This is a genomic window from Bacillus sp. OK048, assembly GCF_900103525.1.
Classification (GTDB): Bacteria; Bacillota; Bacilli; order Bacillales; family Cytobacillaceae; genus Neobacillus.
Genome location: NZ_FNHN01000007.1, coordinates 57,672 through 173,014 on the forward strand (window position 1 = coordinate 57,672; position 115,343 = coordinate 173,014).

General features: G+C 41.4%; 117 protein-coding genes and 1 riboswitch (2 of these 118 cut by a window edge). Of the genes, 90 read left to right on the forward strand and 27 right to left on the reverse strand.

The window, feature by feature from the left end:
* The 4 genes in view from BLR86_RS13925 to BLR86_RS13940 are tightly spaced (at most 22 nt apart) and all read left to right on the forward strand, a layout consistent with a single transcriptional unit that may run on beyond the window.
* Window positions 1–389, forward strand: partial view of an urease accessory protein UreF gene (locus tag BLR86_RS13925; protein WP_090762420.1) — the 3' portion only. The gene continues 298 nt to the left of window position 1, outside the view; 389 of the gene's 687 nt are visible here — the last part of the coding sequence; its start codon lies beyond the left edge, outside the window; its stop codon occupies window positions 387–389.
* 14 nt (window positions 390–403) lie between these two features.
* Entirely contained in the window at window positions 404–1,015 is a 612-nt protein-coding gene (gene ureG, locus BLR86_RS13930) for an urease accessory protein UreG (protein ID WP_090762422.1), read from the forward strand.
* Window positions 1,016–1,018: 3 nt separating this feature from the next.
* Window positions 1,019–1,843, forward strand: coding sequence for an urease accessory protein UreD (locus BLR86_RS13935; protein ID WP_090762424.1), 825 nt, complete (start codon window positions 1,019–1,021; stop codon window positions 1,841–1,843).
* 22 nt (window positions 1,844–1,865) lie between these two features.
* Window positions 1,866–2,084, forward strand: a complete 219-nt coding sequence (locus BLR86_RS13940; RefSeq protein WP_090762426.1) for a hypothetical protein — start codon at window positions 1,866–1,868, stop codon at window positions 2,082–2,084.
* Between the two features lie 43 nt (window positions 2,085–2,127).
* Here the strand turns inward: BLR86_RS13940 and BLR86_RS13945 are convergent, their stop codons facing one another.
* Window positions 2,128–3,054 carry an urea transporter gene (locus BLR86_RS13945; RefSeq protein ID WP_254782331.1) on the reverse strand — a complete coding sequence of 309 codons (927 nt, stop codon included), beginning with the start codon at window positions 3,052–3,054 and terminating at the stop codon, window positions 2,128–2,130.
* A gap of 244 nt (window positions 3,055–3,298) precedes the next feature.
* Here BLR86_RS13945 and BLR86_RS13950 point away from each other — a divergent pair, with 244 nt between their 5' ends.
* Window positions 3,299–4,009, forward strand: a complete 711-nt coding sequence (locus tag BLR86_RS13950; RefSeq protein WP_090762430.1) for a DUF421 domain-containing protein — start codon at window positions 3,299–3,301, stop codon at window positions 4,007–4,009.
* An 87-nt stretch (window positions 4,010–4,096) separates the two neighbouring features.
* Here BLR86_RS13950 and BLR86_RS13955 read toward each other — a convergent pair whose 3' ends face one another.
* Together BLR86_RS13955 and BLR86_RS13960 are read right to left on the reverse strand one after the other, a co-directional pair.
* Window positions 4,097–4,789, reverse strand: coding sequence for an LrgB family protein (locus BLR86_RS13955; RefSeq protein WP_090762432.1), 693 nt, complete (start codon window positions 4,787–4,789; stop codon window positions 4,097–4,099).
* The gene (locus BLR86_RS13960; RefSeq protein ID WP_090762434.1) at window positions 4,759–5,163 is read right to left on the reverse strand and encodes a CidA/LrgA family holin-like protein; all 405 of its coding nucleotides are present in this window, start codon (window positions 5,161–5,163) and stop codon (window positions 4,759–4,761) included. Before BLR86_RS13960 ends, BLR86_RS13955 begins: the two co-directional genes overlap by 31 nt.
* 222 nt (window positions 5,164–5,385) lie before the next feature.
* Window positions 5,386–5,568: riboswitch (Lysine riboswitch) on the forward strand.
* A gap of 104 nt (window positions 5,569–5,672) precedes the next feature.
* On the opposite strand from BLR86_RS13960, the gene BLR86_RS13965 reads away from it, so the two are divergent.
* From BLR86_RS13965 to hprK, 4 genes are all read left to right on the forward strand, one after another.
* Entirely contained in the window at window positions 5,673–6,506 is an 834-nt protein-coding gene (locus BLR86_RS13965) for a transporter substrate-binding domain-containing protein (RefSeq protein WP_090762436.1), read from the forward strand.
* A gap of 65 nt (window positions 6,507–6,571) precedes the next feature.
* Window positions 6,572–7,300, forward strand: coding sequence for an amino acid ABC transporter permease (locus tag BLR86_RS13970; RefSeq protein WP_090762438.1), 729 nt, complete (start codon window positions 6,572–6,574; stop codon window positions 7,298–7,300).
* Between the two features lie 20 nt (window positions 7,301–7,320).
* Window positions 7,321–8,055: an amino acid ABC transporter ATP-binding protein gene (locus tag BLR86_RS13975; protein ID WP_090762440.1), complete on the forward strand. Its 735-nt coding sequence runs from the start codon at window positions 7,321–7,323 to the stop codon at window positions 8,053–8,055.
* A gap of 124 nt (window positions 8,056–8,179) precedes the next feature.
* Window positions 8,180–9,103, forward strand: a complete 924-nt coding sequence (gene hprK / locus BLR86_RS13980; RefSeq protein WP_090762442.1) for an HPr(Ser) kinase/phosphatase — start codon at window positions 8,180–8,182, stop codon at window positions 9,101–9,103.
* 43 nt (window positions 9,104–9,146) lie between these two features.
* On the opposite strand, the gene BLR86_RS13985 is transcribed toward hprK, so the two are convergent.
* Window positions 9,147–9,509 carry a DUF3899 domain-containing protein gene (locus tag BLR86_RS13985; RefSeq protein WP_090762444.1) on the reverse strand — a complete coding sequence of 121 codons (363 nt, stop codon included), beginning with the start codon at window positions 9,507–9,509 and terminating at the stop codon, window positions 9,147–9,149.
* A gap of 337 nt (window positions 9,510–9,846) precedes the next feature.
* Between BLR86_RS13985 and BLR86_RS13990 the strand changes: the two genes are divergently transcribed.
* The 5 genes from BLR86_RS13990 (at window position 9,847) to BLR86_RS14010 (ending at window position 15,773) form a co-directional block, all read left to right on the forward strand.
* Window positions 9,847–11,520: a peptide ABC transporter substrate-binding protein gene (locus BLR86_RS13990; RefSeq protein ID WP_090762446.1), complete on the forward strand. Its 1,674-nt coding sequence runs from the start codon at window positions 9,847–9,849 to the stop codon at window positions 11,518–11,520.
* 170 nt (window positions 11,521–11,690) lie between these two features.
* Entirely contained in the window at window positions 11,691–12,620 is a 930-nt protein-coding gene (opp3b, locus tag BLR86_RS13995) for an oligopeptide ABC transporter permease (protein WP_090762448.1), read from the forward strand.
* The gene (gene opp3C, locus BLR86_RS14000; RefSeq protein ID WP_090762450.1) at window positions 12,621–13,772 is read left to right on the forward strand and encodes an oligopeptide ABC transporter permease; all 1,152 of its coding nucleotides are present in this window, start codon (window positions 12,621–12,623) and stop codon (window positions 13,770–13,772) included.
* Window positions 13,773–13,791: 19 nt separating this feature from the next.
* Window positions 13,792–14,847 carry an ABC transporter ATP-binding protein gene (locus BLR86_RS14005; protein ID WP_090762451.1) on the forward strand — a complete coding sequence of 352 codons (1,056 nt, stop codon included), beginning with the start codon at window positions 13,792–13,794 and terminating at the stop codon, window positions 14,845–14,847.
* Window positions 14,844–15,773, forward strand: a complete 930-nt coding sequence (locus tag BLR86_RS14010; protein WP_090762454.1) for an ABC transporter ATP-binding protein — start codon at window positions 14,844–14,846, stop codon at window positions 15,771–15,773. Before BLR86_RS14005 ends, BLR86_RS14010 begins: the two co-directional genes overlap by 4 nt.
* Window positions 15,774–15,826: 53 nt before the next feature.
* Here the strand turns inward: BLR86_RS14010 and ilvA are convergent, their stop codons facing one another.
* Entirely contained in the window at window positions 15,827–17,035 is a 1,209-nt protein-coding gene (ilvA, locus tag BLR86_RS14015) for a threonine ammonia-lyase (protein WP_090762457.1), read from the reverse strand.
* Between the two features lie 389 nt (window positions 17,036–17,424).
* Here ilvA and BLR86_RS14020 point away from each other — a divergent pair, with 389 nt between their 5' ends.
* The 7 genes from BLR86_RS14020 to BLR86_RS14050 all read left to right on the forward strand — a co-directional run bounded on the left by BLR86_RS14020 (window position 17,425) and on the right by BLR86_RS14050 (window position 24,317).
* Window positions 17,425–18,594 (forward strand): ParM/StbA family protein, encoded by a 1,170-nt coding sequence (locus tag BLR86_RS14020; RefSeq protein WP_090762460.1) that lies wholly within the window; start codon window positions 17,425–17,427, stop codon window positions 18,592–18,594.
* Window positions 18,595–18,607: 13 nt separating this feature from the next.
* Complete coding sequence (locus tag BLR86_RS14025) at window positions 18,608–19,198, forward strand: hypothetical protein (protein ID WP_090762462.1); 591 nt, start codon at window positions 18,608–18,610, stop codon at window positions 19,196–19,198.
* A 167-nt stretch (window positions 19,199–19,365) separates the two neighbouring features.
* Window positions 19,366–20,940, forward strand: a complete 1,575-nt coding sequence (locus BLR86_RS14030; RefSeq protein WP_090762923.1) for an ABC transporter substrate-binding protein — start codon at window positions 19,366–19,368, stop codon at window positions 20,938–20,940.
* Between the two features lie 3 nt (window positions 20,941–20,943).
* Window positions 20,944–21,948 carry an ABC transporter permease gene (locus BLR86_RS14035; protein WP_090762926.1) on the forward strand — a complete coding sequence of 335 codons (1,005 nt, stop codon included), beginning with the start codon at window positions 20,944–20,946 and terminating at the stop codon, window positions 21,946–21,948.
* Window positions 21,945–22,778, forward strand: a complete 834-nt coding sequence (locus BLR86_RS14040) for an ABC transporter permease (protein ID WP_090762464.1) — start codon at window positions 21,945–21,947, stop codon at window positions 22,776–22,778. Before BLR86_RS14035 ends, BLR86_RS14040 begins: the two co-directional genes overlap by 4 nt.
* A gap of 20 nt (window positions 22,779–22,798) precedes the next feature.
* On the forward strand, window positions 22,799–23,722 hold the full coding sequence (locus BLR86_RS14045) for an ABC transporter ATP-binding protein (RefSeq protein WP_090762466.1): 924 nt from the start codon (window positions 22,799–22,801) through the stop codon (window positions 23,720–23,722).
* Window positions 23,712–24,317 carry an ABC transporter ATP-binding protein gene (locus tag BLR86_RS14050; protein WP_090762468.1) on the forward strand — a complete coding sequence of 202 codons (606 nt, stop codon included), beginning with the start codon at window positions 23,712–23,714 and terminating at the stop codon, window positions 24,315–24,317. The genes BLR86_RS14045 and BLR86_RS14050 overlap by 11 nt, the downstream gene beginning before the upstream one ends.
* A 162-nt stretch (window positions 24,318–24,479) precedes the next feature.
* Here the strand turns inward: BLR86_RS14050 and gdhA are convergent, their stop codons facing one another.
* The gene (gdhA, locus tag BLR86_RS14055; RefSeq protein ID WP_090762470.1) at window positions 24,480–25,862 is read right to left on the reverse strand and encodes an NADP-specific glutamate dehydrogenase; all 1,383 of its coding nucleotides are present in this window, start codon (window positions 25,860–25,862) and stop codon (window positions 24,480–24,482) included.
* Window positions 25,863–25,991: 129 nt separating this feature from the next.
* Between gdhA and BLR86_RS14060 the strand changes: the two genes are divergently transcribed.
* Complete coding sequence (locus BLR86_RS14060; protein WP_090762472.1) at window positions 25,992–26,897, forward strand: glutamate biosynthesis transcriptional regulator GltC; 906 nt, start codon at window positions 25,992–25,994, stop codon at window positions 26,895–26,897.
* 50 nt (window positions 26,898–26,947) lie between these two features.
* Here BLR86_RS14060 and pepT read toward each other — a convergent pair whose 3' ends face one another.
* Window positions 26,948–28,174, reverse strand: a complete 1,227-nt coding sequence (gene pepT / locus BLR86_RS14065; RefSeq protein ID WP_090762474.1) for a peptidase T — start codon at window positions 28,172–28,174, stop codon at window positions 26,948–26,950.
* Between the two features lie 294 nt (window positions 28,175–28,468).
* On the opposite strand from pepT, the gene BLR86_RS14070 reads away from it, so the two are divergent.
* From BLR86_RS14070 to BLR86_RS14130, 13 genes are all read left to right on the forward strand, one after another.
* Window positions 28,469–29,092, forward strand: coding sequence for a TetR/AcrR family transcriptional regulator (locus BLR86_RS14070; RefSeq protein ID WP_090762477.1), 624 nt, complete (start codon window positions 28,469–28,471; stop codon window positions 29,090–29,092).
* 12 nt (window positions 29,093–29,104) lie between these two features.
* Window positions 29,105–29,989, forward strand: coding sequence for an ABC transporter ATP-binding protein (locus BLR86_RS14075; protein ID WP_090762479.1), 885 nt, complete (start codon window positions 29,105–29,107; stop codon window positions 29,987–29,989).
* Between the two features lie 4 nt (window positions 29,990–29,993).
* Window positions 29,994–30,785 (forward strand): ABC transporter permease subunit, encoded by a 792-nt coding sequence (locus tag BLR86_RS14080; protein ID WP_090762481.1) that lies wholly within the window; start codon window positions 29,994–29,996, stop codon window positions 30,783–30,785.
* Window positions 30,786–30,812: 27 nt separating this feature from the next.
* Window positions 30,813–31,610 (forward strand): ABC transporter permease subunit, encoded by a 798-nt coding sequence (locus tag BLR86_RS14085; RefSeq protein ID WP_090762483.1) that lies wholly within the window; start codon window positions 30,813–30,815, stop codon window positions 31,608–31,610.
* A gap of 62 nt (window positions 31,611–31,672) precedes the next feature.
* Window positions 31,673–32,023 carry an ASCH domain-containing protein gene (locus BLR86_RS14090; protein WP_090762485.1) on the forward strand — a complete coding sequence of 117 codons (351 nt, stop codon included), beginning with the start codon at window positions 31,673–31,675 and terminating at the stop codon, window positions 32,021–32,023.
* A 97-nt stretch (window positions 32,024–32,120) separates the two neighbouring features.
* Window positions 32,121–33,851, forward strand: a complete 1,731-nt coding sequence (locus BLR86_RS14095; protein WP_090762487.1) for an ABC transporter ATP-binding protein — start codon at window positions 32,121–32,123, stop codon at window positions 33,849–33,851.
* Window positions 33,852–35,714: an ABC transporter ATP-binding protein gene (locus BLR86_RS14100; protein ID WP_090762489.1), complete on the forward strand. Its 1,863-nt coding sequence runs from the start codon at window positions 33,852–33,854 to the stop codon at window positions 35,712–35,714.
* Window positions 35,715–35,763: 49 nt separating this feature from the next.
* Window positions 35,764–36,963, forward strand: a complete 1,200-nt coding sequence (locus BLR86_RS14105; protein WP_090762491.1) for an MFS transporter — start codon at window positions 35,764–35,766, stop codon at window positions 36,961–36,963.
* A 286-nt stretch (window positions 36,964–37,249) separates the two neighbouring features.
* Window positions 37,250–38,422, forward strand: a complete 1,173-nt coding sequence (locus tag BLR86_RS14110; RefSeq protein WP_090762493.1) for an ABC transporter substrate-binding protein — start codon at window positions 37,250–37,252, stop codon at window positions 38,420–38,422.
* 114 nt (window positions 38,423–38,536) lie between these two features.
* The gene (locus BLR86_RS14115; RefSeq protein WP_090762929.1) at window positions 38,537–39,418 is read left to right on the forward strand and encodes a branched-chain amino acid ABC transporter permease; all 882 of its coding nucleotides are present in this window, start codon (window positions 38,537–38,539) and stop codon (window positions 39,416–39,418) included.
* A 22-nt stretch (window positions 39,419–39,440) separates the two neighbouring features.
* Window positions 39,441–40,394 carry a branched-chain amino acid ABC transporter permease gene (locus tag BLR86_RS14120; RefSeq protein WP_090762932.1) on the forward strand — a complete coding sequence of 318 codons (954 nt, stop codon included), beginning with the start codon at window positions 39,441–39,443 and terminating at the stop codon, window positions 40,392–40,394.
* Complete coding sequence (locus tag BLR86_RS14125) at window positions 40,391–41,170, forward strand: ABC transporter ATP-binding protein (RefSeq protein WP_090762495.1); 780 nt, start codon at window positions 40,391–40,393, stop codon at window positions 41,168–41,170. Before BLR86_RS14120 ends, BLR86_RS14125 begins: the two co-directional genes overlap by 4 nt.
* Window positions 41,170–41,877, forward strand: a complete 708-nt coding sequence (locus BLR86_RS14130) for an ABC transporter ATP-binding protein (RefSeq protein ID WP_090762496.1) — start codon at window positions 41,170–41,172, stop codon at window positions 41,875–41,877. Before BLR86_RS14125 ends, BLR86_RS14130 begins: the two co-directional genes overlap by 1 nt.
* A 36-nt stretch (window positions 41,878–41,913) precedes the next feature.
* On the opposite strand, the gene BLR86_RS14135 is transcribed toward BLR86_RS14130, so the two are convergent.
* The gene (locus BLR86_RS14135; RefSeq protein ID WP_090762498.1) at window positions 41,914–43,722 is read right to left on the reverse strand and encodes a TIGR04190 family B12-binding domain/radical SAM domain protein; all 1,809 of its coding nucleotides are present in this window, start codon (window positions 43,720–43,722) and stop codon (window positions 41,914–41,916) included.
* A gap of 289 nt (window positions 43,723–44,011) precedes the next feature.
* Here BLR86_RS14135 and BLR86_RS14140 point away from each other — a divergent pair, with 289 nt between their 5' ends.
* From BLR86_RS14140 to BLR86_RS14170, 7 genes are all read left to right on the forward strand, one after another.
* Window positions 44,012–44,476 carry a hypothetical protein gene (locus BLR86_RS14140; protein WP_090762500.1) on the forward strand — a complete coding sequence of 155 codons (465 nt, stop codon included), beginning with the start codon at window positions 44,012–44,014 and terminating at the stop codon, window positions 44,474–44,476.
* Between the two features lie 103 nt (window positions 44,477–44,579).
* Entirely contained in the window at window positions 44,580–45,056 is a 477-nt protein-coding gene (ybaK, locus tag BLR86_RS14145; RefSeq protein WP_090762502.1) for a Cys-tRNA(Pro) deacylase, read from the forward strand.
* Between the two features lie 90 nt (window positions 45,057–45,146).
* On the forward strand, window positions 45,147–46,250 hold the full coding sequence (locus BLR86_RS14150) for a PRK06851 family protein (RefSeq protein WP_090762504.1): 1,104 nt from the start codon (window positions 45,147–45,149) through the stop codon (window positions 46,248–46,250).
* A 98-nt stretch (window positions 46,251–46,348) separates the two neighbouring features.
* Window positions 46,349–46,552 carry a hypothetical protein gene (locus tag BLR86_RS14155; protein ID WP_090762506.1) on the forward strand — a complete coding sequence of 68 codons (204 nt, stop codon included), beginning with the start codon at window positions 46,349–46,351 and terminating at the stop codon, window positions 46,550–46,552.
* Between the two features lie 167 nt (window positions 46,553–46,719).
* A complete protein-coding gene (locus tag BLR86_RS14160; RefSeq protein ID WP_090762936.1) occupies window positions 46,720–47,355 on the forward strand; it encodes a DNA alkylation repair protein in 636 nt (211 codons plus the stop codon).
* A gap of 73 nt (window positions 47,356–47,428) precedes the next feature.
* Complete coding sequence (locus tag BLR86_RS14165; RefSeq protein WP_090762507.1) at window positions 47,429–48,283, forward strand: HAD family hydrolase; 855 nt, start codon at window positions 47,429–47,431, stop codon at window positions 48,281–48,283.
* 73 nt (window positions 48,284–48,356) lie between these two features.
* On the forward strand, window positions 48,357–48,590 hold the full coding sequence (locus tag BLR86_RS14170) for a hypothetical protein (RefSeq protein ID WP_090762510.1): 234 nt from the start codon (window positions 48,357–48,359) through the stop codon (window positions 48,588–48,590).
* Between the two features lie 124 nt (window positions 48,591–48,714).
* On the opposite strand, the gene BLR86_RS14175 is transcribed toward BLR86_RS14170, so the two are convergent.
* The 10 genes from BLR86_RS14175 to pdxK form a co-directional block, all read right to left on the reverse strand.
* The gene (locus BLR86_RS14175; protein WP_090762512.1) at window positions 48,715–49,620 is read right to left on the reverse strand and encodes a FixH family protein; all 906 of its coding nucleotides are present in this window, start codon (window positions 49,618–49,620) and stop codon (window positions 48,715–48,717) included.
* Window positions 49,617–50,294: an ABC transporter ATP-binding protein gene (locus tag BLR86_RS14180; protein ID WP_090762514.1), complete on the reverse strand. Its 678-nt coding sequence runs from the start codon at window positions 50,292–50,294 to the stop codon at window positions 49,617–49,619. Before BLR86_RS14180 ends, BLR86_RS14175 begins: the two co-directional genes overlap by 4 nt.
* Window positions 50,291–51,088, reverse strand: a complete 798-nt coding sequence (locus BLR86_RS14185; RefSeq protein WP_090762516.1) for an ABC transporter permease — start codon at window positions 51,086–51,088, stop codon at window positions 50,291–50,293. The genes BLR86_RS14180 and BLR86_RS14185 overlap by 4 nt, the downstream gene beginning before the upstream one ends.
* Window positions 51,052–52,392 (reverse strand): nitrous oxide reductase family maturation protein NosD, encoded by a 1,341-nt coding sequence (gene nosD, locus BLR86_RS14190; protein WP_090762518.1) that lies wholly within the window; start codon window positions 52,390–52,392, stop codon window positions 51,052–51,054. The genes BLR86_RS14185 and nosD overlap by 37 nt, the downstream gene beginning before the upstream one ends.
* Window positions 52,389–52,955 carry a hypothetical protein gene (locus BLR86_RS14195; protein ID WP_090762520.1) on the reverse strand — a complete coding sequence of 189 codons (567 nt, stop codon included), beginning with the start codon at window positions 52,953–52,955 and terminating at the stop codon, window positions 52,389–52,391. Before BLR86_RS14195 ends, nosD begins: the two co-directional genes overlap by 4 nt.
* Window positions 52,956–53,149: 194 nt before the next feature.
* Window positions 53,150–55,018, reverse strand: a complete 1,869-nt coding sequence (nosZ, locus tag BLR86_RS14200) for a Sec-dependent nitrous-oxide reductase (protein WP_090762522.1) — start codon at window positions 55,016–55,018, stop codon at window positions 53,150–53,152.
* A 16-nt stretch (window positions 55,019–55,034) separates the two neighbouring features.
* Window positions 55,035–55,472, reverse strand: a complete 438-nt coding sequence (locus BLR86_RS14205; RefSeq protein ID WP_090762524.1) for a cytochrome C — start codon at window positions 55,470–55,472, stop codon at window positions 55,035–55,037.
* 469 nt (window positions 55,473–55,941) lie between these two features.
* Window positions 55,942–56,613: a bacillithiol biosynthesis deacetylase BshB2 gene (gene bshB2, locus BLR86_RS14210; protein ID WP_090762526.1), complete on the reverse strand. Its 672-nt coding sequence runs from the start codon at window positions 56,611–56,613 to the stop codon at window positions 55,942–55,944.
* A 22-nt stretch (window positions 56,614–56,635) separates the two neighbouring features.
* On the reverse strand, window positions 56,636–56,986 hold the full coding sequence (locus BLR86_RS14215) for a YojF family protein (protein WP_090762528.1): 351 nt from the start codon (window positions 56,984–56,986) through the stop codon (window positions 56,636–56,638).
* A gap of 230 nt (window positions 56,987–57,216) precedes the next feature.
* Entirely contained in the window at window positions 57,217–58,050 is an 834-nt protein-coding gene (gene pdxK, locus BLR86_RS14220) for a pyridoxine/pyridoxal/pyridoxamine kinase (RefSeq protein ID WP_090762530.1), read from the reverse strand.
* 467 nt (window positions 58,051–58,517) lie between these two features.
* Between pdxK and fdhD the strand changes: the two genes are divergently transcribed.
* The 15 genes from fdhD (at window position 58,518) to BLR86_RS14290 (ending at window position 72,132) form a co-directional block, all read left to right on the forward strand.
* Entirely contained in the window at window positions 58,518–59,279 is a 762-nt protein-coding gene (gene fdhD, locus BLR86_RS14225) for a formate dehydrogenase accessory sulfurtransferase FdhD (RefSeq protein ID WP_090762532.1), read from the forward strand.
* Between the two features lie 81 nt (window positions 59,280–59,360).
* Window positions 59,361–62,339: a formate dehydrogenase-N subunit alpha gene (gene fdnG, locus BLR86_RS14235; RefSeq protein WP_139185622.1), complete on the forward strand. Its 2,979-nt coding sequence runs from the start codon at window positions 59,361–59,363 to the stop codon at window positions 62,337–62,339.
* A complete protein-coding gene (locus BLR86_RS14240) occupies window positions 62,339–63,166 on the forward strand; it encodes a 4Fe-4S dicluster domain-containing protein (RefSeq protein WP_090762538.1) in 828 nt (275 codons plus the stop codon). The genes fdnG and BLR86_RS14240 overlap by 1 nt, the downstream gene beginning before the upstream one ends.
* Window positions 63,159–63,899, forward strand: a complete 741-nt coding sequence (locus BLR86_RS14245) for a formate dehydrogenase subunit gamma (RefSeq protein ID WP_090762542.1) — start codon at window positions 63,159–63,161, stop codon at window positions 63,897–63,899. The genes BLR86_RS14240 and BLR86_RS14245 overlap by 8 nt, the downstream gene beginning before the upstream one ends.
* Window positions 63,900–64,285: 386 nt before the next feature.
* Window positions 64,286–65,101 (forward strand): formate dehydrogenase accessory protein FdhE, encoded by an 816-nt coding sequence (locus tag BLR86_RS14250; protein ID WP_090762543.1) that lies wholly within the window; start codon window positions 64,286–64,288, stop codon window positions 65,099–65,101.
* A gap of 71 nt (window positions 65,102–65,172) precedes the next feature.
* Entirely contained in the window at window positions 65,173–65,769 is a 597-nt protein-coding gene (locus tag BLR86_RS14255; RefSeq protein ID WP_090762545.1) for a molybdenum cofactor guanylyltransferase, read from the forward strand.
* 21 nt (window positions 65,770–65,790) lie between these two features.
* Window positions 65,791–67,023 carry a molybdopterin molybdotransferase MoeA gene (gene glp / locus BLR86_RS14260; RefSeq protein ID WP_090762548.1) on the forward strand — a complete coding sequence of 411 codons (1,233 nt, stop codon included), beginning with the start codon at window positions 65,791–65,793 and terminating at the stop codon, window positions 67,021–67,023.
* A gap of 13 nt (window positions 67,024–67,036) precedes the next feature.
* Window positions 67,037–68,959: a molybdopterin biosynthesis protein gene (locus tag BLR86_RS14265; protein ID WP_090762550.1), complete on the forward strand. Its 1,923-nt coding sequence runs from the start codon at window positions 67,037–67,039 to the stop codon at window positions 68,957–68,959.
* Window positions 68,960–68,974: 15 nt separating this feature from the next.
* Window positions 68,975–69,439 (forward strand): molybdenum cofactor biosynthesis protein MoaE, encoded by a 465-nt coding sequence (locus tag BLR86_RS14270; RefSeq protein ID WP_090762552.1) that lies wholly within the window; start codon window positions 68,975–68,977, stop codon window positions 69,437–69,439.
* Entirely contained in the window at window positions 69,432–69,665 is a 234-nt protein-coding gene (gene moaD, locus BLR86_RS14275; RefSeq protein ID WP_090762554.1) for a molybdopterin converting factor subunit 1, read from the forward strand. Before BLR86_RS14270 ends, moaD begins: the two co-directional genes overlap by 8 nt.
* 21 nt (window positions 69,666–69,686) lie before the next feature.
* Entirely contained in the window at window positions 69,687–69,845 is a 159-nt protein-coding gene (locus tag BLR86_RS26110; RefSeq protein ID WP_175492897.1) for a hypothetical protein, read from the forward strand.
* 100 nt (window positions 69,846–69,945) lie between these two features.
* Window positions 69,946–70,101 (forward strand): hypothetical protein, encoded by a 156-nt coding sequence (locus BLR86_RS26115; RefSeq protein ID WP_217642385.1) that lies wholly within the window; start codon window positions 69,946–69,948, stop codon window positions 70,099–70,101.
* The gene (locus BLR86_RS14280; RefSeq protein WP_090762556.1) at window positions 70,098–71,117 is read left to right on the forward strand and encodes a MoeB/ThiF family adenylyltransferase; all 1,020 of its coding nucleotides are present in this window, start codon (window positions 70,098–70,100) and stop codon (window positions 71,115–71,117) included. The genes BLR86_RS26115 and BLR86_RS14280 overlap by 4 nt, the downstream gene beginning before the upstream one ends.
* A 337-nt stretch (window positions 71,118–71,454) precedes the next feature.
* Window positions 71,455–71,742, forward strand: a complete 288-nt coding sequence (locus BLR86_RS14285) for a YwdI family protein (RefSeq protein ID WP_090762558.1) — start codon at window positions 71,455–71,457, stop codon at window positions 71,740–71,742.
* Window positions 71,743–71,760: 18 nt separating this feature from the next.
* Window positions 71,761–72,132 carry a DUF423 domain-containing protein gene (locus BLR86_RS14290; RefSeq protein WP_090762560.1) on the forward strand — a complete coding sequence of 124 codons (372 nt, stop codon included), beginning with the start codon at window positions 71,761–71,763 and terminating at the stop codon, window positions 72,130–72,132.
* Window positions 72,133–72,174: 42 nt separating this feature from the next.
* On the opposite strand, the gene gerQ is transcribed toward BLR86_RS14290, so the two are convergent.
* Both gerQ and hemQ read right to left on the reverse strand, forming a co-directional pair.
* Window positions 72,175–72,639, reverse strand: a complete 465-nt coding sequence (gene gerQ, locus BLR86_RS14295) for a spore coat protein GerQ (RefSeq protein ID WP_090762564.1) — start codon at window positions 72,637–72,639, stop codon at window positions 72,175–72,177.
* Between the two features lie 217 nt (window positions 72,640–72,856).
* Window positions 72,857–73,600 (reverse strand): hydrogen peroxide-dependent heme synthase, encoded by a 744-nt coding sequence (gene hemQ, locus BLR86_RS14300; RefSeq protein WP_090762566.1) that lies wholly within the window; start codon window positions 73,598–73,600, stop codon window positions 72,857–72,859.
* Window positions 73,601–73,832: 232 nt separating this feature from the next.
* Here hemQ and pta point away from each other — a divergent pair, with 232 nt between their 5' ends.
* Together pta and BLR86_RS14310 are read left to right on the forward strand one after the other, a co-directional pair.
* The gene (gene pta, locus BLR86_RS14305) at window positions 73,833–74,804 is read left to right on the forward strand and encodes a phosphate acetyltransferase (protein WP_090762568.1); all 972 of its coding nucleotides are present in this window, start codon (window positions 73,833–73,835) and stop codon (window positions 74,802–74,804) included.
* A gap of 217 nt (window positions 74,805–75,021) precedes the next feature.
* Entirely contained in the window at window positions 75,022–75,852 is an 831-nt protein-coding gene (locus BLR86_RS14310; protein ID WP_090762570.1) for an octanoyl-[GcvH]:protein N-octanoyltransferase, read from the forward strand.
* A 94-nt stretch (window positions 75,853–75,946) separates the two neighbouring features.
* Here the strand turns inward: BLR86_RS14310 and BLR86_RS14315 are convergent, their stop codons facing one another.
* Window positions 75,947–76,696 carry an RsfA family transcriptional regulator gene (locus BLR86_RS14315; protein ID WP_090762572.1) on the reverse strand — a complete coding sequence of 250 codons (750 nt, stop codon included), beginning with the start codon at window positions 76,694–76,696 and terminating at the stop codon, window positions 75,947–75,949.
* A 261-nt stretch (window positions 76,697–76,957) separates the two neighbouring features.
* Here BLR86_RS14315 and BLR86_RS14320 point away from each other — a divergent pair, with 261 nt between their 5' ends.
* From BLR86_RS14320 to BLR86_RS14330, 3 genes are all read left to right on the forward strand, one after another.
* Window positions 76,958–77,197, forward strand: coding sequence for a YuzB family protein (locus BLR86_RS14320; protein WP_090762939.1), 240 nt, complete (start codon window positions 76,958–76,960; stop codon window positions 77,195–77,197).
* Between the two features lie 284 nt (window positions 77,198–77,481).
* A complete protein-coding gene (locus BLR86_RS14325; RefSeq protein WP_090762574.1) occupies window positions 77,482–78,780 on the forward strand; it encodes an HD domain-containing protein in 1,299 nt (432 codons plus the stop codon).
* 24 nt (window positions 78,781–78,804) lie between these two features.
* Entirely contained in the window at window positions 78,805–79,314 is a 510-nt protein-coding gene (locus BLR86_RS14330; protein WP_090762576.1) for a YwgA family protein, read from the forward strand.
* Window positions 79,315–79,525: 211 nt separating this feature from the next.
* Here BLR86_RS14330 and BLR86_RS14335 read toward each other — a convergent pair whose 3' ends face one another.
* Window positions 79,526–79,711 carry a 2-hydroxymuconate tautomerase gene (locus tag BLR86_RS14335; RefSeq protein WP_090762578.1) on the reverse strand — a complete coding sequence of 62 codons (186 nt, stop codon included), beginning with the start codon at window positions 79,709–79,711 and terminating at the stop codon, window positions 79,526–79,528.
* A 107-nt stretch (window positions 79,712–79,818) separates the two neighbouring features.
* On the opposite strand from BLR86_RS14335, the gene BLR86_RS14340 reads away from it, so the two are divergent.
* Entirely contained in the window at window positions 79,819–80,472 is a 654-nt protein-coding gene (locus BLR86_RS14340) for a site-2 protease family protein (protein WP_090762580.1), read from the forward strand.
* Between the two features lie 21 nt (window positions 80,473–80,493).
* Window positions 80,494–81,006, forward strand: coding sequence for a YwhD family protein (locus BLR86_RS14345; RefSeq protein ID WP_090762582.1), 513 nt, complete (start codon window positions 80,494–80,496; stop codon window positions 81,004–81,006).
* A gap of 130 nt (window positions 81,007–81,136) precedes the next feature.
* On the opposite strand, the gene BLR86_RS14350 is transcribed toward BLR86_RS14345, so the two are convergent.
* Window positions 81,137–83,206, reverse strand: coding sequence for a transglycosylase domain-containing protein (locus BLR86_RS14350; RefSeq protein ID WP_090762584.1), 2,070 nt, complete (start codon window positions 83,204–83,206; stop codon window positions 81,137–81,139).
* A gap of 219 nt (window positions 83,207–83,425) precedes the next feature.
* Here BLR86_RS14350 and speE point away from each other — a divergent pair, with 219 nt between their 5' ends.
* From speE to BLR86_RS14375, 5 genes are all read left to right on the forward strand, one after another.
* A complete protein-coding gene (gene speE, locus BLR86_RS14355; RefSeq protein ID WP_090762586.1) occupies window positions 83,426–84,253 on the forward strand; it encodes a spermidine synthase in 828 nt (275 codons plus the stop codon).
* A gap of 99 nt (window positions 84,254–84,352) precedes the next feature.
* Window positions 84,353–85,228, forward strand: coding sequence for an agmatinase (speB, locus tag BLR86_RS14360; protein WP_090762588.1), 876 nt, complete (start codon window positions 84,353–84,355; stop codon window positions 85,226–85,228).
* Between the two features lie 156 nt (window positions 85,229–85,384).
* Window positions 85,385–85,804, forward strand: a complete 420-nt coding sequence (locus tag BLR86_RS14365; RefSeq protein ID WP_175492899.1) for a YwiB family protein — start codon at window positions 85,385–85,387, stop codon at window positions 85,802–85,804.
* Entirely contained in the window at window positions 85,801–87,471 is a 1,671-nt protein-coding gene (argS, locus tag BLR86_RS14370; RefSeq protein ID WP_090762592.1) for an arginine--tRNA ligase, read from the forward strand. Before BLR86_RS14365 ends, argS begins: the two co-directional genes overlap by 4 nt.
* Before the next feature lie 168 nt (window positions 87,472–87,639).
* On the forward strand, window positions 87,640–87,819 hold the full coding sequence (locus tag BLR86_RS14375; RefSeq protein WP_090762594.1) for an H-type small acid-soluble spore protein: 180 nt from the start codon (window positions 87,640–87,642) through the stop codon (window positions 87,817–87,819).
* Between the two features lie 32 nt (window positions 87,820–87,851).
* Here BLR86_RS14375 and BLR86_RS14380 read toward each other — a convergent pair whose 3' ends face one another.
* The 3 genes from BLR86_RS14380 to cls form a co-directional block, all read right to left on the reverse strand.
* Window positions 87,852–87,980, reverse strand: a complete 129-nt coding sequence (locus BLR86_RS14380; protein WP_090762596.1) for a DUF4023 family protein — start codon at window positions 87,978–87,980, stop codon at window positions 87,852–87,854.
* A 66-nt stretch (window positions 87,981–88,046) separates the two neighbouring features.
* Window positions 88,047–89,003: a UV DNA damage repair endonuclease UvsE gene (gene uvsE / locus BLR86_RS14385; protein ID WP_090762598.1), complete on the reverse strand. Its 957-nt coding sequence runs from the start codon at window positions 89,001–89,003 to the stop codon at window positions 88,047–88,049.
* Window positions 89,004–89,061: 58 nt separating this feature from the next.
* On the reverse strand, window positions 89,062–90,264 hold the full coding sequence (gene cls, locus BLR86_RS14390) for a cardiolipin synthase (protein WP_090762600.1): 1,203 nt from the start codon (window positions 90,262–90,264) through the stop codon (window positions 89,062–89,064).
* Window positions 90,265–90,468: 204 nt separating this feature from the next.
* Between cls and BLR86_RS14395 the strand changes: the two genes are divergently transcribed.
* The 10 genes from BLR86_RS14395 (at window position 90,469) to BLR86_RS14440 (ending at window position 104,880) form a co-directional block, all read left to right on the forward strand.
* The gene (locus BLR86_RS14395) at window positions 90,469–92,568 is read left to right on the forward strand and encodes a (Fe-S)-binding protein (protein WP_090762602.1); all 2,100 of its coding nucleotides are present in this window, start codon (window positions 90,469–90,471) and stop codon (window positions 92,566–92,568) included.
* 236 nt (window positions 92,569–92,804) lie between these two features.
* Window positions 92,805–93,992, forward strand: coding sequence for an acetyl-CoA C-acetyltransferase (locus BLR86_RS14400; RefSeq protein ID WP_090762604.1), 1,188 nt, complete (start codon window positions 92,805–92,807; stop codon window positions 93,990–93,992).
* A 347-nt stretch (window positions 93,993–94,339) separates the two neighbouring features.
* Window positions 94,340–95,191, forward strand: coding sequence for a 3-hydroxybutyryl-CoA dehydrogenase (locus tag BLR86_RS14405; protein ID WP_090762606.1), 852 nt, complete (start codon window positions 94,340–94,342; stop codon window positions 95,189–95,191).
* Window positions 95,192–95,206: 15 nt separating this feature from the next.
* A complete protein-coding gene (locus tag BLR86_RS14410; protein WP_090762608.1) occupies window positions 95,207–96,337 on the forward strand; it encodes an acyl-CoA dehydrogenase in 1,131 nt (376 codons plus the stop codon).
* A gap of 93 nt (window positions 96,338–96,430) precedes the next feature.
* Window positions 96,431–97,570: an acyl-CoA dehydrogenase gene (locus BLR86_RS14415; protein ID WP_090762610.1), complete on the forward strand. Its 1,140-nt coding sequence runs from the start codon at window positions 96,431–96,433 to the stop codon at window positions 97,568–97,570.
* 108 nt (window positions 97,571–97,678) lie between these two features.
* Window positions 97,679–98,335, forward strand: coding sequence for a TetR/AcrR family transcriptional regulator (locus tag BLR86_RS14420; protein WP_090762612.1), 657 nt, complete (start codon window positions 97,679–97,681; stop codon window positions 98,333–98,335).
* Between the two features lie 169 nt (window positions 98,336–98,504).
* Window positions 98,505–101,765 carry a fused isobutyryl-CoA mutase/GTPase IcmF gene (icmF, locus tag BLR86_RS14425; protein WP_090762614.1) on the forward strand — a complete coding sequence of 1,087 codons (3,261 nt, stop codon included), beginning with the start codon at window positions 98,505–98,507 and terminating at the stop codon, window positions 101,763–101,765.
* Between the two features lie 339 nt (window positions 101,766–102,104).
* A complete protein-coding gene (locus tag BLR86_RS14430) occupies window positions 102,105–102,302 on the forward strand; it encodes a hypothetical protein (protein ID WP_090762616.1) in 198 nt (65 codons plus the stop codon).
* A 157-nt stretch (window positions 102,303–102,459) separates the two neighbouring features.
* Window positions 102,460–103,038 carry a DNA-directed RNA polymerase subunit delta gene (gene rpoE / locus BLR86_RS14435; RefSeq protein WP_090762618.1) on the forward strand — a complete coding sequence of 193 codons (579 nt, stop codon included), beginning with the start codon at window positions 102,460–102,462 and terminating at the stop codon, window positions 103,036–103,038.
* A 246-nt stretch (window positions 103,039–103,284) separates the two neighbouring features.
* A complete protein-coding gene (locus BLR86_RS14440) occupies window positions 103,285–104,880 on the forward strand; it encodes a CTP synthase (RefSeq protein ID WP_090762621.1) in 1,596 nt (531 codons plus the stop codon).
* A 128-nt stretch (window positions 104,881–105,008) separates the two neighbouring features.
* Here the strand turns inward: BLR86_RS14440 and BLR86_RS14445 are convergent, their stop codons facing one another.
* A complete protein-coding gene (locus tag BLR86_RS14445) occupies window positions 105,009–105,512 on the reverse strand; it encodes a DUF2529 domain-containing protein (protein WP_090762624.1) in 504 nt (167 codons plus the stop codon).
* Between the two features lie 166 nt (window positions 105,513–105,678).
* Here BLR86_RS14445 and BLR86_RS14450 point away from each other — a divergent pair, with 166 nt between their 5' ends.
* From BLR86_RS14450 to prmC, 11 genes are all read left to right on the forward strand, one after another.
* A complete protein-coding gene (locus BLR86_RS14450; protein ID WP_090762626.1) occupies window positions 105,679–106,050 on the forward strand; it encodes a response regulator in 372 nt (123 codons plus the stop codon).
* A gap of 233 nt (window positions 106,051–106,283) precedes the next feature.
* On the forward strand, window positions 106,284–107,141 hold the full coding sequence (locus BLR86_RS14455; protein WP_090762628.1) for a class II fructose-bisphosphate aldolase: 858 nt from the start codon (window positions 106,284–106,286) through the stop codon (window positions 107,139–107,141).
* Window positions 107,142–107,361: 220 nt separating this feature from the next.
* Entirely contained in the window at window positions 107,362–108,009 is a 648-nt protein-coding gene (gene fsa, locus BLR86_RS14460) for a fructose-6-phosphate aldolase (protein ID WP_090762630.1), read from the forward strand.
* Window positions 108,010–108,185: 176 nt separating this feature from the next.
* Complete coding sequence (locus tag BLR86_RS14465) at window positions 108,186–109,475, forward strand: UDP-N-acetylglucosamine 1-carboxyvinyltransferase (protein ID WP_090762632.1); 1,290 nt, start codon at window positions 108,186–108,188, stop codon at window positions 109,473–109,475.
* A 78-nt stretch (window positions 109,476–109,553) separates the two neighbouring features.
* The gene (gene glpX / locus BLR86_RS14470; protein WP_090762634.1) at window positions 109,554–110,516 is read left to right on the forward strand and encodes a class II fructose-bisphosphatase; all 963 of its coding nucleotides are present in this window, start codon (window positions 109,554–109,556) and stop codon (window positions 110,514–110,516) included.
* Between the two features lie 443 nt (window positions 110,517–110,959).
* Complete coding sequence (gene rho / locus BLR86_RS14475) at window positions 110,960–112,225, forward strand: transcription termination factor Rho (protein WP_090762636.1); 1,266 nt, start codon at window positions 110,960–110,962, stop codon at window positions 112,223–112,225.
* A gap of 336 nt (window positions 112,226–112,561) precedes the next feature.
* Complete coding sequence (gene rpmE, locus BLR86_RS14480) at window positions 112,562–112,780, forward strand: 50S ribosomal protein L31 (protein WP_090762638.1); 219 nt, start codon at window positions 112,562–112,564, stop codon at window positions 112,778–112,780.
* 114 nt (window positions 112,781–112,894) lie between these two features.
* Window positions 112,895–113,503: a thymidine kinase gene (locus BLR86_RS14485; protein ID WP_090762640.1), complete on the forward strand. Its 609-nt coding sequence runs from the start codon at window positions 112,895–112,897 to the stop codon at window positions 113,501–113,503.
* 137 nt (window positions 113,504–113,640) lie between these two features.
* On the forward strand, window positions 113,641–114,078 hold the full coding sequence (locus BLR86_RS14490; RefSeq protein ID WP_090762642.1) for a hypothetical protein: 438 nt from the start codon (window positions 113,641–113,643) through the stop codon (window positions 114,076–114,078).
* Between the two features lie 135 nt (window positions 114,079–114,213).
* Entirely contained in the window at window positions 114,214–115,287 is a 1,074-nt protein-coding gene (gene prfA / locus BLR86_RS14495) for a peptide chain release factor 1 (RefSeq protein ID WP_090762644.1), read from the forward strand.
* Window positions 115,280–115,343: the 5' portion of a peptide chain release factor N(5)-glutamine methyltransferase gene (gene prmC, locus BLR86_RS14500; RefSeq protein ID WP_090762647.1), read on the forward strand. The gene runs 779 nt beyond the window's last position; the window shows 64 of its 843 coding nt (coding positions 1–64); it begins with the start codon at window positions 115,280–115,282; its stop codon lies off the right edge, out of view. The genes prfA and prmC overlap by 8 nt, the downstream gene beginning before the upstream one ends.

Consider the following 115,343-nt stretch of genomic DNA (forward strand, 5'->3'; position numbering starts at 1 on the left):
TGGGGGAACGGATGTTAGAACTTGTCCAATCCTTGTATGAAATACCTGCCCTTTTGCCCTATAGAAAGAGAATTACAACAAAGCAATCATTTGGTCACCCAGCCATTGTTTTTACAATGGTTGCTCACAATCTTGGCGTATCCAAATCCACAACGGTTTTATTTTATCTGTATTCTGTCGTTTCTAGTATTGTTCAAAATGCTGTAAGAGGCATTCCTTTAGGACAGACGGCTGGACAGAAAATAATCCGTGATATTCAACGTGTTTTAGTTGAGGCTGTTACGGCTATCGGACAGCTGGATGAAGAAGACTTTGGTATCGTTTCACCCGGTATTGAGTTATCGCAAATGAGGCACGAACGTACAAATATTCGAATTTTTAGTTCATGAAAGGAAGTGTTTTTATGGAACCAATTAAAGTTGGAGTAGGCGGACCAGTCGGAGCAGGAAAAACCATGTTAGTTGAAAAACTTACACGACGTTTAAATGATGAAATAAGTATGGCGGTAGTGACAAATGATATCTATACAAAAGAAGATGCGAAGTTTTTAATGCAAAACGGAGTTCTGCCCGCCGATCGTATTATTGGGGTGGAAACGGGTGGATGCCCACATACTGCTATACGTGAAGATGCTTCGATGAATTTTGCAGCAATCAATGAATTAAAGGAAAAACATCCGGATGTACAATTGATTTTTGTGGAAAGCGGCGGGGACAATCTAGCCGCTACGTTCAGCCCAGAGTTGGTTGACTTTTCGATCTATATTATCGATGTTGCCCAAGGGGAAAAAATCCCGAGAAAAGGCGGGCAGGGAATGATTAAATCGGATTTATTTATCATTAATAAAACCGATTTGGCACCACATGTCGGTGCAAGTCTTGAAGTCATGGCGTCCGACACAAAAAGTTTTCGCGGTGACAAGCCGTTTGCCTTTACCAATTTAAAAGATGAAGCAGGACTCGATAATGTCCTTGATTGGTTGAAGCAGAACGCTTTATTAAAAGGATTGGCTTAAATCATGGAGGGATGGACAGGTGTTTTGCATTTAAATGCGGAAGACAGAAAAGGGAAGACTGTTGCGAAAAATGTATATTTTCAGGGTGCGTTTAAAGTAATGCGCCCTATTTATCATGATGATTCCGGTAGGGCTTGTTACTATTTATTAAATCCTGGAGGCGGCTATTTAGATGGAGATCGCTATCAAATGAAGATTGAGGTTGGGGAAAATGCTAAATTAACCCTAACCACACAGGGAGCGACAAAGGTTTATAAGACGCTAAAATCTTTTGCCTACCAAGAATCAGAGATTTCTTTGGCAGCTGGAAGTTATCTTGAGTATTTCCCTGATCCCTTGATTGCCTATCAACATGCACATTACAAACAAAAAAATGTCATCCGGATGGATCCATCAGCCACCTTGCTTTATTCAGATATCATTACTCCGGGGTGGTCACCCGAAGGAGAGCGTTTTAGCTATAAAACCGTTCAGTTATTAAATGAAATCTATATGGATGGAGAATTAGTTGTTTATGATCATTTACATTTAAAGCCTTCGATGCAAAATATCAAGGGACTTGGATTCATGGAAGGATTTACTCATTTAGGATCAATGATCGTCATTTGTGACCAAATGAATAGTTCATTTCTTGATCAGGTTCATTCCATAATTGAAGGGAATTCATTTGATTATAAAGTTGGACTCTCTTTACTTCCAGTATCAGGATTTACGGTTCGGGTATTCGCAAATTTAACACAAGATATTGAAAGGATTTTTTCAGACATTCACCGGTATATTAGCCAGGAATGGTTCCAAACTAAACAATACTCGCTTAGAAAATATTAATTTAACCCGAGGAGGGTATTTTATGTTTGAAAACTTTGAAGTAAATCATTTGTTCGAGGGGACCGTCCATGAACATCCGCATTTTTCTTTAAGTGTAGAAGGTAATGAATATAAAGGAATGATTCATGGTGACAAAATACATTGGTACAATCCACATCCCAAACAATCACTTGAGGAAGAGCATGTTAGTGCAATTGAATCACAGGTAGTTGATATGATCAGTGATCATTTGGAACAATGAAAAAATGGCTGTCTCAATTTCTTTGAGACAGCCATTTTTTTGTTTATATTTTGGGGAGAACCTTTCTGGCCCCCAAGAAAATCCAAGTGCAAAGTACAAAAGGCATGGTTAGCGCCGGGAGCCCATAGGGCAAAAGCCAGGTTACAATGCTAGCTGTAATCGGAACGGTTAAACAAGCTGCAATAATTCCAGTTATTAACCCATGCCGGGAGTCCTCCTTAAATACAATTGATACGGCAAGTATCGTTAAAATGGCATTATAACCATAAAGCCCCATAAAAATTAATGAGTGTTCTCCACCGAGGCTGTAGGATGTTAACAAAGCAGCAATATTGCCTATAACCGCATATACACCTAATCTCCGCCCTGCCCAAAAAACGGCTATAAAAAGCAAAATTCCAGAAAGTGTATGATCAAGGAAAAATATTTGCCCGATACCATTTACAGCACCCTCCAGCCAATCGTTCTCTCCTTTAATATTTAACGTCCAATTGGATAATGATTGTGGTGTAAGCTTTGGGCTGATCTTAAAGGTAACTAGTCTGTAAGTAGTGAGCAACCAAAGCCAAGTTATGACAATAAAGGGAAATGTCAAAATTGGTATATCGGTTTGCCGAAAAAAGTGCATCAATGCTGCTGTAAATAAAGCTGCAATGGCGGACCCAGCCAGGGCAATGAACCATCGTTCATCGCCTTGTAAAAATAAAAAAAGCGCCATTCCTGTAAGAACAGAGTTATACCCAAATAATCCCTGATTAATCTTTTCCTCTTCTGCACCGCCTAATTTACCAATTAATGTTCCAATTAAACTTGATAAAAGAGTGATCATGCCTAAAGAATACGATGCAATGGTAATTGCGATCAAAATAATAAAGCCAGAGATAGCATTCTCAATTAAAATGACTTGAGAGATTCCCTTTAAAGATGTTAAAAACAGCCAACTCCATTTGTTCTTATATATGGAAAACAACTCCTCTACAGGTCCTAAAAGTGACTTAAAGATAATTGTTGCTGACTATTAGTGTTTCCGCTTTTTCCCTTTTTATTTGCTAAGTAAGCACCAATGTCTATCATGACACAAGAAAACCACCCTACGCCATCGAAAGCCTGAACCTATCTTTTTCATAATTGGATAATACTTCTAATGTGAAGTTTATAATTATTAAAATGAAGGAAATGATAGGACTATCAATAGTTAAAATTGAGGTGAAAAAATGCCTGAACATATCGAAGTAATTTTGAGGTCAATTACTTCCTTCAGTTTATTGTTAATTGGAGCAAGAATTTTAGGTAAACAAACGATATCGCAAATGACAATGTTTGATTTTGTTGCATCCATCTCGTTAGGAGCTATTTCAGCGAATTTAGCCTTTAATACTTCTATTAAGGCGCATCATACGATCATTGCTCTTACGATATATGTAGTAATTCTTTTTTTGATTGCGATTATTTCATTAAAAAGTAGAAAAGGAAGAAAAATTCTTGCCGGAGATCCTACAATTGTGATACAAACTGGAAAAGTATTAGAAGGAAACATGAAAAAAATGCGATATACATTGGATTATTTAAATCAACAACTAAGGGAAAAAGATGTTTTTAACATCGAAGAGGTTCTCTTTGCAATCGTTGAGACGAATGGGACGTTAACAGTATTAAAAAAGCCACAATTTAGAAATGTAACAAGACAGGATTTGATGATTACAGTAATGCCTGAGCAGAAGATGCCTATTGAACTTATTATGGATGGAGAAATAATTAAATCAAATTTAGAACAAAATAATTTATCTTTTTCATGGCTAGAATCGGAGTTAAGAAAGCGTGATTTAACAAAGCATGAGGTTGTTTATGCAGTAATGGCTGCTAATGGTAATATGTATGTCGATACATTTAGAGATGATATTCATTCCCCAATTGATAAAGAGTAAAACCTGAATTTAATAAAATGAAAAAAACAGGGTCAATCTCCCACTGAAGATACGTTGTACTCCAGTGGGGACTGCCCCCGTTTACATTCAAATATGAAATAGCCACACAACAAAGGGACCTAAAAATGAGCCAATAATCGCACATAAGGTCATGGTGACAGAACTCATGGAAAAGGCAAGTTCACCATATTCAGCAGCTTTTGAAGTTCCTATGGCATGTGAGGCACTCCCTAGGGCGATCCCTCTCCCAATAGGACTATGAATCCGGGTTAACTTAAAGATTGTGGGAGCTGTAATGACACCAAAGATGCCAGCAATCATCACGCCAACAACCGCCATTGAGGCATTCCCCCCCAATCCTCTGGCCACTTCTATTGCAACAGGGGTTGTAAGAGATTTAGGGATGATTGATAGCGTAACTGGATGAATTAACCTAAATATCTTAGCTAAGATGCTGACACTTACCATCCCAGAAATGGCACCGATTAAAACCCCTCCCAAGATTGGAAGCATATGAGTCATTAAAAAGTGACGTTGTTTATACAAAGGATAAGCAAGCGCCACAACGGCTGGTCCCAAAAGAGAGTTAATCCACTGTCCGCCTATCATATAGCTTTTATAAGGAATATTAAGCACTACAAGGATGATGATAATCAGAACGGTAGCAGTTAAAACGGGAATGAAAAACGAATATGAAAAACGCTTGTATAATCGGGTCATCACAAAAAAGGCAAAGACCGTTAATAAAATCATCGAGATTGAGAATAGTGCTTGCTGCAATCCTGTTCATCCTTTCTTTTTTGTGCTTTCTTTTCAAAAAATTGGCTTGCCGTCCCTGCTATTGCAATGGTAATGACGGTGCTTATTAGAATGACGATAAAGAGTAGCACACCGCGAAGGGAAAGCAAGGAAGGGTAATTCATGATACCGACTGTAGCAGGAATAAGACATAATGTTAATATACTTAACAGAAAACCTGCTCCCTGCTCAATAAACCTTACTGGGATGATTTTTAAACATAAACAAATGAAAAGTAATAGTAGTGCAATTATACTACCCGGAATCACCAGGTGAAAAAAGTTTTGAATAGCCGTTCCAATGAAGAGAAAAATATATAAAATGCAAATTTGCAAAACAATGATTAGGAATTTCATATGTGCAGTGTCCCTCTAATGAGAGATAACATCCTACCTTCTTTCTCAAAAGTGAACTTAAAATCTAAAACCTATTATACACTCATTGATGAACTGGTGGCTTCCAAATGTTTTTAGCAACAATTGGGTTGTGGCAGGCGCTGTTTTTAACTACCAGTTGACGTATTTTAATAATATGCTATATTATATAGAAATAATTTAATAGGACCTCACTTTTTTTTACAGTGAGGTAGAGGCGCGATATTTAACAGTTTTTAGTGGAGCTTGAGAAGCTATGATGCTAAGGAGAAGGAAATGTCGCCGAAGTTTGCAATATTCTTCAGTATTGCATGCTGGGTCTGCAGTTAAGAGCTGCAGGACTGTCTCAGTAAACTCCCGAGTTTATTGAGTTGTGCTATCTCATTTGAGATAAAAGAGAGGACTTTAGGGCAACTAGTGCATAGTGCGACCTGAGTATACCTCAGGTCGCTTTTTGTCGTAATTTTATAGAAAACAGGAGGAGAGACAGTATGGCGAACAAGGGAACATTATTTATTATATTATTGATTTCAACCATTCTTCTTTTAGCAGGGTGCGGCTCAAGTAAGGATTCTAATTCAGGATCATCAGAAAATACATTTAAGGTAGGTCTTGAAGCGGGATATGCTCCATTTAACTGGACACAAAATGATGATTCCAACGGTGCAGTTAAAATAGATGGCTCTAAAGAATATGCAGGTGGCTATGATGTCGAAATCGCTAAAAAGTTGGCGGAAGGTTTAGGAAAAGAATTAGTGATTGTTAAAACAGAATGGGATGGGCTTGTACCAGCGTTAGCATCAGGCAAAATTGATGCCATCATTGCTGGTATGTCACCGACAGCAGAACGGAAGGAAACCATTGATTTTTCGGATAATTACTATACATCCAATTTAGTTATGGTAGTGAAAAAGGGCAGTAAATATGAAGGAGCTACTTCTATTCAAGATTTTAAGGGAGCAAAAATAACAGCTCAATTAAATACGTTCCACTATTCAGTGATCGATCAAATTAAAGGGGTAGACAAGAAAACGGCGATGGACAATTTCCCAGCGATGAGGGTGGCTCTTGAATCAGGAATGATCGATGGATACGTTTCAGAGCGTCCAGAAGGTGTTAGTGCATCAGCTGCAAATGAAAACTATTTAATGGTTGAATTTGAAGATGGTTTTAAGACATCAGCAGATGATACCGCAATCGCTGTCGGGCTTAAAAAAGGCAGTGAATCTACAGATAAAATCAATGAAATTTTAAAAGGTATCTCAGAAGAAAACCGTACAAGTATTATGGATACTGCTATTAAGAATCAACCAGCAGCCCAATAAAAAAATGGTAAAACCGGCTGTATATCAACATACAGTCGGTTTTATACAGTAGAGGAGGATAAAAGATGAGTCTTGAGTGGGTCATTAAAATAGTCACGGAAAACTGGCCTATGTTCCTTCGTGGCGCTGGTTTAACACTTTTGATTGCTCTAATTGGAACGATTATTGGGGCAATAATTGGATTAGTAGCAGGGGTAATACGAACGATTCCAGTACCTGAACGTGGAGCGAAAAAGGTATTTTTAAAAGTGATTAACATAATCCTTTCTATCTATATTGAATTATTCCGTGGAACACCGATGATTGTCCAAGCGATGGTTATTTATTTTGGTTCTGCGTTAGCATTTGGAATAGATATGAATGTTTTTACTGCAGCGATCATTGTTGTGTCGATCAATACAGGAGCCTATATGGCAGAAATTGTTCGTGGCGGGGTTGTTTCGATTGAAAAAGGACAATTCGAAGCCGCACATGCGATTGGAATGAATCATGTCCAAACGATGTGGAATGTTGTATTACCACAAGTTATTCGCAATATTCTTCCTGCAACAGGCAATCAATTTGTGATTAATATTAAAGATACGTCCGTTCTAAACGTTATTTCTGTTACAGAGTTATACTTCGTAACAAAATCGATTTCCGGAAATAACTTTAGATATTTTGAATCATTTTTCGTAGCCTGTATGATTTATTTTGTGATGACCTTTATTGTAACAAGAATATTGCTATACATTGAAAAGAGATTAGATGGGTCGGACAACTATACGATGATTGGAAACGATATTCAAAAATAATGGGAGAAGGAGGAGAGCATTTGGAAAAGATTATTGATATTCAACATTTAAACAAATCCTTCGGAACGCATGAAGTATTAAAAGACATTAACTTTTCAGTGAAAAAAGGAGAAGTAGTCTCCATTATCGGTTCCTCAGGGTCTGGTAAATCAACTCTTCTTCGTTGTATTAATCTATTAGAAAAACCAAGTGGCGGGCAAATTATCTATCATGGTGAAAATATACTTGATGACAAGCATGATGTAGCCGATTACCGAAAACATTTAGGCATGGTGTTTCAGCAATTTAACTTATTTAACAATCACAATGTTCTTAATAACTGTGTGGTAGGACAAGTAAAAGTATTAAAGCGCTCTAAGGAAGAAGCCGAAAGAGTAGCGATGAAGTACTTGAAGGTTGTTGGTATGGACAAATATATCAACGCAAAACCAAAGCAGCTATCCGGTGGCCAAAAGCAGCGTGTGGCAATTGCAAGAGCGCTTTCCATGGAACCAGATGTGATGTTATTTGATGAACCAACATCCGCTCTTGATCCAGAAATGGTAGGAGAAGTTTTAAAGGTCATGAAGGAACTTGCAGAGTCAGGTCTTACGATGTTAATTGTTACCCACGAAATGGAATTTGCCAAAGAAGTATCTGATCGAGCTGTATTTATGGACAAAGGAGTTATTGCGGAAGAAGGAAGTCCAGAGCAAATTTTCAATCATCCAACACAAGATCGTACGAGGGAATTCCTAAAACGCACGTTAAAATAATGATGGGGTCAGTTTCCTTCGCTTTAAGGCGTTTGAGGACTGCCCTCTTTTTTATAAATGGGTGAATTTTCCTCTGAACTAAAGTATAATTCAATAAAAAAGGCTAATGGGACGTGAGGTTAAGGTGAAAAGAATAACGGTTGAAAACTTGGTTCAGAAGTTTTCATTGAAAGTGCTGGCTGGAGAAAGTCAACTGCATAAAGTGGTAACACAATCACGAGTACACCGTCCGGGACTAGAGTTTGTCGGCCATTTTGATTTTTTCCCTACAGAGCAGGTTCAAATATTGGGGAAGAAGGAAATTACCTATTTACATAAATTAAGCCACGAAGAACGTAAATTGCGAATTGGAAATATTGTTCACTATCACCCCCCATGTTTCATTGTAACGGCTGGTGAAGAAGGACTTACCTATTTGGTTCACCATTGTAAGGATCAGGGTATCCCCTTGTTAGTAACAAACAAGCCAGAGATAACTTCAGAATTCATCAGTAAATTGGATGCGTATCTAATCAAGGAATTAGCCCCCGAAATGGCAGTACATGGAGTTTGTATGAATGTGTCTGGCATTGGGATCTTACTTCGCGGAAACTCAGGAGTAGGAAAAAGTGAAACAGCACACACATTAATCCGCCGCGGACACAGACTGGTGGCCGATGATATCGTCGTTCTAAAGAAGCTTAGTCAACAAACGATTATAGGTACTCATGATGAGAAAACCAAGGAGTTTTTGGCTCTTCGCAGTATTGGCCTGTTGAATGTGGTGCGGCTTTACGGCCGCAAGGCATTTCAAGATGAAACACGAATTACCCTTGATATTAATTTGACGAAATGGGAAAAAGATGCCTTGTATAATGATTTGGATCAGGAAATTAACTATACAGACTATATGGGTGTTAAGATTCCCTCAATGGAAATTCAGCTCCAGCCTGGACGCGATGTGGCGGGGTTAATTGAGGCAGCAGCAAATAACTGGTATTTGAAGCAGCAAGGATATAGCGCAGCCGAAGAGTTCATGAGCAGGATTGAAGCAGATATAAACAAGTAAAAGGGAAAAAGGGTCAGTCATTCACTGGATTGGGACTGACCTTTTAAATATAATAAATTAACAATAGTATGGTAAGTAGGAATAGCAGTGAGATGGCTTGGAATTTAATTCTTTGATAGAAAGAAGCATTAAACTTTTCTGACGGAAGTGGTTTATCCCGCCATTCTTCAAGATAATCGTTTTGTTTAAACATAATACTATTGAATCTTCTGAACCCGAAGGTTACGCCGTCAAAAAAACCGCCTTTTATCGTATACATTAGTAAAACGATCATTAGGTATAGAAAACTAAGATAGAATAATGCATTAATAAAATTCAGCAGATTATAAGTTGATGAAAATAGGAAGAAAATCAAAATCGTTAGGATCAAATTGAGCAAAAATCCAGCCCATTTATTTTTAAGCATTTCTTTTCACCTTGTCATTAAAAATATTATTTTGAATTTGTAAATAAGAATACTGGTATTTTAACTTAAATAGTTCAGAAAGTATACTTTATCGGTGTTTTTGAATAGAATAACATCTAAGATATATTATTTGAATATGAATATTTTTCCTTCAGGAATCTAAGAAGTGTTTATATACCAACTGTAATGTTGCTGTAATCTATAATAGAATAATAATTTTTTGACTCTTTTATATATTTAGTCTTTACAAAAGTAGTAGAAAAATAGTATGATTTCATTAGCTTCTTTTTTAAAAGCGAATTGACAGAAAAATAAAACAATAGGAGGTCATTTTTTTATGAAGAAAAAATATGCATGGCTCTTAGCCCTTAGCCTAGTACTCAGCATGTTTCTAGCAGCGTGCTCAGGCGGCAATAAGGAAACAGCTGATAAGGACAAAAAACCAGCTGAAGAAAAGCCAAAAGTTGATCAAGTATTAAGCTTTATTAATGGTGATACGATTCCTTCTATGGATCCATCAATGGTGACGGATGAATATGGAATCCAATTTATTAGTACCACAATGGAAGGTCTATACCGACTTGACGAAAAGGGACAGGCAACGGTTGGTATTGCAAAAGAGCACAAGGTAAGTGACGATGGGAAAACTTGGACTTTCACTTTACGTGAAGATGCTAAGTGGTCAAATGGTGACCCTGTAACTGCTCACGATTTCGTTTATGCTTGGCAGCGTGCAGTTAACCCTGACACAGGATCTGAATATGGTCCATACATGATGGGCGGCGTTATTAAAAACGCTAATGCTGTTAACAAAGGTGAAGTTCCTGTTGAGGAATTAGGTGTTAAAGCTGATGGCGATTACAAACTGGTTGTTGAACTAGAAAACGCAACACCGTATTTTGAATCTTTAACAACTTTCGCTACTTTCTACCCATTAAACCAAAAGTTTGTTGAAGAAAAGGGCGATACATTTGCAACTAGCGCTGATACATTATTATCAAACGGACCATTCAAGTTCTCTGACTGGACTAGTACTGCTCAAAAGTGGGAATTAGTTAAGAACGAAACGTATTGGGATGCAAAAACTGTAAAGTTAGAAAAAATGTCTTATGTAGTAGTAAAAGAAGCACAAACAGGTGTTGACTTATATGAAAAAGGTGAAGTTGACCGTGCTGGTTTATCATCTGACCTGGTTGATACATACTCAACTCATGATGATTACACAGTAGAACCTGATACTTCAGTATTCTACATTAAGATGAATCAAACTAAAAACCCTGCTCTTAAGAACGTAAACGTACGTAAAGCACTCTCTAGAGCATTTGATAAGCAAGCATTAGTAGATGAAATCTTAAACAACGGTTCAATCGTTGCTACCGGTTTAATACCAGCTGATTTCGTTCCAACTCCAGATGGAAAAGACTTCCGCAAAGTTAGTGGAGATCTTGTTAAATTCGATACAGCAGAAGCAAAGAAATACTGGGAAAAGGCTTTAGCTGAACTTGGAACTGATTCAGTAGAAATTGAATTCCTTGGCGGCGACACCGATGTTTCTAAAATGATGAACCAATACCTTGCAAACCAATTATCAACAAATCTTCCTGGTTTAAAGGTTACTTTAAAAGAAGTACCATTCAAACAACGTCTAGCATTAGACACAGCTATGGATTATGACATGCAGTTTGCTGGATGGGGACCTGACTTCCTAGATCCATATACCTTTATGAACCTTTGGTTAACTGATGGTGGAAACAACCAAATGGGCTACTCCAACGCAGAATACGATAAGTTAATTAATGAGACTTCAACAACTTTAGCACTAGATCAAAAAGCACGTTTTGATAACTTCTTAAAAGCAGAGAAAATCTTGTTTGAAGATGCAGCAATTGCTCCTGTATATCAAAAAGCAAGCGCAATGTTAGTGTCTCCAAAAGTACAAGGTGTGTTTACAAACGCATTCGGAGCTACTTATGAATACAAATGGGCTAGCGTTGGTGCTGTTGAAAAGTAAGTAAAAAAATAGTGTAAATAATGCTATTTAAGAAAAATTGAAGGGAGTGTATGCTTTTAGGCATATACTCTCTTTTCTCCTGTTTGGACTTGAATATTCCGATTATAACAAAAATTTTATAATCGCCATGATATAGCGTATAATAAGATAGAAATTTAGGAGGTGCAAAAATGACTCGATATATGCTCCGTCGCATATGGTACATGCTAATAACATTATTTATCATTGCGACATTCTCATTCTTTTTGATGAAAATTTTGCCGGGTAGCCCGCTAAGTGCAGAAGATAAATTGAGCGAAGAACAAAAGGCAATAATCTTAGAGAAGTATGGATTGAATGACCCAATTCCAGTACAGTATGCTAAATATCTTGGTGGACTTGTACAAGGTGACTTTGGTGTATCATTTAAGTTTGATAATACCCCTGTAACAACAATATTGTTAGACAGAATTGGGCCATCTGCACAAATAGGATTTCAGGCTTTAGTAGTAGGATCAATCATCGGTATATTCCTTGGACTAATAGCCTCAATTTTCCGAAACAGCCCAATAGATTTTTCATCTACCATTATTGCTGTTTTAGGTACTTCCATTCCATCGTTTGTATTTGCAGGATTACTGCAGTATGTATTTGCCGTAAAATTAGGGTGGTTCCCGGTGGCTCTTTGGGGCACATTTGCACATACTATTTTACCTACGATAGCTTTGGCCATTCACCCAATGGCGACCGCAGCACGTTTTACGAGAACAGAAATGGTAGAAGTATTACATTCCAATTACATCATTACCGCTCGTGCTAAAGGTGTGGCTGAATCTGGAATTATCTTGAAACATGGATTGCGCAATGCACTTATTCCGTTAATTACCGTTTTGGGTCCAATGGCAGTGGGTTTGATGACTGGTTCATTAGTTATTGAACAAATTTTTGCTATTCCTGGTATTGGTGAGCAATTCGTTACATCTGTTACTGTAAATGATTACCCAACGATTATGGGAACAACATTATTATTTGCGTTCGGTTTTATTTTGATTATCTTAATCATTGACCTCCTATATGGATTGATTGATCCTAGAATTAGATTAGCAGGAGGAAATAAATAAATGGAAAAAAATAACCTTAATAATATACCCAAAGATTTATTTGTTCCTCTTGTACGTAAAGAGGATACTAGCGAAAAAATCTCCGCTCCTAGCAGAACGTTTTTTCAAGATGCAAAAAGAACGCTTTTTAGTAATAAACCTGCTGTTTTCAGCATGTTTCTCATCGCATTAATTATCATCTTGAGTATCGTTGGACCATGGATGAATAATTTCGGTTCTGATGAACAGGATTTAAAAAGGGCGAAAATGCCTCCGCGTGTACCAGTTTTAGAGAACATTTCATGGCTTGGACTTGATGGTACATTATCAGGTACTTTCCAAGGTAAAGATGTAAACCAGGCTACTGCCAAGGCAAATGCTAGATTCGCTAAAAAAGAATTTGTTGATTTAGAGGTAATAAATAAAGGTGACGGTACTCTGAATTCCGCGGAAGTCAAAGCAACCTATCATATTTATGATGCGAAAGAAATGAAAGATACGTACTTCTGGATGGGAAGCGATGCTTTAGGTCGTGACCAGTGGACAAGACTTTGGGAAGGTACACAGGTTTCATTAATTATTGCTTTTGTTGCCGCGGTGCTTGACCTTGTTATTGGTGTTGCTTATGGCGGGATTTCTGGATTTTACGGCGGAAGAGTCGATAATATCTTGCAGCGAATTGCTGAAATTCTAGTTGGTATCCCTAACCTAGTTATTATCCTTTTAATGATGCTTGTACTGAAGCCCGGTATTGTTTCGATTGTCATTGCTCTATCGATTACTGGGTGGATTGGTATGTCCCGAATCGTTCGTGGTGAAGTACTAAAGCTAAAAAACCAAGAGTTTGTTTTAGCTTCAAGAACCTTAGGAACTTCTAATGGCACCATCATTAGAAAGCACTTGGTTCCAAATATCAGTGGTATTATCATTATAAACACGATGTTTTCAGTTCCAGGAGCTATCTTTTTCGAAGCATTTTTAAGCTTTATTGGATTAGGTATTGTTCCTCCAGATGCTTCACTAGGTTCTTTAATTGACCTTGGGTTTGATAACCTCAGACTTTATCCATACATGCTTGTGTTCCCGGCAATTATAATCTCTGTACTTATGATTGCATTTAATATTGTTGGGGATGGTCTGCGAGATGCATTTGATCCGAAAATGCATAAATAAGAAGGTAGGTGTTTAATAAATGACTAAATTATTGGAAGTCAAAGATTTAAAAGTATCATTTAACACCTACAATGGTGAAGTGCAAGCTGTTCGGGGTGTTACCTTTGATTTAAATAAAGGGGAAACATTAGCAATTGTAGGTGAATCAGGTTCAGGTAAGTCTGTAACCTCTAATGCAATTATGAGACTACTTCCAGAACCACATGGCTTTATTAAAGAAGGGCAAATCCTCCTCGAAGGGGTAGACCTTGCTAAAAAGACGAACAAAGAAATGCAAAAAATTCGTGGAAAAGATATTTCTATGGTCTTCCAAGATCCAATGTCGTCTTTAAATCCGACAATGAAAGTTGGAAATCAGATCATGGAAGGTCTGATAAAGCACCAAAATATGAGCAAACAAGAAGCAAGAAAAACAGCGCTTGAACTTCTGACGCTTGTTGGAATTCCGAGACCTGATGTGCGTATTGATCAATACCCTCACCAATTTTCTGGTGGGATGCGTCAGCGTGTAGTGGTTGCGATAGCTTTGGCATGTAATCCTAAGATCTTAATTGCCGATGAACCAACAACTGCTCTTGATGTAACCATTCAGGCGCAAATTTTGGAATTGATGAAGAGCATTCAACAAAAAACCGATAGTGCAATTATTTTCATTACACATGACCTTGGTGTTGTAGCAAACGTTGCGGACCGTGTAGCAGTTATGTACGCTGGGAAAATCGTGGAAGTTGGAACAGTAGACGATATCTTCTACAATCCTAAACACCCATATACGTGGGGCTTGATTGGGTCTATGCCTACATTGGAAAGTTCGGACGAAGAACTGTTTGCTATACCTGGTAGCCCGCCAAATATGTTGAATCCACCTATTGGAGATGCGTTTGCTCCTAGAAACCAATTTGCTTTAGAAATTGACACAGTAATGGAACCGCCAATGTTTAAAGTATCTGATACACATTATGCGGCAACATGGCTTTTACATGAAGATGCGCCTAAAATCGAACCACCTGCGGCAGTTAAGCAAAGGATGCAAGGTTTTGCTAGTACGGGTGCAAAGGGCGGTGGCGAAAAATGACAACGGAAAAATTACTTGAAGTAAAAAATTTACAAAAGCATTTCACAGTTGGTAAGAAAAATATCATCAAAGCTGTCGATGGTGTTAGTTTTGATGTATTTAAAGGTGAAACATTTGGACTAGTTGGTGAGTCTGGATGTGGTAAGTCTACAACTGGTAGAACGATCATCCGCCTTTATGATGCAACTGGCGGGGAAGTTAAATTTAATGGTGAAGATGTTCACGGAAAAAAATCTAAATCTGAACTTCTTAAATTTAATCGAAAAATGCAAATGATTTTCCAAGATCCGTCTTCATCCTTGAACCCTCGGATGACCGTTTTGGATATTATTGCTGAAGGTCTAGATGTTCATAAGCTAGTGAAGAATGACACGGAACGTAGACAAAAGGTTGAAGAATTATTAGAGGCTGTTGGTCTAAATAAAGAGCATGCAACCCGCTTTCCACATGAATTTAGTGGTGGGCAAAGACAACGGATTGGTATTGCTAGAGCGCTAGCAGTGGATCCAGAGTTTATTATCGCTGATGAACCAATCTCCGCATTGGACGTATCCATTCAGGCACAGGTAGTCAATTTGCTTAAGAAATTGCAAAAAGAACGTGGTTTAACGTATTTATTTATTGCTCATGACCTTTCAATGGTTAAATATATCTCCGATCGTATTGGCGTTATGTATATGGGTAATCTAGTGGAACTTGCTGATAGCGATGAACTATACAATAATCCTATTCATCCATATACAAAATCATTGTTATCTGCTATTCCGCTGCCAGATCCAAGATACGAGCGTACGCGTAAACGTATTAGTTATGATCCTACAATCCATGATCCAGATGGTGAGTTTGAGCTTAGAGAAGTTAAGCCAGGACATTTTGTTCGTTGTACAGCAAAGGAATTTGAAAGATATCAAAATGAACAAAAGTAAAATAAGCAGTAGTTAAAAAAGAGTGTTGACTCCAATCAACACTCTTTTTGCTGCTAAAAATGATTCATTTCGACACTGCTATTTTTTTCTTTAAGGACTTTATACAACATATCAATATGTTCATTATTTTTTGTTTCTACTGATATATCTAGACCAGCATATCCAGGATAAATATTCTTCCCCATATGATTAAGATTTACGGATTGGATGTTTGCATCTAAATCTGTCAGCGAACTTAAAATCTTCTGAAGTTCCCCGGGCTTATCCTTCAAGGTAATCGTAAAAGTTGCATACCGTCCTGATTCTACTAATCCGCGCTCAATAATCCTAGAAATAAAATTCATATCGACATTTCCGCCGCTTAAAACAGCAACAACCTTTTTTTCCTTCAGGTTTACTTTTTCATATAAAAGTGCAGCTAGGGAACAGGCACCAGAGCCTTCTACTAACAGCTTATTTCTTTCTAAAATCATAAGCATCGTTCGGGCAATTTCCATTTCATCCACACAATAAATACCATCAACGTATTTTTGGGCGATCTCAAAGGTCTTTTGTCCTGGCTTTCTTACGGCTATTCCATCAGCCGTGGTTGGTGTTGAATCTACCAACACAGGGATCTTTTCTTTTAATGATTGGTACATGCTAGGACAAGCAGTTGCCTGAACTCCATAAATGGCTATGTGGGGGTTTTTCTCTTTGACTGCCATTGCAACACCTGCAATCAAGCCACCGCCGCCTACAGGGCAAATTATAGCCTCTACGTCGGGCAGTTGATCAAGGATTTCCAAACCGACTGTTCCTTGTCCAGCTATAATTGCTTCGTCATCAAAGGCATGAATAAATGTAGCATCCCTCTGCTCTTTAAGTTCAAGCGCATAAGCTAGGGCATCATCAAATGTCGACCCTTCTAAGAGAACCTCTGCCCCATATTGTCTTGTAGCCAGTACCTTACTAAGTGGTGCCCCCTTTGGCATGACAATTGTACAATTGATCCCTAACATTTGACTAGAATAGGCTACCCCTTGTGCATGGTTGCCTGCAGAGGCAGCCACAACCCCCTTATGTGACTCTTCATCAGATAAGGATATTAGCTTATTATACGCACCTCTCGCTTTAAAAGATCCGGTTTTTTGGAGGTTTTCGAGTTTCAAGTATACTTCAGTATGAGCAAGCTGACTAAATGTTTTCGAATAATCCAGTGGGGTTGAATGAACAATCCCCTTCATTTTTTCTCGTGCAATGATAATATCGTTAACGTTCATCGTTTCCTCCTACTTTTACACATGTTTTTACTTAGGGTGCGCTAGGTAAAGGAAACTATGATAATTTTGTTTTTTCATAAGAAAATCTTCAGTTTTTTTTGTATACAAAATACGTGTACATGTAAACAAGTTTGTATACAACATGTTTACTAATTTGTTTACATGTTTACAAACCTGTACACATGCTGGTTTTACGCTATGTATACGCGTTTGTAATCGTTGTAAACAAAATTGTATACAACGATTACATAATGTTTACAATCTTACACGTTCATTTCTTTTTGATAGTTTCATTGAAGAATCAAGAAATTTTCTATACACTTAAACTTGAGAAGCTAGATACATATTTTCAGTTACTTCTAATATGAAAGAATGAAAGGATGATAGATTTGAATAATTCTAGAGTTGCAGCCATTGATGTAGGAAATGACTCGATTAAGGCTATTTTTGGAGAATTAGAATATGAGGTTAATATTCCTAATATCATTGCGAGGGACACAGAGGATCGCCCTGTGATTGGAATTGAAGAATTAGATGATAAGGATCCTCTTGATGGTATTCATATAAAAGTTCATTCCCCTGCTTTAAAAGACAATAATGCCATTTATCGTGTTGGGAATTTAGCAACCAAAAGTAATAATGCCACAGAATTAGATCCGGGCAGCAGCAAGTCTGAGGAGGACCAAACCTTAGTCTTACTTTTTACGACATTAGCTTTAGATGCTGTTAAGGAAAATACTTTCCGCCAGGTGAAAAATGTTATTGATGCAAACTATACATTAGGAACAGGACTGCCCCTTCGCGAGGTTAAGGAAGGTAAGGATGCAGGCTATCGCTCAAAATTAATTGGCTCCGTTCATCAAGTTGAATTCCTTGTCACACCAAAATACCAAGGTATAAAGGTAAATATTAAGTTTGATGAGGTAAAGGTTTATCCGGAAGGGTTTGCTGCTTATATTAATCTAGTAATGGACAATAACCTAAAAATTATCAATAAAGAGCTTATCGATAAGCGTATTTTGATCCAGGATATTGGCGGTCTCTCAACAGATATCGCCGTTATTAAAAATCGAAATGTTGATGATGATAAAGCGCAAGGCTTTAATCTAGGAGTCTCGGAATCATTGGAACAAATTCGTGAGGAAATCAGATCGAAGCACGGTGTTGAGCTAGATAGCCGCCGTGATGTCGTTGAAATCATTACCAAGAAAAACGACCGTAATCATATTATGGTTAAAGGAAGCAGGACTAGTGTTCACGATATAACAGACCGCATTCTGTTAGATTTGGCCAAAAAACAATATCGTTTATTACGAAATGTATGGTCAAAGAACTCACAAACAGAAATCTGCTATTTTGTCGGTGGTGGTGCGACTGTACTAAAGGATTATCTTAAAACGTTAAATAATAATCTTGATGGGTATAACATTGATTTCTTTGAGGATGAAAAAGAAAGTATTTGGATGATGGCAAATGCCTATTACAAGCTCATCACAGACTATGTTAAAAAGGCAGAGAAACAAAGTGCTGAACAAACGAAAAAGCCTGTTGCCAATTAAATAAGGTGATGATATGAAGAAAGCTGGCTCAAATGAAATACAGAGGGGACAAGCGATTTCTTTTCGTGTCCCCTCTGACACACCTGACCATATAATCAAGCAGCTGCAGAAGTTAAAGGAAACAGAAAGAAGAAATTTTTCAAGCAAAATTGCAGAATTTGTGATGGAGGGCGTCAGTACCGTTAATGCAAGAGAACGCGAGATGATTACGGTCCCATTGCCGAAAAAACTCACAAAAGCACAACGTGATTGGTTGAAGCACGAACATTCTGAGGCATTATTAGGAAACATTATCTATCAATTAATCTCTGATCCGGTTCGCTCTACCTCCCTGCTTGCTAGTTTTAATAGCAGTGCTATCGATATTGATGAAGCGTTGTATCTTCAAGAGGAAGTATTACCTGAAATTCATAACTATCAGGATAATGATAGTGCCGTAGAGGAACTTGCGGCATCTATTGATTTATCCGATCTCGATGATGACTTAAGTGAGTTTGATTGGGAAAGTACAAAGCCCGTAGTCGATGAGGAGAATGAAGTGGAAGTGGAAGAGACTGAATTAGATGACCTGTTAGGCGGGTTTCTGGCCAGTATGAATAAATAGGTGAAAATCAATCTAGGATCAAAAGATAAGCAGATTTTTTGCTTATCTTTTTTGCTTTAGTCGTAATAATTGCTTGGTTCCTTATGCTATAATTCTATTAATTAGATTACCTTTTTTATAGGAAATGGAGTGGGACCTTGAAAAAAATTACCTTATTTATTCTAACAATGCTCTCATTTATAATAATTGCAGGTTGTGCCCAAGAGAAAAATAATAATGCTAAAGATAAGAAAACTGCCAGTAAAGAAGAGCTTATTTTAGCAGTGGGAAATGAGCCAGAAACAGGCTTTGATCCAGCATTAGGCTGGGGGCAATATGGTTCACCTCTTTTCCAAAGTACATTATTAACAAGAGACAATAAATTAAAAATTACCAATGACTTAGCTACGGGTTATGAAGTTAGCGGGGACGGTAAGATATGGACGGTAAAACTTCGAGACGATGTTCTGTTTTCAGACGGAAAGCCACTAACGGCGGAGGATGTTCAATTTACATTTGAAACAGCACTAACAAGTGGTTCTGTTTTGGATTTAAATATTCTTGAATCTGTAAAGGTGACTGACCCGACTACTGTTGAATTCCACCTTAAACATGCAAATTCAACCTTTATTCATTCGTTATTAACATTAGGCATCATCCCAAGTCAATCTTATGGTGATAACTATGCAGAAAACCCAATTGGATCGGGTCCTTATAAGCTTGTCCAGTGGGATAAAGGACAACAAATCATCATTGAAATGAACCCAGATTATTATGGAAAAAAGCCATTTTTTAAAAAGATCACTTTCTTATTTTTAAATGAGGATGCAGCCTATGCGGCGGCAAAGGCAGGACAGGTAGATATGGCTTATATTCCTGCCTCTTTTAGTAAAAATCAGATTACCGGAATGCGTCTAGAAGCCATTCAAAGTGTAGATAATCGTGGAATCATGTTCCCTTATGTCGCTGCAGGAGAAAAAACAAAGGATGGTCGTGCGCTTGGGAACGATGTGACGGCAGACATCGCTATACGAAAGGCCATTAATATCGCCACTGATCGCCAGGCGCTTGTAGAGGGGATTTTAGAAGGCCGTGGTACTCCTGGGTATTCAGCAGCAGATGGTTTGCCTTGGGGAAATGATGAAACAAAGATTAAAGATAATGACTTGAATGGTGCGAAGGAAATTCTGGCTAATGCCAATTGGAAAGACGAAAATGGTGATGGACTTCTTGAAAAAGGAGCATTAACAGCAGAGTTTGATCTCCTCTACCCTGCTAGTGATGTTACTAGACAATCATTAGCGATAGCGGTTGCTGATATGGTAAAACCATTAGGCATAAAAATAAATGTTGAAGGTAAGAGCTGGGACGATATTGAATCGTTAATGCATTCCAGTGCAGTGATCATGGGATGGGGCAGCCATGACCCGCTAGAGATTTATAATTTGTTTAGCGGGAAAATGGCAGGAGTTGAGTATTATAACTCAGGTTATTATTCAAATGAGAAAGTGGATGAATACTTGGAAAACGCACTGTTATCCAGAACAGAGGAAGAAGCGATCGAATACTGGAAAAAGGCTCAGTGGGATGGAACAACTGGATTTAGTTCATTGGGGGATGTCCCTTGGGCATGGTTAGTAAATATCGATCACTTGTATGTAGTAAATGAAAAACTGGATATTGGAGAGCAGAGAATTCAACCGCATAGTCATGGTTGGCCTATCACTGATAATCTTGTTGACTGGAAATGGAATGAGAAATAAATGATGGGTGCGAGACAAAGATGCGCAAGTATAGTCTCATTTATAATAAGGAAAAGCGTCAGGCTTGCTTCTCTGGTAGTGGCTATTTGTGTCATTACATTTATCCTAATCAGCCAATCACCTATTGATCCTATTCAAGCCTATATTGGTGCAGATATGATGAGGGTTGGTCCAGAGCAGCGAGAGAAAATTGCAGAAAATTGGGGGTTAAATGAACCGCCAACAGAGCAATTTTTCCGCTGGGGCACGTCCGTATTACAGGGCGATCTAGGAACATCGATGATCTATCGGCGTCCTGTTACTGAGATTATTAGTGAAAAATTCCTCCATTCTCTCACGCTAATGATGATTGCCTGGGTTTTATCGGGGATGATTGGCTTTGCACTAGGGATAGTAGCAGCAATGAAAAAAGGTACATGGCTAGATCGAATGATCAAAGGATATTGTTATACGTTAGCCTCGACACCAACCTTTTGGATGGGGCTGCTGTTAGTAATGGTTTTTGCTGTATGGTTAGATTGGTTTCCAATTGGAATGGGAGTACCTGCAGGTGTCCTTGCTGAAAATGTAACACTAACTGACCGTATCAAGCATATAATCCTGCCCGCGGTTACCTTAAGTATCGTCGGTGTCGCGAACATTGCCTTACATACGAGACAAAAATTAATTGAGGTTCTTTCAAGTGAATTTATTTTATTTGCCAAGGCGAAGGGTGAAAAAGGATTTACCCTCCTATGGAGGCATGGATTACGGAACATTTCTTTACCTGCGATTACGCTCCACTTTGCCGCCTTTAGTGAACTTTTTGGGGGAGCCGTTTTAGCAGAGCAGGTTTTTTCTTACCCAGGATTAGGACAGGCAACGGTTGAAGCAGGACTCCGCGGGGATATTCCCCTCCTGCTGGGATTAGTAATCTTTAGCTCCATATTTGTCTTTGCAGGTAATTTACTGGCTGATCTTATTTCTTTTGTTGTTGATCCAAGAATGAAGGAGAAAAGGTCGGTATGAATACGATGAAGACATTAAATAAAAGACAGAAAACGGTTATGGTAATCACCATTACTTCCACCCTATTATTGGCTATTTTAGTTGGAGGCCAGCTGTTAAGTAATGATCGGATTGTAACGAATTTAGAGTTTCGAAACCTCCCTCCTTCGCTTACTCATCCATTTGGAACAGACTGGCTGGGGCGGGATATGCTCACGAGAACATTAAAAGGACTGTCGGTTAGTATCGTCGTTGGTCTAATTGCAGCTGCTACGTCTGTTATTATTGCCGTCGGACTAGGGATCATGGCAGCAACCATGGGAAAAGTGGCGGATGCCATCATTTCGTGGCTGGTAGATCTCTTTTTGAGTATTCCACATTTAGTCATGCTGATTTTAATTTCTTTTGTCATGGGCGGTGGAATGAAGGGCGTCGTGATTGGCTTAGCAGTTACTCACTGGCCAAGCTTAACGAGGGTTATTCGGGCAGAGGTCATGCAGCTTCAAACTGCAGAGTTCGTCCAAACATCCAAAAGACTAGGAAAATCCCGTTGGTTTATCGCAGTAAATCATCTCCTGCCCCATCTCCTGCCCCAGTTCTTAGTGGGCTTGTTTTTACTGTTTCCACATGCAATTCTTCATGAGGCAGCAGTAACCTTTTTAGGTATGGGGTTATCACCACACCAACCAGCCATTGGGATCATCCTCTCTGAATCCATGCGCTATTTGTCTACCGGCATGTGGTGGCTGGCATTTTTCCCTGGCTTATGTTTACTATTGGTGGTTCGAGCCTTTGATATACTAGGTGACCGGCTTCGGTCATTCGTTGACCCGAAGCGTGCGAATGAATAAAACGGAGGTTGGAGAGGATTATGGCTATCCTAGAAGTTCGTGATTTGTCTATATCCTTTACACACTATTCAAAGGGATTACGGCAGGAAAATAATCAAGTGATTCATAACCTAAATGTGTCAATGAATAAAGGCGAAATTGTAGCGGTTGTCGGCTCAAGTGGTTCAGGAAAAAGCTTGTTGGCACACGCTATTCTTGGAATATTACCAGGGAATGCGATGGTAGGAGGCAGCATTTTATATGATGGTCAGGTGCTGACGGAACAAAGTTTGGCAAACTTGCGCGGCAATGAGATCGTGCTCGTCCCGCAATCTGTAAAGTTTTTAGACCCATTAATGAAAATAGGTTCACAGGTGCAAACTTCCGTTAGAAAACAAAATGCTGTAACAGCACAAAAGAAAATTTTTGAAAAATATAAATTACATCCACTTGTTGAAAAATTATATCCCTTTCAATTATCTGGCGGAATGGCGAGACGTGTGCTGGTTTCGATGGCTGTGGTAAGTGAAGCAAAGGTGATCATTGCCGATGAACCAACACCAGGGCTTGATTCTGAAGTTATGAAGGAAGCGGAATCCTCATTTAGGGAGTTAGCCAATAATGGCAGTGCGGTTATGGTCATCACCCACGATATTGATTTTGCCTTAAAAATTGCCGATAAAATTGCTGTGTTTTATGCGGGGACAGTCGTTGAGCTTGCGCCTGTTCGTGATTTTTTCGGGACGGGTGAGAGCTTGCGCCACCCCTATACAAAAGCATTATGGAGGGCCCTTCCCCAGAATGAATTCATTCCGATTAAAGGATCACAGCCGCCAGTGAATGAATTACCTCCCGGTTGCCCCTTTGCTCCAAGGTGTAAGCATGCTACGGCAGAATGTTCGAAAGAATTGCCAGCAGAAAAGATGATTCGCGGCGGAATGGTTAGGTGTTTCTATGCAACTTAAGGCGGTAAATGTCGGTTTTGGCTATCAAAAGAATCGATGGACCTTTCGTCATCTTCATTTGACTGTAGGGAAGGGTGAAATTGTTGGTTTGGTCGGACCTAGTGGCTCCGGTAAGACTACACTGGGACGAATTCTCGCAGGGTATGAAAAGCCGTTGGAAGGAATGGTAACGCTGAATGAATCCCCGTTACCAAGGACTGGTTATCATCCGGTGCAGCTTGTTTTTCAGCATCCGGAAAAAGCAGTAAACCCGAGATGGAGAATGGAGAAAATCCTTCATGAAGGCTGGAAACCTGACGATGAATTACTTAGTAGGTTAGGGATTGAACAAAAATGGCTGCACCGCTGGCCCAATGAATTATCAGGTGGGGAATTGCAGCGCTTCTGTGTCGCGAGAGCACTAGGACCAATGACAGAATTTCTTATAGCAGATGAGATGACGACCATGTTAGATTCGATAACACAAGCACAAATATGGCAGGTGGTTCTCGATATCGCTAAAAAGCGGAATATGGGAATCCTAGTAATCAGCCATGAGGCACCACTTCTTAATCGACTGTGCAGTAGAATTATTGATATTTCACACGCAACTTAAATACAAATGGGTGTTTTAGGAGAAATATCAGATAAAGCCCTGCACCGTGCTGAATGCGAGTGGAGATAATGTTGCCGGGATGAGATGGTAGAAGGTAAGAATTGACTTACCAAAAGTGTATAAATTTAAAGGGGTACTCCTATTCGGAGCACCCCTACTTTTTTAAATTACACCCTGTGCAATCATGGCATCTGCTACTCTTAAGAAACCAGCAATATTAGCACCGACAACAAGGTTGCCAGGATAGCCATATTCATCAGCTGCTTTCATGCTGTTACGATAGATGTTAATCATGATTTGGTGAAGTTTAGCATCAACTTCTTCAAATGTCCATGCCAGTCTCTGACTATTTTGAGCCATTTCTAGGGCAGAAACTGCTACACCGCCGGCATTTGCAGCCTTACCAGGTGCAAACAGAATATCACTTTCCAAAAATACTTCAATTGCTTCAAGAGTGGATGGCATGTTGGCCCCTTCACCGAGTGCCTTTACTCCGTTAGAAACGAGGACTTTTGCAGCTGGTTCATCAATTTCATTTTGAGTGGCACAAGGTAAAGCAATATCACAAGGAATCGACCAGATACCACTGCAGCCTTCGAAGTACTCTGCTTCTGGATGCTCAAGTACATATTCACTGATTCTTTTTCTTTCTACTTCTTTAATCCGTTTGACGGTATCAAGCTTAATGCCATTTGGATCATATACATATCCATTTGAATCGCTGCAGGCGATAACCTTTGCTCCAAATTGGATCGCTTTTTCAATCGCATAGATCGAAACATTACCTGAACCAGAGACTACGACCGTGCTTCCTTCAAAGCCTAGTCCTTGATCTGCTAACATTTCCTGAACAAAGTAAACCGTTCCATAGCCAGTTGCTTCTGTACGTGCCAAGCTGCCGCCATAGCCAAGCCCTTTACCCGTCAACACTCCAGCTTCATAAGCACCGCGGATTCTTTTGTACTGACCAAACATGTACCCTATTTCTCTGGCACCTACACCGATATCTCCAGCAGGTACATCGACATCAGGGCCGATATGACGGTAAAGTTCAGTCATGAAGCTTTGGGCAAAGCGCATGATTTCTGCATCAGATTTACCTTTAGGATCGAAGTCAGCGCCGCCCTTACCGCCGCCGATAGGCTGACCAGTTAATGAGTTTTTAAACGTCTGCTCAAAGCCTAGGAATTTAATAATGCTGGCATTAACGGTTGGGTGAAAGCGTAAACCGCCTTTATATGGACCAATTGCACTGTTATACTGTACACGGAAACCGCGGTTTACTTGCGCCTTTCCATTATCATCTATCCACGGAACTCGGAAGGAAATGACTCTTTCAGGTTCAACAATTCTTTCTAGGATACTTTGTTCAATGTATTTAGGATGTTTTTCAAAAACAGGAATAAGTGAGTCGAAAATTTCCTTAACGGCTTGTTGAAACTCTGATTCATAAGGATTGCGGCAAATTACTGTATTGAACACTTCATTCACATATTGAAGTGCTACACTTTGATTGTCTTTCTTTAACTGCTCGATCGTTTTCATAGCAACCCCTCCATAATTTTTTAAATATTAGAATATCGATAGAAAATATTTTATAATTAAATAACAATCTAAACAATATTAAAAATAGATAACATTCATCTCAATATGAGATGAATGGAGGTGAGTAGTTTGGAATTCAGGCAAATTCAATATTTTATGGAAGTAGCGAAGCGTGAGCATGTGACGGAAGCAGCTTTAGAATTGCATGTAGCGCAATCAGCTGTGAGTCGGCAAATTTTCAATTTGGAAAAAGAGCTTGGTGTTGACTTATTCATTCGCGAAGGGCGAAATGTCAAACTGACACGGATTGGACAGATGTTTTTAGAACATATGGAACAAGCGATGAAGGTGATTGATGAGGCACAACGGGAAATTAAGGAATACTTAGACCCCATGAAAGGAACGATACGAATAGGATTTCCGACCAGCCTAGCTTCTTATACACTTCCAACCACCATTTCTGCTTTTCGCGAACACTACCCTCTAGCGAAGTTTCAATTGAAGCAAGGCTCATATAAGGAGCTAATTGAAGGCGTAATGCATGGTGAATTTGATATGGCATTAATTGGTCCTGTTCCAAAACAGGAGAAGAACCTAATTGGCACGACCCTTTTTACGGAAAAAATTGTTGCCTTATTGCATTTAAGCCACCCATTATCCGACCGGACTTCAATAAAGTTAAGCCAATTACGGGAGGAATCCTTTGTTATGTTTCCAAAGGGATTTGTCTTACGGGAAATCATTGTGAATGCTTGTGAGCAGCTAGGATTTCAGCCGAAAGTGTCCTTCGAGGGGGAAGATATTGATTCGATAAAAGGATTGGTTTCAGCAGGACTTGGAATCACGTTAATCCCTGAGATTACCTTGGTCGAGGGATTTCCCCGTTCCACCGTTAAAGTGCCCATTATTGAGCCTGAAGTCACCCGTACGGTCGGAGTCATTATTCCGAAGGAACGCAAGATGCTCCCTACGGTTAAACTTTTTTATGAATTTTTAAAGGATTTCTTCTCTATGCTTGACCAATATCAGAGGTGAGTTTTATATGAAGTAGAAGAAGCCCAACTTTGGTGGGCTTCTTTTAGTGATTATGCCTTTTGTTCAAAGAGTTTAGTAATTTCAATGACGGTATTTGTTGCTTTGATCATATTATTGACGGATATAAACTCATACTTGCCGTGGAAGTTCTCCCCGCCTGTAAAAATATTTGGCGTTGGCAGTCCCATATAGGAAAGCTGGGAACCGTCCGTACCGCCGCGGATTGGCTTGATCAACGGTTTAATGTCAAGGTTCTCCATCGCCTGCTGTGCAATATCAACAATTTCCATGACAGGTTTAATTTTTTCACCCATATTGTAATATTGGTCTTTCAGTTCAAGAAGGATCGTACCACTGCCGTGTTTCTCGTTTAATAGGCTGACGGTATCTTCCATCCTTTTCTTTCTGCTTTGGAAAGTCACTTTATCGTGGTCACGGATAATATAGTACATCTTTGTTTGCTCGACATCGCCGTTGAAGGAAATCAGATGATAGAACCCTTCATATCCTTCAGTATGTTCTGGCGCTTCTAAAGCTGGCAGCTGGCTATGTAATTCCATGGCAATCTTCATAGAGTTCACCATTTTGTCTTTGGCGGAACCCGGATGAATATTGGTTCCGTTAATGGTAATTTTCGCAGCGGCAGCGTTAAAGCTTTCATATTCTAGCTCCCCAAGCGGACCGCCATCAACAGTGTATGCATATTTGGCATTGAAGGCTTTTACGTCAAATTTATGCGGGCCTCTGCCGATCTCCTCATCCGGCGTGAACGCAACGCGGACCTTACCATGTTTGATTTCTGGATGTTGAATAAGGTAAGCCATTGCGGTCATAATCTCGGCAATTCCTGCTTTATTGTCGGCACCTAGCAGTGTTGTGCCGTCCGTAGTGATAAGTGTGTGTCCTTTATAGCTTGGCAGGGCTGGGAAATCCTTTGTTGTCATGATGACATTTGGGTTTAGGATGATGTCGTTGCCATCATAATTTTCAATGACTTGCGGATTTACATTTGTGCCGGTAAAATCCGTTGCCGTATCGACGTGCGCAAGGAATCCGATAGTTGGTACCTGTTTATCGGTATTAGACGGTAAGGTGGCCATCACATACCCATTTTCATCGATTGTGACCTCGTGCATTCCAATCGACTTTAACTCCTCCACGAGCATGTTGGCTAATGTGATTTGTCCAGGTGTAGAAGGACAGCTTTCATTGCCCTCATTTGACTGCGTATCCACCTTCACATAGCTAGTAAATCTTCCAATCAACTCATTCTTCACGTGTGCAGCACTCCCCTTTCACATTTTACTAGTTAATAATAGCATGTAAGGGGCGGCGGGTGGAAATTGGATGTGGTGGTGGTGGTGGAATACTGGCGTATGGGTGGAATTAGTTGCGTATGGCGTGATTTACTCTCGTATGGCGTGTATCCTAGCACAACCATCCTCCCTTCGTACATGGATTTCATAATTTTGTAAAAAATATAACTTATCCCCCATTGACCGATGTGGTCAATGGGAGTACACTGTGATTGACTACACTGGTCAACGAAATAAGAAAAGGAGGTTGCCGCATTGTTTTCAAAGTTTTTAAATTTAGATTCAGAAAAGCAGGACCGCATTATAAATGCAGCCATAAAGGAATTTGCTCAAAAGGGATATGATAGTGCTTCGACTAACGAAATTGTAAAAGAGGCTGGTATTTCAAAGGGGATTTTATTTCATTATTTTAAAAACAAAAAGCAGTTATTTTTCTTTCTATTTGATTATTGCTACAACGTAGTTGCAGACGAATTTTATAAAAAGGTCGATTTAACGGAAAAGGATTTTTTTAAAAGAATTCGCCAAGCCGTGCAGATAAAAACGGAGCTGCAAACGCAATACCCGGAAATCTTAACCTTTATCCAAGAGGCTATGATGCAGGATTCACCGGAAATTAAAGCTGAGTTCGATAAAAAGAAACAAGAACTCACCGCGGTTAATATCAATATCATCTATGAGGGCATAGATTTATCTAAATTTAGAGACGACGTTGATGTTCAGAAAATCTTGAAGATTATTGCCTGGACCTTTGAAAAAATGAGTGATGAAGAGCTGCTTAAAGCAAAAATGTTACCGGATCACAAGATAGATTACGACAAGATCTATATTGAAGCAGAGGAGTATTTTGAGATTTTCATTAAAGGCTTTTATAAATAGGAGGCTGTGACGATGAATGTGATTGAGATAAAAAATCTAACAAAGACTTACGGCACATCAAGAGGGATCAGCAATATCAGCTTTACTGTCGAGGAAGGTGAGATTTTTGGGTTTATCGGTCCCAATGGCGCTGGGAAATCGACGACCATTCGGACCCTCCTTTCACTCATTTACCCTACCAGCGGCAGTGCGACGATTTTTGGTAAGGACACCGTTCAATTTGCCCCGGAAATTAAAAAGGAAATTGGCTATCTGCCATCAGAAGTATTTTATTACGACAATATGAAAGTGAAGGATCTATTAAACTATTCAGCTAGTTTTTATAAAAAGGATTGCCGGAAGCGAATAAAAGAGTTGGCGGACATCATGGATCTCGATCTCACCAAGAAAATTGATGATCTTTCACTGGGAAATAAAAAGAAGGTCGGGATTGTTCAAGGACTGCTCCACTCCCCGAAGCTCATTATTCTCGATGAACCGACCAGTGGCTTAGACCCGTTGATGCAGCAAAAATTCTTTGAATTGCTCGAAGAGGAGAACAAGAAAGGTGCAACCATTCTATTTTCCTCTCATATTTTAACCGAGGTCCAGCGACTATGTAACCGGGTGGCGATTATTAAAGAGGGGGAAATTGTTACTGTTGAAAAGATAAGTACCTTAAAAGAAAACACCTATAAAAAGTTCAAAGTGGAAACAAAAGCCAAGCTTGACCGAAATTACTTCGACCTTGAAGGGGTAAATAAATTAGAGGTGAAGGATAACCATACAAGCTTCCTATTTAAAGGAAATATTAATGATGTCATGAAGAAGATCGCTAACATTGAAATTACCAATCTAGGGATTGAAGAGCCGGACCTTGAGGAGATTTTCTTGCATTACTACGAGAAGGAGAGATAAATCCATGAATATATTGTTGCATGAATTAAGGGCATATCGGAAGTCAACCCTCATTTGGACGATATCGCTGGTTGGCATTGCAGCGCTATTTATGTCATTTTTTCCTTCTTTTACAAAGGATACCGAGGAATTTACCAAGTTACTAGAAGGGTATCCGCCGGCACTTCGAGAAGCATTCGGAATCAATCTAGATAATTTTTTTTCCATTCTTGGATTCTATTGTTATGGACTATCATTTGTTACGCTTTGCGGTGCGATTCAGGCGATGAATCTGGGGACGAGTATTGTCAGTAAAGAAGTCAGAGAAAAAACGGCGGACTTCTTACTAACCAGGCCTGTTACCCGTAGCAATGTCCTAACAAATAAGTTGTTGGCGGCACTGATATCAATCATCCTAACAAATATTGTTTATATAGTGGCCGCTACCCTACTTGCCTTCCAGGTAGCGACTGAAGATTTTAGTGTTAAGATTTTTATCCTGCTTTCTTTGACTGTTTTTCTAGTGCAGCTAATTTTTCTAGCTATGGGAATTATTATTTCAGTCATTGTTCCAAAGATTAAATCAGTGCTGACCGTATCGCTGGCAACCGTTTTTGCCTTTTACTTTTTAGGCATGTTCAGCTCCAATGATGAAGCGAAACGCTATCTTTCTCCATTTAAATATTTTGATACGGCCTATATCATGGAACATTCTAGTTACGAAGTTTCCTTTTTGATAACTGGAGCAATCATCATTATTTTGGCGATAATTGCAAGTTATTACATTTATGGAAAAAAAGACATTCACTCGGTATAACGCTGCCAAAGGAGGAATGATGGTAGGATGAATATTTTTTTAAAAGAAATGAAGTCGCATCGGAAATCCCTGATCTTTTGGAGTATTGGTGTTTTTCTAATGGTTGCGTCGGGAATGGTGAAATATGAGAGTTTAGCTTCTTCTGGCCAGTCCATGAATGAAATGCTGGCGGGAATGCCCAAATCATTGCTTGCAGTCTTAGGGATCGGCGAATTCGATATTTCAACAGCAAGCGGTTATTACGGATTGCTATTTATCTATTTGTTACTAATGGCCACCATTCATGCGGCCATGCTCGGGGCGACGATCATTGCCAAAGAAGAACGGGATAAGACCTCAGAGTTTTTATTTGTGAAGCCTGTTTCAAGAAATCGTATCCTTACGGCGAAATTACTGGCAGCGTTCGTCAATATCTTAATCATAAATCTTGTTACCTTTGCTTCCTCTATACTATTAGTCGGTAAATACAGCGAAGGTGGAGTGGTTACCGGTGATATTGCCCTCACCATGGGTGGTATGTTTATTTTACAAATGCTGTTTTTGGTCATCGGCAGCTCCCTTGCGGCGGTGAAAAAGAAATCAAAAACAGCTGCTTCTCTAGCGACGGGCGTTCTTTTGCTTACGTATTTGATCTCAGTAGCGATTGATTTAAATGAAAATATTGAAGGCTTGAAATACCTTACTCCTTTCAAATACTTTGAGGCAAAAAATGTGATGTTTGGAGCCGGTTTTGAGTTAAGCTTTGTTATCCTGGCCACCGTATTGATTGCAGTTCTTACGGTAGTAACCTTTATCTATTTTAAAAAGCGTGATTTAAATGTGTAGGAAGTTTTAATAATATAGTGATAGTGGTAAAATGGTAAAAACCGAATTGGAATAAGGAGGAAATGATTATGCAAAATGAAAACACTATACTGCCGCCAAAAACGTGCTCGATTGAACGACTCATCACAATGGAATCAGATATTAAAAAGGTGCTGGCAGGTGAAAAGACAGCGACACGCAGGAATGGCAGGTATGCTGACCCAGGAGAAATCATGAATCTTGAAGGCAATCAATTTGTGGTAGAACGGGTTTATTCACAAAGTTTAGGTGAATTGACGGATGATGACGCACGCCGCGAGGGCTACCCTACGGTTGAAGAATATAAGCAAAGTATTCTTTCCTACCACCCTGGAATGCCGTGGCTTCCACAAATGCGTGTATGGGTTCATGAATTCAGTCCTTTAGAAGATTAATTAAAAGTACGAGTTCTTTTCAGAAGAACTCGTACTTTTTTTTGTTATAATATCCTTATCATAATTCTAAGGATTTCCAATTTGAGGTGAACAAGAGATGGGGTTTTTAACAAAATACATAAAGAAATATTGGAAGTCTTTTAGTTTAGCTGTTTTATTTTTAACGTTTGAAGCGATTAGTGATTTGATGATGCCGACGATTATGGCGAAAATTATAGATGTCGGTGTCGTGGGGAGAGACTTGGATTATGTGTTGAAAATGGGCGGAGTCATGCTGCTGATTACGCTTTTTGGTGCCGTCTCGGCATCGATTAGGAGCGTAATTGCCAGCATCGTTTCCCAAAGCTTTGGCACAGAGCTAAGATCTGATTTATATAAAAAGATTCAAACCCTGTCGTTTAAAAATATTGACCGGTTTGAACGTGCGTCGCTCATCACAAGGCTGACCAATGATGTGACGCAGATGCAGGTTTTTGCTAATGGATTAATGCGAATTTTCGTTAAGTCCCCGCTTTTAGCGATCGGGGGCTTAATCATGGCGACTCGGCTCAATCTTCATCTATCTGTTGTGCTCGCCGTTGTCGTCCCCATTGTAGCGTTATTTATTGTTATAAATTTACGGCTTGGGTTCCCTCTGTTTTCAAAGGTTCAAAAAGCGCTCGACCGACTTAACGGTGTCATGCGTGAGTATTTATCTGGGGTACGAGTGGTTAAAGCGTTTAACCGCTTTGATGTTGAGCTCACTAAATTTGATAAAACGAATGAAGAATTTAAAAGGCAATCGATTTCGGCAACAAGGCTGATGGCTGTGTTCAGCCCGGCAATTATGCTTACGGTCAACCTGGGAATCGTCTCAGTTCTTTGGATTGGTGGTTTAGGCGTTACCAATGGCAATGTTCAAGTCGGCCATATCATTGCTTTTATCAACTATATGACCCAAATTCTTTTTTCATTGATGATGATATCCATGGTCTTTACGATGTTTGTCCGTGCGAAAACGTCAGCTGTAAGGGTGGGGGAAGTATTTGCCCTCGAGGACGACCTCACCTGGGAAAGTGATGTGAGCTTATCCCCTGGTGACAAAGGCAGCATTGAATTTAACAATGTTTCCTTTTCCTATGAAGGGACAAGTGGTGAACCTGTATTGAAAAAGATCAATCTTACCTGTCTGCCGGGGGAAACTATCGGAATTATTGGCTCAACCGGCTCGGGGAAAAGTACACTGGTCAGCCTAATTCCCCGCTTTTATGATGTGAGTGCAGGTAGTATCAAAGTGGATGGTGAGGATATCCACCTTGTTGACCCTAAAAGGCTTAGAGAGAAAATTGCCTTTGTTCCCCAAAAAACGATTCTTTTTACTGGAAGCGTGGCGGAAAACATTAAATGGGGAAAAGAAGATGCTTCAATGGAGGAAATTGAGAGGGCAGCCCAGATAGCTGGGGCACATGACTTTATCGCTGCTTCACCAGAAGGATATCAAACTAGAATTGGTCAGGGCGGAGTCAACTTCTCAGGTGGTCAAAAGCAGCGGCTTTCGATTGCTAGAGCGTTAATTAAAAACCCGCGAATCCTAATTTTAGATGATAGTACAAGTGCAGTTGACGTCACTACGGAAGCGGGAATTAAAGCGGGATTGAAGAAATATGCCCAAGGGCTTACTTGTCTGATGATTGCACAGCGGATTACCTCGATTATCGATGCAGATAAAATAGTTGTCATGGATCACGGTGAAATCGTAGGAAGTGGAAAACATGAAGATTTACTAAGAGGCTGCAAGGTTTACCAGGAAATCTATCAATCACAGATTGGTAAGGAGGTGGAACTCTAAATGGCAGTGAAGGCGAACCAATCAAGCAACACACCACCTCCGCTATCGATCCCGGGAAGAGCTGGCATTGGAGGTGGTCACCGCCGGGGAGCTCCGATTGTAAAACCAAAGAATTTTAAAGAAACAATCCGAAGGTTATGGCATTATTTTGGCAATGAACGAAAAACGCTGAGTCTTGTATTTATCTTCATTTTTTTTAGCTCCGCCTTAGCACTGCTTTCACCTTTTTTAATCGGAAAAGCAGTTGATGCCATCAGCTTGGAAACACAAGTAGATTTTAATTTCCTTGAACTGATGGTCCTGATTTTGGTCGTTGCCTTTATCGTAGATGCCTTATTGACGTTCTTGCAGGGCTGGCTGATGGCTGGTGTCTCCCAGCGAATTGTCAAGCGATTGCGTGATGCCCTTTTTGAAAAACTACAAAAGCTGCCAATCGCCTTTTTTGACAAGCGGACACATGGAGAGTTAATGAGCAGGCTTTCAAGCGATATCGATAATGTCAGCAGCACGATCTCTCAATCGACGACACAGCTGATGTCAGGTGTCATTGTCATTAGCGGTTCCTTTATCATGATGCTGATCTTAAGTCCCGTCTTGACGGCGGCAAGCTTACTGACGGTTCCCCTTGTCTTTTTGTTAACCAAGACGATTGCAAAAAGAACGAGTGTTTTGTTTAAAGCGCAACAGATCCAACTTGGAAGGTTAAATGGACAAATGGAAGAAACCATCTCAGGTATTGAAGTGGTGAAAGCCTTTAATCATGAAGAAAAAGCAATATCCGAGTTTGAAGAAGTCAATCAGAAACTCCGTGAGGTCGGCCTTAAGGCGCAAATCTGGTCCGGTTTCCTCATGCCAATCATGAATGTAATTAATAATTTAGGGTTTGCGATTGTAGCGGTGACGGGTGGGTTTCTTGCTGTTAAGGGCATGATTACAGTGGGTGCGATTGCCAGCTTTATTACTTACTCACGACAGTTTGTCAGACCTCTTAACGACCTTGCGCAAATTTTTAATATGCTCCAGTCAGGTGTAGCTGGAGCAGAGCGGGTCTTTGAAATCCTTGATGAACAGGAAGAGCCAGACGATGGTAAGGATGCTGTTGTGTTAGCCAAGCCAAAAGGTCATGTTGTGTTTGAAAATGTTAGTTTCGGCTACCGTGGCGATGTCCCTATTTTAAAAAATATTAGCTTTGAGGCTGAAGTTGGCAGCAGTACCGCATTAGTAGGACCGACAGGGGCAGGGAAAACGACGATTGTGAATCTGTTGACAAGATTCTACGATGTGACTGAAGGCAGAATTTTAATAGATGGCCGTGATAGTAGAGAATATACAAGGGATAGCTTAAGAAGTTGTTTCGGCTTTGTTCTGCAGGATACCTATCTGTTTTCGGGATCGATTAAGGATAATATTAAGTATGGGAAGCCTTCTGCCAGCGATGAAGAAGTGATAATGGCTGCAAAAATGGCCAATGCAGACCCGTTTATTAGCCGTCTTCCCCATCAGTATGAAACAACTCTATCAGAAAATGGCGGCAACTTAAGCCAGGGGCAGCGTCAGTTGCTTGCGATTGCCAGGGTGATTCTCGCTAAGCCTTCTGTACTGATATTAGATGAGGCGACGAGCAGTATTGATACGCGTACCGAGCTGCATATTCAAGAGGCACTGCTTTCTTTAATGGAGGGGCGGACAAGTTTTATTATCGCCCATCGATTGAACACGATTCGTGATGCCGATACGATTATGGTAATCGACAATGGGGAAATTGTTGAAAAAGGAAATCATCGTGAGCTTATGGACCAGCAAGGAAAGTACTATCATATGTTTTTTAGTCAATTTAGTAATGTTGAAATGACAGTTGATTAATATAAGATTTTCTATTAGGGAATAATGAAAATAGTAAAGGAGGCAGGATATGAAAAAGGAAATTTCTAATCGGAAATTGCTTTGGGTTTCCGGTACAGGTTGGATGTTTGATGCAATGGATGTTGGCATGCTTTCCTTCATTATTGCTGCTTTAAGTGTGGAATGGAATTTAACTCCCCAGCAAATGGGTTGGATCGGAAGTATTCAATCAATCGGGATGGCTGTTGGGGCACTCATTTTTGGTTTAATGTCAGATAGAATTGGCCGGAAAAATGTTTTTATCATTACGTTATTATTGTTTTCAATCGGAAGCGGTATTTCCGCATTTGCCACCTCGATAACCATTTTTCTCGTGTTACGGTTTTTTATAGGAATGGGTCTTGGCGGCGAGCTGCCGGTTGCTTCGACACTTGTTTCTGAAAGTGTACCTGCTGAAAAACGAGGAAGAATTGTTGTTTTACTAGAAAGCTTTTGGGCGGCTGGCTGGCTGATAGCAGCAGTGATCTCTTATTTTATCATTCCGAGATTTGGCTGGTCGACTGCCTTGTTAATTAGTGCAACACCTGCCTTATATGCCTTATATTTACGGATGGGTTTACCGGATTCACCAAGATTTGAGGCTATAAAAGAAAAAGAAAAGATTTCTGCTTTTCAAAGTCTAGCGAATCTATGGACAAATGAGTACCGCCGCCGAACAACGATGCTATGGATTGTTTGGTTCTGTGTGGTTTTCTCCTACTATGGCATGTTTTTATGGCTTCCAAGTGTGATGGTGTTGAAGGGGTTTAGTCTAATCAAAAGTTTTGGTTATGTATTGATTATGACGCTTGCTCAATTGCCAGGTTATTTTACAGCAGCATGGTGTATTGAGAGATTTGGAAGGAAGTTTGTCTTATCTGTCTATTTAATTGGGACGGCGATTAGTGCTCTTCTTTTTGGAAACGCGGAATCCACAGCACTGTTAATCACATCGGGAATTCTTTTATCCTTCTTTAATCTGGGGGCATGGGGCGGATTATACGCCTATACACCAGAACAGTATCCGACCGTTATTCGTGGAACCGGTTCAGGTTCAGCAGCAGCATTTGGCCGTTTAGGCGGGGTACTTGGACCCTTATTGGTCGGTTATCTTGTGACACAAGGTACGCCCATTTCAACGATCTTTACCATCTTTTGTATCTCAATTTTTGTGGCTGCACTGGCCGTTATCTTTTTAGGAAAAGAAACAAAAAATAAAGTACTAGTATAATGTTTAAGAAAGAGAGGCTGCCAATCAGGGGCCTCTTTTGCATTTTTAAAAACAAAGTAACATTTTAGTCCTTTAGCGCAAGAGAGAATATTAAGCACTATGCAGAAAGTTTAAATTCATAATTTATTAATTTTTCCGAATTATATAAAAATAATACCTCTACCTACTAGACGAATAGAAATGAATTTTGGTACAATGTTTTCAGAATATTATATTTTCTTAAACATCTTGCGAAAAAACATCCTGGATAAAAGGGAAATTTATTCGAAAATAGGGGGTAGGGACAATGAGGGGAAAAAAGCTAGCAGGTGTTTTTATGTCGTTCATGGTGGCGGCAGGTGTTTTGGCAGGATGTGGTTCAGCAAGTACAAGCGGTGGAAAAGATGGAGAAACGATTAAGATCGGTGCCAACCTTGAACTTTCTGGCGGGGTAGCATCTTACGGTCAGTCAATTAAAGAAGGTATTGATTTAGCACTTGAAGAAATCAACAAGGAAGGCATTGATGGCAAGAAGCTGGAACTTGTTCCATTTGATAATAAATCTGATGCTCCGGAAGCTATTAACGGTGCCACAAAGCTGATTACCCAGGACAAGGTTGTTGCCATTATTGGAGCAGCAACAAGCGGCAATACAAAGGCCCAAATTGAAATTGCTCAGAGTAATAAAATTCCACTTTTAACACCAAGTGGAACAGCAGAAGATGTTACATTTAAAAATGGCAAATTGAATGATTTTGTTTTCCGTACTTGCTTTATCGACCCATTTCAAGGAACAGTAGCTGCGAACTATGCTACTAAAGAATTGAAGGCTAAATCAGCGGCTATAATTCTTGATAGCGCCAGCGACTACTCAAAAGGTTTAGCTGCTTCCTTTAAAGAAACGTTCAAGAAGGATGGTGGAAAAATTGTCAAGGAAGAGGCCTTTGTGGCGAAGGATACAGACTTCCGTGCACAATTAACAAATATTAAAGGAGCAAATCCTGACTTTGTCTATGTACCGGCCTATTATGAAGAGGTTGGTCTAATCATTAAGCAAGCACGTGAGTTAGGAATCGATGTAACAATGATGGGCGGCGAAGGCTGGGATTCTCCGAAGCTGGTTGAGCTTGGAGGCAAAGACGCTTTGAACAATACGCTTATTACAAACAGCTACTCTCCTGGTGATAAGGATCCAAAGGTACAAGAGTTTGTAAAAGCGTTTAAAGCAAAATACAAGGACAAAACTCCTGATGCGTTCAATGCATTAGGTTATGACTCTGCTTATTTCCTTGCTGATGCCATCAAGCGGGCCGGCAGCACTGATGGTGAGAAAATTCAAAAGGCGCTTGCTGAAACTGACGGTCTTGAGCTTGTAACAGGAAAGTTGAACCTTGATGAAAAGCATAACCCAATCAAATCTGCCGTTATTTTGGAATATGTAAACGGCGAGCAACAATTTAAAACGAAGGTTAATCCATAATTTAGCCAGACAAATGGATACTGATCAAAATGAATAGGGAGCATAGGTATGTTCCCTATTCTGGTTTTTGGGAGTTGGAAGGATTCCCCTACCCAACGAAAAGGAGTTGCAGACATGGAACAACTAATACAGCAGCTGGTCAACGGCATTTCCTTAGGCAGTATTTATGCATTGATCGCACTTGGATATACAATGGTATACGGCATTGTCAAATTAATTAATTTCGCCCATGGTGATGTGTTCATGGTCGGTGCATTTATTGGATTTTATTCGATTACTATTTTAGATTTGGGATTTTTCCCTTCGTTGCTCATTTCCATGGCAGCTTGTGCGCTCTTAGGTGTTCTTATTGAAAGAATAGCCTATAAACCTTTACGAAATGCTACAAGGATTGCGGCATTGATTACAGCAATCGGGGTTTCCTTATTGATTGAGTATGGAATGATCTATGTCCGTGGAGCCCAGCCCGAGGCTTATCCAGGTGATCTAATCCCGGCAAAAAGCCTAGAATTCTTAGGGGTGAAAGTGAGCAGTCAGTCAGTATTAATTTTAGGCACTTCACTAGTATTAATGATTCTTTTACAGTTTATTGTACATAAAACAAAAATTGGTAAAGCAATGCGTGCTGTTTCCCACGATATGGATGCAGCTAGATTAATGGGAATTAACGTAAACAATACAATTTCAGTAACGTTTGCGATTGGTTCGGCACTAGCAGGTGCGGCTGGCGTTGCCTTCGGAATGTACTACACAAAAATTGAGCCATTAATGGGAATTATCCCTGGTCTTAAAGCCTTCGTTGCTGCTGTATTGGGCGGTATTGGAATTATTCCTGGTGCAATGGTTGGTGGTTTATTATTGGGTGTTATTGAGTCATTAGTGAGTGCTGCAGGTTTCTCTCTATGGCGTGATGGGGTTGCTTTCGTGGTCTTAATCTTAATCCTGATATTCCGCCCAGCCGGATTATTTGGCAAAAATATCAGGGAAAAGGTCTAGGGGGGTGCGCAGCTTCATGAAGATGAATCAGATCAAACAAGCGAAGTTTTTTTGGGTATCAACCGTTTTAGCTATTATATTCTCCATCGTGGTGCAATTCCTGATTACTGGAGGGGTTCTAAACTCCTTTTATGTGAACACTTTGTTTTCAATCGGAATTAATATTATTTTGGCTGCCAGTTTACATTTAATTATTGGCATTACTGGCCAGTTTTCAATTGGACACGCTGGTTTTCTTGCCATCGGTGCTTACATGTCGGCAGTTGTAACAATGAAATTGGGGCTTCCGTTCCCATTAGCTATCGTAGCTGCCGGATTGGCAGCGGCCATAGCTGGCTTGATTATCGGGATTCCCACTCTCAGGCTGAAGGGGGACTATCTTGCAATTGCCACACTCGGTTTTGGCGAGATTATGAGAATTGTATTTTTAAATATTGATTATGTCGGCGGGGCCAGCGGGATGACCGTTTCCCACTTGACAACATGGCCATGGTTGATTTCTTGTGTCTTGATTACCATCATTGTTATTGTCAATTTCACCAATTCCACCCATGGAAGGGCATGCCTTTCCATACGGGAGAATGAAATTGCTGCAGATGCGATGGGGATTAATACAACGTATTATAAAGTAATGGCGTTTGTAATTGGTGCCTTCTTCGCTGGCGTTGCAGGCGCCTTGCATGCTCATAATTTTTATATCATTCAGCCACAGAACTTTGGCTTTTTGAAATCCTTTGATATTTTGATTTTAGTTGTAATCGGGGGCTTGGGAAGTATGTCAGGTGCAGTTCTTGCTGCGATTTTGTTGACGATTGTTTCAACATTCCTCGGCAGTTATCCGGAAGTGCGGATGATTATTTACAGCCTTGTGCTGATCGTGATGATGCTGTTCCGTCCACAGGGAATGTTGGGAACGAAAGAAATCACCGCCTTCTTGAAAATCGGCAAATCTGCTAAAGGTGGTGTCCCACGATGAAAGCAAATACACCCTTGCTTAAAGTGAATCATGCAGGCATCCGTTTTGGCGGATTAAAGGCTGTTTCAGATGTGAACCTCGAATTAAGACAAGGCGAATTAGTAGGCTTAATTGGTCCTAATGGCGCCGGGAAGACGACATTTTTTAATCTGCTAACCGGTGTGTATGTCCCTACTGAAGGCAGCATTGAGCTGGATGGAGATAAATTAAATGGATTGGCACCCTATAAGATTACTAAAAAGGGTATTAGCAGAACCTTTCAAAACATCCGGTTGTTTAATGAATTGTCGGTTCTTGATAATGTAAAGGTGGCCTATCATTCTCTTGCTAAGCATTCGATTATGAGTTCGATTTTCCGCCTTCCTAAACACTTTTCTGAAGAAAAGGATATGGAGGAAAAGGCGATTGAGTTTTTAAAGATTTTTAATTTAGATAGTGTCATGCATGAAACGGCGAAGAACCTGCCGTACGGCCAGCAGCGCCGCCTAGAGATTGCTAGAGCACTAGCCGCTAATCCGAAACTATTGCTGCTGGATGAACCTGCGGCCGGGATGAATCCGCAGGAAACAGAAGAATTAATGAATTTAATCGCCTTAGTTCGAAGAAGGTTCAATTTAACCATTCTTCTGATCGAGCATGATATGCTCCTGGTAATGGGCGTATGTGAACGAATTTATGTGCTTGATCATGGTCAACTGATAGCAGATGGAACTCCCGAGCAAATCAGAAATAACCCGAAAGTCATCGAAGCGTATCTTGGGGAGGAGGTTTCGTAATGCTGAAAATCGAAGATATCAATGTCTATTATGGGATTATACATGCTTTAAAGGGTATTTCTCTCGAGATCAATGAAGGAGAAATTGTTACCTTGATTGGTGCGAATGGCGCGGGGAAAAGTACGCTTTTAAAAACGATTTCTGGTTTACTTAAACCAAAGAATGGGTCGATTTTGTTTGAAGGACAATCGATTTCAGGCAAGGTAGCTCAGGCCATTGTGAAACAAGGTCTTTCCCATGTTCCAGAAGGGCGCCGTGTCTTTGCGAATATGTCTGTAGAAGAGAACCTTGAATTAGGTGCTTATTTACGGAAGGATAAACAAGGAATTAAGGAGGACTTTGAAAGGGTCTACAACTTGTTTCCTCGTCTACTTGAACGACGTAAGCAGCTTTCTGGTACGCTGTCCGGCGGCGAGCAGCAGATGCTCGCCATGGGGAGAGCCTTGATGGCACGCCCGAAGCTCTTACTATTGGATGAGCCATCCATGGGGCTTGCGCCACTGTTAGTTAAAACGATCTTTCGTATTATTGCGGAAATCAATAAGTCGGGCACGACCATTCTGTTGGTGGAACAAAACGCAAACATGGCATTATCAATTGCTGACCGGGCCTATGTCATTGAGACAGGCAAAATCGTGTTGTCCGGCTCCTCTGAAGAGCTAAATCAGAGTGATCAAATTAGAATGGCTTACTTGGGTGGTCATTAAAAAAGACGTGTGAGTCGCGAACTCACACGTCTTTTTCTATATTTTTGCTTTCTCTTGTTGTGTTTCTAATTTAAATTGATGACGAAGTTTTGGCTGTAAGGCATGTTTGATCTTAGTTACATACTCTTCATAAAGCTGCTCTAAACCAACTAATGCCAGTGAGAAGAAGTTCGCGTAATTTTTTTGAACCTCCCATTTCAATTCGTTCTTTCCACAAATACTATATTTATTTAATTCTTCAATTTCCTTTTGAATTTTGGCTAATTCAATTTGCTGCTGTTCTTCAGGAAGCGAGAGAACATAATCAATCTTTTCGATATAAGCTTGAGATTTCTCAATCTTGCTTTTAATTTCATCGAAGCCTGCTTGGTCAATTAGACCATACTTGAGCTTAAATTCGTTTAGCTTTTGAGCCGAATCATAGGTTGAGTTGACAATGTCATCACGAGTCATTTGTGTTGTTTCATAGCTCAACATATGCTTCCATGATGGCTGGATGATCGCCTTGCGGTGGTCCTCAAGAGTATGACAGAACTTCTTAAAGCCATGCAGCTCAGGGTTTTCAAAAGCAGGGCTGGCCGGGTCAAGGAATGGTGCCAGCGGTGCTACAAAGTAGAATAGTCTTGGGTCTTTATTGCAGGCAAGATGCAGTTCTTCACAGAAATCAATATTTTCCATTGCGCTTTGATAGGTTTGACTCGGAATACCTGTCATAAAGAATAAATCAATTTTCTTAGCACCATGCTTGAGAGCAAAATTAAGGGTTTCAATGACCTTTGGATTGGTGCAGTTAAATTTCCCATTGTAGCGTCTTATTTTTTCATCATGCGTTTCAAGGGTAATTTCAATGCTGTATTTTGAACAGCTTTCATTCATCATTTTGAAGAATTCTTCACCTGCATATTGGAATAATTCAAAGACGATTTCGTTTTTAAGATTAAGCTCTTTAAGACGGCTGAAAAATTCTTTTACATACTCACGGCCGCCCTGGCGAAGGTCATGAAGGATAAAGATGGGTGCCCGGCTGAAGCGTGAAATAAACTGAATATCTTCAACAAGCTTTGCTGGTGATCTAAGTGCAAGAGAACTTCTTCCACAGTTTTGATCATAGGCATCCTTGGAACCGCCGCAAATCAGGCAGTTTTGCGAACAGCCTCTTGCTGTTAGTAATGCGGTATTTGGGTATTGCAGCCAGCCATTGTAGGGCAGCGGGTCTAGAAAATTACGGTATTTGAATACAGAGCGGACGGTATAGCGATATCCTGGTACATCAATATCATCTAAATCCTTTGGTACATAAGTGAGTGGATTGTAGCCGATTTCCGAACCTTTTTTCCAGGTTAAGTTAGGAATATCAGCATAGTGCGTATTTCCGAGTTCTAATTTATTCATTAACAGCAGGGTAAGCTTTTCGGTTGAGTCACCGCGCAAAACGAAGTCAATAAATGGATATTCAATTAACTCTTTATGATAATAGGTGGCGGATAGACCTCCAAACAGCATCGGTGTATCTGGGTGGAGCCTTTTTACGATTTTCGCTAGTTCAATACTGCCGTGTGCATGTGGCAGCCAGTGCAGGTCGATTCCAAACATACGGGTTTTGATTTTTTTAAGTTTCTTTTCGACATCAAATTTTTCACTCATCAGCATCCGGTTCGCAATATTGATAATTTTAACACGAAGTCCGTATCTTTCTAGATAGTCAGCAATACTTGTTAAGCCGATTGGATACATTTCAAACACGGGTGATGACGGTACAACATCGCTAATGGGTCCTGCAAGCAGGGAGTTTTTTCTAAAGTCATAAACACTCGGTGCGTGTAAAAGGACTAAATCATATTTCATAATTGCCACCCTTTTCAATTTATTAAAGTTTATATTAGTTATTGTGAATAATTTCACATATTATCTTTGATTTAACCATGGAAAAGTGATAAACCAGATGAATTTTTGTCAAAATCCATATTTGTCATAATCTTCTAGCTACCTTTATTTTACTATAATAATGGATTAATAGAGTGACAAACGGGTGACAACAATGTGGAGATTCCGTGTAGCACCTAGGGGGAAATCGTCCTTTAACCCAATGAAATTCCCAGCATATAGTAAGGGGAAAACATATTAAAGGAGGAATATGTCCGTGAATTATGATGGTTATCCCAATTATTACGGAATGTCACCAATTCAAGAACCAAGCCAGCAGCCTCGATTTGGAGGGGAGCAGCAGCATGGATCCCAGCACCCGCCATTTGGAGGGGGGCAGCAGCATGGATCCCAGCACCCGCCATTTGGTGGAGGACAGCAGCATGGATCTCAGCACCCGCCGATGGGCGGAGGACAACATCATGATGGAGCGCCATCTACACCCCCACCTTCGCATACGCCGCAAGAATCAGTTTCTGCATTCGCGGTTGACCCTGGAGCGATTAGAGGCTGCCTCCACCGCTTTACCTTTGTTTGGCTTAACAATGGAAGAAGTTTCTGGTTTTATCCAACCTTTGTTGGAAGAGACTCAGTTGCAGGCTATCGCTGGAGGGGATTCCGCTGGGTATATTATGGAACCGATCTAAGGAGAATTCGATCATTTAGGTGCACGTAAAAGCAAAACGCAGGGTAAGGAAGTGGATGATTCCTTACCCTATTTATATATTGGCAAGTGGAAATTGTTATAATAATAGCAAAAACGATTAAGGATGAGAGCAATGGCAAAGGTCAAAACAAATGCAATTCGAATACTTGATAGCAAAAAATTCGCCTATGAGGTGCTTACATACGATAATCAAGATGGAAAAATAGATGGAGTTTCTGTTGCCGCGAAGATAGGCAGGGAGGCTCGTGAAGTATATAAAACGCTGGTTGCCCAAGGGGCAAGTAAAAATATTTATGTATATGTGATACCAGTAGAAGCAGAATTGGATTTAAAAAAAGCCGCAAAAGTTGCTGGGGAAAAGAACGTCGAGATGATTCCTGTTAAGGATATTTTAAAATGGACGGGCTATATCCGTGGCGGCTGCTCGCCAATTGGGATGAAAAAGGAATATAAGACATTTATAGATGAAAGCTGTTTAGCGCTTGAGGATATGGTTGTCAGCGCTGGGAAAATAGGTGTTCAAATCGTGATCGATCCGAAAGTGTTAGTAAATCTAACAAAGGCTGAAACCGTTGAGGTAAGAAAATAATTTAGTGGGCATTCACCTATAAACACACATTGCATAAGATATGTTTGAAATGAAACCTTGCGAGTGTCACGTATAAGGGAGTGATCAGAAGTGGCAGGAAAGATAAAAAATTATTTTGCAGGCGGAAATACAGCTAGAGGATTCCACAGCCTATATGATTCAAATCTTCAAGGACTAGATTGTATCTATATTCTTAAAGGCGGTCCTGGAACAGGTAAATCCTCACTGATGAAAATGATAGGCAACGAATGGGTCGAAAAGGGATATGATATCGAGTTCTTACATTGTTCGTCGGATAACAATTCCATTGATGGAGTGATCATCCGTGCCTTAAAGGTGGGGATCGTGGACGGGACGGCTCCGCATGTAATCGAGCCGAAAGCTCCAGGTGCTGTAGAACAGTATATTAATTTGGGTGAGGCCTGGAACGCAAAGGCACTTGCTGCTGAGAAAAAGAATATTGAACGTTTATCAAAACAAATTAGTGCTTCGTTTAATTTAGCCTACTCAACCTTTAAACAAGCTTTGGATGTTCATGATGATTGGGAGAAAATTTATATTGAGAACATGGATTTTGAAAAAGCAGACCAGCTGACCAATAAATTAATTCAATCCTTCTTTGGTAAGCTGAAGTTGAATAAGCAATCAGATATCCGCCATCGCTTCTTAGGGGCGGCAACACCTAAGGGAGCGGTTGATTTTGTCCCGAATTTAACGGAGGGGATCGAAAAGCGTTACTTTATTAAAGGACGCCCTGGTTCCGGAAAATCAACGATGTTGAAGAAGCTGGCTGCAGCTGCAGAAGTAAGGGGTATTGATACAGAAGTCTATCATTGTGGTTTTGATCCTCACAGCCTGGATATGGTGATTTTTCGAGAGCTAGGAATTTCCATATTTGACAGTACGGCTCCACATGAGTATTTCCCAAGCCGGGCCGGTGATGAAATCATTGATATGTATGAGCTATTGATTACACCAGGAACAGATGAAATCTATGAAGACAAAATTAAACCAATCGCCGCATCTTACAAAAACAAAATGAAGGAAGCTACCTCTTATTTAGCGAGGGCAAAAGAACTTCATGATCAGCTTGAATCGATTTATGTCCCGGCAATGGACTTTTCGGTTGTCGAAAACATCCAAAGTAAAATAGCCGAAGAAATGAGTGAGTTAGTTTCGGTTCATACTCAGTAGCTACCAGCTGTCCCGTAATGGGGCAGTTTTTAGTTGTGTATGATCTTTTTATTAGGGGAAGATAAAAATGTTGGTTACGATAAAAGGAGGCTTGGACGATGACAAATGACTCTAATTCTGCAAATAACACAGTGGAGGCGAATAACAAAATCAATGAACAACTGGAAGATGGAAAGGTTCATGCTCCCATTCAGGCAAATTCAGAAGCTGAAAGAGCTAATCTTGAATTACAGAACCAATTTAATCAAGAGGAACAACAGAACTTGCGCATATCCCCAGCTGCAATTTCTACTCCCCAATAACTTCAAAATCAAGCCGGCCATTTAGAATCGATAGCCGGCTTGATTTTATTATTGCCGATTTGTTTTGCTTTTCTGGCCATTATTTCGCTAGGAGAGCTAAAATAGTACTATAGCAATTTTTTTAGGGGTGAAGGATTTTGGAAAATGAAATAGAAAAACTAACACTTATGTTTGAAGAGCACCGTAATGAAGAAAATGCTGGTCCAATGAAAAAGTATATGAAAGATCATTTTCCTTTCTTAGGAATTAAGTCACCGTTACGAAAAGAGCTTGAAAAGAAATTTTTTAAAGAGACGGGTATTCTAAAAGAGCCGTTTAACAAGGAATTTGTTTTAGGGCTTTGGGAAAAGAGTGAGCGAGAATATCAGTATACCGCGATTACCTATATAGGTAAGTTTTCAAAAAAATTGCTTAAGGATGACTTGCTATTTCTTAAGCAATTGATTACGACTAAATCCTGGTGGGATAGTGTGGATAGTATTGCACCTCTAGTAGGAGAAATAGCTAAGCGATATTCTGAAGTAATCGAAGAGACGATAAACCAGTGGTCGGTACACGATAATATGTGGTTAAGAAGGACGGCAATTCTTTTTCAATTAAAATATAAGGGACAAACAAACGAGAACCTTCTCTATCAATACATACTTGAAAATGCTGACAGCAAGGAATTTTTTATCCAAAAGGCCATTGGCTGGGCGTTAAGGGAATATTCTAAAACGAATTCCGATTCGGTTAAGAGCTTTATAGAAGGAAATCAACTAGCAGCTTTAAGTGTGCGTGAGGGCAGCAAGTATCTTTCATGAGCAAAATGGTGAAAATGTCTAGTGGAATCATGTTAGAATGGCGGTAACATAGGAAAAGGATATAGGTGACAACATGATAAAGTGTATTGCTACAGACATGGATGGAACGTTATTAAACTCTTACCAAAAAGTTAGTCAAGAAAATAAGGAAGCGATTCTAAAAGCACAGGCACAGGGAATTGAGGTGGTCGTGGCAACGGGAAGGTCTTATCAGGAAGTGCGATTTGTCCTGGATGAAGCCGATTTACATTGCCCTGCTATTTGCGTGAATGGTGCAGAAGTGCGTACAAAAGAAGGAGAAGTTTTTTCTGCTACACCCATTGAAAGGCAGGATGTTAAAAAGGCAGCTGAGTTGTTAACGGAAAAGGATATCTATTTTGAAGTTTATACAAATAAAGGAACCTACACGCTTGATCCTGAAAAGGCCGTTTCGATTTTAGTGGATATTGTGATAAGTGCTAATCCTGATTTAAACCGAGAGCAAGTCGTCCATAAAGCAGGAGCTCGAATTCGAAATGGTTTAGTTCATCAAGTTGAAGATTATAACCATCTTTTTAATGATGAAGAGTGCCAGGTCTATAAGCTTCTTGCCTTTGACTTTGATTCAGAAAAGCTGGAAGGAGCAGCATCCTCATTAGAAGATTTAACACAGTTGGCCGTATCTAGTTCAGGGCATGAGAATTTAGAAATCACCAATCGACAAGCTCAAAAAGGGATTGCCCTAGAAGCCTTTATAAAAGCGAAAGTGATTGAATTAGCAGAGACTATGGCGCTGGGAGATAGCTTTAATGATGTCTCGATGCTGGAAAGAGTCGGCAGAGCGGTAGCGATGGGGAACGCAGCCTATGAAATTAAATCTCTCTGTGATGTAGTTACCGCCACAAATGATGAACATGGAGTAGCCAAGGCGATACTGGAGGTTTTATAGAATGGATTTGGGATGAAGGTTACCCAAGTGTTGCTGCTTAATCTGAAGTAAATAGGCAAAGGGTGGTGAGGTCTTGAGTACTAAAAGCAACAAATTACAATACGGATGGACACTAATAGCCCATCCGAGTTTCCAAGTATTTACCAACAAGAGCTCGTACGTCATCTTGGATCAATACAATGATGTCATGATTAGATTTACCCTCCAAGAGACCGAAATCGAAATCCTAGGCGCAAACTGGAACCTAAACTACAAAATCAACCTCGGCTTCAAAACACTAAAAATCATAAACACACCAGAAGAATAAACCAACAGCACCATTTATACAAAATGTTGTGCATAAACCGCTTATTTTGCATAAATGGTGACAGGCACCAAATATACTGCATAAACGATTCGTTTTGCATAAATGGTGCCTGTCACCGTTGCTGTCACCGTATGACTTGTATTTTTAGTGAGTTGACTTGTGATACTAGGAGTTCTTCGTATTGTTTTTGGGCTTGGAAGTTGATTTCTTGTTGGGCCATTTCTGGGTTTTCTTTGTTTACTTTTTCAATCATGTCTTTTTGTACTTTTTGGGAAAGGACGATTAGTTGGTATTGTTGCTTTTCGGTTTCCCAGAATTTTTCTTCACCATATTCCTTTATCATGGCTTTGGCGGATTCGAACTGGTTGTATTGGTCACGGACTTTGTTGATTTCTGTGTCAATTTCCGCAGCGCTTGCGGTATGCCCCTTTTCTTCAGCAAGCATCGCCATTGCGCGGAGACGGATGATTTGTGTTAATAATTGATTTTTATCCTCGACAACCTTTTCCTGTGAATCCCAGTAGGACAATGCTTCCTTCAGTTGGTCGCCAGTGTAGCGCTTCTGGTCGGTTTCACGATTGATTGCAAGCTGAAGAGAATTAATAAACTTGTAAAAGTCTAAATTTTCATTTGTAATCCAATCCCCATTAATCGAGGCTACACCTTCAGGTTTTTTAACTTCATAATCAATAACTTCTTCCGTTTTTTTACCATCCTTTTCGAGCGTAAAAGCAATTTCATACTTACCTCCCATTGGCAGCTTGACGTTACCTCCGTACTTACCTTCTGAGCCTTCAGTTAATGTTACTTCCGTCATACCATGGTCCATATTTGTCATCGAGAAGGCCGCAGAAACATCAAGTCCTTCAACTGCCTTTTCCTCTTCCGTCACCATTATTTCAAATGGAACTTCCGTATCCGCTTGAAAATAAATCGGTTTTGTTACTTCGATTTTGTATTTAGGGTCCGAACTGCAGCCTGCAAGTATGGCAAGGAATAGCAGTGCGGTCAGCATCATCGTCTTTTTCATGATTCATATCCTCCAAGATTATGTGTTTGTAAGAACTCCTCAACGGTGTATTTCTCCATTTTTCCATTATTTAAATAGGCCACATGGGTACAAACTTGTTTGATTTCATCAAGATGATGGGAGGAGAGCAGGATCGTTTTATCATGAAGCGATTTTAACACTTCTAAAATTTCCTTCCGTCCCATGGGGTCGATCCCACTTGTCGGCTCATCCAAAATCAGAATACTTGAATCTTGATAGAGAGTAATGGCTAATCCAAGGCGTTGCAGCATCCCTTTTGAATATTTCTTCACCTGAACATCGCGGTCATCCCACAAGCTTACCGACGTAAGGACCGATTTAACACGTTCTTGGTCAACCACCTTTGCGACGGCCTCCGCAAAGAAGGTAATATTTTCAAGCCCAGTCAGCATCGGATAAAGTTGAAACTTTTCTGGCAGATAGGCTATCGCTTTTTTCCAATCATGATTTTTCTTCGTTACTTGAACGCCATTAATCGAGATCGATCCTTGTTTAACAGGAAGCAAACCAAGCAGACTATTAATAAAAGTTGATTTTCCAGCACCATTACGGCCAACGAGTGCACAAATTTCATGTTTGTTAATTTCTATATTGATAGACTCTAGGATTAATTTCTTCCCGAAGGATTGGTTTAGATCAGTTACGGTTATCATTCGAAGCCCTCCTTACGGTGAAACACAATCGCTGTAGTGATGGAAGCGATTAGCCAGAATATAAGATTTCCAAGCAGAAAGAATACTGGTTTTGTCCACATAAAGGCTTGAAGCAGCCGTGACATGTGACCAAAGGAATAAACACCCATACCAGTTTCTAAGAACATCCGAATCGACTGCAGTGGATTTAAAAAGTATCCAGCTGAAAACAGCTTTACATTTTCATGGGTCACATCTGGTAAAAATGATAGCAAGATAAAGTCGTGTAAGAAGAAAAAGTAAAACCAGACAAAAATCGTATAGCCGATAATTTGCATTCTTGAGCGGCTAAAACTGCCGATGGCCGCTCCGATTTGCAGGAACACGAGTGACATGGTGACAATCGCCAAAATAAAGATAAAATAAGCCTTCATATCAAGCTGGAAATTAAATTTGAGTAACAGCAAATAAAGAAAGAACCAGACGAGTATCGGTACAAGAACGGTCGTAAACAGCCCGAGGCTTTTTTTAAGTAAAAAGCTTGTATAACTATCTTTCTTGGTTAACAGCATGATGAGTGTCTTTTGTTCCTTTTCCTGAAAGATAGAAAAGGCACCGATGAACAAGCAAAGGATCGGGATAAAGTAAATAATCGTATCAAATAAATTAAGTAAGAGGACATAGAAGCCTTTATCAAATGAAAGGTCAGTGGAACGAAACAAGATACTGACGGTTAGGAGAACAATGATGCTTAATGCAAGCCATAATCCTTTTCCTCTTATATTTTCTTTCCATTCCTTCCAAATATAATGCATAGTAAATGTCTCCCCTTTAGTAAAATCAACACCGCGGCAAGCCCTATTAAAGCTAAAAGCAGGATATTTTGGTTGCCTTTTGCAGCGGCCAGCGGATATGGGTCATTAAACATAACCTTTTCGTCGATAACCACCGCATTCATTTTTTCATAAATGGCTAGTGCTGGACTTTTTAAAAATAAATAGGATAATTCTTGGTCTTCAATTAGCTGATAAAGTGACGATCGATAGGTTATTGGAAAGTCCCCAATTCCGTTTTGATTTAAATCGGTGAGCGGGAAGGAGCGTCCCCAGTCATTACCTTTGCCGTTCTGACTCCAAAGATTGGTTTCACCGCTTCCACCTATTGTAACGGCGGGGATAGTGTTTTCGGTAATTAGATTTTCTGTAAAGATTTGTTCGTTGGAACTGGCCCAAAGCTCAATGCCTATTTGATTTTGAGAAATTTTATTGTCTTTGATGATATTTCTTGTCGCTTGATCAATGTAAATTCCACGTTGATTCATATAGAAGGTATTGTTTTTTATTTGATTATCATTCGCTTGGAGCAGCAATAAGCCAAATGATTGGTTGCCGTAGTTAACGATAAAATGGTTATCCTCTAGCAGCAGATGATTCGAATTCATCACCGCAGCGCCGCCCGTATTCATCGTAAAGGTATTTTTCGTAAAAGTATTTTCATCCGAATACATGTAATGCAGGCCGTACCTTGTGTCAGTAATATTATTTTGGTCGCTTTCGTTCCTATTTGCTTTGTCGAAGAACATCCCGTCACGCGTACCTTCGATGGTATTATGAGTTAAGAGGTTATCATTGGAATAATAGACATGAATGCCATTACCCTGAGCCGCAATTTCCCCTTTACCCATGCCTGTTATTTTTACATCGGTGATTTTATTGTTGTGTGCCTGACTTAAATAGATTCCGTGGAAAGAATCGGTAATTTGAATGTGTTCCAATACATTCCCGTTTGTGTAAACTTTAATGCCTGCATACTCCTCGGGGGAGTTGCGGTTCATACTGCTAGTTGATACGTTCAACTTTTTAAGAGTTACCTTCGCTGCTTTAATGGAGATGACGTTGCCTGTACCGTCTCCTTTGATTGTGGTGTTGTCAGCGCCAATAATTGTGATGGGCTTGGTAATAACAATATTGCCTTCATACGTTTTATTTTCAAGCTTCAAAACTGCTCCTTCTTCCAAACTGTCGATCATTGCTTGCAAGTTTTCGGCAGCATTATTTTTCTCAGGGCTCATAGTAAAAGTAAGAGAGAAAACGAAAAGAAAGAGCAGTAGTTTCTTCATCTTTTTCGATCCTTCCATAACGGAATCAATAATAAAATAAAGGCAGCGATTAAGAAATACGAGCCGTAGCCAAGGATACTTTCGGTAACAAAGTTTGCTACCGTATTATGGCCAATAATTGGCGGAACAAATGGATCAATTTTAATAGGAGCCGTCGGGCTTAAATTGGTCCCGAACTTTTTAAGTGCAGCCATTAGGTCTAGTACACCCAGGGTTCCTCCAATAACAAAGAGACCAATTAATCCATATAGCAAGGCCTTTCTTCGAAGAATCGCTGTTATGAGCGTTATCGCTGCTAAGCCGATGACCAAGTAGGATAAATACGCTAACTCTGGGAAATTTTCTTCACTGAAGTTTTCCATTCCAATATAGTGATTCAATCCGTTGACGATATCAATTTCACCTTCAAGCTTATTAGGGTAAACGATAATATTTAAGCCTTCAGGATACTGCGGGGCAAAGAAGACCATTTGCCACCAGGGGAAGAATAATGAAAGAACGACCAAAACTGCAGCAAGTGTAATCAGTAATGACGAAACAAGCGATAATTTTTTCCCTTTCATTTAAAACATTTCCTTTCATAAACGGAGCAGGGTACCAATTTTTAAAAATTGATACCCATCACCATCATTTGTCTAGCTGCAGCGCCTAGGGGTTCTCAGGTCTGAGCCAATCCGTCAATAAGGTTAAAGAACAACCTTATCGCCGTCTCGTCTTATGCCGGTCACCCCTGGTCAAGGCGCTTCCGCTTTTCGGATTATTGCTTTGGTTTTACAAGGAAGTAGCCGGTCATTTCTTGGTGCAGTGCGGAACAGAAGTTAGTACAGTAAAGCGGGAATGTACCTGCTTTATTTGCAGTAAATTCGATTGTATTGGTTTGGCCGGGCTGTACTTCAATGTTTAAGTTGTATTGGTTGATGGCAAATCCATGGGTAATATCCTCATCAAAATCCGTATTGGTCAAGTGGATCGTTACCTTATCTCCTTGATTGACTTCAATCACGTCAGGACGCTTCGCTTTCGCGTCAAAGATAAATTTCGAACGCATCGCGATACCGTAGACATGAACTTCATTTCCATTACGCTCAATCCTAGCCTGATCTTGTTTGTAAGTCGCAAGCTTATTATTTTCATCCTTTGGATATACTTCAATGGTCTTAATCTTATCTGCCTTAATAATTTGCGCATAATGCGGCTCTGGGTTAACTGGTGAAGATTGAATTACCTTCATTTTCCCGCTAATATCGATCAATTGCATCGATTCAGGATGTGATGGACCTACTGATAAATAGCTGTCTTTTGCGATTTTGTTCAAGGCGACGAGCCACTTTCCATCAGGTGAAACGGTGTCACCTTCAGCTGCTACAGAGTGTCCTGGAGAGTATTGAACAGGAACACGGTCTAATGTTTCGCCTGTTTTTGGATCCCATTTCACAATTTCCGAAGAAATGAACATCGTTGTGTAGGCCATTCCTTTATCATCAAATTGCGTGTGAAGCGGCCCTAATGCATTTTCAGGGTTTACTTCTCTTTCCATGATAGAATCATAGTTGATAATTGGAATCCCATTTCGTTCGCCAGCGAAGTCTTTATTTTTCACAGCTTCAAATGCCTTTTCAAACGAGAATACAGTCATGGATGGTGCTAATTTACCAGAAGCGATAAAGTGCTTTCCATCCGGAGTAACGTCGACACCATGTGGTGATTTCGCTACAGGTACAAGGTAAATACCGCCTTTATGCTTTTCAGGGAAAATCATTTTTTGCCCGGTAACTTCATCATATTGTCCGTCTGCAACCTTTTTTTCAAGCTCTTTCCAGTTAAAAAGAACAATGAAGTCACGGTCAGCTTGTGAGGCGTTAATTTCAAGATTCGTTGTTGCTTCTTCTGTGTTGTAAGTGGTCATAACAGCCCAATCAGCTGAACTTTTCTTACCAGCGTCAGATAAATCGTATGACCATGGTGGAAGAGCCACTTGGTATGCAACATTAAGTTTATCTTTGTCTTGGTCAAACGTTACGGCTGACATAACACCGCGGTACTGGTCGCTGTACTCATCTAAAGACTTGTATTCAGAGCCGATAGGAACCGCAAAGCGTGTCGGCAGGAACATATACTCTGTGTTTTGGGTAACGAACGCGGCACAGTGCGGACCGCTTGTGTTCGGAACATTAATAATATCTTTAACCGTAAACGTTTCTAAGTCCATGGCTGCTGCACGACTATTTCCGACGTCCGTAGCAAACATATATTTACCGTCATAATCACCATTTGTTTCGGAGAATGCCGGGTGATGAAGGTCTCCCCACGTATAGTCACCCATTAATTTCTTCGTATGCTCATCAAACCCATATCCAGTTGCAGAGTCTGGTGAGAATACCGGTACTGTACGAATATGACGCATCGATGGAACACCATAGATAAACATCTGACCAGAGTGGCCACCTGATGCGAATAAGTAGTAATCATCTTTTTCACCGAATGGTACATAAACCTTTTCAGCATCACTCTTGGTACTACTAGAAGCGGCTTGATTGTTTGTACTCTTTGAAAAATCAGCAAAGGTAATCGTAGCTGCTACAAAACCTGCTAGTAAACCAGAGACAATTGGAACCCATTTTTTCATCTACCACACCACCTTTTTATTTTTCAGAAGCTTGCTTTAACATATCTAACACTTGCGTGCGCTCTTCATCTGTTAACGGGCTACCGCCAATAACCGAGGACATAACCGCGGATGTTGGTTCTTTTAAGAATTCATCTAGTGATTTGCCATGCTTTCCTTCAACCTCTGTAAAAGCTTTTGAAAGGTCCGGCCCTGTTACCCCACCATCTAAGCCGAGTTTATCGACGGCATGACAGCCAAGGCAGCCTTTACTATTGAGGATGTTCGTTGCATCTACTGAAGCAGTTTCTGGTTTTTTCTTTTGATCTTCTGTTGTGGTTGTTTCTTTCGTTGCTTCCGTTTGAGCTACTTGAGGCTGTTTATCGGAATCCCCCATAACGACACCAAACACTAAGTATCCAAGACCAAAACCAATGACTAAACTTGCGACAAAGCTGATTATCGCCTTATTCATACTTCCCCCTCCTTCTGTCTATTGAACACTTTCATCCTATTAATAATTCAAGAAGTAAAATGTGACCTAACGCACAACTTTTTAGATAAGTTTGAACGTTTTGTGAAGGCGGTTGCAACAGCAGGCTTTTGGGAAATTTGAACGTTTTGTGAAGATTATCACTATATGGAGAAAAAACTTTTACTAGAATAGGAGATAACGAAGGTGGAAATGTGGCGTTAAAAAAGAGGGAATCATCGAAATGAAATCAAGGAAGATCATCATTCTTGATATGTGCAGACTGTGCACTTTATTAAATAAATCCTATTAAAAAAACCCCTTCGTTATAGGTGAAGGGGTCTTTGCTTTATGACAGGTCATGAAGACTGTTTATCAGGAATGAAATGGAATATGGGCCTCATGAACGTTTCATGAGACCCATTTTTGGAAAAGTAAATGGAATTTGGGCTTCATGGACGCTAATACCCAGTTAATCTTTGATCCTATACGTCCAGAATCGTTCATTGTTAATCCACACCATCATCTGTGGATCCTGATTTTTCAGCTTCTCCGTCACGTCGCCAAACATTTGCTCCGTTTGAGAACGATGGGCTTGAATCGCAGCGAGCTTTTTGTCAGCAACAGCCGTGATATTATAGACAATGTCGGCCTCACCGAGCTCTTCGACACAATTGTTTGAAAAGGCGACGCAGTGCAGTGTCGGCCTCGCGGCTGCAGGGATTTTCTCGACTGCCCTGACAACCGCGGCACCGGTGGCGTCATGGTCAGGGTGAACGGAATAGCCCGGATAAAACGTGATGATCAAGGATGGATTCACTTCATTAATTAAAGACAGCATGGTATTCGCCAGTTTTTCGTCATCTTCAAATTCAATCGTTTTATCACGGTAGCCAAGCATGCGTAAATCCTGGATGCCTAAAGCTGCAGCAGCGGCTTTAAGCTCTACTTTTCTAATTTTCGGGAGATTTTCCCGATTGGTAAATGGGGGATTTCCCATGTTGCGCCCCATTTCCCCTAATGTTAAACAAGCATAGGTGACGGGAGTGCCGTTTTTAACATGAGTGGCAATGGTTCCAGAAACTCCAAAAGCCTCGTCATCTGGATGTGGGAAGACAACTAATACATGACGTTCTTTTTCCATATAAAACTCCTCCTTTCTTCCTTTACTCAAATGGTGTAAGGCTGATTTCGAGGGCAACCGCAAGTTTCCCTTTGTTATCATGGCCCGCTAGTAGCAAGCGATCGTGCTCATCAATTTCAAAATGTGTAAGACCTTCAGCGTAAATCCAACCGAGGTTTATTTTTAACCCAACACGATAGGGGTCCGTTCCAGTGATTTTTCCATGTTCGTAGCGAACAAGGCCATTTCGAATATAGGCGCCAGCAGAAAAGAAGGTTTGATCATGGTGGGATGCATAGGCACCATTCGTTGTTTCAAGGTGAATATAGACATCCTGATTCGCGTATTTGTTAATCGCTGCTTGAACCTCGAGATAATCCTTTATTGGTTCCATAACTCTTTTCTCCTTTCCCCATGCAAGGTATGTAATCTAAAAATTAGTGTATTTAATAATGTAACTATCATACTAAAATCACTTGGAAAATGCGAAATTTCAGCCTAATAAGAAAAGCGCAAGCGCCCTGGTCAGCGGCGTATGGCCTGGAGCTGGACAGTAAGATAAGTTTAATACTTATACTTATCTTAAAAAAAGCCGTCCATAGTGGACGACCCTTCATTGAATTATTAGCAATCTACACAATACTCAGTTGATGAATGTGTTCCTCGGTAGGCACCATGCCAAGTAGGGCCGACAAATTCATTTAAGCGGAAGCCTTGACTGATAGCGGCTGAAATGAAATCCTTCGCAACTTCAACCGCTTCAACAACAGTTTTACCTTTTGCCAGCTCTGCAGTAATAGCAGATGAGAAGGTACAGCCCGCGCCATGGGTGAAGTTCGTTTCAATCTTATCAGATTCAAAAATCGTAAAGTTTTTACCATCATATAGAAGATCAATGGACTTTTCCTCTGTTAAAAGCTTGCTTCCACCTTTAATGACCACATTTTTTGCACCTAAATCGTGGATTTTGACAGCAGCCTCCTTCATTTGTTCTAACGTTTTAACGGGACCGGTTTGTGCTAATTGCCCCGCTTCGAATAGGTTTGGTGTTACAACTAAGGCACGTGGCAGTAAAAGTTCACGCATAGCATCAACTGTTTCTGGGTTTAAAACCTCATCCTCGCCTTTACAAACCATAACAGGGTCAATTACCACCCGCTCTAATTTATTTTCATCGATGACCTTTGCGACTAATTCAATAATCTCGACTGTGCCAAGCATTCCCGTTTTCATTGCGTCAATTCCGACAGAAAGGACAGTATCGATTTGTGGCTTTAGTGTCTCAACGGAAATGGGAAACACACGATGGTGCCAATCCTTTGGATCCATCGTAACGATTGTAGTCAGCGCATTCATCCCGTAGACACCGAGTTCTTGAAATGTTTTTAGGTCTGCTTGTATTCCTGCACCGCCGCTCGTATCAGACCCCGCGACTGTCATAACCTTTTTGATTGTCATATGTATACCCTCCCAAAGCTAGATGGTGAAAAAACAGCTATTCCTATTATAAAACAAACTTGAAAATATAGTAGAAATTTTATGGAGGCATTCTTTTTGTCGGAAAAATGACATTTAACGGTTTTTACACTATTTAGGTGGTTATATGTGATAAATCTTACTTCCGAGAAAAAGGACTCATCGTACGATAGTACTAAAGATACAAATTTATGTGGTAAACGCTTACAAAAAGCGACTTAACAATGCTTTGATAGTGCTAAATTGGTTGAAAAAGAAAAAAGTTCGATAATTCGACACAAAAACGTACGACGTTTGTCAAACGCTCATAAGTAGGGCGCTAATATTTATTATAAATTTAAGAGGCATAGTTTATTACATTTTGATGTGATAAATGTTGCTGAGAAGCTTGGGTAACATTATTACAATTGAAACGCTACGAAGGTAAATTCCTGAAAGGAGGGAAAACAATGTACCGCAAAGGATGTCCTGATGAATATCCCATTACTCTCATTGTAAATGGGTATGAGATTGCAGTATTTCAATTAACGAAACACGACCTTGAGGATTGGGCCTATGGTTATTTGTTTTCTGAAGGATTTATTCAGGAAGCGAGTGAAGTGGAATCCATTACCATAAATGAGGAAATGGGAAGCATCCATATTTCACTTCTGAATGGTTTTAATGAAGAAGAGTTGTTTACGAAGAAGAAGCACTATACAGCAGGCTGTGGGCGCGGTGTCACGTTTTTTTCGATGACAGACGTAAAAAACTTTCAAAAAGTAGCTACTGAATATAGATATAAATTGAGTTTTTTATTAAAAAAACAGAGTGAATTCGCTCGAAATTCACCGTTTTACTTGGAAACTGGCGGAATGCATGGGGCCTGTATTGTAGATGAAACAGGCAATATTACTGTCCGTGAAGACATTGGGCGGCACAATGCAGTCGATAAGATCATTGGCCACACGCTACGACTTGGGTTACATCCCGAAAGGTTGGTCTTATTAACAACCGGAAGGGTTTCATATGAAATGCTCTCCAAAGCAGCGAAATTTGGCTTTCCTGTTATTGGTTCACGAACAGCCGCAACCAAGCAAGCTGTTCAATTGGCTAAATACTTAAATATAGAGGTAATTGGCTATTTACGAGGGAAAATGGCTAATATCTATACCTCAACAGGCCGAGTTCAAAATGATGTAGTGGAAGAACCCGCTGTAGAGATGCATTGAAGGGGGGGAAACAGAGTACAAAACTAGATATAAAAGGGATAATCTATTCAATTCTGGGAAGGAGATAGAAAAATGGTCGAAATCAACTTAAACCGCCGGCAATTCTTGAAGTTGTCTGGTGCGACTGCTGTGACGTTAGCAGTAGTTGAGCTAGGCTTTGATGAGAAAAAAGCTTATGCCAGCACAAAAGAATTCAAAATTGCTAAATCAACTGTAACACCAACCATCTGCTGCTTTTGCGGCGTAGGTTGTGGAATTTTAGTCCATACAAAGGACAATACCGTGGTTTATACGGAAGGGGATCCGGATAACCCAATTAACGAAGGTAAGCTATGTAGTAAAGGAACAACCATTAGACAGTTATATACTTCTGAAAAACGTATTAAGAAACCGCTTTATCGTGCACCAGGCAGTAATAAATGGGAAGAAAAAGATTGGGAATGGATGTATGAAACCATTGCCAAACGTGTGAAGGAAACGCGTGACAAGACGTTTGTTGTCACTGAAGATGGCATGACAGTAAATAAGACCGAGGCAATTGCCAGTCTTGGCGGAGCAGCTCTTGATAACGAAGAGACGTACCTGCTTGCAAAAATGATGAGAGGGCTTGGTGTTACCTATTTAGAGCACCAGGCACGAATATGACATAGTTCTACGGTTGCCGGTCTGGCACCTTCATTTGGTCGTGGAGCAATGACTAACAGTTGGAATGATGTGCAGTATACTGATTGTGCGTTGATTATGGGCGCAAACCCAGCAGAAAACCATCCAATTAGCTTTAGATGGTTAACGAAAGCGAAAGAGAATGGCGGAAAAATAATAAGTGTTGACCCTCGTTATACAAGAACATCGTCAATGTCTGATATTTATGCACCATTACGCTCGGGAACTGATATTCCGTTTATGGGCGGAATGATCAAATATGCGCTTGAAAATAATCTTTACCACAAAGAGTATGTTGCTAAATATACAAACGCAAGCTTTATTGTAAATCCAAGTTATAAATTTGAAGACGGCTTATTCTCAGGATACAACGCAGATAAGCGTGCTTATGATAAAACGCAGTGGGCATTTGAAAAAGATGCTGAAGGAAACCTAGTAAAAGACTATACCTTGGAACACCCAAGATCTGTTTTTCAATTAATGAAAAATCACTACTCACGCTATGATGTAGACACAGTAGTAAAAATAACAGGAACACCAAAAGAAGACTTATTAAAGGTATATGAAGCGTTCTGTGCAACTGGTCAAGTCGGTAAAGCAGGAACGATCATGTATGCAATGGGTACAACCCAGCATACAGTTGGTACGCAAAACGTTCGGGCTTTTGCCATCATTCAACTTCTTTTAGGTAATATTGGTTTGCCAGGCGGCGGAGTTAACGCAATGCGCGGTGAATCCAACGTTCAAGGTTCAACAGATTTCGGGTTACTATATGGTAACTTAACAGGATATTTGAATACTCCTACCTCTACAGATGTGAAGAATGCTACATTAGCAGGACATTTAGAAAAAGAAACACCAAAAACAGGTTACTGGAGCAATAAACCGAAGTTCATTGTCAGCTTGTTAAAAGCTTGGTATGGACCGAATGCACATGCTGATAACGAGTTTGGCTATCAGTTCCTGCCAAAGGGAAATAAAAATTATTCGCATATCAACCTGTTTAAGGCGATGTACGATGGTAAGCTCGAAGGAGCATTCCTATTTGGAACAAACCCAGTAGTCGGAGGACCGAATGCAGGAAAAGAACTAGATGCACTTTCCAATTTAAAATGGTTAGTAGCGGTTGACCTTTGGGAAACGGAAACTTCAGCTTTCTGGCAAAAAGAAGCTGGCAGTGACCCATCTAAGATCAACACAGAGGTATTCCTACTTCCAGCATGTTCTTCTTATGAAAAAGAAGGAAGCGTTTCAAACAGCTCTCGCTGGATGCAGTATCGCTGGCAGGCAATTAAGCCTCTTGGTGACTCAAAGGCAGACTTAGAAATTATCCATGAGCTTGCAACAAGAATTAAAGGTTTATATAAAAATGAAGCAGGTCCAGTAGCAGAACCAATCCATGCTCTTTACTGGAACTATGGTGAAGGACACCATCCAGATATCGACCTAGTATGTAAAGAAATCAATGGTTATGACGTAAATACAGGCAAACTAATTGCTGGTTTTGGTGCTCTTAAGGATGATGGATCAACCTGTTCAGGTAACTGGATCTATTGCGGATTCTACCCAGAAGAAGGTAAAAATCGTGCGAAAAACCGTGACAAAAAAGATACAGGAATGAGTTTGTATCTAAACTGGTCGTATGCTTGGCCGATGAACCGTCGTATTCTATACAACCGTGCTTCATGTGATCCAAACGGTGTTCCATACAATAAAGAAAAGGCGATTGTATGGTATGACGCAGTCCAAGGTAAATGGACTGGTGTAGACGTACCTGACTTTGTAGCGACCAGAAAGCCTGGCGATGCAGGTTTCGAAGATCCATTCATCATGATGAATGATGGGGTAGGCGGAGTTTTTGCTCCAACCTTAAATGATGGTCCATTACCAGAACACTATGAGCCATTTGAAAGCCCAGCCAAGAATTTACTCTCAAGTCAAGAGATTAACCCAGCTATCCAATTGTTTGATGGTAAATTCAATGAGCGCGGCTTTAAAGCAGACTTCCCAATCGTTGCTACAACTTACCGTGTAAGTGAGCACTGGCAGTCTGGTACGATGACACGTAACCAAGAATGGTTATCAGAGCTTGTTCCACATATGTATATTGAAATAAGTGAAGAGTTAGCAAAAGAAAAAGGCATCAAAAATAAAGATGAAGTTATTGTCAGCTCGGCTCGTGGTGAGGTAAAAGCTTATGCAATGGTAACAAAACGCTTTAAGCCACACAAAATTGATGGCAAAAATGTTCATCAAATCGGTATGCCATGGCATTTCGGTTATAAAGGGATTGCAACTGGGGAGACAGCGAACCGTCTGACACCTCATATCGGGGATGCGAATTCAACCATTCCTGAATATAAGGCATTCCTCTGTAACGTAAGGAGGGCTGACTAATGGCCACTGAATATGTAAAATATGTCGATGTGACCAAGTGCGACGGCTGTCGTGCCTGTATGGTTGCCTGTAAAAACTGGAATGACCTTCCGGCTGAGCAGCAGGATTTCCAAGGCAGTGTTCAATCACATGCGAAGACAACTGCTGATACTTGGAACGTATTGCAATACATTGAGCACGAAAATTCCAATGGAAAACTAGACTACCTATTCCGTCATTCTTCTTGTATGCACTGTACAGACGCAGCGTGTGAAAAGGTTTGTCCAGAGAATGCAATCAGCTACACTGAATTTGGTACAGTTGTCATTGACCATGAAAAATGTGTTGGCTGTGGATATTGCGTGCAAAACTGTCCATTTGAAGTGATCTCTCTTAAGGAATACATTGATAAAAATGGCGATAAATATCGTAAAGCAAACAAATGTACCATGTGTACAGATCGTTTGGAAGAAGGCTTACAGCCTGCTTGCGTAAATACTTGTCATACAGGTGCGATGGAGTTCGGTGACAAAGCTGCGATGATCAAGAAGGCAGAAGATCGTGTTAAACAAATTAAAGACCGTTATCCGAACGCAATGGTTTATAACCCACAAGGTGTTGGTGGTACACATACAGTTTATGTACTAGCTGAAAAACCATCTGTTTACGGATTACCTGAAAATCCTAAAGTTCCAACATCTGCTGTTATTTGGAAAGACTATGCACAGCCAATAGGCAAAATGATGATTGGTGCAACTACAATGGCGGTTGTTGGTGCCTTCATTACCAATAAGATTATTAGTAAGAAGAACGCTAAAAACGAAGACGGAGGTGAGCACCATGAGTAAGCCTCAAAAGTCGACAGTAAAAGTAAAACGTTTTTCTAAAGCGTTTGTTTGGGCACATGCGGTTAATGCCATTTCGTTCTTTGCCCTGTATATTACGGCTTTGCCAATGTATACTGAGTTCTTTGACTGGTTGTACCCGGTGTTGGGCGGTCCTGAAGGTGCACGTTTGCTGCACAGAATATTTGCAGTAGCATTCATATCACCAACGCTTATCTGGGTGATCTTTGACTTCAAAGGCTTTAAGCTTTGGATGAAAGAGCTTGTTACTTGGAAAAAACGAGATCTTGAGTTCTTTACTGAATTCGTAAAGGAACTTTTCGGTTTCAATTTCAAGCACGTTAGACAAACATTCTTTAACGCGGGTGAAAAGATTAACTCAATCATCCAAATTGTCACAGCGATCTTAATTATCGGTTCAGGCTTCCCAATGTGGTTTCCTGAAATCTTCCCAAGAGCGGTTGTACAGTGGGGATATTTACTACACAACGTTGGTTTCGGTCTTGCTATAGCGGTAGTCGTAGGACATGTCTATCTATCTGTTATTCACAAAAACTCTAAACCAGGATATTCCGGTGTTATCACAGGCGAAGTACCTGCATGGTGGGCTAAAGAACACTATCCAGACTGGTACGATGAAGAAGTCGCAAAAGGTAACTTCCCTGACATTGATGCGAATGGCAATCCAATAAAACCAACTAGCCCTGACAAGAAAAAGAAGAAAAAAGGCGCTTGATAATGAAAAGCGGAAGCGCCTTGGTCAGCCACGACAAGCACTGCAGGACCGAAGTGACCTCGAGGGGCTAGGCGCTGTAGCTAGACATTACTTAAAAATTTTATACTAATAAAGGCTGTCTCTTGCAGGACAGCCTTTATTTAAAGAAAAACTGTGTTAAATGAAACTGTTGATTTTATAACCTGTTGATTTGAGCGGAAGGCACGAGACTCCTGCGGGACTAGCAGGTCAGGGTGAGACCCCGCAGTCGCGCAGCGGCGAGGAGGCTCACCGACCGCCCGCGGAAAGCGAAGTGCCTGGAGCTCAAATCAACAGCCAAGTTTAACACAGCCAGAGAAAAACGGATATAAAAGTTAGCAGCCAATAAATAAAAGAGGTGCACAACGATGAAAAAATCTGTTGTTTCAAAAGAATATCAGAATTTACAGAAGGATATTATCGCTCTTCAAGAGAATTGGAAAGAGAGCATTAATCCAGAGTCAATTATTCCTAACCTAGATAAAGCGGCAATGTCAGCAGGAGTGCCGGCTGCGGCATTAGCGTCTATTAATTTCGATATTTCACTATTCTTACAGTGGATAGAGGAAGTAAATGCTCTGTTAAGTAAGAACAACCCTGACCATGAAACGAAGCTTACTGGTGTTTTATCCCTTTTAACCGAAGAAACGGTCATTCGCTGGATTGATGAAGCATTTTCTTTTAATAGTGTTTATTTTTCAGACTTTGCTGTGGAAAATGAACTAGATGAGTGGATCCCACAATTTCTTGCTGAAACAGCTCTACGACCTTACTTACAGCTAACTGCAGAAAAAATTCAGCACGAAATTACTCATGCTGTTCCTGGTGCTGGCTGTCCAGTATGTGGAGAACCAGCACGACTTGCTGTTCTTGAAGATGAAGGGAAAAAAGTAATGACATGCCCTCGTTGTCTGGCTCATTGGAATGCAAAACGGATTGAATGTGCTCACTGCGGTAATGATGACCACAAAACCATTCAGTACTTGACGATTGAAGGCGACGCTTCCTCACAAATACAGGTTTGCGAAAAGTGTATGGGGTATATTAAAGTGATAGATATAAGACAATATCTTAGCAAACCGTCCGCTGCTATGCTGGATTTAAATACGATCCATCTTGACTTTGTAGCTCAAGAACAAGGCTATCAAGCAGTGGGAGTTATGAAAAGCGGAAGCGACTGTTAAGCGACGTACACTAGTCGCTAGTCCGCTTGCGCTAGACAAGCGAAACAAACAAATTAAGAAGGTGTTTTTTCATGAAAGCTGCGGCTATTATTTTATCAGGTGGGAAATCAAGCAGAATGGGCACCAACAAGGCTCTCTTAAAATTAAATGAGAAAACCACCATAGAAAGAATGGTTGATACGCTAAAGGTATATTTTGATGATATTATTCTCGTAACCAATGATGTGGATGCCTATCAATTTTTAGGCGTGACAATGGTATCCGATCACTATCAAGGAAAGGGACCGCTTGCTGGCTTCCATGCTGGGTTAAATGCCTCTACCTATGATTTGAATTTTATTGTAGCGTGCGATATGCCGTTTATTTCTGGAGAACTTGCTGCGACCCTTATCGAGAAGATTGACCATTATGATGCCTTAGTCCCTGTTATTAATGGGAAAATGCAACCCTTATGTGCTGTTTTTCAAAAGACGACAGTGAATAAAATTGAAGAATGTATTGAAAATGGACGTCTTCCGATAAAAAATCTGCTCGACCATTTAAATGTCCTTTATTTAACGGAAAAAGATTTACAGTATTATAGTAATATAGACATAGAACGTGTCTTTTTCAATATGAATCATCCGCATGAGTATGAGGACGCAAAAAAGTGGTTAGAAGTCGATTAAGCAGGAAGGATGAAAAGTACAGTGCAATTTTTCAAAGTAAAAACAGTCGAAGAAACCTATGCAATGATAGAAGAAAAGATTCCAGCGATAAAAGATACTGAAGTACGTCCATTGGAAGAAGCTCTTGATTATATCCTTGCGGCGTGCGTCACCGCGCAGGAAAATGTCCCCAGCTTTGACCGCTCAACGGTTGATGGCTATGCGGTAAGAGCGAAGGATACCTATGGATCATCCGATTCGATGCCAGGATTCTTAACGGTAGTCGGAGAGGTGAAGATGGGTGAGTCGGCTGCGATTCCTGTAGGTCAAGGGGAAGCCATTTATGTCCCGACAGGTGGTATGATACCGCCAGGCAGTGATAGCGTGATGATGATTGAACATTGTGAAGACCATGATGGCCTCTTAAATGCCTATAAGTCCGTTGCCCCCAGCGAAAATATTATTCGTGCAGGTGAGGACATCCGAGCAGGAGAGATTCTTCTTCCACAAGGAACGAGGCTAAGGCCGCAGGAGCTAGGCGCGATTGCTTCACTGGGCATTAGTCAGGTTACGGTATACCGCAAGCTCAAAGTAGGATACCTATCCTCTGGTGACGAAATTGTCCCATATCAAACTGTGAAACTATCAGAAGGGCAAATCCGTGATATTAACTTTTTGACCATCGCTGGCCTCGCGAAGCAATGGAATATCGAGGTTGTCTATGGCGGAATCGTGAAAGATGACTTTCAAGAATTCCAGCCAAAGGCACAAGCACTATATGATGAGGTTGACTGCTTAATTCTATCTGGAGGAAGCTCAGTCGGCGCAAAGGACTACACAACAGATGTCATTGGGTCCCTTGGTACACCGGGTGTATTTGTTCACGGGATTTCTATTAAACCGGGAAAGCCAACCATTCTTGCAGTAGCAAATGGTAAACCAGTCATCGGCTTGCCAGGACATCCGGCGTCGGCGATGATTATTTTCATGCTTTTTGGTGAAAAAATTCTTCGGAAATTAAAAGGCGAAAAAATAGATAAGAAACCTGATCGAGTTTTCGCACGGATAACGAAAAATATTCCTTCTGCACCGGGAAGAGCTGATTATATTCGGGTTCGTTTGTTTGAAAAAGAAGGAGAATGGTGGGCGGAGCCTATCATTGGTAAATCAGGCTTAATTACGACACTCGTAAAAAGCGATGGAATTGTTGAGATTACTTCAGAAAAAGAGGGGATTTCACAGGGAGATTTTGTACCTGTGATTGCAACACGATAAGGGGGAACGAATGATGGACCACAAAAGGTATAAACGGAAAATTTATTTAGAGGACAAACCCCGATCGGAAGCGAAGCGAGAAATTCTCGAGGCGTTTGTTGAGCCCCTTGAAAAAGAAATGATCGCATCAAGTGATGCTCTTGGACGTGTTACAGCAGAGCCGATTTTTGCCAATGTTTCGACGCCGCATTACCATGCATCTGCAATGGATGGGATTGCTGTTATCGCTGAAAAGACCTATACCGCTCATGAGCAAAGTCCACTGCAGCTTAAGCTGGGTATCGATTTTTCGATTGTTGACACAGGAAATGCGATTCCTGCTCCCTATAATGCCGTCATTATGATTGAACATGTCGATATGATTGATGAAGAAACAATTGAAATCATTGAGCCAGCTACTCCCTGGCAGCATATTCGTCCTATTGGGGAGGATATTGTACAAGAGGAAATGCTGTTCCCACAGGGACATATCTTAAGACCGGCAGATTTAGGGGTGCTGTTAGCCGGCCAGCAGCTTCATATTCCGGTTATTAAAAAGCCCGTTGTCACGATTATTCCTACAGGAAATGAGCTTGTAGCAGCAGATACACGACTTTCATCAGGCAATATTATTGAATTCAACGGGACTGTATTTTCAAATTTTGTGAAGGATTGGGGCGGTGAGCCAAAACTTCATTCAATCGTTAAGGATGATCCAGAGCAGATTAAGAATGTGTTACTAGAAGCAGCAAAAAACTCTGATATTATTGTAATCAATGCTGGTTCATCTGCTGGTTCAAAGGATTACACTGTTCATATCATCGGAGAAATTGGCACTGTATTCACTCATGGGGTCGCTGCCAGACCAGGGAAACCCGTTGTGTTAGGAAAAATAAATGGGAAAATTGTTGTAGGTGTACCAGGTTATCCTGTTTCCGCCTATTTAGCGTTAGAATGGTTTGTCCGTCCGCTGATTTGTAAGTATTTGCAAATTCCAGAACCAAAGCGGCAAACGATAAACGTCAAGCTCGGCCGCCGAATTGTTTCGGGTATGGGGGCAGAGGATTTTATACGAATGAATATCGGCTATGTGAATGGGCAGTTTGTTGCCAATCCGCTGACAAGAGCAGCGGGAGTAACGATGTCATATGTTAGAGCGGATGGCCTTCTTGTCGTACCAGCAAATGTAATTGGCTATGAACAGGGTGAAGTTGCTGAGGTGGAACTACTAAGACCTCTAGAGGAAATTAAAAACGCGATTATGTTTTGCGGCAGTCATGATTTGACGATTGACCTTTTATCATCACAATTAAAAAGAGTCCGTGCTGACATGAAAATCGTTTCTTCACATGTTGGCAGCATGGCTGGTATTATGGCAATTCGAAAAGGAGAGGCTCATGTAGCGGGCATTCATTTGCTTGATCCAAAAACCAAGCAATATAATATCTCATATGTAAAAAAGTTACTCGCTGACCTCGATATTGTTCTTTATCCATTTTTAAAAAGAAAGCAAGGCTGGATTTTACCACAAGGTAATCCATTGGGAATTGAATCAGTGACTGACATTGCTGTTAAAAAGGCAAACTTTGTTAACCGCCAAAAAGGGGCAGGAACAAGGATTCTCTTTGATATGCTTCTAGAGGAAAACGGGATTCCTTCAGAAGAAGTTATCGGATACGACCGTGAAATGTTCTCACACTTAGCGGTAGCGGCAGAAGTTAACGGGGACAATCATGGAGCCGGCTTAGGGATATATCCTGCGGCAAAAGCGCTGGGCCTCGATTTTATTCCAGTTAACGATGAAGAATATGATTTACTGATGACGAGAAGCTTCTATGAAAGCGAAAGTGGCAGACTACTAGTAGAAATCATTCAGTCTGCTGTTTTTAAGCAGCAGGTTGACAAGATTGGCGGATATGAAGTGGTTGAAAATGAGCAACCTAAAGAGTTAGCCTAAAAGAGGTGTTATGGAATGAATTATCAAATGTCGAAAGAGCCGATCAATATCCAATCCGTAATTGATAAGGTTGTTCAGCGCAATGCAGGCGCGATTACAACGTTTATCGGAACGGTTCGAGAATTAACAAAAGGTAAGAAGACGCTTTTCTTAATTTATGATGCGTATGAAGCGATGGCTGTGAAAAAGCTTGAGCAAATTGGCAGGGAAATTGAAGAACGCTGGGAAGGCGCACAGGTAGCGATTACTCACCGCGTGGGCAGACTTGATATCACCGATATTGCGGTGGTCATTGCTGTTTCTACCCCGCACCGTAACGATGCCTATGAAGCGAACCGCTATGCGATTGAAAGAATCAAAGAAATTGTCCCGATTTGGAAAAAAGAACATTGGGAAGATGGCGAAGAGTGGATGGGCAACCAGCTCGAAACGGTGGCCTATCCAAGCGGCAAGCCGGAGGAGGGCGATTTGAATGAATAAAGTATTATTTTTTGCTCATTTACGTGATGCGGTTGGAGAAGAATTTTTGAAGATCGAAGCTGCGGGAAAAACAGTTGGAGATTTGAAAGCAGAATTGACTTTACGTTACGATCTTCCCAAGTTGGACACCGTTATGACTGCTGTGAACGAAGAGTTTGCTCAGGATGACGAAGTGATTCAAGCTGGTGATGAAATTGCCTTTATCCCGCCAGTAAGCGGGGGCTGATTTGGTTTTTGGGTGTAGATCATGATGACGAAATCCGGAAAAAGGAATGAAAGTGGTCACCAAGAAGGTGTCTTGATGACCGAAATCCGGAAAAAAGAAGGAAAGTGGTCACCAAGAAGGTGTCTTGATGCCCGAAATCCAGAAAAAAGAAGGAAAGTGGTCACCAAGAGGGTGTCTTGATGCCCGAAATCCAGAAAAAAGAAGGAAAGTGGTCACCAAGAGAGGGTCTTGATGCCCGAAATCCAGAAAAAAGAAGGAAAGTGGTCACCAAGAAGGTGTCTTGATGACTGAAATCCGGAAAAAAGAAGGAAAGTGGTCACCAAGAGAGGGTCTTGATGCCCGAAATCCGGAAAAAGGAATGAAAGTGGTCACCATAAATTTAGTTGAGTACAAGTTATACTTTGTGGATTTTTCGGAAAGGGGAAAACGCAAATGAACGAACGATATTCACGGCAGGTCCTCTTTCCAGGAATTGGAAAAGAAGGACAAGCTAAAATTAGTACCAAGCATGTGTTAATGATCGGTGCAGGAGCCCTTGGGTCAGGTAATGGAGAAATTCTCACAAGAGCAGGGGTTGGCAGGCTTACGATCGTCGATCGAGATTATGTCGAGGCAAGCAATCTTCAGCGTCAGCAGCTTTATACAGAGGAGGATGTCGCTCTGAAGCTTCCTAAGGCCGCGGCTGCTGAAAAACGTCTAAAGGCAATCAACTCTGACGTGGAAATCAAAGCGATTATCGGTGATGCCACGCCACCAATGCTCGAGGATTTAGTAAGGGATGTTGATCTCATTATCGATGCAACCGATAATTTTGAAACGCGGATGATGATCAATGATATTTCACAGAAGTACAAGATACCTTGGATATATGGGGCATGTGTCGGTAGTTATGGGATGAGCTTTTCCATTATTCCTGGAAAAACCCCATGCTTAAACTGTTTATTGCGAACGATTCCGATGCAGGGATTAACGTGCGACACGGGCGGGATTATCTCGCCAGCTGTCCAAATGGTGATCGCCCATCAAAGTGCAGAAGCCTTCAAAATGCTAGTCGAGGATTGGGACGCAGTTCGAACTTCATTCGTAAGCTTTGACTTATGGCGGAACCAATACACGAGTTTGAAAATGGGAAAAGCCAAATTTTCCGGTTGCTTATCCTGTGGGGAGGAAAGAACATATCCTTACCTGGACCAAGAAAATATGACAAAAACGACTGTTTTATGCGGCAGAGATACGGTCCAAATTCGGCCGTCTACTCAAGGAGCTATTTCGCTTGAGAAGCTGGCTGGGCAGCTAGATTCATTAGGTTATACAGTAAAAGGGAATCCCTATCTCTTATCAGTAGAAATGGGCATCGAGCGCATGGTCATCTTCAACGACGGCCGGGCACTTATCCATGGAACTAAAGATTTAACCCATGCAAAATCGATTTACCAAAGAATATTAGGGTAAACATTAACGAAAGTCGCCAATTAGTAGAATGGCGACTTTTTTCATTTGGCTGTGTTAAATGATACTATTGATTTTATAACCTGTTGATTTGAGCGGAGGGCACGAGACTCCTGCGGGACTAGCAGGTCAGGGTGAGACCCCGCAGTCGCGAAGCGGCGAGGAGGCTCACCGACCGCCCGCGGAAAGCGAAGTGCCTGGAGCTCAAATCAACAGCCAAGTTTAACACAGCCTTTCATTTAAGAATTCGACATGTTTCACGTGAAACATGTCGAATTTTTAAATGGCTGTGGAATTTGGTATGATAAGGTGGAGATTGAACTAGAGGAGTTTATGAATCGTGAATATTTCAGTAGAAAAATTATTAATGAAAATAGAAGATGAACTAAAGCAAGCGAAGAACAGCACAAAACAAGAAAACTTGCGGGAAAAAGTGTACTCTATTAAAATATTATGCGAGTTGATTCTAGATGAAAAGCAGAACCGGCAGGAAATACCGTTGGCCCCTTCAGCTGTCTATCAGCCTGTAATGGCCCAACCGTCTTTTCAGCAGCCAGTATCATTAAATCAACCGAAAAAAATAGAAATGGAAGACGAAGCAAACGGGGACTCATTGTTTGATTTTTAAAGCGAAAAGGGGAAAAGTATGAAAACATTTATTATTATCGGTGCGATTAACGCTTTTTTAGCGGTAGCGCTTGGAGCCTTCGGGGCCCATGGACTTAAAGATAGGCTGGATCCTTATTACTTAGATATTTGGAAAACGGGAGTTCAGTATCAAATGTTTCATGCCATAGGACTATTGGTAATTGGAATCCTTCTCGGGAAGGTGGCAGCCAGTTCATACTTTACCTGGTCAGGCTGGCTCATGTTAATCGGAATCATCTTTTTCAGCGGCAGCTTGTATATCTTAAGCTTAACCAAGGTTGGGATCCTAGGAGCGATCACTCCAATTGGAGGAGTTTGCTTCTTAGCAGGCTGGGTTTTAATGATCATTGGTACAGTTAAAGATCTGTAAGATAGAAAAAAGGCATTGGGCCTCCAATGCCTTTTTTCCATTTTATCGCGGCGGATAAGTACTTAAACCAGGTGAAGCCCCGAATGGGTATTCATATTCGAGTTCTTCATCAAAAGTTGCGTAATCAAAGGCTACCATTGGAATGAGAGTACGCTGGCCTGTTTGTGGATCACTTAAAACGAGATGATCTCGTCCTGCAGCTTCAATAATACCAACAAATTTTTTGGCATTCCATTGACTGTTGCCCTCGAAAGTGGTGTAAACGGTGGCTAATTTTCCTTTGTTTAACCGTAGAATATTTTCAATGTATGATTGTTCAATTGGCAGCATTCCTTGCGGCTGTATTGTTCCTGGAGGTGTTTGTGGTGCACCAGCTGGCGGAAACTGTGGGAATTGCTGCTGTTGTTGACCAGGAAAATACCCTTGACCTTGACCTTGATATGGAGTGGCTCCCTGCTGTCTGGCAGGATAAGGCTGATACCCTTGTTGGTTATTATATTGACTCATCTTTTTTCCCTCCTAAAAATAACTAAATCTTTTGGCCCAACTGTATTCATACTCCGCTAACCTTTAAATGGTGACAATCAATCGCAGAAAGTTCTACTATGAAATGATGCGGAGCAAAACTTAAGACTCGCTGTTTTATTAGTATGAGGAGGAGAGGGTAAATATGACATAGGGAACCTACAAAAAAAGTTCTCAGCAAGGGCTGAGAACTTTGCGATTAAACATGCAAGAAACTTGAGACTCTTTCTTCTTCTAAAAGATTTCCAACAAAGAAGGCGCCAAACTCACCGTAGCGTGCACTCACTTCATCAAAACGCATTTCATAAACTAGCTTTTTAAATTGAAGAACATCTTCTGCAAATAGGGTTACGCCCCATTCGTAGTCATCAAAGCCTACAGAGCCGGTAATGATTTGTTTTACCTTTCCAGCATATGTACGTCCAATCATTCCGTGGCTGCGCATTAGACTGCGGCGCTCTTCCATCGGAAGCATATACCAGTTATCGTTACCTTGACGGCGTTTGTCCATTGGATAGAAGCAAACATGCGCAGTTTTTGGTAATTTTGGATAAAGACGAGCAAGAACATGTGGATTCTGATATGGATCTTCCCCTGCAGCTAAGTAGTTGCTAAGCTCAACAACAGACACATAGGAATGAGCCGGAATCGTGAACTCTGCTAATTTTGTTTTATTAAATTCTGTTTCAATTTCATTCAATTCTTCCATGGTTGGGCGCAGAATCATCATCATGAAATCAGCTTTTTGACCAACTATTGTATATAAAGCATGGCTGCCTTCGTTACGTTCCCCAGTGTGATTCCATTTTTCAACTAGACTTAAAAACTCTTGAATCGCCTCTTGGCGTTCATCGCTTGAGAGCATTTTCCACATCGTCCAATCAACCGTACGGAAATCATGCAAACAATACCAGCCATCAAGTGTTTGAGCTGCTTCATTCATTAAAATCACTCCTAAATAATCATTCTTCTTATTTACAATCTTTACTATAACATAGTTGACCAAGACAGGCTCGAATAAACAGCCATGGATATTTTTTTAAAAAAGGTAAATAGTAAAGGGGAGTGTGAGTTTTTTGAATAAAAGAACAATAACTATGAAAGCGCTAACTAAGTTGAACTTTTCAACAGGTAAAGTATGCTAAAAGAGTAGATTTATTTAGGGAGGATTTAATGTGGCGGATTTATTTGAAGGCTTAAAACAAAAGTTAGCGGGTCGTGATATGAAAATTGTTTTTCCAGAAGGGTTGGACGAACGAATTGTTCGAGCTGCCAGCAGGCTTGCGGAGGAAAAGCGGTTAACTCCGATATTAATTGGAAACATTGAACAGGTTCAAAGTAAGGCGGCTGAGCTTGGAGTTTCCTTAGAGTCAGCGGAAATATACGATCCAGCGAGCTATGCAGGAATGGACGAGCTTGTGGCAGCATTTGTTGAGCGCCGTAAAGGAAAAGCAACAGAGGAAGACGCGCGTAAAATATTATTGGATGAAAATTATTTTGGCACGATGCTTGTATATTTAAATAAAGCAAACGGATTAGTGAGTGGTGCTGCTCACTCTACTGCTGATACGGTTCGCCCGGCACTGCAGATTATTAAGACAAAAGCCGGCGTTAAGAAAACGTCTGGCGTCTTCATCATGGTTCGTGAGGAAGAGAAGTATGTATTTGCTGACTGTGCGATCAATATTGCTCCTGACAGCAATGATTTAGCTGAAATTGCCGTGGAAAGTGCGAAAACGGCAGATATGTTTGATATCGAACCAAGAATTGCGATGTTGAGCTTTTCAACAAAAGGTTCTGCGAAGTCTCCAGAAACAGAAAAAGTTGCAGGTGCGGTTGAAGAAGCGAAGCGTCGTGATGCAAGCTTGGTGATTGATGGCGAGTTCCAGTTTGACGCGGCTTTCGTTCCTTCCGTTGCAAAAAGTAAAGCGCCAGATTCGCCACTTCAAGGGGACGCGAACGTATTTATCTTCCCTAGCCTTGAGGCTGGAAATATTGGCTACAAGATTGCCCAGCGTTTAGGTGGGTTCGAAGCAGTTGGCCCAATCCTTCAAGGGTTGAACAAACCTGTAAATGACCTATCACGCGGCTGTAATGAAGAAGATGTCTATAAATTGGCGTTAATCACTGCGGCGCAGGGATTATAAGAGGTTTTTGAGAGCCAGTCCATGGTTGTGGGGCTGGCTTTTTTGGTTATGGACTATTTTTATTAGGTTATGGACTTTTTTGGAACCCATTTGGACTTTTTTCGAGGGGTTTTGGACAATTAGACATTATTTGGAAAAACAAACACCGTAAGATGCTGTTTTAATAGGATTCTTTTTGCTAAAATAAACTTATTATTCATTAGAGGAGTTAAACACTATGGAAGGTTTACTTCGTCAACATGAATGGCGGGTGATTGATCAGTCGTCATTAGGCAGCCATTTTCATGCGTTACAGTCATTTGGCACGGATGATACGTTATGTGCCTCGGTCGGTTCTGGAAAGGCGCCGGCGACCGCCAGGACCTGGGTCCATCATAATACCATCGTACTCGGGATCCAAGATACCAAATTGCCATTTCTAAAAGAAGGAAGGCAATTTCTCGCAACACAGGGCTATCAGTCAATTGTCCGCAACTCGGGCGGATTAGCCGTGGTACTTGACGAAGGGGTGCTAAATATCTCACTGATTTTACCCGAAAAAGAAAAAGGGATCGACATCAACCGCGGCTATGATACGATGTGGCAACTGATTCAAAATATTTTTGCGGACTATAATCAGCCGATTGAGGCACGAGAAATCGTCGGATCCTACTGCCCAGGAAGCTATGACTTGAGTATCGCTGGAAAAAAGTTTGCAGGTATTTCCCAGCGCCGCCTCAAAAAAGGGGTGGCGGTGCAAATCTATTTATGTGTCAATGGCAGCGGCAGTGCCCGTGCCGCGTTAATCCAGCAATTTTATCAAGTGGCAAAAAGGGAGCAGCCGACAAAATTCGTCTATCCAGAAATTGTACCGGAAGTGATGGCTTCCCTATCTGAACTTTTGGGAACGCCGCTTACGATTTCAGATGTTATGCTGCGTCTATTGAACCAGTTAAAAAACAACAGCGGCTATCTCTACGCCGGACAGTTGAATGAACTGGAATTAGACCTCCTTCCCGGCTATTATCAGAGAATCATTGAACGAAATGAAAAACTTGATGACATGTAATAAGCCGTAAACCCAAATGGATTTACGGCTCTTTTTAAAAGAGGATATTGTCCTTCTCCCAAAATCTTTTGTCTTGCTTCCGCTTTTAGACGTTTTACTCAGCGACCTTCTCTAAATTTCCGTTACGGTCCATTTTAAATTTCGTCGCAGGTCTTTCTTCTTCTTCAAATAATACAAGCTTACGGGCACGGTTCATAATCTTCATGAGTGTCTCGTAATCTTCCTGGATGGTTTCGGTATTTTGCGTGAGACCCTCAATTTTTGCGGCCATTTCTTCATTTTGCTTGCGCAGCTCTGAAATTTCGCGCTTCAATCTTTCATTCTCACTTTTTAATGCTTCATTTTGCAGATTGGCATGATTAAAGTTTTGTAAGTAATCGATCACGCTATCAAGTGATAACCCTGCTGTAGACGGTTGTTTAGCTGCAGGTCTATACGTTTGTACGGTAGGCAAAACAAACGTTTCAGCGGCTGCTTCTGTTGTTAAATCTGGCATTTCAAAGCTAGTTTCCATTGGCATTTCCACTGGTACTGATAGTACTTCGAAATCGTCCGTAAGTGGTGCTGGAGGATTGTAGAGTAACTTTTTCTTTCCACCTTGATCTTTTCCTAACACTCTTTGCCTTTGTTTACGCTGTTTTTTTGCTAATTGCAAGGCTTTTTCATAGCGATGGCGAACAACGGCATTCCATCTGAAACCACAGGCTGCAGAAGTCCGATTTAACTTATCGCCTACCTCTTCAAAAGCATTTAGCTGGGTACTGCCCTCACGTACATGGCGCAGGACGGTTTCCGCTAACAATAAATCATCTTCATCTGTCCAAGCATCTTGCCGAACTTTCATACCATTTCAACTCCTTTAAAAATAATTACATTGAACTCATGACGAGTTTTTAAAAGTTCTAGTCTTATCTTTGACAAGATTTTCAAGCTTTATACCAAAATGTTGCAAGGATAATAGTTTTTTTAACTGAAAGAGTTACAAGGATTGCTAAAGATTGCAACTTGCAATGGGTAGAAAGAAATTGTAAAATACCTAAGGAGTTAAGTCGTAAATATATTGGATCAAATAAATTGTATTGGTAGAAAAGAAAGGGTGGAAGCTATGTCAAATGAATTCCGTGTTTGTGATGATTGCCAAGCCGTGAATCTCAAGACATTAATCCCTCGTTTAAAAGAATTGGACCCCGAAGCCACGATTACAATTGGCTGCCAATCTTATTGTGGACCTGGCCGGAAAAAAACATTTGCCTTCGTCAATAACCGTCCGCTAGCTGCCCTAACCGAAGAGGAATTAATGGAAAAGATTAATAAAAAAATCCGAAAAGCGGAAGCGTCCGTTTAGCGACGTATGGACTGGAGGGCTTCGACTAAGATAAAGGAAACACGGAGAGCGTAGCGATCCGATGTTGACTTATCGTAGGGAGAAGACCGAAGTACACTAGTCGTTGGACGCTGGAGCTAGACAGTAATCTAAGTTCAAAGATATTTCCAGATTATTTATAAATAAATCACCTATGACCGAGTGTTTAGGTGATTTTTCTTTTCAGGATATTGTCGAAAAATCCTGCAGAAATTTGCTGGAAATTGGGATATAATAGAAGAAAGTTTAGAGGAAGAGGGAAGGCAATGGATTATTCGGTGGAAAAACTGACTGAAGAAAAAGTGTTTAAAGACCCTGTTCATCGCTATGTTCATGTACGTGACCGCGTGATTTGGGATTTGGTTGGAACGAAAGAGTTTCAACGCCTGCGACGTATCAAACAGCTTGGAACCACCTTTTTAACCTTTCATGGTGCAGAGCACAGCCGCTTTAACCATTCCCTCGGAGTATATGAAATTGTCCGCCGCATCATTGATGATGTATTTGCAGGCAGACCAGAGTGGAATGACGAGGATCGTCTCCTCACCCTTTGTGCCGCACTCCTTCATGATTTGGGGCATGGCCCATTCTCCCATTCGTTTGAAAAAGTATTTGACTTCGACCATGAAGATTTTACACAGGCCATTGTGCAAGGAAATACAGAGGTCAACGCAATATTAAAAAAAGTTAGTCCAGACTTCCCACAGCAGGTGGCGGAAGTGATCGCAAAAACATCTGCCAAAAAGCGGGTGGTCAGCTTAATTTCCAGCCAAATTGATGCCGACCGGATGGATTACCTGCAACGGGATGCCTATTTTACCGGGGTAAGCTATGGTCAATTTGATATGGAGCGAATTCTTCGTGTCATGCGGCCAAAGGAAGACCAGGTTGTGATTAAGAAAAGCGGAATGCATGCGGTTGAAGATTATATTATGAGCCGCTATCAAATGTACTGGCAGGTCTATTTTCATCCTGTTTCCCGCAGTGCTGAAGTGATTTTGACAAAAATCCTCCATCGTGCCAAGCAACTTAATGAAAACAATTACTCATTTAAATATGAACCCATTCATTTCTATTCTTTTTTTACCGATAAAGGAACGTTAGAAGACTATTTAAAATTAGATGAATCGATTATCATGTATTATTTCCAAATTTGGCAGGAAGAAAATGATCCTATTTTAAGTGACCTGTGCCGGCGATTTGTGAACCGAAATTTATTTAAATATGCTGAATTTGATCCTGCTAAGGAGTATAAGAAGCTCGCTGAACTAACGCGTCTTTTTGAAAAAGCAGGCATTGATCCAGAATATTATTTAGTGGTCGATTCATCATCCGATTTACCTTACGATTTTTATCGGCCAGGTGAAGAGGAGGAACGGCTGCCGATACATCTTTTGATGAAAAATGGTGAGTTAAGGGAACTTTCTCGGGAATCAGAGATTGTCGATGCGATCTCCGGTAAGCGGCGAACGGATCACAAGCTGTATTACCCAGCTGATTTCTTAGAGGACGAATCCTCGGGAAAAAATATAAAGACACAAATACGTACTCTATTAGAGATATAACCTTGGATTTAGGAGATGAGGAGTGTGTTAAAAGACCACGCCAAGTTGATGCAGGCGATTTCAGTATCCGGAGAAATCATCGGGAGAAAAAGGCTGCAAAAGATGATATATATTGCAAAAAAGGTGGAATTTCCTTTCCATGAGCGGTTCCAGTTTCATTTTTATGGTCCTTATTCGGAGGAACTGACATTGCGAGTGGAAGAACTATGCAATATGGGCTTTCTCAATGAAATTAAGGAGAAAAAAGGCGGTTACTTTCAATATCGCTACACGCTGACCGACACTGGAAAAGAGTTTTTAAGTTTAAACGAAGTGGAAATGCCATTTTTAGAGAATTGCCTCTGTGATATGAACGAACAGAATGCTAGATTTTTGGAGCTTGTTTCAACTGTTTTATATTTTGATAATCTACTCAAAGAAGAAGTGATCAATAAGGTATTTACGCTAAAAGGCAGCCAGAAATACACTGTCGAAGAAATTGACCTCGCTTATGCCTATATTGAATCGCTTAAAGAAAAAGCTAAACTTAATTAGAAAAGCGTCCGTGTTTTTGAAGGTTTCTTCAAAGACAGGTACGCTTTTTAATTAGGATAAATTTTGTATGAAGTTTTGAACTTTGAGTATTGTCTAGCTTCAGCGCCTAGGGGCTCGGGTCATAAGCCAATCCGTCAAGAAGGTTAAAGAACAACCTTCTCGCCGGCTCGTCTTATGCCTGTCGCCCCTGGACAAGGCGCTTCCGCTTTTCCTATTTGTCGCTTGCGCGAACGCCGGCAACACCGTAATGTTCTTTTTGCATTTCTTCAATAAATACGACAACTGCTTCTTTCGGAGCACCAGTCGTTTCACTGACAGCATCGGTTACTTTTTCAACAAGTGCTTTCTTTTGGTCATCCGTGCGTCCCGGCAGCATTTTAACTGTAACGTATGGCATGATTCAAACCTCCTTTGTGAACTACAAGGATAGTGTAGCAAACATTTTCATTTTATATCCAGTTTAAGGTATACTTAAAGGAAAAAAGAGGAGAAGGGGAAACAAATTTGGAAGGATTTCTAGCCTATTCACTTAGGGAAATTCCCTATGTCGCGATTACGTTAATGATTGCCTTTACGTTCCATGAATTTTCTCATGCTTATGTTGCCTATAAGTTCGGGGATCATACTGCCGAGAAGCAGGGTCGTTTAACATTAAATCCGCTTAAGCACCTTGATCCATTTGGAACGATATTAATTTTTATTGCTGGATTTGGCTGGGCCCGTCCAGTTCCAGTGAACCGCTTCTTCTTTAAAAAGCCGCGTCTTGCCGGGGTGTTGGTTTCTGTAGCAGGTCCGCTTAGTAATTTGGTGCTGGCACTCCTTGGCTTTTTAGCTGGATATGGTTTAGCAAAAACAGGGTTGGCTGCAAACTTCACAGGTTTTTATGATTTTCTAGATATTTTTAATTGGCTCAATTTAGTGCTGTTTGTCTTTAATTTATTACCATTCCCGCCGCTGGATGGCTATCGAATCCTCGAGGATTTGGCACCAAATGATATCAGGGCAAAATTGACTCAATATGAACAGTACGGCGTATTAATTTTTATCATTTTAGTCATTACCCCTCTGGATCAGTACACGATTCAGCCGATATTCCAATTTATTCTCCCTGGGTTGTGGCAAGGAATCGATAATTTCTTTTATCAATTGTTTTTTTAATATAGGAGGTTACGAGTTTTAATGGCAGACAATAAGAAAAAACCGCTTGGCTTTAATATTATCAAACCTGATCCGACGGATGGACATAAGGGCTTTGGTAAAGGAGCCTTAAGCCTAGATAATGTTTCTCCTGTTATCATTGATGTTGATGCCGGGGACGCGATGATTGATGTCGGAGCTATGCACGCTCGCAGTGTGGTCGAGAAGGGAATTAAATTCCTTAAGACGAAGGAAGAGGTTCCTAACGCGAAACCTTATTGGCTGGTGTGGGTGACGGTGGACCGGAAACAAGAAGGTCCTTATTATGCGGGTGTGACCGCCTGTGAAATGACCGTTGACCGGGAAATCCGCCGCGGGTACAAATCACTTCCAGAACATGTCAACCGCATGGATAAATCGTTAAAGCGATCGATCATTGTCGACCATATGGATGAAAAATCAAAGAAAATCTTAGCTGATTTTCTGCAAAACCATAATCAAGACATGTGGAATAACTCAGCTGAAGAGTTGAAAAAGGGCTTGGCAGCGGAATAAAAGGCATTTTTTACGATAGCATTTTTAAAGAAAAAGTTGTAAAATATATGCAGTGTGTAAACACTGTAAAGCTAGGACACGAAAAAGGCTCCGGGGACCTAAACTCCGGAGCCTTTCTCGTGTTTTTGGCTTAGGCACCCCATTTGAAGATCTTTTTATACCAAGGGTCCTTTGTTTCCTGTTTCTCTTTCGTTGGGTTGTGATTTTCGTGTTTTAAATGATCGGTACAGTATTCTGTGGGCTCGGTACCAGCGACAAAGTAAGTAAACCTGCGGACAGGACAATCCTTTGATGCCAGCTTGCCGTTTTCAGGATTAACGTATACGCCAAGCACGCCTTCCTTCGGGGGATTGAACCCTTTGATTGGTTTATCCTTTAAGGCTTCCTCCATAAACTTTACCCAAATATTTTTTGCATAGCCTTTTTCAGCGGTAAGAGTAATCGGCTTACCAACATCATGACCGGCCCAAACAGCAGTAACCAGCTGCGGAGTAAAACCAATCATCCAGCTGTCCGTCTCGGTTGAACCCGATTTACCTGCATAAGGACGAGTAATGTCATCAATCAGAGAGTTACCCGTTACTTTGGCATAGCCGTTCAGCTTTGTGTCAAACATCCCTGTCATCAGATGCGTCATCACAAAAGCTTTCGCTGGGTCTAACACCTGCTCTGTTTCATGGTTATTTTCATAAATAACCTTGCCATTATAGTCTTCTACCTTCGTAATCAGGGTTGGCGTAACTTTTTTTCCACCATTCGCAAATTGACTGTAGGCATTTGCCATGTCGATGACCCGCACCCCTGATGTTCCGAGGGCAAGTGATGGGACACTATCCATTTTCGTTGATATTCCCAACTTTTTCACAGTGTTGATCAAAGCTTCCGCACCCATAAATAAATGAGTTTTGACAGCGTAAATGTTATCTGATACCGCTAGCGCTTGGGCGAGGGTGATTTCACCGTCGGCATATTTGTTGTTAAAGTTTTGTGGTGCATAATCAGTATGGCCATCATCCAGTTTGAAGGTGGTCTTTTCACTTCTCATCGTTGAAGATGGCGTAAATCCTTGGTTGAGTGCTGTATAGTATAGAATCGGTTTAATCGTCGAGCCTGGCTGTCTAGTCGCTTGAACAGCCCGGTTAAACGGGCTCGCTTCATAATCACGGCCACCAACCATTGCTTTGACATAACCGTTTTTCGGGTCCATGGCAATCAGACCGACCTGAATTTCAGAACTACTGGCAATCGTTTCTTGGATTTTTTTTTCTGCCGCTTCCTGCTGCTTTAAATTAAGTGTGGTATAAACCTTTAGTCCGCCTAGGGCAATCGTTCGTTCATCAAGCTTGAGCTGATTCTTTAAAGCATTTTTCACAGCGTCCTGAAAGTAAGGAGCAGCCTCCACTGTTTTATGCGGGTGCTTGCCGACTAAAGTAAGCGGTGTTTCCTTTGTCTTTTCGGCTGTGTCTTTTTGGATATAGCCATTTTCGACCATAGAGTTTAGAATGATTGCTTGGCGCTTTGTTGCATTTTTCAATGATTCAAGCGGTGAGTAAAGCCCAGGCCCTTTTGGGACACCTGCTAGCATTGAGCTTTCAGCTAAGGATAATTCGGAAGCATTTTTTCCAAAATAAAATTGGCTGGCAGCTTGAACCCCATAAGCACCGTTACCATAGTAGATGGTATTTAAATAGCCTTCTAGAATTTCCTCTTTGGAATAATTCATTTCAATCCGGATTGCAAAAAAAGCTTCATATAGTTTCCTTGACCACGTTTTATCATGCTCAAGGAAGAGATTCCGTGCGTATTGCTGAGTAATCGTACTGGCACCCTGCACTTTCGCCATTGCTTTTACGTCTGCAAGGATGGCGCCGATAATTCGTTTATAGTCAAAACCATTATGTTCGTAAAAATTTTTATCTTCAATCGAGATGGTCGCATGGATTAAATCAGGTGAGATTTCTTCAAGTGGAACCCAGTAGCGCTTTTGGCCGCTATTGCTCTCACCAATCAGCGTCCCGTCACTGGCAAAGAATAAAGTCGATTGGGGAACAGCGAGTGGCGGTGCTCCGAGAATTTTGGCATAACCAAGAATCCCAAGAAAAACAATCATCATGCAGCCAAAGCCTATCAAACTAATGATTATAAACGCACGCAAGTATTTTATCGTTTTTCGAAATCCATGATTGGTCATTAATTCCACAAGAATACCCTCCTTTGCCATTCCTAGAAATTCCTTAGTATCAGTATTGTGACAAAACAGAGGTTTTAAACGATTTGAATGAAAAAATTTCTAGGAATTTTAATAGGATTTTGCTAGACTGTTGCTTATGATTGTAATTCAATCGTTTGGGTACTATAAAAATGGAGTGAATGGATAGTGATCAATGCTAACTAAACAGAATCTGGAGGAAGATACAGCATGACGATTTGGTTTACAGAAAAGCAAACCGAAAACTTCGGAATCACCATGAAGGTAAATAAAACTTTACATACGGAACAAACAGAATTTCAAAAGCTAGATATGGTCGAAACGGAAGAATGGGGCAATATGCTTCTTTTAGACGACATGGTGATGACATCTGTAAAAGATGAGTTTGTTTATCATGAAATGGTGGCACATGTTCCTTTGTTTACACATCCAAACCCAGAGAACGTTTTAGTAGTCGGCGGCGGCGATGGCGGCGTTATTCGCGAAGTTTTAAAGCACCCAAGCGTGAGGAAAGCAACACTTGTCGATATCGACGGAAAAGTAATTGAGTACTCTAAGAAGTTTTTGCCTGAAATCGCTGGAATGCTTGATGACCCACGTGTAGAAGTGCGTGTGGATGACGGCTTCATGCACATTGCCAAAAGTGAAAATGAGTATGACGTGATTATGGTGGATTCCACAGAGCCTGTAGGTCCTGCGGTGAACCTGTTTACCAAGGGGTTCTATGCAGGGATTTCGAAGGCATTGAAAGAAGACGGAATCTTTGTGGCTCAATCCGATAATCCATGGTTCAAGGCAGAGTTAATTCGCCACGTACAGCGCGACGTCCGCGAAATATTCCCGATTACACGCTTGTATGTAGCCAATATTCCTACATATCCAAGCGGACTATGGGCATTCACCATCGGATCCAAAAAATACGATCCACTGGAAGTAACCGAAGACCGCTTCCATGAAATCGAAACCAAATACTACACCAAAGAACTGCACAAAGCAGCATTCGTATTACCGAAATTTGTAGGGGATTTAGTGAAATAATGAGGGCCAGTTGTTCGTCAACTGTCCGCCTGGGGTGGACAGTGTCCACGAGCGGTGACAGGCACCAAAAAGTGAATACATAAAAGTGAGGTTAGTTAGATGCGTTTTGATGAGGCTTATTCAGGTAATGTGTTTATTAAGAGTCACCAAAATTTTGAGGAGAGTCAGGTGGTTCTTTATGGGATGCCGATGGACTGGACGGTTAGTTTCCGCCCGGGTTCGCGTTTTGGACCGTCTCGAATTCGCGAGGTTTCGGTAGGTTTAGAGGAATATAGTGCTTATCTAGATCGGGAGCTTGATGTCGATGTAAAATACTTCGATGCCGGTGATATTCCGCTTCCATTCGGGAATGCACAAAGAAGTCTTGATTTGATCGAGGAGTTTGTCGACCAAGTCCTTGCTGCTGGAAAGTTTCCATTTGGGATGGGCGGGGAGCATTTAGTATCCTGGCCGGTAATGAAGGCGGTACATAAGAAATATCCTGATTTAGCGATCATCCATATGGATGCTCATACTGACCTTCGTGAGCAATATGAAGGCGAGCCATTATCACATTCCACTCCGATTCGCAAAATTGCTGAACATATCGGGCCGAAAAACGTGTATTCTTTTGGCATCCGCTCAGGGATGAAGGAAGAATTCCAATGGGCGAAAGAGAACGGCATGCATCTTTCTAAATTCGAAGTACTCCAGCCGTTAAAAGAAGTGCTTCCTGAACTTGCCGGACGCCCTGTATATGTGACGATTGATATCGACGTTCTTGATCCTGCACACGCACCAGGGACAGGTACGGTGGACGCCGGCGGGATTACGTCAAAAGAGCTGCTTGCCTCTATCCATGAAATTGCCCGCTCGGGTGTCAACGTCGTCGGCTGCGACCTTGTTGAGGTGGCGCCGATTTACGATCCATCGGAACAAACGGCGAACACGGCAAGCAAGTTGATTCGTGAAATGCTGCTTGGCTGGGTGAAATAGAACCATTTTGGTGCCTGTCCTAATATTAAGGGGCAGGCATCTTTTGTATTGTGGCTCCTCAATCGTTTATAATAGAAAAGGTGCCCTAGTCGGCAAACTAAGAAAATTCTATGGACCTGCAATAGGTTTATTTTAAAAAAAGGGTGTGCATTACGGTTGTCAATCCCTGAATTACCGGTAAAAATTACTGTGAAAACGACCATTGATCAGGATGAGACTTTTGAATTGCTGGTTTTTGGTACATACTTTGAAAAAGGAAATGCGGCTTATCTTCGATATGAGGAAGTGATGGAAGAGGGAAGTGTCCGAACGATTGTGAAAATGGGCATCGATGCAGCCTTGATTTTACGCGGTGGTGCGGTGAAGATGCGCCTGCCGTTTGAAGTGAATCGGAGGTTGAATGGCAGTTATGAAATGCCGTTTGGCCAGTTTGCAACAGAGACAATGGCAAAAAGGATGGACTATTCCTATGAAAATGGTAAAGGAAGTTTTAGCGTGCTTTATGATTTCTTGATGGATGGTGCCGCTAAGAATACATATGAGTTAGAAATAGTCTTTCAGGAGGAGAATAAATGAATATAGTTGAACAGGTTCAAAGTCGGTTAAAAGAGGAAATTCGGGCGGCGGTTGTGAAGGCCAATCTCGCAACAGAAGAACAGATTCCCGATGTGGTTTTGGAAATACCGAAGGAAAAGGCGCATGGCGATTATTCTACCAACATGGCGATGCAGCTGGCACGTGTCGCAAAGAAAGCGCCACGAATGATTGCTGAAGCGCTGATTGAGAATTTCGACAGCTCGAAAGCCTCGATTGAAAAAATTGAATTAGCTGGTCCAGGATTTATTAATTTTTATATGAACAATGCGTACTTAACCGATTTGATTCCGACGGTTCTTGAGGCTGGGGAAAAGTACGGAGAAACAAGTGTTGGCGGCAAGCAAAAGGTTCAAGTCGAGTTTGTTTCAGCGAATCCTACCGGTGACCTCCACCTTGGCCATGCACGTGGTGCTGCTGTCGGTGATTCGCTTTGCAATATTTTAGCGAAAGCAGGCTATGATGTATCGCGTGAATACTATATTAATGACGCAGGAAATCAGATTAATAACCTTGCCAAGTCTGTAGAGGCGCGTTATTTTCAGGCGTTAGGACTTGATAAACCTATGCCGGAGGACGGATACCATGGTGCGGATATCATCGGGATTGGGAAGACGTTGGCTGAAGAGTTTGGCGATAAATATGTCAACGTGGATGAGCAGGAGCGTTTTGAGTTTTTCCGTGAATATGGCTTGAAGGTTGAAATGGCAAAATTACAAAAGGACCTGGAAGATTTCCGTGTTAAGTTTGATGTTTGGTATTCGGAAACGTCCCTTTATAAAAATGGAAAAATCGATGAGGCGCTAAAAGTGCTTCGTGACAACGGCTATATTTATGAGGAAGAGGGCGCGACTTGGCTTCGTTCAATGGACTTCGGCGATGATAAGAACCGCGTGCTCATTAAGCAGGATGGGTCGTATACGTATTTGACACCAGATATCGCTTATCATAAAGATAAGCTTGACCGCGGCTTTGAAAAGCTGATCAATATTTGGGGTGCGGACCATCACGGCTATATCCCGCGGATGAAGGCGGCGATTCAGTCATTAGGGTATGCGAGTGACGCCCTCGAGGTGGAAATCATTCAGCTTGTACATCTGTACAAAGATGGAGAAAAGATGAAGATGAGCAAGCGTACCGGTAAAGCTGTGACGATGCGTGATTTGGTCGATGAGGTTGGTCTTGACGCGACTCGTTACTTCTTCGCGATGAGAAGTTCGGATACGCATATGGACTTTGACTTGGATTTAGCGGTATCGGAATCGAATGAAAATCCGGTATATTATGCTCAATATGCCCATGCGCGGATTTGCAGTATCCTGCGATCAGGTGAGGAGCAGGGAATGACAGCTGACCAGAACGCGGATTTTGCCTTAATCGGGGCGGAAAAGGAAATTGAGTTATTGAAAAAGCTTGGAGAATTCCCGCAGGCGGTTGGCGAGGCTGCGTTGAAGCGTGTGCCGCACCGCGTGACGAACTATATTATGGAGCTTGCGTCAACATTCCATAGCTTCTACAACGCGGAAAAAGTGCTAGATAACGAGCATCCAGAGCGTACAAAGGCTCGACTTGCATTAATCAAGACCGTTCAAATCACACTGCGCAACGCCTTGAAATTAATCGGTGTTTCCGCTCCAGAAAAAATGTAATCAAAAATGGCTCCCAATTTGGGAGCCTTTTTTAAATGGAAAATGATCTTCAGTGTCCACCTGGGGTGGAAAGTGTCCACGAGCGGTGACAGGCACCGAATAGGCACCGAATAATTATCTGTTTTTTGGTAGATATTAAAAAGGTAATTTTAACGAGGAGTGGGCAGTATGAATGTGGGTAGAGCGAAGGAAATTGCTGAGTCGATGGATATGGTTCAGGTAACGTATGAAGGAACGCCGGTGATTATTCAGCATGTCGATGAGACTACGAAGATGGCGAGGATTTATTCAAAGACAGATCCGGAAAATGAACGGGATGTTCCAGTTTTGAATCTAATTGAAGAATAGAAAGAGTCTCCGCGATGGGAGACTCTTTTCTTTTAAACCCCTTGCGAGTGTTTGTGATTTGGTAGTTTGTTTTCTGGGGTGTTTTTGCCGCGTTTTTTATTTTTTTCTTGCTTTTTTTGGTTTTCGGCTAGTCTTTGTACGAATTGGCTGGTGCTTTCCATCAATAATCCCTCCTTGTTGGAATCTGTTGTTACTTTAACCATTCCTATTAGAAAAAATGCACGTGATTATTTGATCTCGATGGCAGCCCCGCGAATCCGCTTAAAACCCCGAACTTTGCTCATGTCTTCCACTAATTTCAGCGTGGCTTGGTCCTTGGCTTTGGCTTCGATCATGAAATCGACGTCCTGTCCCAATGCTTTTACCATTTTTACAAAGGGCATGATAAATTCAAGGTCGACGAAATCGGCATGGGAACGGAACTCCTTTTCACCTTTAGGGGAAGAAATGTGAACTTTCGGTAAAAGGTCTATATGCTCCCATGTTTGAAAAATTCTCGGTAGCAGTTTTTCGAGCGGTGTTTCACAGGGGTTAGCCATGTGATGATGATAGTCAAGCACAAAAGGGACGGTCTCTTTTTCACAGGCGAGGAGGGTTTCTTCTGCATGATAGGTTTTATCATCATTCTCCAACGTCATGGACCGTTTAATATGGGGCGGTAATCTCTTTAGGTTTTCATGGAATCGGACAATCGTTCCCACTTTATCACCATAGGCACCACCAATATGAATATTCATCATCCCCCTGTCCTCCACACCCATCGCTTCAAACATTCGATAATGGTATTCCATATCGATCACCGCATTATCGGTTATTTTTGTTTGCGGTGAGGTGAACAACGTAAACTGGTTTGGATGAAAACTTACTCGCAATTGGTGCCTCTTGATTAATTCACCAATTTCCTGCCATTCTTTTTTAAAAGGAGTGACAAAATCCCAAAATACCTCGGGATGGGTGGCCAATGGAACGAGTGAACTGGATAGCCGATACAATTCAATTTCATGAGCCAAATTGAAATAGAGCATTCGCAATGTATGAGAAAGATTTAATTTTGTGAGCTCCAATAACTTTTCATTACGCTCTTGTTTAGATAATTGCTGGTAGCGTGTGAATGTTAGTGTTTTCGACGGAGAAGCGTCCCACAGCGTAATGGCCGTCGAAACATATCCGAACCGAATCTTCATGACAATTCTCCTTACTAGGGATACCAATAATTTTTCGTAACAACAATCCTTGCCAAACCTATAAAAAAAGTGACACAGCACCGGCGATGACTTCTTTAAAGGATCTGAAAAGGTTTGGCTTATTGAGATCTGTTAACGTCAAGGGTCTAGAGTCAAGAATGTCCTTCTGTAATACATCCTTAAATCGTTCAACAAATACAGGGTCATGAAAATAGCAGTTAATTTCTTTATTTAAAAATAAACTTCGTTGATCAAAATTGGCTGTGCCGATATCGCAGATTTTATCATCAATAACAATTGATTTTGCATGATAAAAACCTTTTTTATATTGATAAACCTGTGCGCCTGCCTGTAATAGTGATCGTAAATATCGGTAGGATGCTTCCTGTACAAGCATATGATCAGTGGTGTAAGGAACAACAATGGTAATCGAAACTCCACGTTTTAATGCATCCAGGAGTCCCTTTAGTAATTGCCTACTTGGGATGAAATAAGGTGTTCCAATCATAATCGTCTGATCCGCATGTTGGATTAACTCCAAGTATTTCTTTTCGAGAAGTCCTGCCTCTGTTGGTACAAATTGATGTGAAGCATGACCTTTGGGCTGTTTTAAGATGTAGGTGGAATCATCCATGATCGCTTCTGATGCGTATTCCTTCCAGTCAATAAGAAACTCAGCTTGTAAAAATGGAACGCTCTCCCCAGTGATTTTCAAGTGGTAATCGCGCCAGGGACTAAGCTTCGGATCCTGATCAATATATTCTTTTCCAATATTGAAGCCGCCCAAGTAGCCAATTTTGCCATCAATAATCGAAATCTTGCGATGGTTGCGCACTTGCATGGAATAAAAGAGATAGGGCAGCTTAATCCGATTGCTAAAGGCAAGCTGAACACCTGCCGTTCGCAATTCATTTGCAATCTTCTTGTTCACCTTGTGACTGCCAAGCCGGTCAACGAGCAGCCGGACTTCCACGCCTTCCTTGGCCTTTGTTTTTAAAAGAGAGTAAAACTCCTGGCTAAAATGGTCATTCTTGACGATATAAAACAGAATGTGAATATGGAGCCTTGCATGTTTTATTTCATTAAAATAATCAGCAAACAGTTCTTTCCCATGTGGAAAGATATCGAAGTTTCCATAAAGTATCGGTGTTGCCTGATTGCGGACAATACGGAGGTGCTTTCTTCTCCCTAGGTGAAAATCAAGATAAAGCCAGACAATGATAAGAAGTATAAATGCGATGATGATGGATGTTACCTTCATTCCAGTTCGTTCCTCCAATCATTTCTTTTAGGTTTGCCAAACAGAGTGGTAAGTATGAATTAGATTAAATGTTAAATGTATTTTAAGAAAAATGTTTGACTGAATGCTCATTCATTATATAATAGTGTTAATAGTATTCAGAAAATTTTATTGGTTTGGAATTTTCAACAAAAAATAAACAGGAAAACAAAGGGGGCGTTTTGAATGAATGGGCTTTTATGGGTTAACCTCATTGCATTCCTAGCTGTAACCGCTTACGCAATCAGTCTGTTCGTTTATGTAGTGAAAACGAGGATTGCATTTATTAAGCTGGGAAAAAAGGTTGAGTTTGACACCAGAGTCAAAGATCGAATGCAAAAAGTCTGGGTCAATGTTTTTGGTCAGAAGAAGTTATTAAAGGACAAAAAGAGTGGAATCATGCACGTGATGTTCTTTTATGGCTTTATCCTCGTTCAATTTGGTGCGATCGATTTTATTTGGAAAGGGTTAGGACCGGGTTCTCATTTACCTCTGGGACCGTTGTATGCTGGGTTTACTTTTTTCCAAGAAATCGTCACACTGATGATCCTTGTTGCCGTCATTTGGGCATTTTACCGACGCTATGTTGAAAAACTTGTGCGCTTGAAGCGCAATTTTAAATCAGGTCTTGTGTTGATTTTTATCGGCGGATTAATGCTTTCTGTTCTTGTCGGGAACGGTATGGGCATCATCTGGCATGGTCACGAAGCCACTTGGACGGAGCCAATTGCCTCACTGATTGCGCTTATTTTTTCAGGGATTGGCGAAACCGCTTCAATTGTTGTATTTTACCTGGCCTGGTGGGCACATCTGCTATTCTTATTAACCTTCTTAGTGTATGTACCGCAATCCAAGCACGCACACTTAATTGCCGGACCGGCAAACGTCTATTTTAACCGTTTGGAAAAGCCAGGAAAGTTGAAAAAGGTCGATTTTGAGGACGAGTCACAAGAATCCTTCGGAGTTGGAAAAATTGAAGATTTCACCCAGCACCAGATGATTGATTTTTATGCCTGTGTAGAATGTGGACGCTGTACGAATATGTGTCCGGCAACAGGAACGGGAAAAATGCTGTCGCCAATGGATTTAATTGTGAAAATGCGTGATCACTTAACGAACCATGGTGCAGCCGTTACCTCCAAACAGCCGTGGGTGCCAACGTTTGCTTTTGGTAATTCAACGGGTAACCAGATCGCCCTTGCTGCAAGTGGCCAAGGTGCCCAAGAATCAGCAGCAACTTTGGCCTATAATCCAAGCTTGATTGGCGATGTGATTACGGAAGAGGAAATTTGGGCATGTACCACATGCCGAAACTGTGAGGACCAATGTCCGGTTATGAACGAACACGTGGATAAAATCATCGACCTGCGCCGTTATCTTGTTTTAACAGAAGGAAAGCTGGATGCAGACGCACAGCGCGCGATGACCAACATCGAACGTCAAGGCAATCCGTGGGGGTTAAACAGAAAAGAGCGCGAAACCTGGCGTGAGGTCCGCGAGGATGTTGAAATTCCAACGGTAAAAGAAATGAACAAAAAAGGCGAAGAGTTTGAATACTTATTCTGGGTTGGTTCGATGGGATCCTACGATAACCGCAGCCAGAAAATTGCTCTATCGTTTGCAAAGCTATTAAATGAAGCAGGCGTGAAGTTTGCTATCTTAGGGAATAAAGAGAAAAACTCTGGTGATACACCGCGTCGACTCGGCAATGAGTTCTTGTTCCAGGAGCTTGCAACAAAAAATATTGAGGAATTTGAAAAGGCAGAGGTTAAGAAAATTGTTACGATTGACCCGCATGCCTACAATATTTTCAAAAATGAATACCCTGACTTTGGGTTGGAGGCAGAGGTTTATCATCATACGGAGGTTCTTTATGAACTTGTTCGTGACGGAAAGCTTGTACCGAAGCATGCCGTCAATGAAAAGATTACCTTCCATGATTCTTGTTACCTTGGTCGTTATAACGACGTGTATGATCCACCACGTGAGATTTTGAAAGCAATCCCAGGTGTGCAGCTTGTGGAAATGGAAAGAAACAGAGAAACGGGAATGTGCTGTGGCGCAGGCGGCGGCTTAATGTGGATGGAAGAAGAAACCGGCCACCGGATTAATGTTTCCAGAACCGAGCAGGCGCTAGCGGTAAATCCTTCTGTAATTAGTTCTGGATGTCCATACTGCTTAACGATGCTATCAGACGGCACAAAGGCGAAAGAGGTAGAAGAAACGATTTCAACCTACGACGTTGCAGAACTTTTAGAAAAAGCAGTTTGTGGGGAAGTCGCGTAGAAAAGTGAAGGCGCCTTAATCGGAGCAAGAGGCTGCATGGCGAAGGTTGATTTGTTAACTGAATTCATTAAATTTTAGGAATTATGTGTAAAACAATTCAACTTTTGCCTTTTTTTATGTAAAATAGATAATGGTTAGGAAAACGCTTTCAAAGTAGGGGATTTTTTTTACTGCTTTTTTCGAGCGAGCGTTCAGTCGGTAATGATGTAAAGCAATAAAAGGGGAGAGTGTTGGTAATGGGGAGAAGTGTTATCTTAAGCGGGGTTCGAACACCATTTGGAAAGTTTGGCGGAGCACTTAGCAGCCTGACTGCTTCACAGCTTGGCGGTATCGTGGTCAAAGAAGCAATTCTTCGAGCTGGCGTAAATCCAGAAGATGTGCAGGAAGTGATTCTAGGATCAGTATTACAAGGCGGCCAAGGACAAATTCCATCACGTCAGGCAGCAAGAGAAGCGGGCCTTCCTTGGGAAGTGAAAACAGAAACGATTAATAAAGTTTGTGCATCGGGAATGCGGAGTGTCACGTTGGGCGATCAAATCATCCGTGCAGGTGATGAAGAGGTGATTGTCGCGGGCGGCATGGAATCGATGAGCAATGCGCCATATATTTTACCAAAAGCACGCTGGGGCTTAAAAATGGGCGATTCGTCTGTAAAGGACTTAATGATTCATGACGGCTTAAGCTGCAGCTTCACCGGTGCCCATATGGGAACATACGGAAATTCCACTGCCAAAGAAATGGAAATCAGCCGTGAAGCTCAGGATGAGTGGGCATTTAGAAGTCATCAGCGGGCAATTGCCGCCATCGAAAACGGTATTTTTGCAGAAGAAATCGTGCCTGTCACCGTACCGCAGCGTAAAGGGGCACCAGTTGTCGTAGAGCATGATGAGTCACCACGAAAGGACACCTCCATTGAAAGACTTGCAAAATTAGGACCGGTATTTAACCCAGACGGAACGATTACAGCGGGAAATGCACCTGGAATCAATGACGGTGCAGCAGCACTCGTTATCATGAGCGAAGAACGGGCTTTACGCGAAGGGTATCAGCCGGAAGCGGTGATCCTAGGTCATTCAGCCATTGCCGTGGAAGCTAAGGATTTCCCACAAACACCAGGACTTGTTATCAACAGCTTATTGAAAAAGACAGGAAAGACGGTCGAGGAAATTGACCTATTTGAAATTAATGAAGCCTTTGCTGCTGTAGCGTTAGTGAGTGGGAAAATAGCCAATCTTGATCCTGAAAAGGTTAATGTCAACGGCGGTGCGGTCGCATTGGGTCATCCAATCGGAGCGAGCGGTGCGCGGATCATTATCACCTTAATGCATGAGTTAAAGCGCCGTGGCGGCGGAATCGGAATTGCCGCGATCTGCAGCGGCGGCGGCCAGGGAGATGCGGTGATGATTGAGGTGCCTAGAGGGTAGATGATTGTTTTCTTAGGCTCTGTTACAACTGAATGTTGATTTCACTCTGTTCGAAAAATAAGCGGAGAAATTCCGTTTATATTGGAAAATACCCATATTTTCCTTAAAATAAGCGGAGTTTTTCCGGTTATATGATCCAAAGCGATGAATTTTGTCTTATTTAGAGCAGTTAAGCGGAATATCTCCGCTTATATCTGCTTCTAAAGCCTCCACTATATACAATAACCGGAAATTCTCCGCCTATGAATTCTTATACCTACACGAAAATCAACAATGAATAATAACAGAGCATTTTTTTTAAAAAAAAGGGTTTAAACGAATTTTAAGCCCTAATTGGAGGGGAATACATGAAGGTTGAAAAGATTATGGTCATCGGTGCTGGTCAAATGGGCTCGGGGATTGCACAGGTTTGTGCCCAGGCTGGCTATCGGGTGTTTCTGAATGACCTAAAGCCAGAGTTTGTCGAGCGCGGACTAGGGGTAATTAGTAAAAATTTATCCCGTCATGTGGATAAAGGCAGAATGACAGAAGCGCAAAAACAGGATGTTTTAAGTCAGGTAACGGCTTCCACGGACCTGCATGATGCCCGCGCGGTTGACCTCGTCATTGAAGCGGCTATTGAAAATATGGAAATTAAGACGAAGCTGTTCGCGCAGCTTGATGAAATCACGCCGCCACATGTGATTTTAGCGAGCAATACGTCGTCACTGCCGATCACAGAAATTGCGGCAGCAACGAAACGGCCGGAAAAGGTAATCGGGATGCATTTTATGAACCCGGTGCCGGTGATGAAGCTCGTTGAGATTATTCGTGGTTTGGCAACGGCAGATGAGGTTTATCAGGTGGTTGAAGATATGACGAAAACTTTGAGCAAGGTGCCGGTTGAAGTCAATGACTTCCCTGGATTCGTGGCGAATCGCATTCTGATGCCGATGATCAATGAGGCGATTTATACCCTGTATGAGGGTGTGGCGACCAAAGAGGCAATCGATGAAATCATGAAGCTGGGGATGAACCATCCGATGGGGCCGCTGACTTTGGCTGATTTTATCGGCCTTGATACATGTCTGTATATTATGGAAACCCTACATGAAGGCTTTGGTGACACGAAATACCGTCCATGTCCGCTGCTGCGTAAATATGTAAAAGCTGGCTGGCTTGGCAAGAAATCAGGTCGAGGCTTCTACACATACGAATAATTTGGAGGTCCAACTATGAATCTTACATTTTCAGCAGAGCAGGAAATGATGCGAAAAATGGTACGCGATTTCGCCAATAATGAGATCGCCCCATTTGTCGAACGAATGGAAAAGGGCGAATTTCCGCGTGAAATTCTTCGGAAAATGGGTGAGCTTGGTTTGATGGGGATTCCGGTTCCGCAAGAATACGGCGGTGCAGAGATGGACTTTGTCTCGTATATCATTGCGATTAACGAGCTTTCGAAGGTAAGCGCAACTGTCGGCGTCATTCTTTCCGTTCATACATCTGTCGGAACAAATCCAATCTTGTATTTTGGTTCGGATGAACAGAAGCAGCGGTTTCTTCCAAAGCTGGCATCAGGCGAGTATTTAGCTGCCTTTTGCTTAACGGAGGCGGGATCGGGGTCGGATGCAAAAAGCATGAAATCCCGCGCGGTAAAGAAGGATGACCATTATGTGATCAACGGCTCGAAGATGTTTATCACCAATGGTGGAGAAGCGGATGTGTATATCGTCTTTGCTTCCACCAATCCGGAACTCGGCAGTAAAGGAATTTCTGCCTTTATTGTCGAAAAAAGTTCGCCTGGCCTTGTGATTGGCAAGGATGAGCATAAAATGGGGCTCCATGGATCGAGAACGGTTCAGCTTTCTTTTGAAGACATGCGTGTTCCTGTTGAAAATCTTTTGGGTCAAGAAGGCGAAGGCTTTAAAATTGCATTGGCGAATCTTGATGTCGGGCGTATCGGGATTGCTGCACAAGCGCTCGGGATTGCAGAAGCTGCATTAGAAGCCGCCGTTAATTACGCGAAAGGACGCCAGCAGTTTGGCAAGCCGATTGCGGCCCAACAGGGAATTGGTTTTAAGCTGGCGGATATGGCAACAAATGTGGAGGCTGCCAGACTATTACTCTATCGGGCAGCGGATTTACGCGCACAAGGAGTAAAGTGCGGGCTTGAGGCTTCGATAGCCAAATTATTTACATCGAAGACCGCGGTAGAAACTGCGATTGAGGCGATTCAGGTGTTTGGCGGCTATGGCTATACAGAGGATTACCCAGTCGAACGCTACTTCCGCGATGCTAAAGTAACCGAGATATATGAAGGAACCAGCGAGATACAACGGATCGTGATTAGTAAATATCTTTGATTTGTAGAAGCAGTATTGTTTTGTGTAGAAACTGTACGGTTTTATGAAGAAACTATCCAGTTAATGGAAAATTACCCTAAGGAGGATGTAAAGATGAACTTTCGCTTATCTGAAGAACATGAAATGATTCGGAAAATGGTACGGGATTTTGCTCGAAATGAGGTAGGGCCTACGGCGGCGGAGCGTGATGAGGAGGAGCGTTTTGACCGCGAGATTTTTGACAAAATGGCGGAGCTTGGATTAACCGGGATTCCGTGGCCAGAAGAGTATGGTGGAATTGGAAGCGATTACCTTGCTTATTGTATTGCGATTGAAGAGCTTTCCCGCGTTTGCGCGTCAACGGGTGTAACGCTTTCTGCACACACTTCTTTAGCGGGCTGGCCAATTTACAAATTCGGTTCTGAAGAGCAAAAGCAACAATATCTTCGTCCTATGGCGGAGGGCAGTAAAATCGGTGCCTATGGGTTAACAGAGCCAGGCAGCGGCTCGGACGCCGGTGCAATGAGAACAACAGCAAGACGAGACGGAGATCATTACATCCTCAATGGTTCAAAAATTTTCATTACCAACGGCGGTGTCGCCGATATTTATGTCGTGTTTGCGTTGACGGATCCAGGAAGCAAGCAAAAGGGAACCACTGCCTTCATCGTAGAAAGTGACTTCCCAGGCTTTTCCGTTGGGAAAAAAGAAAAGAAACTCGGCATTCGTTCATCGCCGACAACGGAAATCATTTTTGAAGAGTGTAAGGTGCCTGTCACCAACAGACTTGGCGAAGAGGGCGATGGCTTTAAAATTGCGATGATGACGCTTGATGGCGGTCGGAATGGAATTGCTGCGCAGGCCGTTGGAATTGCCCAGGGCGCGCTTGATGCTGCAGTTGACTATGCGAAGGAGCGTCAGCAGTTTGGTAAGCCCATTGCTGCGAACCAAGGAATCGGCTTTAAGCTGGCTGATATGGCAACAAATATCGAAGCAGCAAGACTATTAACCTATCAGGCGGCATGGCTAGAGTCTAAGGGGTTACCGTATGGCAAGGAATCGGCGATGTCAAAATTATTTGCTGGCGACACAGCGATGAAGGTGACAACCGAAGCGGTACAAGTATTTGGCGGCTACGGCTATACGAAGGATTATCCAGTGGAAAGATTCATGCGCGACGCAAAAATCACCCAGATTTATGAGGGAACACAGGAAATCCAGCGCCTCGTAATCTCAAGAATGATAACGAAATAACAAGCTCCAAGTAATATCAAGAATGGTAACGAAATAACAAGTGCATCGTTATTTCCAATGATGACGAAATAGCCAGTCCATGACTTTGAACAAAGGGCGGAAATAGGGATGAAAAAGCGTGAAGTGCAGGCTTCTGTTAAAGATGAACGCCTTGTACAAAGAAGACGGGATCAGATGATCAAAGGGGCGGTTTCACTTTTTAAAGAAAAGGGGTTTCACCGGACGACGACAAGGGAAATTGCTAAAGCGGCGGGCTTTAGCATCGGGACGTTATACGAGTATATTCGAACGAAGGAAGACGTTCTTTATCTGGTTTGTGACAGCATTTATGAACATGTGAGCGAGCGGCTGCAGCAGGATCTTGAAAATAAGCAAGCTACACTAGCAAGTTTGAAGCTTGGAATCGCAAATTATTTTCGGGTCATTGATGAAATGCAAGAGGAAATATTGGTGATGTATCAGGAGGCAAAATCGCTGACGAAGGATGCCCTGCCATATGTGTTGAAAAAGGAAAATGAAATGGCGGCAATGTTCGAAGAGCTCATTATCCTATGTGTGGAAAATGGTGAATTGAACTTAACCGAAAAACAAACAAAAATCCTTTCTCATACGATTATTGTTGAGGGACAAATGTGGAGCTTCCGCCGGTGGGCATTACAAAAACTCTATACACTAGATGAATATATTGAATTGCAAACGGAACTATTGTTTACGGGGATTAGCGGAATGAGTCAATTACAGAAGAAAGGGTCCATGACTAAATAAGTCAGGAAACCATCAAAAGGTTCATTTTCTAAAAAAGATCGAAAATCACCAAAAAGTTCATTTTCAAAAGTAAAAGCCCGGAAACTACCAAAAGGTTCATTTTCTAAAAATAAAAGTCCGAGTACTGACATAGGGGTTCTTTTTTCAAAACAAAGGGGGAGACATGAGTATGACGGAGGTTTATCAGCACAAGCATCATATTCGTTTTGTGACGGCGTCGAGTTTGTTTGATGGCCACGATGCTTCGATTAATATTATGAGGAGGATCCTTCAGGCGAGCGGTGCCGAGGTGATTCATCTGGGGCATAATCGTTCGGTTGAAGAGGTGGTCAATGCGGCGATTCATGAGGATGCGCAGGGGATTGCGATTTCTTCGTATCAAGGCGGCCATGTGGAATACTTTAAATATATGTATGATTTGCTGAAGGAGAAGGGTGCTCCGAACATCCGTATTTATGGCGGCGGCGGCGGTGTTATTATCCCGCGTGAAATTAAGGAACTGCATGAGTACGGGATTGCCTGGATTTTTTCTCCTGACGATGGCAGGAAGATGGGGCTGCAAGGAATGATTAACCGGATGCTGGCGGAGTGCGATTTTCCGACAGTTTCGCTCGATAATCAGGAGTACATTGAAAAGCTGCCGACAGGTGATGTCAATGCAATTTCAAAATTGATTACGCTCGCAGAGCTTCACGTTGATCATAATCGTGAAGCGGCTGCTGCTGCTGAAAGCTTGCTGGAAAAAGTAAAATCGTTAACGAAGGAGATTCCTGTTATCGGTATTACCGGTACGGGCGGTGCTGGAAAAAGCTCGCTGACGGACGAATTGATCCGCCGGTTTATCAATGAACTGCCTGATAAAAAAGTGGCGATACTATCGGTTGACCCGACGAAACAAAAAACAGGCGGAGCTCTGTTAGGCGACCGAATTCGAATGAATGCCATTTTCCACCCAAATGTATATATGCGCAGTCTGGCAACAAGGTCTTCAAGATCAGAGTTATCGCTGGCAATAAAGGATGCAGTACAAGTCGTAAAAGCTGCTGGATTTGACCTGGTAATTGTGGAAACGAGCGGAATCGGTCAGGGGGATGCTGAAATCACCGAGATTTGTGATGTTTCCCTTTATGTGATGACAAGTGAGTTCGGGGCGCCGACACAGCTTGAGAAGATTGATATGATTGACTTTGCTGATTTGATTGTCATCAATAAATTTGAGCGTAAGGGATCAGAGGATGCACTAAGGCAGGTGCAAAAACAATATCAGCGCAGTCATATGCTGTTTGAAAAAGATCCAAGTGACATGCCGGTTTATGGGACAATTGCCAGCCAATTTAATGACCCAGGGACGAACGCTCTGTTTGCAGCGTTAATTGAAAAGGTAAATGAAAAGATGAGCACGGAATGGGTGACTTCTTTTACAAAAGATGCATTGGTGGAAAAGCAAAATGTCATCATTCCAACTGACCGCCGTTATTACCTTCGGGAAATATCGGAGACCGTTCGCCGCTATCACGCAAAAGCCGAGGAGCAGGCGAATATGGCACGAAAATTGTTCCAACTTGAAGGAGCCATTGCGGCGGTTAAAGAAACGGAAGCAAGCGAGGAAGTCACAGCTGCTTTAGAAGCGCTGAAGAAAGCAACAGAAGAGAAATTAACACCAGAGTCGAAGAAAATTCTCGATAGCTGGGAAAAAACAAAGGCGGCTTACAAAGCAGATAAATTTGTGACGAGAATTCGTGATAAAGAAATCATCACGGTATTAAAAACGAAGAGCCTTTCAGGGCTGGATATTCCAAAAGTGGTCCTGCCACGCTATAAAGATTACGGTGAAATTATCCGCTGGGTCTATTGTGAGAACGTCCCGGGTTCTTACCCGTATACGGCTGGAGTATTCCCGTTCAAGCGGGAAGGCGAAGATCCGAAACGCCAGTTTGCCGGGGAAGGGACTCCAGAGAGAACGAACCGCCGTTTCCACTATTTATCTAAGGATGATGATGCAAAACGCTTAAGTACGGCGTTTGACTCGGTGACGTTGTATGGGGAGGATCCAGATTATCGTCCAGACATTTTTGGGAAGATTGGTGAGAGCGGGGTTAATATTTGTACGCTCGATGATATGAAGAAACTTTATGACGGCTTTGATCTCTGTCACCCGTCAACATCGGTGTCGATGACGATTAACGGTCCAGCACCCATTATTCTAGCGATGTTCATGAATACAGCCATTGATCAGCAAGTGAAGAAAAAAGAAGCAGAGCTTGGACGGGTGCTAACGGTTGAGGAATTTGCACGAGTAAAAGCATACACGTTGCAGAACGTGCGCGGTACAGTACAGGCGGATATTTTAAAAGAAGATCAAGGTCAAAACACGTGTATTTTTTCAACCGAGTTTGCGCTTAGGATGATGGGCGATATCCAGCAATATTTTATCGATCAAAAGGTCCGTAACTATTATTCGGTTTCGATTTCTGGCTATCATATTGCCGAGGCAGGGGCGAATCCGATTTCGCAGCTGGCCTTTACGCTTTCCAACGGTTTTACCTATGTGGAGTATTATTTAAGCCGCGGGATGAAGATTGATGATTTTGCACCAAACCTTTCGTTTTTCTTCTCCAATGGTTTGGATCCGGAATATACGGTAATTGGCCGGGTGGCCCGCAGGATTTGGGCAACGGTGATGAAGGAGAAATATGGGGCGAGCGAGCGCAGTCAAAAGCTAAAGTATCATGTTCAAACATCCGGTCGCTCCCTGCACGCACAGGAAATCGACTTTAATGATATTCGCACCACGTTACAAGCGTTGATGGCCTTGCAGGATAACTGTAATTCCCTTCATACCAATGCTTATGACGAGGCGATTACGACACCAACAGAAGAATCGGTTCGCCGGGCGATGGCCATTCAAATGATTATCACTAAAGAGCATGGCTTATCGAAAAATGAAAATCCGCTCCAAGGTTCGTTTATTGTCGAAGAACTAACTGACCTGGTGGAGGAAGCGGTTCTTCAAGAATTTGAACGCTTAAATGATCGCGGCGGGGTACTTGGTTCGATGGAAACCCAATATCAACGCGGAAAAATCCAAGACGAGTCCATGTACTATGAAATGAAGAAGCATACGGGTGAGCTGCCAATTATCGGGGTGAATACGTATTTAAATCCGAATCCACCTTCTGCAGAAGACATTGACAGTATGGAGCTGGCACGTGCTTCCTACGAAGAAAAGGAATTGCAAATTACCAACTTACGCGCCTTCCAACAAACGCACGAAGCAGCAACACGAAAAGCCCTCGAAAAATTAAAAGCCGCTGCGGTGAACAACGAAAACATCTTTGCAGCCTTAATGGAAACCGTAAAAACAGCCAGCCTGGGCCAAATCACAAAGGCACTGTATGAAGTAGGCGGACAATACAGGAGAAATATGTAAATTGGATCCAATGACAATGGCTTTGAAAGCAAATGCTTTTGAGCCATTGTTTTTTTGAAGGCTGTGTTACATGATACTGTTGATTTTATAACCTGTTGATTTGAGCGGAAGGCACGAGACTCCTGCGGGACTAGCAGGTCAGGGTGAGACCCCGCAGTCGCGCAGCGGCGAGGAGGCTCACCGACCGCCCGCGGAAAGCGAAGTGCCTGGAGCTCAAATCAACAGCCCAGTTTAACACAGGCATTGTAAAAATAATTTTTTAACCAGTATTAATCTTGACTGTTTTTCTTATATAATGGATGTGCGTACATCAATGGATCCCGAGGCGGGTGTTGACAGATGAAGACAAGTTATATGTTATTGTTATTAATCATTTTAGCCTGGCCGTTATATTTTCTCTATCAACATCAATTAGGGGCGATTTCCTTCCTTATCCTAGCGGTCATCTTCTTCATGAAGGCAATGAGCGAGATGAAAAAGCTAAAAGAAGAGAAAAAACCTAGTGACAATCAGAGGGATTCCGAAAAAATCAAGTAAAACAATAGATAGAACTAGCATAAACGAGAGAATATTGTTTATAATGAAGAATATGTCAAAATACGAGCACCTAGTTGCTAAAGCGAGACATGGCTTTTTGCCCGTTATCACTCAACTCATTACATAGAGTGTTAAATAGAGAAAGGAAGTGCCGATAGTGAGTTTACAAAGTTTCTCAAAAGAGGAGTTACATGAGCTTTCCCTTATTGAGCTAGCGTATGAATATTTAAAACACAGCAAACAACCCATTGCTTTTAACGACTTAATTAAAGAAATTGCTGCATCTACTGAGCTAAAAGAGGAACAAATTAGATCAAGAATTGGACAATTTTATACCGATATAAATATTGATGGCCGTTTTCTATCCTTAGGAGATAACCGCTGGGGTCTTCGCGTTTGGTATCCAGTTGATACTGCGGAAGAAGAAGTGGTTACGGTTATTAAGCCTAAGAAGAAAAAGGCGAAAAAGGTTGTCGATGAAGACTTTGATGATGTCGATGAAATTGATGAAGACTTCGATGACATTGATGACTTTGTCGATGAAGATGACCTTCTAGATGAAGATGATGAAGATGACGATTTACTTGATGATCTCGATGATGTTGATGATTTGGATGAAGACGATGATGTCATTGATGATGAATTAGAACTTGATGATGAAGAAGACCTTGACGAGGATCTCGATGAAGAAGAGGAACTAGATGAGGTTGCTGATGAAGAAGACGACCTATTATAGGGGTTGACTTTTTTATCCTGCACTTGTAAAATCACTTTTGGGCTCCTTTAAAAAGGAACGGATCAACATTAGCTTATGAAGCGCTCCCTTACGATTTGCGTAAGCGGAGTGCTTTTTTATTTTTCCATGCCAATTGACATACAGCTCTCTCGGCCCAATGCCGAGACTTCTTTCTTTTAAAAAAATTTATAAAAGAAGCCTTAAACTACTGTGGATTGCACAAACTGAATTAGAGGAGGATATTTTATGACGAAGTATATTTTTGTAACTGGCGGTGTTGTTTCATCGTTAGGTAAAGGAATTACCGCAGCCTCTTTAGGCCGTTTGTTGAAGAATCGCGGATTGAGTGTCACGATTCAAAAATTTGATCCTTATATTAACGTCGACCCTGGAACCATGAGTCCGTATCAGCATGGTGAAGTGTTCGTGACGGGTGATGGCGCGGAAACTGATTTAGACTTAGGACACTACGAACGCTTTATCGATATTAACTTAAATAAATACAGTAACGTAACGACAGGGAAAATCTATTCTACCGTCTTGCGTAAAGAGCGCCGGGGCGATTATTTAGGTGGAACCGTTCAGGTAATCCCGCACATTACCAATGAAATTAAAGAGCGTGTTTTCCGTGCTGGCAATGAAACCAATGCAGATGTCGTGATTACTGAAATTGGCGGAACCGTTGGCGATATCGAGTCACTGCCATTCTTGGAAGCGATCCGCCAAATCAAGAGTGATATTGGCAGCTCCAATGTCATGTACATTCACTGTACCTTAATTCCGTACATTAAAGCAGCCGGCGAAATGAAAACAAAGCCGACACAGCACAGCGTTAAAGAGCTTCGCAGCCTAGGGATTCAGCCAAATATCATTGTCGTTCGTACGGAAATGCCGGTATCACAAGATATGAAGGACAAAATTGCCTTGTTCTGTGATATTGATGCGAAAGCGGTCATTGAATGCCGCGATGCCGATACGCTTTATTCGATTCCACTGGCACTTCAAGAACAGCACATGGACCAAATTGTTTGTGATCACTTGAAGCTAACAACGCCAGAGCCGGAAATGACAGAATGGATCGCGCTCGTTGATAAGGTTACGAATCTGTCTAAGAAAACACGTATTGGTCTTGTCGGCAAATATGTTGAACTTCAAGATGCCTATATTTCTGTTGTAGAGGCGATGAAACATGCGGGTTATGCATTTGATTCGGATGTGGAAATTAAGTGGATTAATTCCGAAGATGTAACAGCTGATAACGTGGCAGAGCTTTTGCAAGATGTGGATGGCATTTTAGTCCCTGGCGGCTTTGGGGATCGTGGGATTGAAGGGAAAATCCAAGCAACCCGTTATGCGCGTGAAACGAAGAAGCCTTTCCTTGGCATTTGTTTAGGCATGCAGCTGGCAACGATTGAATATGCTCGTCATGTTCTTGGCTACAAGGATGCGCATTCTTCAGAGTTTGTACCTGAAACGAAGCACCCAATCATCGATTTACTTCCGGAGCAAAAGGATGTTGAGGACTTAGGCGGAACTTTACGACTTGGTCTCTATCCGTGCCGTTTAATCGAAGGAACCAAAGCGTTTGCTGCTTACGATGATGAAGTGATTTATGAGCGTCACCGCCACCGGTATGAGTTTAACAATCACTACCGTCAAGAAATGGAAGATGCTGGATTTGTATTTTCTGGTACAAGCCCAGATGGCCGTCTTGTCGAGATCATTGAGTTGACAGACCATCCTTGGTTTGTGGCGTCACAGTTCCACCCGGAATTCGTCTCAAGACCAACCCGTCCACAACCACTGTTCCGTGACTTTATAAAAGCTACATTGGAAAAATAATTTCTTGGGCCAGTTCTCTTTTGGGGGACTGGCTTATTTTTGGATTTGGTTTCCAATAAATGTCTAAAAGTCCAAAGCCCCCTAAAAAAAGTCCAAAACAAAAAACGACCCAATCTAGGTCGCTCCGATCACTCATATTCTGCAAAAATCTCATCAATGGTAAATTTTAAACCATAATAAATGAATAAAGCTGCCATGGAAGCTGGATATCCATAACGATTTCCGAAATCATCTGGTAGCAACCCCTTGGTCAGCTGCAAATTAAGATGAACATCTGCTAAATCAGCTAGCTTTCCGTCCGGAACCACTGTGGAAACGGCGACAAAAGGAACCCCTTTTTCCTGAAGCCTCATGGCCCATTCAATTGCTTCCACATCATCAGCGTTCCTCGAAAAAAGCAGCACCCGGTCAGCACTTGTTAAATCATCTGCATTCGTTAGCACGTGTGCACCCCTTAATGGTTCCGCACCCTCCAAAGCCTCAAACTCCACTGCCTTCATTTCCTTGAATCCCAAAAGGTAAATAGTTTGTCCCTGGGCAAGGAGGCGGGCGCCATCCTCGAAGGAAAACTCTTCTTTTTCAGCAATTCTTTTAAATAATCCAGTTAATTGAGTTGTAAACATTTTTAACATGTAAGCCCTCCTTCTCCAATTTATTATAGCTATATAAAAACAAAAGACAATTACCACAAATTACCTATGCATATATGAAGGATTTTTGAGATTTATGTCGAAGTGTATCAAAGTGGAAGAAATAGGTATAACCAAAATGACAAAATAGGGTGGAAGAGGTGGAGTTATGAAAGAGAAAATTTTAATTGTTGACGATCAATTTGGGATTCGGATTTTATTAAATGAGGTATTCTCAAAGGAAGGATATCAAACCTTCCAGGCAGCAAATGGAATTCAAGCGCTAGATATTGTTACGAAGCATGACCCTGATCTCGTCCTATTAGATATGAAAATACCTGGTATGGATGGTATTGAAATTTTAAAAAGAATGAAAGTCATTGATCCTGATATTCGCGTGATTATTATGACGGCCTATGGTGAATTGGATATGATCCAAGAAGCCAAGAATCTTGGTGCGATCACGCATTTTGCCAAGCCATTCGATATTGATGATATTCGTGCGGCGGTAAGAAAACATATTCCGCAAAAGTCAAATTAGTCATTTTTTCCGAAGAAATAGAGTTCAAAAATGTGGTTCCGCTTTCATTGTGAACGTTTAAAAAACTAGGCTTCATCGATGGTATTTTGTGAACTAGTTTGGTATGATACTTATGAACTTTTACTGGTCAATTTATCTTCTCGATTATACATAATCAGTAAAATCGTAGGAAATCCTGAATAGGAAAGCCTTAAATTTGAGAAGATAAAAACCTATACCAAGGAGGAAATATAATGCCTTTAGTTTCAATGAAAGAAATGCTTATTAAAGCGAAAGCGGAAGGCTACGCTGTTGGGCAATTTAACTTAAATAACTTAGAATTTACCCAAGCTATCCTGCAAGCAGCTGAGGCTGAAAAGTCACCAGTTATTCTTGGCGTTTCCGAAGGGGCAGCTCGCTACATGGGCGGCTTCAAAACAATTGTGAAAATGGTTGAAGGTTTATTAGAAGATTATAAAATCACTGTTCCTGTTGCGATTCACTTGGACCATGGTTCAAGCTTTGCAAAATGTAAAGAAGCAATTGATGCAGGTTTCACTTCGGTAATGATTGACGCTTCTCATCATCCATTTGAAGAAAATATCGAAATTACTACTCAAGTAGTTGAATATGCTCATTCAAAAGGTGTTTCTGTTGAAGCTGAATTAGGAACTGTCGGCGGACAAGAAGACGATGTAATCGCTGAAGGTGTTATCTATGCAGATCCTAAAGAGTGTGACGAACTTGTTAAGCGCACAGGTATTGACTGTCTTGCTCCAGCATTAGGATCCGTACATGGTCCTTACAAAGGTGAACCAAATCTTGGTTTCAAAGAAATGGAAGAAATCGGTAAGATTACTGGTCTGCCACTTGTACTTCACGGCGGAACTGGAATTCCATTAAAGGATATCCAACAATCAGTTTCACTTGGAACAGCGAAAATTAACGTGAATACAGAAAATCAAATTGCATCTGCAAAAGCAGTTCGCGAAACATTAGCAGCATTACCAGAAGAATACGATCCACGTAAATATTTAGGCCCAGCTCGTGATGCGATCAAAGCAACTGTCATCGGCAAAATGCGCGAATTTGGTTCATCAGGCAGAGCTTAATAGAAAAGCAGAAGCCCCTAGGCTGCTTGCGCTAGACAAAAACGAAAAGCTAGAAATAGATTTTTATGACTAGAGGGCTTCGTGCTCTTGAAAATTCTATCCAAGGTTTGATACATTAGTAGTAAATTGAAACCGCCCCTTATGTGTGGGCGGTTTCAAACTTGTAGAGAGAAGTTTGAAAATTGACGAAACTTGTCGAACACATTTGGAGGGGAAACAGATGAAATTTTTCATTGATACAGCTAATTTAGAAGAGATTCGTGAAGTACACGAACTAGGTTTATTATCAGGAGTAACAACGAATCCATCACTTGTGGCAAAAGAAAAAGGTGTTTCATTCCATGATCGCATTAGAGAAATTTCCGCGCTTGTTCCGGGTTCGGTAAGTGCAGAGGTTATTGCCCTTGACGCAGAAGGAATGATTAGAGAGGGTAAAGAACTTGCTGCGATTGCTCCAAATATTACGGTAAAAGTTCCAATGACTCCTGATGGGCTAAAAGCTTGTCACGCTTTCTCACAAGCAGGCATTACCACGAATGTTACCTTAATTTTCAATGCCAATCAGGCACTTCTTGCAGCAAGAGCAGGAGCTACATACGTTTCTCCATTCCTAGGCAGATTGGACGATATCGGACAAAATGGCTTAGAATTAATTTCTCAAGTCGCAGATATCTTTGCCGTACACGGACTTGATACACAAATTATTGCCGCATCGATTCGTAACCCGATTCACGTTACAGAAGCAGCATTAAGAGGTGCACATATTGCGACGATTCCGTACAAAGTATTAATGGGATTGTTCCACCATCCATTAACAGACAAAGGAATTGAAGCATTCTTAAAGGATTGGGAAGGTCGTAACGCGTAATTTTTACCAATTTTTAAAACTTTTTTCCAGATTGATACATGAAAATAAAATATTGGTGTAAACTAGATGATAGACAAGCTGTCGGATTATGTAACTTGCTATTGGAAATAAATGGTTTATACTATAATAAATGAAAAAGTAACAATCCATCCCAATGGCGTAGAAAGGAGTCGAATATGGAAAAGCTTAAAATTGCAGGCGGATATCCGCTTAAGGGTACTGTAAGAATAAGTGGTGCCAAAAATAGTGCAGTTGCGTTGATACCAGCAACCATATTAGCAGAATCACCGGTAACAATTGAAGGACTTCCAGATATTTCAGATGTAGAAATATTGAAGGACCTGCTCGAAGAAATAGGCGGTAAAGTCGAGCTTTCCAATGATTTTGATATGACGGTTGACCCATCGTCGATGATTTCGATGCCATTGCCAAACGGAAAAGTGAAGAAGCTTCGCGCTTCTTACTATCTTATGGGGGCGATGCTCGGTCGTTTTAAAAAGGCCGTCATCGGTTTACCGGGTGGATGTCATCTTGGACCACGGCCCATTGATCAACATATTAAGGGGTTTGAAGCACTGGGTGCTCAAATCACAAATGAACAGGGTGCTATTTATTTGCGTGCGGACGAGCTTCGCGGCGCGCGAATTTACCTTGATGTTGTCAGTGTGGGGGCAACGATTAATATCATGTTAGCGGCAGTACGGGCAAAGGGCAGAACGATTATCGAAAATGCTGCCAAAGAACCGGAAATCATTGATGTGGCTACCCTGTTAACCAATATGGGTGCGAGAATTAAAGGGGCAGGAACCGATGTCATTCGGATTGATGGAGTCGATAGCCTTCATGGCTGCCGCCATACCATTATTCCTGATCGAATTGAAGCGGGAACCTATCTGATTTTAGGGGCTGCCATGGGTGATGGTGTATTAATCGACAATGTCATTCCACAGCATTTAGAATCATTGATTGCTAAGCTTCGGGAAATGGGTGTGAAAATCGAAACCAGTGATGACCAAGTATTCGTCAGCAGCTCTGAAAAGTTGAAGGCTGTTGATATTAAAACACTCGTTTATCCAGGTTTTCCAACCGATCTGCAGCAGCCGTTTACAACGCTGTTAACAAAAGCAACAGGGTCTAGTGTCGTAACCGATACGATTTATAGTGCCCGATTTAAACATATTGATGAATTAAGAAGAATGAATGCCAATATTAAAGTCGAAGGCCGCTCCGCCATAATCAGTGGACCTATCAATCTTCAAGGAGCAAAGGTGAAGGCAAGCGACCTTAGAGCTGGAGCCGCACTGTTTATTGCAGGTTTGATGGCTGAGGGAATTACGGAAGTGACTGGTCTTGAGCATATTGACCGAGGTTATAGTCAACTTGTTGAAAAATTAAATGGTCTTGGTGCAACGGTTTGGCGGGAAGCTTTAACAAAAGAAGAAGCCGAACAGTTGAAAAATACGTAAATAAGCTATACTAATCCCCTAATTATGTTATACTAATGATATTGTTAAGGTATAAATATCAATTGGGGGAGTTAGAACATGGAGAGAAGTTTATCAATGGAGCTTGTTCGCGTAACTGAGGCGGCTGCGCTTGCTTCAGCACGCTGGATGGGACGCGGGAAGAAAGATGAAGCAGATGGTGCTGCAACCTCTGCGATGCGCGATGTATTTGACACGATTCCGATGAAGGGAACCGTCGTTATTGGTGAAGGCGAAATGGACGAGGCTCCCATGCTTTATATCGGTGAAAAGCTGGGAACAGGCTTCGGACCACGAGTCGATGTAGCCGTAGATCCCCTTGAAGGTACCAATATTTTAGCAGCTGGCGGCTGGAACGCTCTAGCGGTCCTTGCCATTGCTGATAATGGTAATCTGCTTCATGCACCAGATATGTACATGGAAAAAATCGCCGTTGGCCCTGAAGCAGTAGGGCTTGTTGATATCAATGCCTCTGTTCTTGATAACCTAAAGGCTGTGGCCAAAGCGAAAAACAAGGATATTGGCGATGTCGTGGCAACCGTATTAAACCGTCCACGCCATGAGCATATCATTGCACAGCTCCGTGAAGCGGGTGCACGAATTAAATTGATCAATGATGGCGATGTAGCAGGTGCCATCAATACCGCTTTTGATAACACAGGCGTTGACATTTTATTCGGCTCTGGCGGTGCGCCAGAAGGCGTCATTTCAGCTGTTGCCTTAAAATGTCTTGGCGGTGAAATCATCGGTAAGTTATTACCACAGAATGATGCTGAATTAGCGCGCTGTGTGAAAATGGGACTAGATGTGAATAAGGTTCTGCGTATGGAAGACCTTGTTAGAGGGGACGATGCCATTTTTGCAGCAACCGGTGTAACCGACGGCGAGCTGCTGCGTGGTGTCCAATTTAAAGGCTCATATGGTTCGACCCACTCCATCGTCATGCGGGCAAAATCAGGAACGGTCCGCTTTGTTGAAGGCCGTCACAGTCTAAAAAAGAAACCCAATTTAGTGATAAGATAATTATTTAAACATTTGGCTGAGTTAAAGGATACTGTTGATTGGAGCGAAAGGCGCTCGACTCCTGCGGGATGTACGAGCAGAGTGAGACCCCGCAAGGTCGGAACGGCCGAGGAGGCTCACGGCGAGCCCGCGGAAAGCGTAGCGCCTGTAGCGCAAATCAACAGCCAAGTTTAACACAGCCAATCTTTTAAGAGACTAGAGCTTAATTCTAGTCTCTTATCTCCTGAAAAATCTATTATCTCCCACAAACAGATAATTTCCAGTTGATTAATATTTACCAAAAGGGGTACAATAGATAGTGTTTTATCATACTATCTATTCTGCTATTCTATTCTTTCATTTCTACTATTTCCTCTGTTTTTTTGTAATTGAAAAATCCTCTATTATACGCAATGTAACTCATATGACGGAAGTAGAGTAAAAATTTTAAAGTGTGGTGTACTATGGACTTAACAATATCCAGTTTAGAAAACATGAAGCTAAAGGAGCTTTATGAGCTTGCGCGCGAATTTAAAGTGACATACTACAGTAAATTATCGAAAAAAGAACTTATTTTTGCCATCTTAAAATCACGTGCTGAGCAACAAGGATACTTTTTTATGGAAGGCGTCCTTGAAATTATCCAATCGGAAGGATTTGGATTTTTACGACCAATCAACTACTCACCAAGTTCGGAAGACATTTATATCTCTGCGTCGCAAATCCGTCGTTTTGATCTAAGAAATGGTGATAAAGTATCTGGTAAAGTCCGGCCTCCAAAAGAAAATGAACGGTATTACGGCCTTTTACATGTAGAAGCAGTTAACGGTGAAGACCCAGAATCAGCTAAGGAACGTGTTCACTTCCCAGCATTAACTCCTCTCTATCCAGACAGACATATGAAACTCGAAACCACTCCAAAATATATCTCAACAAGAATTATGGATGTAGTTGCTCCAGTTGGTTTTGGACAAAGGGGCTTAATTGTTGCGCCGCCTAAGGCAGGGAAAACGATGCTGTTAAAGGAAATTGCCAACAGCATTACCACCAATCATCCAGAAGTGGACTTGATTGTGCTGTTAATCGATGAACGTCCAGAAGAAGTAACCGACATTGAGCGCTCAGTTGCTGGTGACGTCGTTAGCTCCACATTTGATGAGGTACCGGAAAATCATATTAAGGTTGCCGAGCTTGTGCTTGACCGTGCCATGCGGTTAGTTGAGCATAAACGCGATGTGGTCATTTTGATGGACAGTATCACACGGTTAGCTCGTGCTTATAACTTAGTTATCCCGCCAAGTGGCCGTACGCTTTCTGGTGGTATTGATCCAGCGGCATTCCACCGTCCGAAGCGTTTCTTTGGGGCAGCCCGAAACATTGAAGAAGGCGGAAGCTTAACCATCTTAGCTACAGCATTGGTCGACACCGGCTCAAGGATGGATGACGTCATTTATGAAGAATTTAAAGGGACAGGTAATATGGAACTGCATCTCGATCGTCAGCTTGCAGAACGCCGTATTTTCCCTGCCATGGATATTCGTCGCTCTGGTACACGGAAAGAAGAACTTCTTCTTCCGAAGGATCAACTGGACAAGCTATGGGCAATCAGAAAATCAATGTCCGATTCACCAGATTTTGCCGAGCGCTTCTTGAAAAAACTAAAACAAACCAAATCCAACGAAGAGTTTTTCGCGCAAATTGGGGAAGAATTAAAGGGTAGAAGATCATAGTGAAAATTCCTTTGGCAATGTTTAAAAGCTGAGATAATTTTATAACTCTGTTGATTTGCGCGGAAGGCACGAAGACTCCTGCAGGAGTACGGAGCAGGTGAGACCCCACAGGCGCTTGCGCCGAGGAGGCTCACCGCAACGCCTGCGGAAAGCGAAGTGCCTGGAGAGGAAATCAACAGACTAGTTTATACGAAAACCATAAAAACCCAGCTTGCCAAAATAGATACACCTTGTTATAATAATTCCAGTGTGTTTTTAGTAATTGGTGCTTGTACTTAAAACAGGCATTTATATAACTCTGTTTCGAAAGATTCAGGGCGGAAGGAGATGAAAAGAATGAAAGCAGGAATTCATCCAAATTATAATACGATACAGGTGACTTGTGCTTGCGGAAACACTTTTGAAACTGGTTCAGTGAAGAAAGAAATTCGCGTAGAAACTTGTTCAGAATGTCACCCATTCTATACTGGTCGTCAAAAATTCGCTGAAGCTGGCGGACGTGTAGACCGTTTCAACAAGAAATACGGCCTTAAAGACCTTAACGCGAGAGAATAATTTTTCAAAACAGGCAAGCAGAAACTTTACTTGCCTGTTTTTTATTGAATAAAACGTAATGATTTTTAAAAATATAGACTAAAAGGGTTGTACATAGGAAGGAGACGCTGATTTATGTATTTAATGAAGCAACTCGGATGGGTTGAGGTTATCTGCGGCAGTATGTTTTCAGGGAAATCAGAGGAATTGATTCGTCGTGTACGACGGGCTCAATTTGCTAAACAAAAAATAGCTGTTTTTAAACCGAAAATAGACAATCGCTTTAGCGAACAATCTGTCGTTTCTCATAATGGCAACTCTTTTCATGCGAAGCCCATTTCCCATTCGATTGAGATTTTACATCATGTAGAGTCGGATATCGATATCATCGCCATCGATGAAGTGCAATTTTTCGATGAAGGAATTGTAAGGGTTGTTCAGCAGCTTGCTGACAGCGGTCATCGGGTAGTAGTGGCAGGCCTGGATATGGATTTTCGCGGCGAGCCATTTGGGCAAATGCCTGCATTAATGGCGGTTGCGGAAACCGTAACCAAACTTCAAGCCGTTTGTAGTGTATGTGGATCACCATCCAGCCGAACACAGCGCTTAATCGATGGCAGACCAGCATCCTATCACGATCCAGTCATCTTGGTTGGTGCATCGGAAGCATACGAGCCAAGATGCCGTCATCATCACGAAGTACCTAAAACAGCGCGGGTGCCTGTCACCGTTTATACAGAATAGCCCCCTTTATACAATTATTTATGCATAAACAGCCTGTGAGGATCATGTCACAGGCTGTTTTTTTATATGGTTGGAATAATCTAACTTGACCGGTTCTGGACCTCCATGGGAAAGATAGTTTATAGGAGGTGCAATCGATGAAAAAGTGGATCATTCTTTTGTTGTTTACTGTTCTGCTGCTAGCTGCCTGTCAGAAAGGGAATGACAATACCGCCTACAATTTACGTAATGATGTCAGTAGTCCCAACTATATGTCAAATAAGGCAGATAACAAGCCTGGCCCAATGTCTGACCAAAATCCAAATTTCCTGAATCTAAGAGGGACATCGCTAAACGACGAATCCAACCGAAACAATTTCGGCAGAGATATCGATATCGCCAGAGAGATTGTCAATCGAACCGATGATTTTAGATCAGATTCCATTTGGATCAACAACGCTGGTGACAAGATGACTGTAACAGTGGACGATAGAGGACGGTTCAATGGCAATGAGCGGGATAATGCCCTTGACTCCCTCCAAAAAAAACTCTTACATGCCCTGCCTCGATATTCAATAGAGATAAGACAACGTTAACATGCTCTGGCTTCAGGGCATGTTTTTTTTATCTAAAAACTGCCAAAAATTTTTCCTGATTGAATTTGGTTTTGACGCAGGTTTTCACCTATACTATAATTATAATGTTATGGACAAAAACTAGAGGTGGTAACTGTGTTTGATCGTCTTCAATCTGTTGAAGATCGTTATGAAAGATTAAATGAGCTTTTGAGCGATCCGCAAATCATTAATGATTCAAAAAAACTTCGTGAATATTCAAAAGAACAATCTGATATACAAGAGACCGTAGAAACCTACCGAGAATACAAAGACGTCCGCGAACAGTTCAACGATGCCAAGGCAATGCTTGAAGATAAGCTCGATGCCGACATGCGTGAAATGGTCAAAGAAGAAGTCAATGAACTAGAAAAGCAAATCGAGGAACTAGAAGCAAAAATGAAGGTTCTGATGATACCGAAGGATCCCAATGATGACAAAAACGTTATCTTTGAAATCCGTGGTGCTGCTGGTGGCGACGAAGCGGCCCTTTTTGCAGGCACGCTTTACCGTATGTACAGCCGTTATGCAGAAGCACAGGGCTGGAAAACAGAACTGATTGACGCCAATGCAACGGGACTTGGCGGCTACAAAGAAATCAGCTTTATGATTAATGGTCAGGGTGCCTATTCCAAGTTGAAATTTGAAAATGGAGCCCACCGTGTGCAGCGTGTACCAGAGACGGAATCTGGCGGCCGAATCCATACTTCAACGGCTACGGTAGTTTGCTTACCAGAGGCGGAAGAACTAGAGGTCGAAATCCATGATAAGGATATCCGCTTTGATGCCTTCGCTTCAAGCGGCGCCGGCGGTCAGTCTGTTAATACAACGATGTCAGCGGTTCGTTTAACCCATATTCCAACGGGAATCGTGGTATCCATCCAGGATGAAAAATCACAGCACAAAAACAAGGACAAAGCGATGAAGGTTTTACGTGCGCGTGTCTATGACAAGTTCCAACAGGAAGCACAGGCGGAGTTTGATCAGGTTCGTAAATCTGCGGTCGGTACGGGTGACCGTTCTGAGCGTATCCGTACGTACAACTTCCCACAAAATCGTGTGACTGATCACCGTATTGGCTTAACTATTCAGAAGCTTGATCAAATCATCGAAGGTAAGCTTGACGAAATCATCGATGCATTGACGCTAGAAGATCAAACAAGCAAGCTTGAAAGTGGTTCAGATGAGTAAAAAAGTTTACGAAGCTCTGCAATGGGCTTCTTCTTTTTTAAAAACAGCAAATCGTG

Coding starts and splice junctions, on each gene's coding strand:
- ureG (WP_090762422.1), top strand. CDS start 404: ATGGAACCAATTAAAGTTGGAGTAGGCGGACCAGTCGGAGCAGGAAAA.
- BLR86_RS13935 (WP_090762424.1), top strand. CDS start 1,019: ATGGAGGGATGGACAGGTGTTTTGCATTTAAATGCGGAAGACAGAAAA.
- BLR86_RS13940 (WP_090762426.1), top strand. CDS start 1,866: ATGTTTGAAAACTTTGAAGTAAATCATTTGTTCGAGGGGACCGTCCAT.
- BLR86_RS13950 (WP_090762430.1), top strand. CDS start 3,299: ATGCCTGAACATATCGAAGTAATTTTGAGGTCAATTACTTCCTTCAGT.
- BLR86_RS13960 (WP_090762434.1), bottom strand. CDS start 5,163: ATGAAATTCCTAATCATTGTTTTGCAAATTTGCATTTTATATATTTTT.
- BLR86_RS13965 (WP_090762436.1), top strand. CDS start 5,673: ATGGCGAACAAGGGAACATTATTTATTATATTATTGATTTCAACCATT.
- BLR86_RS13970 (WP_090762438.1), top strand. CDS start 6,572: ATGAGTCTTGAGTGGGTCATTAAAATAGTCACGGAAAACTGGCCTATG.
- BLR86_RS13985 (WP_090762444.1), bottom strand. CDS start 9,509: ATGCTTAAAAATAAATGGGCTGGATTTTTGCTCAATTTGATCCTAACG.
- BLR86_RS13990 (WP_090762446.1), top strand. CDS start 9,847: ATGAAGAAAAAATATGCATGGCTCTTAGCCCTTAGCCTAGTACTCAGC.
- opp3b (WP_090762448.1), top strand. CDS start 11,691: ATGACTCGATATATGCTCCGTCGCATATGGTACATGCTAATAACATTA.
- opp3C (WP_090762450.1), top strand. CDS start 12,621: ATGGAAAAAAATAACCTTAATAATATACCCAAAGATTTATTTGTTCCT.
- BLR86_RS14005 (WP_090762451.1), top strand. CDS start 13,792: ATGACTAAATTATTGGAAGTCAAAGATTTAAAAGTATCATTTAACACC.
- BLR86_RS14010 (WP_090762454.1), top strand. CDS start 14,844: ATGACAACGGAAAAATTACTTGAAGTAAAAAATTTACAAAAGCATTTC.
- ilvA (WP_090762457.1), bottom strand. CDS start 17,035: ATGAACGTTAACGATATTATCATTGCACGAGAAAAAATGAAGGGGATT.
- BLR86_RS14025 (WP_090762462.1), top strand. CDS start 18,608: ATGAAGAAAGCTGGCTCAAATGAAATACAGAGGGGACAAGCGATTTCT.
- BLR86_RS14030 (WP_090762923.1), top strand. CDS start 19,366: ATGCTCTCATTTATAATAATTGCAGGTTGTGCCCAAGAGAAAAATAAT.
- BLR86_RS14035 (WP_090762926.1), top strand. CDS start 20,944: ATGGGTGCGAGACAAAGATGCGCAAGTATAGTCTCATTTATAATAAGG.
- BLR86_RS14040 (WP_090762464.1), top strand. CDS start 21,945: ATGAATACGATGAAGACATTAAATAAAAGACAGAAAACGGTTATGGTA.
- BLR86_RS14045 (WP_090762466.1), top strand. CDS start 22,799: ATGGCTATCCTAGAAGTTCGTGATTTGTCTATATCCTTTACACACTAT.
- BLR86_RS14050 (WP_090762468.1), top strand. CDS start 23,712: ATGCAACTTAAGGCGGTAAATGTCGGTTTTGGCTATCAAAAGAATCGA.
- gdhA (WP_090762470.1), bottom strand. CDS start 25,862: ATGAAAACGATCGAGCAGTTAAAGAAAGACAATCAAAGTGTAGCACTT.
- BLR86_RS14075 (WP_090762479.1), top strand. CDS start 29,105: ATGAATGTGATTGAGATAAAAAATCTAACAAAGACTTACGGCACATCA.
- BLR86_RS14080 (WP_090762481.1), top strand. CDS start 29,994: ATGAATATATTGTTGCATGAATTAAGGGCATATCGGAAGTCAACCCTC.
- BLR86_RS14085 (WP_090762483.1), top strand. CDS start 30,813: ATGAATATTTTTTTAAAAGAAATGAAGTCGCATCGGAAATCCCTGATC.
- BLR86_RS14090 (WP_090762485.1), top strand. CDS start 31,673: ATGATTATGCAAAATGAAAACACTATACTGCCGCCAAAAACGTGCTCG.
- BLR86_RS14095 (WP_090762487.1), top strand. CDS start 32,121: ATGGGGTTTTTAACAAAATACATAAAGAAATATTGGAAGTCTTTTAGT.
- BLR86_RS14100 (WP_090762489.1), top strand. CDS start 33,852: ATGGCAGTGAAGGCGAACCAATCAAGCAACACACCACCTCCGCTATCG.
- BLR86_RS14105 (WP_090762491.1), top strand. CDS start 35,764: ATGAAAAAGGAAATTTCTAATCGGAAATTGCTTTGGGTTTCCGGTACA.
- BLR86_RS14110 (WP_090762493.1), top strand. CDS start 37,250: ATGAGGGGAAAAAAGCTAGCAGGTGTTTTTATGTCGTTCATGGTGGCG.
- BLR86_RS14115 (WP_090762929.1), top strand. CDS start 38,537: ATGGAACAACTAATACAGCAGCTGGTCAACGGCATTTCCTTAGGCAGT.
- BLR86_RS14120 (WP_090762932.1), top strand. CDS start 39,441: ATGAATCAGATCAAACAAGCGAAGTTTTTTTGGGTATCAACCGTTTTA.
- BLR86_RS14125 (WP_090762495.1), top strand. CDS start 40,391: ATGAAAGCAAATACACCCTTGCTTAAAGTGAATCATGCAGGCATCCGT.
- BLR86_RS14130 (WP_090762496.1), top strand. CDS start 41,170: ATGCTGAAAATCGAAGATATCAATGTCTATTATGGGATTATACATGCT.
- BLR86_RS14135 (WP_090762498.1), bottom strand. CDS start 43,722: ATGAAATATGATTTAGTCCTTTTACACGCACCGAGTGTTTATGACTTT.
- BLR86_RS14140 (WP_090762500.1), top strand. CDS start 44,012: ATGTCCGTGAATTATGATGGTTATCCCAATTATTACGGAATGTCACCA.
- ybaK (WP_090762502.1), top strand. CDS start 44,580: ATGGCAAAGGTCAAAACAAATGCAATTCGAATACTTGATAGCAAAAAA.
- BLR86_RS14155 (WP_090762506.1), top strand. CDS start 46,349: ATGACAAATGACTCTAATTCTGCAAATAACACAGTGGAGGCGAATAAC.
- BLR86_RS14160 (WP_090762936.1), top strand. CDS start 46,720: ATGTTTGAAGAGCACCGTAATGAAGAAAATGCTGGTCCAATGAAAAAG.
- BLR86_RS14165 (WP_090762507.1), top strand. CDS start 47,429: ATGATAAAGTGTATTGCTACAGACATGGATGGAACGTTATTAAACTCT.
- BLR86_RS14175 (WP_090762512.1), bottom strand. CDS start 49,620: ATGAAAAAGACGATGATGCTGACCGCACTGCTATTCCTTGCCATACTT.
- BLR86_RS14180 (WP_090762514.1), bottom strand. CDS start 50,294: ATGATAACCGTAACTGATCTAAACCAATCCTTCGGGAAGAAATTAATC.
- BLR86_RS14185 (WP_090762516.1), bottom strand. CDS start 51,088: ATGCATTATATTTGGAAGGAATGGAAAGAAAATATAAGAGGAAAAGGA.
- nosD (WP_090762518.1), bottom strand. CDS start 52,392: ATGAAGAAACTACTGCTCTTTCTTTTCGTTTTCTCTCTTACTTTTACT.
- BLR86_RS14195 (WP_090762520.1), bottom strand. CDS start 52,955: ATGAAAGGGAAAAAATTATCGCTTGTTTCGTCATTACTGATTACACTT.
- nosZ (WP_090762522.1), bottom strand. CDS start 55,018: ATGAAAAAATGGGTTCCAATTGTCTCTGGTTTACTAGCAGGTTTTGTA.
- BLR86_RS14205 (WP_090762524.1), bottom strand. CDS start 55,472: ATGAATAAGGCGATAATCAGCTTTGTCGCAAGTTTAGTCATTGGTTTT.
- bshB2 (WP_090762526.1), bottom strand. CDS start 56,613: ATGGAAAAAGAACGTCATGTATTAGTTGTCTTCCCACATCCAGATGAC.
- BLR86_RS14215 (WP_090762528.1), bottom strand. CDS start 56,986: ATGGAACCAATAAAGGATTATCTCGAGGTTCAAGCAGCGATTAACAAA.
- pdxK (WP_090762530.1), bottom strand. CDS start 58,050: ATGACAATCAAAAAGGTTATGACAGTCGCGGGGTCTGATACGAGCGGC.
- fdhD (WP_090762532.1), top strand. CDS start 58,518: ATGTACCGCAAAGGATGTCCTGATGAATATCCCATTACTCTCATTGTA.
- BLR86_RS14240 (WP_090762538.1), top strand. CDS start 62,339: ATGGCCACTGAATATGTAAAATATGTCGATGTGACCAAGTGCGACGGC.
- BLR86_RS14245 (WP_090762542.1), top strand. CDS start 63,159: ATGAGTAAGCCTCAAAAGTCGACAGTAAAAGTAAAACGTTTTTCTAAA.
- BLR86_RS14250 (WP_090762543.1), top strand. CDS start 64,286: ATGAAAAAATCTGTTGTTTCAAAAGAATATCAGAATTTACAGAAGGAT.
- BLR86_RS14255 (WP_090762545.1), top strand. CDS start 65,173: ATGAAAGCTGCGGCTATTATTTTATCAGGTGGGAAATCAAGCAGAATG.
- BLR86_RS14265 (WP_090762550.1), top strand. CDS start 67,037: ATGGACCACAAAAGGTATAAACGGAAAATTTATTTAGAGGACAAACCC.
- BLR86_RS14270 (WP_090762552.1), top strand. CDS start 68,975: ATGAATTATCAAATGTCGAAAGAGCCGATCAATATCCAATCCGTAATT.
- moaD (WP_090762554.1), top strand. CDS start 69,432: ATGAATAAAGTATTATTTTTTGCTCATTTACGTGATGCGGTTGGAGAA.
- BLR86_RS26110 (WP_175492897.1), top strand. CDS start 69,687: ATGATGACGAAATCCGGAAAAAGGAATGAAAGTGGTCACCAAGAAGGT.
- BLR86_RS14280 (WP_090762556.1), top strand. CDS start 70,098: ATGAACGAACGATATTCACGGCAGGTCCTCTTTCCAGGAATTGGAAAA.
- BLR86_RS14290 (WP_090762560.1), top strand. CDS start 71,761: ATGAAAACATTTATTATTATCGGTGCGATTAACGCTTTTTTAGCGGTA.
- gerQ (WP_090762564.1), bottom strand. CDS start 72,639: ATGAGTCAATATAATAACCAACAAGGGTATCAGCCTTATCCTGCCAGA.
- hemQ (WP_090762566.1), bottom strand. CDS start 73,600: ATGAATGAAGCAGCTCAAACACTTGATGGCTGGTATTGTTTGCATGAT.
- BLR86_RS14310 (WP_090762570.1), top strand. CDS start 75,022: ATGGAAGGTTTACTTCGTCAACATGAATGGCGGGTGATTGATCAGTCG.
- BLR86_RS14315 (WP_090762572.1), bottom strand. CDS start 76,696: ATGAAAGTTCGGCAAGATGCTTGGACAGATGAAGATGATTTATTGTTA.
- BLR86_RS14320 (WP_090762939.1), top strand. CDS start 76,958: ATGTCAAATGAATTCCGTGTTTGTGATGATTGCCAAGCCGTGAATCTC.
- BLR86_RS14325 (WP_090762574.1), top strand. CDS start 77,482: ATGGATTATTCGGTGGAAAAACTGACTGAAGAAAAAGTGTTTAAAGAC.
- BLR86_RS14335 (WP_090762578.1), bottom strand. CDS start 79,711: ATGCCATACGTTACAGTTAAAATGCTGCCGGGACGCACGGATGACCAA.
- BLR86_RS14345 (WP_090762582.1), top strand. CDS start 80,494: ATGGCAGACAATAAGAAAAAACCGCTTGGCTTTAATATTATCAAACCT.
- speE (WP_090762586.1), top strand. CDS start 83,426: ATGACGATTTGGTTTACAGAAAAGCAAACCGAAAACTTCGGAATCACC.
- speB (WP_090762588.1), top strand. CDS start 84,353: ATGCGTTTTGATGAGGCTTATTCAGGTAATGTGTTTATTAAGAGTCAC.
- argS (WP_090762592.1), top strand. CDS start 85,801: ATGAATATAGTTGAACAGGTTCAAAGTCGGTTAAAAGAGGAAATTCGG.
- BLR86_RS14375 (WP_090762594.1), top strand. CDS start 87,640: ATGAATGTGGGTAGAGCGAAGGAAATTGCTGAGTCGATGGATATGGTT.
- BLR86_RS14380 (WP_090762596.1), bottom strand. CDS start 87,980: ATGGAAAGCACCAGCCAATTCGTACAAAGACTAGCCGAAAACCAAAAA.
- uvsE (WP_090762598.1), bottom strand. CDS start 89,003: ATGAAGATTCGGTTCGGATATGTTTCGACGGCCATTACGCTGTGGGAC.
- cls (WP_090762600.1), bottom strand. CDS start 90,264: ATGAAGGTAACATCCATCATCATCGCATTTATACTTCTTATCATTGTC.
- BLR86_RS14395 (WP_090762602.1), top strand. CDS start 90,469: ATGAATGGGCTTTTATGGGTTAACCTCATTGCATTCCTAGCTGTAACC.
- BLR86_RS14400 (WP_090762604.1), top strand. CDS start 92,805: ATGGGGAGAAGTGTTATCTTAAGCGGGGTTCGAACACCATTTGGAAAG.
- BLR86_RS14405 (WP_090762606.1), top strand. CDS start 94,340: ATGAAGGTTGAAAAGATTATGGTCATCGGTGCTGGTCAAATGGGCTCG.
- BLR86_RS14410 (WP_090762608.1), top strand. CDS start 95,207: ATGAATCTTACATTTTCAGCAGAGCAGGAAATGATGCGAAAAATGGTA.
- BLR86_RS14415 (WP_090762610.1), top strand. CDS start 96,431: ATGAACTTTCGCTTATCTGAAGAACATGAAATGATTCGGAAAATGGTA.
- BLR86_RS14420 (WP_090762612.1), top strand. CDS start 97,679: ATGAAAAAGCGTGAAGTGCAGGCTTCTGTTAAAGATGAACGCCTTGTA.
- icmF (WP_090762614.1), top strand. CDS start 98,505: ATGACGGAGGTTTATCAGCACAAGCATCATATTCGTTTTGTGACGGCG.
- BLR86_RS14430 (WP_090762616.1), top strand. CDS start 102,105: ATGAAGACAAGTTATATGTTATTGTTATTAATCATTTTAGCCTGGCCG.
- BLR86_RS14440 (WP_090762621.1), top strand. CDS start 103,285: ATGACGAAGTATATTTTTGTAACTGGCGGTGTTGTTTCATCGTTAGGT.
- BLR86_RS14445 (WP_090762624.1), bottom strand. CDS start 105,512: ATGTTAAAAATGTTTACAACTCAATTAACTGGATTATTTAAAAGAATT.
- BLR86_RS14450 (WP_090762626.1), top strand. CDS start 105,679: ATGAAAGAGAAAATTTTAATTGTTGACGATCAATTTGGGATTCGGATT.
- BLR86_RS14455 (WP_090762628.1), top strand. CDS start 106,284: ATGCCTTTAGTTTCAATGAAAGAAATGCTTATTAAAGCGAAAGCGGAA.
- fsa (WP_090762630.1), top strand. CDS start 107,362: ATGAAATTTTTCATTGATACAGCTAATTTAGAAGAGATTCGTGAAGTA.
- BLR86_RS14465 (WP_090762632.1), top strand. CDS start 108,186: ATGGAAAAGCTTAAAATTGCAGGCGGATATCCGCTTAAGGGTACTGTA.
- glpX (WP_090762634.1), top strand. CDS start 109,554: ATGGAGAGAAGTTTATCAATGGAGCTTGTTCGCGTAACTGAGGCGGCT.
- rho (WP_090762636.1), top strand. CDS start 110,960: ATGGACTTAACAATATCCAGTTTAGAAAACATGAAGCTAAAGGAGCTT.
- rpmE (WP_090762638.1), top strand. CDS start 112,562: ATGAAAGCAGGAATTCATCCAAATTATAATACGATACAGGTGACTTGT.
- BLR86_RS14485 (WP_090762640.1), top strand. CDS start 112,895: ATGTATTTAATGAAGCAACTCGGATGGGTTGAGGTTATCTGCGGCAGT.
- BLR86_RS14490 (WP_090762642.1), top strand. CDS start 113,641: ATGAAAAAGTGGATCATTCTTTTGTTGTTTACTGTTCTGCTGCTAGCT.